The following is an 87,268-nucleotide window of genomic DNA, read 5'->3' on the forward strand; positions in this document are numbered from 1 at the left end:
TGGCGCCGGGCGGTCTGGTTGGCCGACCCACAAGCGGTAATGACGCTGGCCATCGGCCGAGTCCAGGTCGAGCTGGCTGAAGCGGTAGGCCAGGTCCTGGCGCTGCAGCAGCGAGGTATCCATCTTCTGTTGATGCTCGGGCTGCGCCAGGGCAGCAGGGGCCGCAAGGGCCAGCACCAAAGCCAGCGTCAGGGTCATCTTGCTCATCAGGTGTCTCATCAGGGCTTTGCAAGGAGCGCAAGGCAGGAACGTCCAGATGATAATCAGTCCTGATTGAGCGTAAAGCGCATTAACTTTCTAAACAGTCCTGGGCCATTGGCAAAGTCATGTGCAGGCACAGGCCCGGGTGACCATTGCTGGCCCACAAGCGCCCGCCTTGCAGTTCGATGGCGCGGCGGGCGATGGCCAGGCCCAGGCCGAAGCCCGCGCCGCTGTCGGCCAGCCGCTGGTAGGGCTTGAAGATGCGTTCGAGCTCGGCGTGCGGCACCCCGGGGCCCTGGTCACTCAGGCGCAGGTGCCAGCAATCGCCCTCCAGCCAGCCATCCAGATTGACCCGGCCCTCGGCCGGCGAGTGGCGGATGGCATTGCGCATCAGGTTTTCCAAGGCTTGGGCCAGGCTGTCCAAGTGGGCTTGCACCACGCAGTCGGGGCCGAGCGAGCAGGGCAGGCGGGCGCGGTCCCAGCCGCTTTCGAAGCAGATGTCCTGGCACAAGGCTTCCCACACCGAAACTATCAACACCGGTTCGGTCGGCAAGCTGGGCTGTTCGGTGTCCATCCAGGCCAGGTCCAGCGTGTCCTCCAGCAGCTTCTGCATGTCGGCGACCTCGCGGTCCAGGCGCTCGCGCAACTGGGCTGGCGGCAAGCTGCTGTCATGGGCGATGCGCAGCCGCGCCAGCGGCGTGCGCAGTTCGTGGGACAGCGTGCGCAGCAACAGGCGTTGCTGCTCCAGGCTCTGGCGCAGGCGCCCGGCCATGTGCTCGAAGGCCTGCGCCAGTTCACCAAGCTCATCGTGCCGCTCCTGCAGGGGCAGGGCCGGGCTGTCGAGGTCATCGGCACGCAGGGCGTCGGCACGGTCGCGCAGACGGTTCAGTGGCACCACAAGGTGGCGGTACAGCGCCAGAACCAGCAGCAGGGCGAGCAGCGTGGGGGCAACGCCATGGGTGATCACATGGGTCCATGGGGTCAGGCCGGTAGGCAACAGGTGTTCGGGCAGTTGCATTACCAGGCGACCATGTTCGGGGTGCTGCGGGAACTCGATGCTGACGTAGGGCAGTTCATCCTGCAGGCGCCGGCTCATCGGCCAGTCGAGCTTGCGCATGAAGGTCAGGTGGCTGGCTTCCTCAGCGCTCAGTGGGGTGCTGCCAAGGCTCTGCAGATGCGGCCCGACCAGCGCCACCCAAGTGCCCTCGGCCTGTTCCAGTTGCCTGCGCCAGGCCTCGGCACCCGCCGCGCCGCCTTGCTCCCAGGCCTGTTCGGCTTGCTGTGCAAAGCGCGCCAGGTAGTCCTGGTCGGCTTGGGACAGGAAGTAGGTACTGCGCTCCACCGACAGGCCCCAGGTCCAGATCAGCCAGGTCAGCAACAGGCAGAAGCCGACCTGCAGTACGGCCAGCTTCCATAGCAAGGGATGACGGCGCATCAGGCTTGTTCCGTGTCGACCAGGATGTACCCTTGGCCGCGTACGGCCTGGATCTGCAGGTGCTGGGCAGCGATGTCGGCCAGCTTGCGGCGAAGGTTGCATACATGCACATCCAGGCCGCGGTCCAGGCGGGTGTAGGCCCGGTGCAGCACGGTCTGGTAGAGAAACGGTTTGCTCAAGGCTTCGCCGGGGTGGGCCCGCAGGGTGGCCAGCAAGCGGAATTCGGAGGCGGTGAGGCCGGCAGCCTTGCCTTTGTGGATAACGTCCTGGCGGTCATGGTCGAGCATCACCTCGCCGACGTCGGCACGCAGCGCCGTACCACGATCGAACGCCACACGCCGCAGCAACGCATCGACCCGGGCATCCAGCTCGGCCAGGCTGAAGGGCTTGGGCAAGTAATCGTCCGCGCCCCGGGTAAAGCCACTGATGCGATCCTGCTCGGCCCCCAGCGCCGACATCAGCATGACCGGCACCGCCTGCTGCCGGCGCAACTCGTCGAGCAGGCTGAGGCCATCGATGCCCGGCAGCATGATATCCAGCAGCACCAGCTCGAACTGTGATTGCTGTATGACATTCAGGGCCTGGGCGCCGGTGGCGCATGCGTGCACCCGGAAACCCCGGTTGAGGAAATGACGTTCCAGGTCCTGACGCAGGCGTGCGTCGTCTTCGGCGAGGAGGAGTGAGGTGGGCACGGCGAGCCTTGAATGAGAATTCGTATCAGTTACGAATCATCCCATTGCCGGCAGGGCGAGGGCAACGCCTTGATGTGTTAAGAAGGTTAATCCTGCTGCACCCCCGATTTCCCTTCGGTATCGTTCGCAAAAAGCAACTTGTTTCGTTTGCGAATTACTACCATTTGGGGAAAGGGTGTCATGAGCAGTTTCAAAAGTTTGGGGGACTCGCGAAGGGGGCGGGGCTGGCTGGTACTGGGGGTGCTGGCGCCGTTTTCGTTGTCGGCACTTGCCGAAACGGTAGCGACCCAGGCGTCTGTCGAGGACAACGCGCTTGACTTGCCAGCATTGACCATCGAAGGCAACCGCCTGTACGACATGCTGCCGTCGGAAGACACCGGCGGCTACAGCGTGGACGCCGCCACCGTGGGTACCAAGACCCCCGCAGCGCTCAAGGACATTCCGCAATCGATCACCGTCTACACCCAGGACTACGTCAAGGACCGCCGGTTCGTGCACCTCGATGACCTGGCCAAGTACACCGCCGGCCTGCGAACCCTGACCAACGACAGTGGCCGTTCGTCGATCTACGCCCGTGGCTACGAGTACAGTGAGTTCAATATCGACGGCCTGCCGGCGCCCATGGCCAGCATCTTCGGTACAGTACCATCGCTGGCGGCATTCGACCGTGTCGAGATCATGCGTGGCCCGGCCGGGTTGTTCAGCAGTACCAGCGAACTGGGCGGCATCGTCAACATGGTGCGCAAGCGCCCGACCGCCGAGTTCCAGGGGCACGTCGAAGGCAGCTATGGCACCTGGGACACCAACCACGAAGAAATCGACCTGAGCGGGCCGCTGGATGATGCCGGCCGCGTGCGCGGGCGATTCATCGCCTCGCGGGACGACACCAATGGCGAGGTCGACTACAACGCCAACACCAGCAACAGCTACTACGGTGCGCTGGACGTCGACCTGGACGACGCCACCACCCTGTCGTTCGGCCTGATTCATGAAGTGAAGAACATCACCCCGCACAATGGCTACCCGGCAACGCTGTCCGGCGAAGTGCCCGACTTCAGCCATTCGAAGTTCCTGGGGGCTGACTGGAATTACTTCGACGGCAAGACCACCGACCTGGTCGCTGAGCTGACCCACCGCTTCGACAACGGGGGCTATGGCCGTGTCGCAGCACGTGGTTCGCATCGCGACACCAATTACCTGTACGCCTTCACCGCGACCAACGCCACCACTGGCGCGAACTCCGAGCGCGCCAGCGCCCGCGATTTCACCCAGGACACCTACTCGCTGGACGCCAGCTACAGCCAGCCGTTCGAAACCTTCGGCCAGGTCAGCGAATTCGTGGTCGGCAGCGACTACAAGAACTACGACACCGAGTACCTCAACGGCACAACCAACCTTGGCGCCATCAACGTCAATACATACTCGCCGAAGCAGTTCGCCAAGCCATCGCCCAATTACAGCACCGAGACTGGTATGCAGGAAGAGGAATACGGGCTGTACTCCAAGGTCACCTTCCGCCCGGTCGAGCGTCTGGCGCTTATCGCCGGGGGCCGCTTCAGCTGGTATCGCGGTGATTTCTACACCACTACTCTCAGCAGCGGCGCCACCACCAACGACAGCAAGCGCGTGGATGGCCACTTCACCCCGTATGGCGGCCTGGTCTACGACCTGACCGAGAACCATGCGCTGTACGCCAGCTATTCGCAGGTGTTCAAGCCGCAGTCCGACACCGACAGCAATGGCCGGGTACTCAAGCCGCGTGAGGGCGAGCAGTACGAGTTTGGCCTCAAGAGCAGCTACTTCGGTGGCGACCTGAATACCCGCTTCTCGGTGTTCCGCCTGACCGACAAGAACCGCGCGACCACCGTGTATGACGCCGACGGTGTGGCTACCACTGACTCTGTTGCATCCGGCAAGACCCGTGTGAAAGGCGCCGAAGTGGAAGTGAGCGGCAAGCTGGCGCCGAACTGGGAAGTGCTGGCCGGCTACACCTGGATGGAAACCGAAACCCTCAAGGGCGATGCCGAAACCACCTTCTTCATCATGCCGCGCAACCAGGCATCGCTGTGGAGCAAGTACACCATCAGCCAAGGGCCGCTGAACGGCCTGGCGATTGGTGGCGGTATCTCGGCGATGAGCAACTTCTATTCCGAGAACGGCGGTGTGCGCATCGACGCGCCAGGCTATGCGACCGTGGATGCAATGCTGTCGTATCCGGTTACCTCGAAGCTGACGGCCACCTTCAACGTCAACAACCTGTTCGACCGGGACTACCTGTCGCGGGTGGGGTCGACCTCGACGTTCAACTTCTACGGGCCGTCGCGGAGCATGATGGTTGGGGCGCGGTATGACTTCTGATAATCAGATTTTTCCCGTTGCGCGTAGGCCATTTCTGAAATAGCTTCCTAGCGCCCTTGAGCCATTGCGGTGTTGTTCCTGGCGGCCTAGTGTGGCCCTGTCGTTGCCAAATCAGCGACCGGGCCTGCAAGCCCGCTCAGAGAACGATTACCGATCACCGATAGCCAATGGCATGCCATTGCGCGCGCTTTATGGTGGCTGCGTACGGGAGGTTTTCGAACCTGCCGGTTTCGTTCTCTGTCCGGTCTTGCAGACCCGTACGTGGCCGCCACCCATCACACTGCAAGTCATGAGTGCCGGTCTCTGATTAACCTACAGAGAATGTCACTATGCTAAAAATTGTCCCCGATCCGCCCCACGCTACCCATTCCCTTGAAGACACCCTGATCCAGGCCACGGACTACGCGCTGTGCGCTGCGACCGTTGTGCATCAGGCCATGCTGCTGCAGCCCAAATCGCCGGCGTCGGTTTTGATGATGACGTCGATGCATGAACTGGAGACGTTGCGGGCTTTGCTGGAGTCGGCACTGATTCAGGTGCAGATGCCCACTGGGCCTCGGACTTTGCACTGAGGTTTTAGTGTTGCTTTGTCTGGGCTGGCCTCTTCGCGGGTAAACCCGCTCCCACAGGATCTCCACAAGCCATGAGGTAGATGCAGTACCTGTGGGGAGCTGGTAAACCCGCTCCCGCAGGATCTCCACAAGCCATGAGGTAGATGCAATACCTGTGGGAGCGGGTTCACCCGCGAAAGGGCCCGTCCAGGCAGTCGAGAATTTTCAGGGGATTCAAAAATGACCACAGAAGACACTCAATTCACCGTCGGCAAAACCACCTTCTACCAAGGCGAAAACGGCACCCACCCACTGTTCCGCATCGAACCCGGTATCCCGTGCAAGGACGCCCGCGAGCAGTCCTCGGAACTGATGGGCTATGTCCGCGAACTGACCATCACCGGCCTTATGGACGAGAAACCGATGATGATCTGGGCTGCCCACTACCTGAGTGCAATGGCCAAGGCGCTGATGGACGATGCTGAGCTGGGCATGAAGCAGTGAGGCTTGCCTTCAGTTCGCATGAGGGCCGCAAGGTGTTCGCCTTAGCAATTTCAGCGCCTATGAGACCGAGCGCCGCCCGCGCGGCGCTTCGCGGGACAAGCCCGCTCCCACATTTGTTGCAACGTGGCCATGCCTGGGAGGCCATGGTTGTCAGCCTTGGCGCAAGATTCAAGATCGGTGGGGCGGCAGCAGCGCCAACGGGGAGATATCGCCAGTCCAACAAAGCGGGCAACCATGGCCTGACAGGTTTGGTACGTTGCAACAAATGTGGGAGCGGGCTTGCCCCGCGAAGCGCCGCGCGGGCGGCGCTCGGTCTCATAGGCGCTGCAAACCTGTCGGCATACGTATCCTGCCTTCAGTTTTTATGCATGTGCTGCTTGCCATCGCGATGAGTATGCGCCTTTGAATGCCCCTCATCATGCTGGCCTGCGCCCGAGGCCCGCTCACCCTGGTGACCAGGCATGTTGTCGCCATGCTGGCCTTCATGGTCATGCATTTCACTTTCGCCACCACCATGCTGGTGGCCGCCACTGGCCGCGACCATCGTTTGGTACTGCTGGGCGTTCAACTGGGGTAGCTGATCCAGGAAAGCGACGATGCCCCAGATGTACTCATCGCCCATGCTCTTGCCCCAGGCCGGCATGCCAGAGGCCTTGATGCCGTGCTTGATGATCCAGAACGCCGCAGCGGGGTCGTCACCGATCCCGCTTTTGGTCAGGTTGGGGGGCGATGGATACAGCGCCTGGCTGAGCTCGGTCTTCTCGACGCCTGGGGCAAGGTGGCAACCGATGCACATGGCGTTGTAGTTACCGGCGCCGGTACGAATCAGCGCTTCATCCTTCAGGTCTGGTACCTCGATGTCCCTGGCCCGCACGGCGATCGAGCGGTCCCGTGCCATGGCCAGAAAGGCATGCACGGCGGGGAAATGGGGATCATCGGCGCCGACGTTGACCAAGCCGGAGTATGCAGCGCCAAGCACGGCCACGCTGGCCACTGCGCCTGCTGCAACAAGCGTTGTTATTGTTCTTTTCATGTCTGGTTCTCAAAACCACATGCGGATACCGGCAACGAAACGCGCTTCATCCACATCACCACCCTCGTCGCGGATGAAATCGGCGGTTTTGCCGTAGGAGCGGTTCCAGGTGATGCCGATGTAGGGGGCGAACTGGCGGACAATTTCGTAGCGCAGGCGCAGCCCGACTTCGGTATTGGCAAGGCCCGAGCCCACACCGCGCTCCGGGTCGTTCTTGCCATAGAAATTGGCTTCAGCGGTCGGCTGCAGGATCAGGCGGTTGGTCAGCAGAATGTCGTAGTCGCCTTCCAGGCGGGCGGCAGTCTGGCCGTTTTCGCCAATGAACGCGGTAGCCTCGGCTTCGAAGTCGTAAAGCGCCATGCCCTGGATACCGAACGCCGCCCAGGTCTGTGGGGATTCAGGCTTGAGGTCCTGGCGCACCCCGGCAACCACATCCCACCACGGGCTGATCGAGCGGCCGTACAGCAACTGCAATTCGGCATCCTCAGTGACACCGTTGGTACGTTCGCCTTCGGAGCGGATCCACAGCCGGTTGATATCGCCGCCTATCCAGCCAGAGGCATCCCAGGCCAGCGTGCTGCCTTCATCGGCATCCTGGTACTCGAGCTGATCCAGCAGAAAGAAGCTGTTGATCGCGCTGTCATGCACATGATGCCCGCCCAGCGGGGGGAAGGCCGCCTGGCGGTCGGCATCGGTCAGCACCGGGATCGGGGTACGGCTGGTCGTCGGCGTATCCGCCGAGCCGTGGTTCATTGTCGAGTGATCCATAGCGCCATGGTCCATAGCTCCATGATCCATAGCTCCATGATCCATGGCGCCATGTTCCATGCCCTGCATGCTGCCATGATTCATCTTGCCGTGGTCCATCATCGAATGGTCCATTTCTTCAGCAGCGAAGCTGGGCGTGGCACCCAGCGCGCTGAGCGACACGGTCAATGCCAGCAGCGATGGTCGTGCCAGGCTATTGAGCATCTTTCCCTGCCTTAGCTTTGTCGCGGCCATGCGATTCCATCATCTTGTCGTGGTCCATGCCTTGCATCGAGCCATGGTCCATACCCTTCATGGCGCCATGGTCCATACCTTTCATCGAGCCGTGATCCATCCCTTTCATGGCGCCGTGATCCATGCCCTTCATCGCACCATGGTCCATGCCTTGGGTGCTCTTGGCTTTTGCGGCATCGGCAGGCTGCTGATTGTTGTCGCCGGACCACGACGACGGGGCATAAACGGTGAACAGGCCCGCCATTACTGCAGAAAGGAAAAACGCGCTTCGTTTCATTGGTTTGTTCATCTCGGATCTCCAGTTCATTCGTCCACACGAACTTCGCGGAACATGCCCATTTCCATGTGGAACAGCAGGTGACAGTGATAGGCCCAACGCCCCAAGGCGTCTGCCGTGACGCGATAGCTTCGTTTCGAGCCAGGCGGCATGTCGATTGTGTGTTTGCGCACCATGAAGTTGCCGTTCTCATCCTCCAGGTCGCTCCACATGCCATGTAGGTGGATGGGGTGAGTCATCATGGTGTCGTTGACCAGGGTGATGCGCAGGCGCTCGCCATACTTGAGGCGCAGAGGCTCGGCATCGGAAAACTTGATGCCGTCAAACGACCAGGCGAACTTTTCCATGTGACCGGTGAGGTGCAGTTCGATTGTGCGACCTGGCGCGCGGCCGTCCGGGTCCGGGAAGGTGCTGCGCAGGTCTGCATAGGTCAGTACACGGCGGCCGTTGTCGCGCAGGCCGATGCCCGGATCGCCCAGTTTTGGCGTCGGGGTCATCGTCTGCATGTCGACCAGGGGGTTGTCCGTCTCGGAGGCTGGGTGGCTCTGCATGGGCGCGCTGGTGCCAGCCATGTCGCCATGGTCCATGCCGGCCATGTCACCGTGATCCATGCCAGCCATGCTGCCGTGGTCCATGCCGCTCATGCCGCCATGGTCCATGCCCATATCGCTCATGGAAATGGTCGGCCGTGGGTCAACAGCTGGAACAGGGGCTTGCAAGCCTTCGCGAACGGCCAGGGTGCCCCTGGAATACCCGGTACGGTCCATGGATTGAGCGAAGATGGTGTAAGCCTGCTCGCTTTCGGGCTCGACGATGACATCGTAGGTTTCGGCGACGGCGATGCGGAACTCGTCGACCGCAACGGGTTTGACATGCTGCCCGTCCGCTGCGACAACGGTCATCTTCAGGCCGGGAATTCGCACATCGAAATACGTCATTGCCGAGCCGTTGATGAAGCGCAGACGAATTTTCTCGCCCGGCTTGAACACCCCCGTCCAGTTACCGTCCGGGGCCTGGCCGTTCATCAGGTAGGTGTAGGTGTAGCCGCTCACATCGGCGAGATCGGTGGGGCTCATTTTCATCTCGGCCCACATCTTGCGGTCGGCTACCGCGGCGGACCAGCCCATCTCGCTCACATCGTTGACGAAATCACCCACCGTGCGCTTGTGGTAGTTGTAGTAGTCGGACTGCTTCTTGAGCTTGGACAGCACCCGTGCAGGGCCTTCATCCGTCCAGTCGCTGAGCATGACCACGTAATCGCGGTCATAGGTGAACGGCTCAGGCTCTTTCGCATCGATGACCAGAGCACCATACACCCCGACCTGCTCCTGGAAACCGGAGTGGCTGTGGTACCAGTAGGTGCCATTCTGCTGGACCTTGAACTTGTACTCGTACATGCCGTCGGGCGCGATGCCATGGAAGCTCAGGCCCGGCACGCCGTCCATGTTCGCCGGCAGGATGATGCCGTGCCAGTGGATGGAGGTGTCCTGCTGCAAGCGGTTGCGCACACGCAGCGTGACGGTGTCGCCTTCGCGCCAGCGCAGGATGGGCCCGGGAATGGAGCCATTGATTGCCATTGCTGTGCGCGCAGCGCCGGTAATGTTGACCGGCAGCTCACCGATGTAGAGGTCGAAGTCGGTGCCGCTCAGCACGTTCGGTTGGCCGGGGCTGGTCACGGCCCAGACCGGTGCGCGCCACATGCCCAGCCCGCCAAGCAGTCCGGTAGCGGCCAGGCCTTTGACGAAGGAGCGTCTGGTGGTTTTGCTTTGCATGCCGTTGCGTCCAGTCAGTCGAAAAGTTGCTGTTGTTCGGGCGGTTGAATGCCAGCTCGGGGGGCGAGAAGCCCCACCATCTTCCTTAACGCTAGCGGGTCTGCGCTGTCAGCTGGCTGAGGTTCAGATTACTTTTCTGTCAGCTTGCGGTGGGTCGAGTTCAGCAAGCACGCCGCGCACCCTGTGGGAGCGGGTTCACCCGCGAAGAATGCGATGCGGTGTATGGCACCGGCTTTGCCGGTGTTCGCGGCGGTTCGACGCTTCGATAAACCCGCTCCCACAGTGCCCTGCGAAATCTTTGGGTTATGTATTCTGTGGGAGCGGGCGTGCCCGCGAAGGGCTGCAAAGCAGCCCCATCAAGGGGCTATTTGGCCTGGCCGCTACTCGATGCGCAGCGCCGCCACCGGATGCAAGCGGGCCGCCCGCACGGCCGGGGCCAGGCCGGCGAGAATGCCGAGCACCGCCGCCAGCAGGAGTGCCAGCAGCAGAAACAGCGGTTGCAGCGCCAGGGGCAGGCTCGGCATGGCCAGGTGCAGTAGCCCCAGCAGCAGGCCCATTAACAGCAGGCCGAGCAAGCCACCAGCCAGGGACAGCAGCGTCGCTTCAGCCAGAAACAACCCAAGTACCTGCCGCGGGCTGGCGCCAATCGCCCGCAACAGGCCGATTTCTGCCGTGCGCTCGCCCACAGTGGTTGTCATGATGGTGAGAATGCCGACGGCGCCGACCAGCAGCGAAATGCCCCCCAAGGCACCAATGGCCAGGCTCAGGGTGCCGAGAACGCGGTTGAAGCTGCGCAGCATGTCGTCCTGGGTGGTCAGGCTGAAGTCCTCAACGCCGTGTCGTTCGCCGAGCACTTCGCGAATCTGCCGGCTCAACGCCCGTGAAGTGGTACCTGCGCCAAACACCACATGGGCTTTGACCACACCGGTGCGGTTGAACAGGCTTTGCGCCCAGTCAACCGGGATGTAGGCGACATCGTCGAGGTTGAAGCCGAGCAACTGGCCTTTCTCCGCCATCACGCCGATCACCCGGAAACGCACGCCGCCGACACGGATCAGCTCACCCAGCGGGTTGCGCGCCCCGAACAGCTCGGTACGCAGCTGATGGCCGAGCACCACATAGGGCGGCGAACGGCCGTCACGCGCCGGGGGCAGGAACTCGCCCAGGCTCAGTTGCATGCGCCAGGCCTGCGCCATCTGATGGCCGCCACCGAGAATGTCGCTGCGCCGGCTCAGTTGACCGAACTGGATATTCCCGCTGCCCTGAATGATCGGCACCGCCGCCTCGACATGCGGCAAGCGCCGCAGGGCGTCGGTGTCACTGATGGTCAGTGGCCGCACGCTGCCAAGCAGGCCGCCGAGGCCGCTGGTCTGGGTCTTGCCCGGGCGCACGGTGATGATCCGCGTGCCAAACTGCGAGAAGTTCTCCAGCACATAGCCGCGCACGCCTTCGCCTATGGCCGTGAGCAGCGCCACGGCGGCTATGCCGATCGCTACCCCGAGCAGGGTCAGCAGGCTGCGCAGCGGGCGGCAGGTCAGCGCCGAGCTGGTCAGCCGCAAACCATCTTGCCAGCGCATCAGTGCGCCCCCGGTGGGCGTAGCGCTGCCACCGGCTCCAGTGCCGAGGCCCGAGCGGCCGGCAGCCAGGCGAACAGCAGCGCCGTGCCGAGTGCCAGCAGCACGGCACCCGCCCGCGCCCACCAGGGGGCATAGAGCGGCAGATCGAACGCCAGGCGCCCCAGCCAGAGCAAGGTTTCGGCCAGCAGCAGCCCTGCCAGCGCCCCTGTCAGGGCCAGCAGCGCTGCCTCGCCAAGGAACAGCAGGCGCAGTTGCGCCGCCGTCACGCCTATGGCTTTGAGCAGGCCGATCTCGGCGCTGCGCTGGCTCACTGCAATCCAGGTCACGTTCATGATCAGGATGCCAGCCACCAGCAGGCTGATCGCGGCGATGCCGGCTACCGCCAGGGTCAGCACCGCGAGTATCTGGTCGAAGGCGCTGAGCAGGCTGTCCTGGCTGACCAGGGTAATGTCCTCCTCACCCTCGTGGCGCTCCTTGAGCGCGGCGAGTATCAGCCGCTTGCTACGGTCGAGAAAGCTCGGACCATGCACTTCGACAAACACCCGCGACAACCCCTCGCTATTGAACAAGGCCTGGGCACTGGCCACCGGGATGATCACCATTTCGGCGAAATCCATCCCCAGCGATTCGCCCCGCTCACCGAGAATGCCAACCACCCGGAAGCGCCGGTCACCGGCGCGCAACCATTCACCCAAGGCCGGGCGAGCCCCGAACAGTTCGCGTCGGAGTTTGCCGCCGATCACACAGACGGCTTCGGCCTGCCCCGGGTCCAGCGTCGGCAGGGGTTGGCCCTGGACGACCGTCAATTGACGAATGGCGAAGAAGTCCCGGGTGGTGCCCAGAGCCAGTACCTCACGGTTGCGGTTGCCGACTATCACCTCCAGCTGCCCGGCCTGCTGCGGCGCGACCCGGCGTATGCCCGGCAACCGGGTGATGGCCTGGACATCCTGCAAGGTCAACTCGTGCGGCGTCAGCCCGGTGAGCGGCGGCATTCGCCCCGTGGTTTCCTTGCGCCCCGGGAAAACAATGAGTATGTCGCGCCCGAGCAGCGAGAACTCGTTCAGGACGAAGGCCCGTGCCCCCGCGCCGAGACCGGTGAGAAGGTTGACCGCGACCACCCCGATAGCGATGGCCAGCAGTAGCATCAGGCTGCGCGAGCGATGCCCACGCAAGGCGCCGAGCCAGAAGCCCAGGGCATCGGCAGCGCGCATCAGGCCAGCGCCCGCTGCGGCGCAATACTGTGGATGCGCCCGTCACGCATGTGTAGCTGGCGCTGTGCGCGGGCGCCCAGGCTGGCGTCGTGGGTCACCACTATAAGGGTCAGGCCCTCGCCATTGAGCTCTTCCAGCAGGCTGAAAACCTCTGCGCCGGCCTGGCTATCGAGATTGCCGGTGGGCTCGTCGGCCAACAGCAGCGCCGGTTGCATGGCCATCGCCCGGGCGATCGCGACGCGCTGGCGCTGGCCACCGGACAGCTCGGCCGGGCGATGGGCAATGCGCTCGCCCAGCCCCAGGCGTGCCACCAACTGGCTGCTGCGCTTGCGCCGTTGTGCCGCACCGATGCCGGCGAGAACCATCGGCAGCTCGATGTTTTCCAGCACCGTCAGCCGTGCGATCAGGTGGTAGGACTGGAACACGAAACCTATCAGCCGGCTGCGCAACTGGGCGCGGCGCGCCTCGCTCAGCGCCGCCGTGGCCTCGCCTTGCAGCCAGTATTCGCCGGCGCTCGGCGCGTCGAGCAGGCCGAGGATGTTGAGCAAGGTCGACTTGCCCGAGCCCGACGGGCCCATCACCGCCATGTAGTCGCCAGCGGCGATGTCCAGGTCCAGGCCGTCCAGGCCCATCACCTGCTGTTCGCCCAGCTGGAAGCTGCGGCTACCGCCGCGCAGGCGGATCATTTCTCGGTCTCCGCAGCATCCACCGGGATCACCGCCACGGTATCCTTGAGCCCTTCCTGTTCGTGGCTGGCGACTATACGTGCGTCCTCGTCCAGCCCTGCTAGTACCTCGGTCCAGCGCCAGTTGCTCAGCCCGGTTTGCACCTGCACCTCGCGCAACACCCGGGCGCTCGGGTCATAACGCAGCACACGCTGCCCCTCCAGCAGGGTCTCGGTGGGGATGCGCAGGGCCCCTGCGTGCTGCTCCAGAAGGATCTCGACATCGGCGCTATAGCCGGTCAGCAGGGCCAGGTCTGCTGGCGGCTTGTCGAAGCGCACCTCGACATCGACGGTGCGCGCCTGCTTCTCCAGTTCGCGCACATAGGGCGCGATGCGGCTGACGCGCCCGGTGAAATGCTGGCCACGGAAGGCATCCAGGCTGATCCGTACGGCTGTGCCGGGGTGAACGCGGGCAGCGTCCACCTCATCGATCGGTGCCTCTACATACAGGCAGCTGTCGTCGATCAGGTCGACTGCCGGCGGCGTGGGAATACCCGGCGGTGAAGGGGTGACGAACTCGCCGAGCTCGCCGTTGATTTCTGCGACGATGCCGGCGAATGGCGCACGCAGGGTTGTCTGTTCCAGCAGCGAACGCTGCAACTGCAGGCTGGCGTCGGCCTCGCGGATCAGCACGGCACTGGCACTGCACATCAGCTTCGCCAGGTTGGCCTTGGTTGCGGCCTGGTCGAGGCGATCGGCGGCAATCAACTTGCGGTCGGCCAACTGGCCCAGGCGATCAAGGTCGCGCCGGTCCAGAAGAGCTTGCTGGCAGCGCTGTTCGCGGGTGTTGCGCTGGGCCTCCAGCCGCGCTTCGGCCTCCTGTAGCCTGGCTTGTTGCTCGTCCTGCCGCAGGCGCATGAGCACCTGATCCGGCTGGACCCGTTGGCCCTCGCTGACCAGCAACTCGGCAACCTGACCTCCGACATTGAAGGACAGGTGCGAGCGTCGACAGGACTTCAGCGTACCCGCGCGCGTGTTGGCTACCACCGTCTCCACCGGCCCTCGCTCGACCTCCAGTAGTCTGACCGGCAACGGCTGCGGTCGACTCAACCAGCCGCCCAACACTACGAGACAAGCCAGGATCGACGAGCCAATCAATAATTTGCGCATGGACTACACCTCCTCCCATATGGCTTGAGCCTAGATCCAGGAGGGTGAAAGCACCATGCGAAACGTCATTTATCCGACGATTTACGGATGATCGTTAGTCTAGTGTCATATAAATGGCGAATGAGATTTTTTTCACTCACGCAGCGGCGATTTCCGGCCATGGGAAGACTGCAGAAAGTTTCAGGGGATGAGAATGGCGGGCATTAAAAAGCCGGCTTGTGGCCGGCTTCTCGGGGACGCTTCCGACTAATTTATGGTAAGCCGCAATCGCCTTAACTGTGTGGCCATCAAGGGCCTGAAAGAGATGGCAGATGCCCGTGTGGGATATCGCCGAGCCCTCTGGAACGCGGCTTGCGCCGGCCGGGGCTGAATGTGCGGCGTAGCATACAAGGGCGCGCGCAGGATGCCCAGCAAAAAATGGCACAGGTTGTTTCAGCCAGGCCGTTGCTGGCGGAAATGTGACCAGTGGAACACCCAGCCCAGGATTTCCAGCCCCTGTGTCTGGCGCTGGGCGGCGGTGTAACGTTCGACCGCGTAGTTGCGCCGATCATGGCTGTGCAGGTACAGCGTGTCGTGCTGGCCGAGGCTGAGGTTGTTCACCCTCAGCACACCGTTGTGCAACAGGGCATAGGTTTCGCCCTCGACCACCTGGGTCATGCCCAGGTCGACGGCGAGGATGGCCTGGAGCGGAATCAGCGGGGTCATGTTGCTGGCGGGCATGGCCAGGCATATGGCGTTACAGGCCTGCACACCCAACCCTTTCAGGGATTTTGCGGGCAGGCACAGGTGTTTGCCGACCACGGGCGACAGCAGGCCGTTGTGCATTTCGTAAAACGGCACCTTGCGTGCCCGGCCGCCTTGCGCCGACAGCGGCGTGTGTGGGTTGGCGGGCGGCGGCCCTGGCGGGCTGTTGCGCAGGATCGGGCTGTGGTGTTTGGGGCCTTCGCCGGTGCGCAACCAGCGGCGATGCACGCAGAACAAGTCGGCCATTTCGTCCAGCCGGGCCAGGGGTACGCCGCGCTTGAACCAGTTGTTGACGTGCTGGGGAGTAACGCGGCGCTGGGCGGCGAAATCGGAAGGGGTCAGGCCACATTCGTGGAGGAGGGCTTTGAGTCGGTCGCCAGATGTGTTCATGGCGGCGAGTGTAGCGGCGGTGTGCCAGCAAGGATATGAACCGGATGTTGACGGGCGTTGTGTGAAAAGCGCCTGTTTGTAGGGCGTTGGAGTAGGATTGCGTAGGATTTTTTACTCTCCCAAGCAAGTGCACGGTTCCTGTGGGAGCGGGCGTGCCCGCGAAGAGGTCAACGCGGTGGCTGGCACCGGCTGCGCCGGTGTTCGCGGGCACGCCCACTCCCACAGGGATCGCGCCAGCAATTAGAATTTGAGCAAGGCAGTTGCTTCTGCGCAGGCAGGTCATCCAGTGCCAGGGCGACCCGCCATCCATCAGGCATAAAAAAACCCCGCCAAGGCGGGGTTCTTCATGCAACCGGTATCAGCCCTTGTAGGCGGCAACCGATTTGGTGATCGCGGCACGGGCGGCATCAGCGCCTTCCCAGCCTTCGATCTTGACCCACTTGCCCTTCTCGAGATCTTTGTAGTTGGCAAAGAAGTGTTCGATCTGCTGGATCAGCAGGGCTGGCAGGTCGGTGTATTCCTTCACGTCGACGTACAGCTGCGACAGCTTGTCGTGAGGAACAGCGATGACCTTGGCGTCGCCGCCGCCGTCGTCGGTCATGTTCAGTACGCCGACCGGACGGGCGCGGATAACCGAACCTGGGGCTACCGGGTAAGGGGTAACGACCAGCACGTCCAGCGGATCACCGTCATCGGCCAGGGTGTTCGGGATGAAGCCGTAGTTGGCTGGGTAGAACATCGGGGTAGCCATGAAACGGTCGACGAACAGGGTATCGCTGTCCTTGTCGATCTCGTATTTGATCGGCGCGTGGTTGGCCGGGATCTCGATGGCGACGTAGATGTCGTTCGGCAGGTCTTTGCCCGCCGGAATCTTGCTGTAGCTCATTGGGCAGTGCCCCCGTGTTTGACCAAAAAAGTGGCGGCGATTATAGGCACATTCTGCATGGGCATGCCACGCCTGGCCTGATGTGCGGCCCCGTCAGGCGTGGCTTTCGCGGTATTGCGGGTGTTCGGCCTGCAGCCGGCACAGGCGCGCCAGCGGGTCCTGGCGGTAGAACAGCGACAACTGGCGGTAGACCTGTGGATAAGCCTGTTGCAGCAGGTCGGGAGCACTAAAGAAGTACTCGCTGGTTACGGCAAAGAACTCCGCGGGGTTCTCCGCAGCATACGGGTCGATGGCGGTTTCGGCGTCGGGGTTGGCGTCCAGCTGGCGGTTGAGGTCGTCATAGGCCTGTTGCATGGCGGTTGCCCATTCATCCACAGGCATGCCGCTGTGCAGCGGCGGCAGGCCGTTGGCGTCGCCATTGAGCATGTCGAGCTTGTGCGCCAGTTCATGGATGACCAGGTTGTAGGCTTCCCAGCCGCCACTGGCCAGCACGCCGTTCCAGGCAAGGATGATCGGGCCCTGCTGCCAGGCCTCGCCGCTGTGCTCGCCGTCCCATACGTGCTCCACGCCACTGGCATCGCGGTGGCGCTGGGGGCTCTTGAAGTCGTCGGGGTAGAGGATGATTTCGTGGAAACCCTGGTACCAGTTCAGCTCGCCCAGGTGCAGCAGCGGCAACTGCGCCTGGGCGGCCAGCACCAGGCGCTGCTCGTCGTCCGGGTCGACGCCGGGCAGGCAGGTGAGGTGCTTGTCGAGCAGGAACAGGATGCAGGCTTCACGCAGCCAGCGGTCCTCTTCGTCGGTGATGCCGTCCAGCATCGGCAGGCGCTCGCGCGCGGCCTGCCATTGCTGGGGGGCGATGGGGTAGCGCGCCAGGGTGCGCTTGCGCCGCCAGGCGCTGAACGACCACATCGGCAGGTTTCAGTGCGCCTTGGCCGTGCGGCCCAGGCGGCCACGCAGCAGGCCGAGGATCATCGGCACCAGCGACAGGATGATGATGCCCACCACCATCAGCGACAGGTGCTGCTTGATGAATGGCACGTTGCCGAAGAAGTAGCCCAGGGTCACCAGGCCGCCGACCCACAGCAGCGAACCGGCGACGCTGAAGCCGAGGAAGCGCGGGTAGTGCATGTGGGCGATGCCGGCGACGAAGGGCGCAAAGGTGCGCAGGATGGGCAGGAAGCGCGCCATGGTCACGGTCTTGCCGCCGTGGCGTTCATAGAAGTCGTGGGTGCGTTGCAGGTAATCGCGACGGAAGATCTTCGAGTTGGGGTTGTTGAACAACCGCTCGCCGGCCGTGCGGCCGATCACGTAGTTGGTGCTGTCGCCGAGGATTGCGGCGGCCATCAGCAGTCCGGCCAGCAGCAACGGGTCCATGCCGCCACCGGCGGCCACGGCGCCGGCAATGAACAGCAGCGAATCGCCGGGCAGGAAGGGCATGACCACCAGCCCGGTTTCACAGAAGATCACGGTGAAGAGGATGGCGTAGATCCAGGGACCGTAGTTGGTGACCAGCAGATCGAGGTAGGCATCGAGATGCAGGATAAGGTCCAGCGGGTTGAAATCCATGTACAGCACCTGTGTTCTTGGGCGTAGGCTCGGTTACCTGGCGATGGGTAAATTTTCACACATGACAGGTGGGCCATTATACGGCTAAGTCAGGAACATGCCCGGGGAGTTTGTAGCGGGGGGTTACGGGAGGGGTATTCCTGTGCCGGCCTCTTCGCGGGTGAACCCGCTCCCACAGGTACAGCACCTTCAGATGCGTTGCTATCACTGTGGGAGCGGGTTTACCCGCGAAGAGGTCGGAACGGTCAATCCTGGCTGATCGGCAGGATGTAGCTCTTGAACTCGTTATCCTCACGAAACCCGATGGATTCGTAAGTCTTGTGCGCTACTTCATTGTCCGCGCTGGTCGACACCCGCATGCGCACGGCGTTGGTTTCCTTGGCCATTTTCTTCGCCTCGCGCATCAGGTGGTCGGCCACCAGCATGCGCCGCGAGTCCTCGGCCACGTAGATATCGTTGAGAATCCATACCCGCTTCAGCGACAGCGACGAGTAACTCGGGTACAGCTGGCAGAAGCCCAGCAGTTTGCCGTCATCATCATCGGGTAGCGCCAGGTAGATCACCGACTCATCCCGCTTCAGGCGCTTTTCCAGGAAGCTGCGCGAGCTGTCGGGGTAGGGTAGCTGCCCATAGAACTCACGGTATTTGACGAACATCGGCGTGAGCAGGTCGAGGTGTTCCAGGGTTGCCTTGATGATGCGCATGTGCGGCCCTCAGAGTCCATTAGGGGAAACAGCGGATTGCCTGCAGCTTTCAAGGGCATGCTGCCCAATGCGCGATGCGAGTGCAAATCCGCCTTCCGTGACATGTTTTTTACCCTTTGCCGAGCAGGAAGTTACCTTTCTGACCGGTGCTGTGTTCACTTTCCAGGCTATGGACCTCGGCTTCGTCCTTCAGATTCACTCCGGATAGCTGGCGCCGGCAGGCTTCGCGCATCAAGTACAGCAAGCGGTGCGCCGCCATGCCATAGCTCAGCCCCTCCAGGCGGATATTGGAAATGCAGTTGCGATAGGCATCGGTCAGGCCGACCTTCGGTGCATAGGTGAAATACAGGCCAAGGCTGTCGGGCGAACTGAGCCCCGGGCGTTCGCCGATCAGCATCACTGTCATCCGTGCGCCCAGCAGTTCACCGACCTCGTCAGCCACTGCCACGCGGCCCTGCTGCACCAGCACCACCGGGGCGCTGGTCCAGCCGTCGGCGGCGGCCTGTTCCTCGAAGCGCGCCAGGAAGGGCAGGGTGTGACGGTGCACGGCCAGTGCCGAGAGGCCGTCAGCGACGACGATGGCCAGGTCGATTCCGCCGGGGTTGGCTTGGGCGTGCTGGCGCAGCGCAGCAACCGAATCTTCGTTCAGCCGTCGCCCCAGGTCCGGGCGTTGCAGGTACTGGTTGCGGTCGCTGGCGGCGCTGTGCAACACCAGGCTTTCGCGCCCGCGGTCACTCAGCTGGGTAGCCAGGCCAGCATGGTCGAAGGCCAGGTGCACGGCGTCGCGAGCCTGGGCATGGGCGAACTGGAAGTCCAGTTGCGCCCCGGTCGGAAGGCTGGTGCCGGTGCGGCCCAGGGCGATGCGTGCCGGGGTCAGGTTGCGCAGGGCCAGCCAAGGGTTGTCGGGGGTAGGCGTGCGGTGGTCCATGGTCATCCCTATGCAAGCTGTGCCAAGGCCTGGCGGAAGGCCGGCGGCAGGTTGTCACCAAAGCGCACCCGGCCATCGGCCTGGGTGAAGATGCCGGTGCGGGCCAGCCATGCCTCGAATTCCGGCCCGGGCTTCAGGCCCAGGGTCTGACGTGCGTACAGCGCGTCGTGGAAGGAGGTGGTCTGGTAGTTGAGCATGATGTCGTCGGAGCCGGGGATGCCCATGATGAAGTTGATCCCGGCCACGCCCAGCAGGGTCAGCAGGGTGTCCATGTCGTCCTGGTCGGCTTCGGCGTGGTTGGTGTAGCAGATGTCGCAACCCATCGGCACGCCCAGCAGCTTGCCGCAGAAGTGGTCTTCGAGGCCGGCGCGGATGATCTGCTTGCCGTTGTACAGGTACTCCGGGCCGATGAAACCTACCACCGTGTTGACCAGGAACGGCTTGAAGTGGCGGGCCACGGCATAGGCGCGGGTTTCACAGGTCTGCTGGTCGACGCCGTGGTGGGCGTTGGCCGACAGGGCGCTGCCCTGGCCGGTTTCGAAGTACATCAGGTTTTGCCCGAGGCTGCCGCGTTGCAGCGACAGGCCCGCTTCGTAGCCTTCCTGCAGCACGTTCAGGTTGATGCCGAACCCGGCGTTGGCCGCTTCGGTGCCGGCGATGGACTGGAACACCAGGTCCAGTGGCACGCCACGGTTGATCGCCTCGATCGAGGTGGTGACATGGGTCAGCACGCAGGCCTGGGTGGGGATGTCGTAGCGCTGGATGATGGCGTCGAGCATTTCCAGCAAGGCGCAGATCGAAGCGATGCTGTCGGTGGCCGGGTTGATGCCGATCATGGCATCGCCGTTGCCGTACAGCAGGCCGTCGAGAATGCTGGCGGCGATGCCGGCCGGCTCGTCGGTCGGGTGGTTGGGCTGCAGCCGGGTCGACAGGCGCCCGCGCAGGCCCATGGTGCCGCGGAACCGGGTGACCACGCGAATCTTTTGTGCCACCAGCACCAGGTCCTGCACGCGCATGATCTTCGACACCGCTGCGGCCATTTCCGGCGTCAGCCCGGGCGCCAGGCTGCGCAGGCTGGCCTCGTCGGCCTCTTCGCTCAGCAGCCAGTCGCGCAGGCCACCTACGGTCAGGTGGCTGACCGGGGCGAAGGCCTGGGCATCGTGAGTGTCGAGGATCAGGCGGGTGACTTCATCCTCTTCGTAAGGAATCAGCGCTTCGTTGAGAAAATGGGACAGCGGGATATTGGCCAGGGCCATCTGCGCGGCGACGCGTTCGCCGTCGTTGCTGGCCGCCACGCCCGCCAGGTAGTCCCCCGAGCGGGCGGGGCTGGCCTTGGCCATCACTTCCTTGAGGCTGTCGAAGCGGTAGACCAGATGGCCGACCGTGTGTACGAAACTTGCCATACAGACTCTCCAGAGCCGCGGGTTGCCCCGCGGCGGGTGGCGGCGATCAGTGCAAGGCCTCTTCGGCCTTCTGGATCGCGGCGAATTCCTCTTCCGGTGTGCCCGCGACCAAGTGGTGGCGGCTGTAGAAAGCAAAGTAGGCAATTAATACCGCATAGATCACTGCGGCGCCAATCACCACCCTTGGGTCGACCAGGAAACCGGCGACCACAGCGATGCAAGCCAGTACCAGGGCCAGGCCCGAAGTGAAGATGCCACCGGGGGTACGGTATGGGCGCTCCATCTTCGGTCGGCGGATGCGTAGGGTGATGTGCGCGGCCATCATCAGCACGTAGGACAGGGTAGCGCCGAACACCGCCACAAGGATCAGCAGGTCACCCTGGCCGGTCAGCGACAGGGCAAAGCCGATGATCCCGGGGATGACCAGGGCCAGTACCGGGGCCTTGCTCTTGTTGGTTTCCGACAGTTTGCGCGGCAGGTAACCGGCGCGGGACAGGGCGAAGATTTGCCGGGAGTAGGCGTAGATGATCGAGAAGAAGCTGGCGATCAGCCCGGCCAGGCCGACCAGGTTGACGAAGCCGCCCATCCAGGTGCTACCGCCGTAGGCCTTGGACAAGGCTTCCACCAGTGGGTTGCCGGACGCTTTCAGTGCTTCGGAGCCTGCGCCGCCAGGGCCGACCACCAGGATCAGCAGGGCGAAGGCCAGCAGCACCAGCATGGCGCCGATCAGGCCGCGTGGCAGGTCACGCTTGGGGTTCTTGGTCTCTTCGGCAGCCAGCGGCACGCCCTCGACGGCGAGGAAGAACCAGATGGCGTAGGGGATGGCCGCCCACACGCCGACATAGCCGAACGGCAGGAAGCTGCTGGCGCCCACGGCGTCCGTTTTGGCGATGTCGAACAGGTTGGCTGCATCAAAATGGGGCACCATGCTCACCAGGAACACGGCCAGGGCGATGGCGGCGATGGCGGTGATGATGAACATCAGCTTCAACGCCTCTCCCACGCCAAAGATGTGGATGCCGATGAACACGATGTAGAACGCCAGGTAGATCATCCAGCCGCCGATGCCGAACAGTGACTGGCAGTAGGCACCGATGAACACTGCGATGGCGGCGGGGGCGATGGCGTATTCGATGAGGATCGCCGTCCCGGTGAGGAAGCCGCCCCAAGGGCCGAAGGCGCTGCGGGCAAAGCCGTAACCGCCGCCTGCGGTGGGGATCATCGACGACAGCTCGGCCAGCGAGAAGCACATGCACAGGTACATGGTGGCCATCAGCAGCGTGGCGAGGAACATGCCGCCCCATCCGCCCTGGGCCAGGCCGAAGTTCCAGCCGGCATAGTCGCCAGAGATGACGTAGGCCACGCCCAGGCCGACCAGCAGGACCCAGCCGGCGGCGCCTTTTTTCAGTTCACGTTGCTGGAAATAGTCCGAGCCGACCTTTTCGAAGTCGACGGAAGAGCCTGCCGGCGAGCCGGCGGAGTGATCGCTTGGCATAGATTCACCTGTTGTTTTTCTTGGTGGCCGGACGGGTTCCGGGCCGATGGTGATGGTTACTGCAGGAAGCGAGCCAGAGCGGTTGGTGCACGGTTGCCGCTCTGGGTTTTGTGTAAGCAGGCCTGGCCTCTTCGCGGGTGAACCCGCTCCCACAGGGGGTGTACAGCACCTTAAGCAGGCGCAGTACCTGTGGGAGCGGGTTTACCCGCGAAGAAGGCGACGCGGTTTAGAAGAAGCCCAACGGATTGATGTCGTAGCTCACCAGCAGGTTCTTGGTCTGCTGATAGTGGTCGAGCATCATCTTGTGCGTCTCACGCCCGACCCCCGACTTCTTGTAGCCACCGAACGCGGCATGCGCCGGGTACAGGTGGTAGCAGTTGGTCCACACGCGCCCGGCCTTGATCCCCCGGCCCATGCGGTAGGCACGGTTGATGTCGCGCGTCCACACGCCGGCACCCAGGCCGAACTCGGTGTCGTTGGCGATTGCCAGGGCTTCGGCTTCGTCCTTGAAGGTGGTGACGCTGACCACCGGGCCGAAAATTTCTTCCTGGAACACGCGCATCTTGTTGTTGCCCTTGAGCAGGGTCGGCTGGATGTAGTAACCGGTGGCCAGCGAGCCTTCCAGTTTCTCGACCTTGCCGCCAGTCAGCAGCTCGGCGCCTTCTTTCTGGGCGATGTCGAGGTACGACAGGATCTTCTCGAACTGCTGTTGCGAGGCCTGGGCGCCGACCATGGTGTCGGTGTCCAGCGGGTCGCCGCGCTTGATCTGCAGCACCTTCTTCATCACCACTTCCATGAACTGCGGGTAGATCGACTCCTGTACCAGTGCCCGGGAAGGGCAGGTGCATACCTCGCCCTGGTTGAAGAACGCCAGCACCATGCCTTCTGCCGCCTTCTCGATGAAGCTTGGCTCGGCTTGCATGATGTCTTCGAAATACACGTTCGGCGATTTGCCGCCCAGTTCGACGGTTGAAGGGATGATGTTCTCGGCGGCGCATTTCATGATGTGCGAGCCGACCGGGGTCGAGCCGGTGAAGGCGATCTTGGCGATGCGCTTGCTGGTGGCCAGTGCTTCACCGGCTTCGCGGCCATAGCCTTGCACCACGTTGAGCACGCCTTTTGGCAGCAGGTCACCGATCACCTCCAGCAGCACGGTGATGCCCAGCGGGGTCTGTTCGGCCGGCTTGAGCACCACGCAGTTGCCTGCGGCCAGTGCCGGGGCGAGCTTCCAGGCGGCCATCAGGATCGGGAAGTTCCACGGGATGATCTGCCCGACCACGCCCAGCGGCTCGTGGATGTGATAGGCCACGGTGCCTTCGTTGATTTCCGCGGCGCCGCCTTCCTGGGCGCGGATGCAGCCGGCGAAGTAACGGAAGTGGTCGACCGCCAGCGGAATGTCGGCATTGAGGGTTTCGCGGATCGGCTTGCCGTTGTCCCAGGTTTCGGTAATGGCCAGCAGTTCGAGGTTCTGCTCGATACGGTCGGCGATCTTCAGCAGAACGTTGGAGCGGTCCTGCACTGAAGTGCGGCCCCAGGCATCGGCCGCAGCGTGGGCGGCATCCAGGGCTTTATCGATGTCTTCGGCAGTGGAGCGAGGGAATTCAGCGATCAGCTTGCCATTCACCGGGGAGGTATTTTCGAAGTACTGCCCCTTTACCGGAGGAACGAACTCACCACCGATGTAGTTGCCGTAGCGGCTCTTGAAGGAAACCTTCGCGCCTTCGGTACCGGGATGTGCGTAACGCATGGGGTGTCTCCTGGCTATTGTGTTTGTTAGGGAGTTGGAAAGCGTAGAGCAAAGGTTGGGCCAGCGTTGCGAGCACCAGGCAAATCAATGACTTGGCTCGGTTGCCGGGGCCTGGCCCACCGTCGCTGTGCCAGCGCCGGTACGCGCGGGGGTGACACTTTGTGCCATTTGCGACACGTAACCGGAGGGTGCATTGCAAAGCCCTCCCGGGTGGAGGATGCTGGCGGGACTCTCTATCTGCGGAGAACTACAACAATGCAGAGCAATCATTTCAGTCGCCATGCCCAGCAAGTCCATACCGTCGCCCATGGTGGCGCCGGGGAGGGCGGCAGTGACCCGTCCATCGCCCGCTCCTGGCTGCGCTGCCTGGAGGACTACCACCTCGACCCGTCGGTGATCGAGGCCCCGGTGGTGCTCGAGCATGGGCGCCTGCTGGAAAGCCGCGAGCGCCTGCGCCAGGTGCTGCAGATTGCCGACCATGAAATGAACAGCCTGCACCAGCAGCTTTCCGGGGCCGGCCATGCGGTGCTGCTGACCGATGCCCGGGGGGTGATCCTCAATTGTGTCAGCGCGCCGACCGAACGGCGCAGCTTCGAGCGTGCCGGGCTGTGGCTGGGCGCTGACTGGAGCGAGGCGCGCGAGGGCACCAACGGCATTGGCACTTGCCTGGTCGAGCGCCAGGCGCTGACCATTCACCAGAACGAGCACTTCCGTGGTCGCCACACCGGCCTGACCTGCTCGGCCAGCCCGGTGTTCGACCCGCATGGCGAGTTGCTGGCAGTGCTGGATGTGTCTTCGGCACGGCCCGACGTTTCCCGGCAGAGCCAGTTCCACACCATGGCCCTGGTCAACCTGTCGGCGAAGATGATCGAAAGCTGCTACTTCCTGCGCCATTTCGAACAGCAATGGCTGCTGCGTTTTCACCTGCAGGCCGAGTCGGTCGGCCTGTTCAGCGAAGGCCTGCTGGCGTTCGACGGTGACGGGCGCATCTGCGCCGCGAACCAGAGCGCGCTGAACCTGCTGGGCACGGTGCGTGGTGGCGTGCTAGGCAAACCGCTGGAACGCTTTTTCGCTTGCAGCCACGACGAACTGTTCAGCCGCGCCACGCCCGGCGGCAGCACGGCCTGGCCGCTGCATACCCTGGACGGGCGCCAGGTGTTCGCCAGCCTGCGTGGCCAGGCGCGCGCCCCGGTGTGGTCGGTGCCGGCTGCCCAGCCGCGACCCGCGCGGGAAGTGGAGCCGCTTGTCTGCCTGCTCGACCCGGCCTTGCAGAACGACTTCCGCCGCAGCGTGCGGGTGTTCGAGCGCGATGTGCCGCTGCTGCTGCGCGGCGAGACCGGCTGCGGCAAGGAGGCCTTTGCCCAGGCCGTGCACCAGGCCAGCGAGCGGCGCGGCAAGCCGTTCGTCGCCATCAACTGTGCCTCGATACCGGAGAGCCTGATCGAGAGCGAACTGTTCGGCTACCGCGGCGGCAGCTTTACCGGTGCGCGCAAGGAGGGCATGCGCGGCAAGCTGCTGCAGGCCGACGGCGGCACCTTGCTGCTGGACGAGATTGGCGACATGCCACTGGCCCTGCAAACCCGCCTGCTGCGCGTGCTGGAGGAACGCCAGGTGGTGCCCATCGGTGGCGAGCCGCAGGCGGTTGACGTGCGCATCGTCAGCGCTACCCACCGTGACCTGCTGGAACGGGTGGAGCAGGGTAGTTTCCGCGAGGACCTGTATTACCGCCTCAATGGCCTGGAGGTAGCATTGCCGGCGGTGCGCGAGCGCAGTGACAAGGCACAGTTGCTGGACTTTCTGCTGCGTCAGGAGGCACAGGGAGAACCGATCGATATCGAGCCGAGGGCGCGCCAGGCACTGCTCGACTTCGCCTGGCCGGGCAACGTGCGGCAGATGCGCAACGTGCTGCGTACCCTGGTGGCACTTTGCGAAGACTCCCGGATCATGTTCCCTGATCTCCCCGCCATTGTTCGCGAGGGCTGCGCCCTCGATCGCCGGCAAGCCAGCTCCCACCTTGACGGCACTGGCTTCAAGCCCTGTGCAAACCCTGTGGGAGCCGGCTTGCCGGCGATAGGGCCAGCTGCGTTGGAGGATGCCGAGCGTCATGCACTGCTGGCGACCTTGCAGGCAAAACACTGGCACCTCACCCGTGTCGCCGAGCACTTGGGCATCAGCCGCAATACCTTGTATCGAAAACTGCGCAAACACGGCATTACCAGGGCCGACTGAGCGAAACATCTGGTGCGATTTGTCGCGCCCTGGGCTACCCTGCCTCGATGTTTTGCGAGGTCGACCATGCATATTCACATTCTCGGTATTTGCGGCACTTTCATGGGCTCGCTGGCGGTGCTGGCCAAGGAACTTGGCCACCGCGTCACCGGCTCGGACGCCAACGTCTATCCCCCGATGAGCACCCAGCTCGAAGCCCAGGGCATCGAGCTGACCCAAGGCTATGACCCGGCCCAGCTGGACCCGGCGCCAGACCTGGTGGTAATCGGCAACGCCATGTCGCGTGGCAACCCGGCGGTAGAGTACGTGCTGAACAAGGGCCTGCCTTATGTTTCCGGCCCGCAGTGGCTGGCCGACCACGTGTTGCAGGGCCGCTGGGTGCTGGCCGTTGCCGGTACCCACGGCAAGACCACTACCAGCAGCATGCTGGCCTGGGTGCTTGAACATGCCGGCATGAGCCCGGGCTTCCTGATCGGCGGTGTACCGCAGAACTTCTCGGTTTCGGCGCGCCTGGGCGATACGCCGTTCTTCGTGGTCGAAGCCGACGAGTACGACAGCGCCTTCTTCGACAAGCGCTCGAAGTTCGTCCACTACCACCCGCGCACGGCGATTCTCAACAACCTTGAGTTCGACCATGCGGACATCTTCCCCGACCTGTCCTCGATCGAACGGCAGTTCCACCACCTGGTGCGCACCATCCCCAGCGAAGGCCTGGTCATCCACCCCACCACCGAGCAGGCGCTGGAACGGGTGATCGGCATGGGTTGCTGGACCCCGGTGCAAACCACCGGCGCAGGTGGCCAGTGGCAAGCTCGCCTGCTCAGCCCTGACGGCTCGCGCTTCGAAGTGCTGTTCGACGGCGAAGCGCAGGGCGTGGTGGATTGGGCACTCACTGGCCAGCACAACGTCGCCAACGCCCTGGCCACCCTGGCAGCGGCGCGTCATGTAGGCGTTGTGCCAGCCATGGGCATCGAAGGCCTGAGCGCCTTCAAGAGCGTCAAGCGGCGCATGGAGAAGGTTGCCGAAGTGCAGGGCGTGACCATCTACGATGACTTCGCCCACCACCCGACCGCAATTGCCACTACCCTCGACGGCCTGCGCAAGCGAGTCGGCGAGGCCCCGGTGATCGCCGTGATCGAGCCGCGCTCCAACTCGATGAAACTCGGTGCCCACCGCGACGGCCTGCCGGAAAGCGTCAACGACGCCGACCAGGTGATCTGGTACGCCCCGGCCAACCTTGGCTGGGACCTGGCTGCCACCGCCGCGCAATGCAAAGTGCCCAGCGTGGTGGCCGACAGCCTCGAAGCGATCATCGAGCGGGTCAAGGGCCAGGCCCGCCCAGGCACTCATGTAGTGATCATGAGCAACGGCGGCTTCGGCGGCCTGCACGGCAAGCTGGCCGAGGCACTGAAGTGAGCGGGCCGGAACGCATCACCCTGGCCATGACGGGTGCCTCTGGCGCCCAGTATGGCCTGCGCCTGCTCGACTGCCTGGTGCGTGAGGACCGCGAGGTGCACTTCCTGATCTCCAAGGCCGCGCAACTGGTGATGGCCACGGAGACCGACGTGGTGCTGCCGGCCAAGCCACAGGCGATGCAGGCCTTCCTCACCGAATATACCGGCGCTGCCGACGGGCAGATCCGCGTGTATGGCAAGGAAGACTGGATGTCGCCGGTGGCCTCGGGCTCCGGCGCCCCGGCGGCGATGGTGGTGGTGCCCTGTTCCACCGGCACCTTGTCGGCGATTGCCACCGGTGCCTGCAACAACCTGATCGAACGTGCTGCCGACGTTACCCTCAAGGAACGTCGCCAGTTGATCCTGGTGCCGCGCGAGGCGCCGTTCTCCACCATCCACCTGGAAAACATGCTCAAGCTGTCGCAGATGGGCGCGGTGATCCTGCCGGCGGCGCCCGGCTTTTACCACCAGCCGCAGACCATCGACGACCTGGTCGACTTCGTGGTGGCGCGCATTCTCAACCTGCTGAACATTCCCCAGGACATGTTGCCGCGCTGGGGTGAGCACCACTTCGGGGTGGATGATTGAAGCGAGCGCTGGCGGGCTTGCTGGCGCTGGTGGTGCTCGGTGGCTGCGCCACTGTGCGCACGCTGGATGCTAACAAACCCGGGGCGCCGGTGGTATATGCCGGTACCCGGTTGGACTTGTATGTGATCAATGGCGGCTGCTGCCCGCGGGATCATTATGGGGCTGAAGCGCCGGCGTATCCGGGGCTGGACCTGCCGGGGAGCATGTTGCTCGATACTCTGTTGTTGCCGTTGTCGTTGCTCACGGCAGCCGGTGTAGGCTTCCAGGCCACCGGTGGCCTGTAAGGGCCCTTTCGCGGGTAAACCCGCTCCCACAGGTACTGCACCAGGCCTGAGATCGGTGCAACTCCTGTGGGAGCGGGTTTACCCGCGAAGAGGCCCTGGCAGGTAAAGCCTACTTCTTGCCCAACCTGCGCAACTCATCCGACTCCACAATCCGCACCCCGTCCTCTTCCTCCAGCGCCAGCCGCCACAGCGCCCGGGCCAGGGTACAAGCCTCGATCCCCCGATATTTCCCAGGTATCAGCTTGGCAAACGGCGAAGCCAGCCGTTCACTGAGCCGTGGCTGAATCCGTTCGCCCAGCAACAACGACGGCCGCACGATGGTCAGCTGCGGCCAATCCTGCGCCTTGAGTGCCTCTTCCATCTCGCCCTTGACCCGGTTGTAGAAAATCGATGATTTCGGGTCGGCGCCCAACGCACTGACCACCAGCAGATGCCGCGCGCCCAACTCCCGGGCCCGCTTGCTGAATGCCACGACCATGTCCAGATCCACCGCGCGGAAAGCCGATTCGGAGCCAGCCTGCTTCAGCGTGGTACCCAGGCAGCAATAGGCGATATCGACCCGCCCGGCCAGCTGCGGCAGGAATACCGCCGGGTCACCCACCGGATTTTCCAGGTGCGGGTGCTCGGCCAGTGGCCGGCGGGTAGGCGCCAGGACGCGGGTGATGGTGGGCTCGTTGAGCAGGCGGTCGAGCAGGTGTTCACCTGTCAGACCCGTGGCACCGGCAAGCAGGACATGCTGAGGCGTCAAATACATGATGTCTCTCCCTTGTTACACACAAGCTTAGTGGCTGGGTGGCGTTTGCGCCTGTTCCCCCACATCGGCCTGTGCGGCGTTACGCAATGCTTCTTCGGCCTGTTGCCGGCGCAGGTGCTGCCAGTGCTCCAGCACGCTTGGCGGCGCCCACAGCTGCGGTTCGGAGGCCTCGAAACCTTCCCTTTGTTCTCTTTCGGCAACGCTGGCGCGCGCCAGTTCAAACGCTTGTTTAAGGTCGTCGGTCTGATTCAGCGCTTCGGCGAACAGGGCGTCGCCAAAGTAGGTGAAGTCGGCTTCTTCAGAGCAACCGAAGGACACGCGGTCGGCCCGGGCGGCGGTCATGATCAGCGTGCGCTCATCCTTGAGCGGGGCGATATAGCCCCCGGAATAGCACGCGGATATGACAATGACCTTGTCGCGGTCCTTCAGCGGCGCCAGGGCACTGGCCAGTTCGTCGGCGGACAGGTCGGCCAGCTGCAGGCGCGGCTGGTCGAACACCAGCTGATGGTCGTGGCTGCCATGGCTGGTGAGGTAGATGAACACCAGGTCTTCGGGGCCGCTGCGCTCGGCCAGAGTGCGGGCGGCGCGAGTAAGGTTTTCACGCGTGGCCATGGGGCGGGTGGTCATGTGGTCGCGGTGGTTGACCAAGGTCACTTGGCCGCGGGCGCCAAAGCGTACCTTGAGCATGTTGCTGACGTAATCGGCTTCGCGCAGGAACACGCTCTGCTGGCCATCGCCGGCCACTACCAGGCTGTACAACTGGACCGGTGGCGCCGAGCGCGGTACCCGGGCCAGCGCTTCGTCGAGCAAACGGCCCTGGTTGAGCAACGCCAGGTCCAGCGGGTCGGGCAACAGCTTGCCGTTCTGGTCGCGCACGCGCACGCCGTTGCTCCAGGTGCCGCTTTCGACCTTACCGTTGGCCAGAATCAGCCGGCCCTGACCGTGGTAGGCATCGTTGAGGAAGCCACCGATGTATTTGCTGCCGTCTGCCAGCTGCAGGCTGCCCTGGCCCGACAGGCGCCAGTCGGCGAAGGTGCCCTTGTAGTGGCTGCCATCGCTGCCCAGCAGTTCGCCTTCGCCGACCAGCGAGCCGTCCTTGAATTCGCCGATCCACACATCACCATCGGCATTTTCGTAGCGGCCACGGCCTTCGAGGCGGTTGTCCTTGAACTCGCCGATGTATTGCTCGCCGTCGACGCTGTCGTAGGTGCCGCTGCCTTCCAGCTGGCCATTGATGAAGTGGCCGCTGAACTGGTTGCCGCTGGCATCGCTGCGCACCCCGGCACCGTTGGGCTTGCCCTTGGCGAACAGGCCCTGGTAGCGGCTGCCGTCTGCCAGCTCCAGCTCGCCGGCGCCTTCGTACAGGTCGTCCTTGAACTGGCCGCGGTAGGTCTGGTCGGCTTGCTTGAGGGTGCCTTCGCCGTCGCGGCGGCCGTGGCTGAAGGTGCCGGCATAGTGGCTGCCTGGGGTGGTCAGCTCACCCAGCCCCTGGAACAGCCCTGCGGCGAACTGGCCGCGGTACACCTCGCCGTTGCGGCCGTGCCATTCGCCCTGGCCGTGCCATTGGCCGTCCTTGAACGTACCGGCGTACCAGCTGCCGTTGGGGTAGTCGATCCGCCCCTCGCCTTGCAGCAGGCCATCGACCACCTGCCCCCGGTACCGCCCGCCGTCAGGCAGGCGCGCGTCCGGCGGGAGCAGCGATTCGCCATCGCCGCAGGCGGCGAGCAGCAGGACCAGGGTGATGGGGAGCAGTGGACGCATGGCGAGAACCGGGCAATAGGTTTGCCGAGTATGCCGCAGAATGGGATCCTGAAACAGCGAACGCGATCCTTGTGGGACTTCAGCTTTGCGCAATACCTGTGGGAGCGGCTTTAGCCGCGAACACCGGCGAAGCCGGTGCCATGCACCGAGTTGCCTGCTTCGCGGGCGCGCCCGCTCCCACAGGGTTGTGCGCTGCCTGTGCGGCTCAGCGCACGCCCGGCGAAACGATGATCTTTACATTCTCCTCCTTGTTGTTGACCAATTCCTCGAAGCCCAGCTCGACAATCTGCTCCAGCCCGATCCGCCCGGTCACCAGCGGGCGAATGTCCAGCCTGCCGTCAGCGATGAAAGCGATCACATCGGCGAACTCGCCGTTGTAGGCCAACGCCCCCAGTACCTGCTTTTCGGTGGAAACCAGCTCGAAGAAGTTGAACTCGCTAGGCTCCTCGAATATCCCCACCAGCACGCACTTGCCGGCCTTGCGGATGGTGTCGATGGCCAGCTTGGCCGTGTGCTTGTTGCCGATGCATTCAAAACTTACATCCGCCCCCAGCCCGGCAGTCAGCTTGCGGATTTCCGCCAGGGCGTCGCACTGGCTGGGGTCCAGCACCACGCTGGCGCCCACCTCTTTGGCCTTGGCCTTGCGCGCCGAGGACATTTCCAGGGCGATCACCTGCGCCGCGCCTGCCGCCTTGGCACACATGATGGTGCACAAGCCGATAGTGCCGGCACCGACCACCACCACTGTCTGGCCAAGCAGGCTGCCGGCCTTCTTTACCGCATGCATGCCCACTGCCAGCGGCTCGATCAGCGCCCCGGCCTCCGCCGGAAACCCCTGCGGCAGCTTGTACAGCAGGTTGGCGGGCACGTTGACCAGTTCGGCAAAGGCGCCGTTGTTCATCAGGCCGGTGAAGGCCAGGCGCTCGCAGATGTTGTACAGGCCGTGGGTGCAGTAGTAGCAAGTGCCGCAATGCTGGCAGGCGTCCGCAGCCACCGGGTCACCGACGGCAAAACCTTGCACGCCTTCACCCAGCTTGGCAATTTGGCCGCAGAACTCGTGGCCGAGGATGCACTGGCCCTGGATGCCGGTCAGCGGGTGTGGTGCCTCTACCGGGATGAATACCGGGCCGGCGACGTATTCGTGCAGGTCGGAGCCGCAGATGCCGCACCAGTCCACCTTGATCTGCACCCATCCGGGCGCAGGGTCGGCCGGCAGGGGCACCTGTTCGACGCGAATGTCATTGCGGCCATGCCAGACGGCGGCGCGCATGTGGGTGTGGCTCAGGTCATTCATTGTTGTTCTCCAGGCTCACGGAAAGGGCTTAGTGCTTGCGCAGGAACGCGAGCAGTTGCTGGTTGACCTGTTCGGCCGCCTCCATCTGCACCATGTGCCCAGCCTCGGGCAGCACCAGCACCTCAGCCTCCAGCGCTTCGGCATGGCTGGCCGGGATGATCGCGTCCTTGCCGCCCCACACCACCAGGGCCGGGTGTTGCCCCAGTATCCCGCGCAGGTCATGGCACTGCCGGTCGCCGTCGGCGATGGCCGATGCCAGCAGTCGCAACGCCTCGTCTACCCCTTCCAGGCGCTTGAACTTGAGCATGTCCTCCAGCATCTGCCGGGTGACCAGTGCCGGGTCGGCAAACAGCTGCACCATCTGCGGCTTGAGGGCATTGCGGTTGGCGGCAGCGACGAAGCCTTGCAGGTACTGCCCGTTGATCGCCTCGCCCAACCCGGCACTGGCCACCAGGCTCAGGCTGGCAACCCGCTGCGGTGCCAGGCGCGCCACGTTCAGGCTGACCGCGCCACCCATGGAGTGGCCGGCCAGGTGGGCCTTGGCGATATCCAGGTGGTCGAGCAGGGCCAGCACGGTTTCGCTCAACTCATCCAGGTCCCCTCGTTGCAGGGCCTTGGCCGACTCGCCATGGCCCGGCAGATCGAGGGCGATTACCCGTCGTTCAGCAGCCAGTGCCGGGTGGTTGAACAGCCAGTTGTTCAGGTCGCCACCAAAACCGTGCACCAGCACCAGCGGCGTTCCGCCTTCGCCCAGTTCGAACCAGCGCAGCAGGCGACCGCCCACTTCCGCCTTCTGCGGGGCTGGGCCTTGGGCCTGGTCGGCACCACCTTCGGCGACGAACTCGGCCTGGAAACGCTGCACCACGGCATCGATTTCAGCTTCTTCGGCTTCACCTTCCACCACCACCGCCAGCAGCGCACCGACCGGCAGGGTTTCATCCGGTTTGGCCACCTGGCGACGCAGCACACCGCTGAACGGGGCTTCGACGCTGCTGCTGATCTTGTCGGTCTCGACGTCCAGCACCTCGTCGCCCTTGTTGATTTCGTCACCTTCCTGCTTGAGCCAGGTGTCCACCCGGCCTTCGGTCATCGACAGGCCCCACTTGGGCATGGTCAGGGTATGGATCTGGCTCATGCGGCACTCCTTGCGGCTTCGATCACTTTGCGTACCGCAGCCTCGATCTTTGCCGCGTCGGGGATGTACAGGTCTTCCAGGGCATCGGAGAACGGCACAGGAGTATGCGGGGCGGTGACCATTTCGATCGGGCCCCTGAGCGCGCCGAAGGCCTTCTGTGCCACCAGCGCGCTGATGTCGGTGGCCATGGAGCAACGCGGGTTGGCTTCGTCGATCACCACCAGGCGGCCGGTCTTTCCCACGCTTTCCAGGATACTGTCCTCATCCAGCGGGCTGGTGGTGCGCAGGTCCAGCACTTCGCAGTCGATACCCTGGCGGGCCAGGTTGTTGGCTGCGTCCAGCGCCACATGCACCATGCGGCCATAGGTGACCAGGGTCACATCGTCACCATCGCGCAGGAAGTTGGCTTCACCGAACGGCACGGTGTAGACCTCTTCCGGCACCTCGCCTTGCATGCTGTACAACAGCTTGTGCTCGCAGAAGATCACCGGGTCGTTGTCGCGGATTGCCTGGATCAACAGGCCCTTGGCATCGTACGGCGAGGAGGGGCACACCACCTTCAGGCCTGGAATGTGCGTCCACAGCGAGGTGAGCATCTGCGAGTGCTGGGCCGCCGCGCGCAGGCCGGCACCGTACATGGTGCGCATCACCAGCGGGGTGACCGCCTTGCCGCCGAACATGTAGCGGAATTTGGCGGCCTGGTTGAGGATCTGGTCCAGACAGCAGCCGGCGAAGTCGACGAACATCAGCTCGCACACTGGGCGCAGGCCCTGGGTGGCAGCACCGACGGCGGCGCCGACGTAGCCGATTTCCGACAGCGGCGCGTCGAGTACACGCCCCGGGAACTGGTGGTAAAGGCCCTTGGTCACGCCCAGCACGCCACCCCAGGCGTCATCCTCGCCAGGGGCACCGGCACCGCCGGCAACGTCTTCGCCAATGATGAATACCGTGTTGTCGCGGCGCATTTCCTGGGCCAGGGCTTCGTTGATGGCCTGCTGGTAGCTGATCTTTCTTGCCATGGTGGTTCTCCTGTTGTTCTTGTAATCCGCGGCTCAGGGGTAGGCGACGTAGACGTCGGTGAGCAGGTCGGCGGGCTGTGGCTTGGGATCGGATTTGGCGCGGCGCACGGCGTCTTCGATCAGGTCCTCTACGCGGGCATCGATGGCGTCCAGTTGCGCAGCCGTGAGCAGGCCGGCGCGGGTGGTCTTGTTGCGGAACTGCATGAGGCAGTCGCGGGATTCACGCAGGTTCTTCACTTCATCAGGGGCGCGGTAGGTTTGTGCATCGCCTTCGAAATGGCCGTAATAGCGGCTGAGCTTGACCTCGATCAGCGACGGGCCTTGCCCGGAACGTGCGCGTTCGATGGCAGCGCCGGCGGCCTCGTACACGGCAAAGAAGTCGAAACCGTCGATGGTGACACCGGGCATGCCGAAACCCGCAGCGCGGTCGGCGATATGGTCGCAGGCCACCGACCAGGTCGAGGCGGTGGCTTCGGCGTAACCGTTGTTCTCGGCGACGAAGATGCACGGCAGGTTCATGATCGACGCCATGTTCATGGCTTCGAACACCGCGCCTTCGTTGGAAGCGCCATCGCCGAAGAAGGCCACCGACACGTCGTCACGGCCCTTGATCTTGGCTGCAAGTGCGGCCCCGGCCACCAGGGGGGCACCGGCACCGACGATGCCGTTGGCGCCGAGCATGCCTTTTTCCAGGTCGGCAATATGCATCGAGCCGCCTTTGCCCCCGCACACGCCGGTCTTCTTGCCGTAGATTTCGGCCATCATGCCGTACACATCCACGCCCTTGGCGATGCAGTGTCCATGACCGCGGTGGGTCGAGGCGATGCAGTCGCTGTCACGCAGGTGGGCCATGACCCCGGCGGCGGAAGCTTCTTCGCCGGCATACAGGTGGACGAAGCCGGGGATCTCGCCGGTGGCGAACTCCACGTGCAGGCGTTCTTCGAAGGCGCGGATGGTGCGCATCACTTCATAGGCATGCAGCAATTGTTCGGTACTGAGTTGATTGGACATCTTGTTGTTCTCCAGGGTTGTCTCAACACGGGTTTGCAGGGTGCAACCGGTGGCCGCGAGGTACCGCCAGCAGGTGATGGCGAGCGGCATGCGCCAGCACGGCCTCGACGTCCACGCTCAACGGGCCTTGGTGGTCGAGGGTGATGGTGGGGGTGTCGTGTTCGGCGAATTCGATTTCGCGTTCACCGTCCAGCGCCAGCGTGCCGCTGGCCAGGCTCAGGCGATGGGCAACGCCAGGCGTCAGCGGGCCGCTGGCGGTGATGCCGCAGCCTTGCAGCAGGCCGGGTGCCAGCGGTGCCAACAGTGCTTGTTCGGCACCGGGGTTCAGGCGTACCCAGGCGCCGTGCGGGTCCTGGCGCGACACCGGGCACCACAGGCCGCACAGGGCCGACAGGCCGATGGCATGGGGTTCGGCGAAACAGGCGAAGACTTCGCAAAGGTCCTCGCTGCGGCTAAGGGCCCGAGCGCCGATGAAGCGTTGGGGCGACACCGCCACCTCCACCAGGGCCCATTCGGCAAGATGTTGTTCGGGCACCTTAACCAGCAAGCGCTTGTTGCGGCGCAGGCCGATGCTGGCCGGTACCCGGCCGCTGGCAAGCAGGCCGCCAGCCAGGCCGGCACTGGTGGCTTCGCGCAGTTCGGGGAAGGCATTGTTGGTGCCGGTGGACAAGGTCAGCAGCGGTACGTCACCGGCCTCGGCGGCGACTGCCTTGTGGGTGCCGTCGCCACCGAGCACGGCGATCATCGCCACACCGCGCTCGACCATGAGGCGGGTGGCCAGGCGGGTATCGGCAACAGTCTGGGTCAGCGGCAGGTCAAGTATCTCGATGGCTGGCCAGTGCTGGTCACGGGCGATCGGGCCCTGGCCGGCCTTGAGCACGGCGGCGGCAATGCCGGTCATGTCGCTGGGCAGCAGCACCTGGCCGATGCCGGTGGCACCGAAGGCGGCCAGCAGGCGCTGGATCGCCGAGGCCTTGTCGGTGCTCGAATAGAGCCCGGCATTGGCGGTCAGGCGGCGCAGGTCGCGGCCAGAGGCAGGGTTGGCAATGATCCCGACGGTCGGGGCGGGCAGCGGCATGGCGCACCTCGTATTCTTGTTTGCCAAGGCAGGAGCAAGCCCGGTGCCAGCTTTCTTTCGGGTGGCCGAAAATGGCGCGTTAGAGGGGTTGGTTGGCATTCAGGCGCGCAGCCAGGGCGGCGCCGGCGAGACGCAGGGTGCCAACGCCGGGCCGGCATGACCGAGACGCTGAGACGCTGCGTCTCAAGCCGGCCGGTAATCACGCAGTGCTTGTCGAGGCATGCCAGGAGGCGCTTAATGGCCGGACAACGATAAAAACAGCAACGAGAACCGGAGGGCCCGAATGCTTGCCGCGAACTCCCGAGCCCATGTCGACTGTGTCAGCAGGGTGCTGAAGAATGCCGACCGCCTGCCGCAGGCGCCGGTGCCGCCGCTGATCCTCGATTCATGGCGCCGTTCCATGGAGCTGTACCGCCTCGACCCCGGTTCCCAGCAGGGGCCGCGCATCCTGTCTCAAAGCCTGCTCAACGAATGCCGCGAACGCGCCGAACTGTTCCTGCGCATCGCCAGCGATGCCGTGGCCCGCCTGCATGAGCGGGTACGCGGTGCCGATTACTGCGTGCTGCTTACCGATGCCCTGGGGCGCACCATCGATTACCGGGTCGAGTCGGCCATCCGCAACGACTGCCGCAAGGCCGGGTTGTACCTGGGCACCTGCTGGTCGGAGGGCGAGGAGGGCACCTGCGGCGTGGCGGCGGTGTTGACCAGCAAAGCGCCGGTCACGGTGCACAAGCGCGATCACTTCCGCGCTGCGTTCATTGGCCTGACCTGTACGGCGGCACCGGTGTTCGACCCGTTGGGCGAGTTGCTGGGCGTGGTGGATGTCTCGGCCTTGCAATCGCCGGATGACCGCCGCAGCCAGCACCTGATCCGCCAACTGGTCGAGCAGACTGCTCGCGAGATCGAAAATGCCTTCTTCATGCACAGTGCCCAGGGCCATTGGGTGATGCGTGCCCATGGCACGCCGGGCTATGTGGAAAGCCAGCCCGACTACCTGCTGGCCTGGGACGCTGATGGCCGCCTGCAGGCGATCAACAGCCTGGCTCGGCAGCGCCTGGTGGAACGCCTGGGGCGTTTGCCCGAGCACATTGGCGAACTGTTCGACATGGACCAGCTGCGCCGCGTGAATGCATCGTCCGCTCAACGCCTGCCGGGCCTGGGTGGGCTGTACGGCCGGGTCAGCGCACCCAGCCAGCGCCAGCGTGCGCAGCCGTTGCGCCAGGCCCAGGACGCCCGCATCGAGCAGCATCTGCGCCTGGCCACGCGGGTCAAGGACTGCAACCTGGCGGTGCTGGTGCAAGGCGAGACGGGGGCCGGCAAAGAAGTATTCGCTCGCCAACTGCATCAGCAAAGCCTGCGTCGCGATGGCCCGTTCGTCACCCTGAACTGCGCGGCCATCCCGGAAAGCCTGATCGAGAGTGAACTGTTCGGCTATGTGGCCGGGGCCTTCACCGGGGCTTCCAGCAAAGGCATGCAGGGGCTGTTGCAGCAGGCCGATGGCGGCACGCTGTTCCTTGACGAAATCGGTGACATGCCGCTGAACCTGCAAACCAGGTTGCTGCGTGTGCTGGCCGAGGGTGAAGTGGCGCCGCTGGGCGCGGCGCGGCGGGAGCAGGTGGATATCCAGGTGATTTGCGCGACCCATCGCGATTTGGCGGCGATGGTGGAGGATGGGCGTTTTCGTGAGGACCTGTACTTCCGCCTGGCCAATGCCCGCTTCGAGTTGCCACCGCTGCGCGAGCGTGAGGACCGTTTGGGGCTGATTCACCAGTTGCTGGCCGAAGAGGCAGATGCCTGCGGGGTCGAGGTGGTGTTGACGGATGATGCGCTGCAGGCGCTGCTGGTTTATCGCTGGCCGGGGAATTTGCGCCAGCTGCGGCAGGTGTTGCGCTATGCCTGTGCGGTGAGTGAGGGCGGTCGGGTGCAGGTGCAGGACCTGCCGCAGGAAGTACGCGGCGAGGTGGTCGCTTCGGCTGAAAGCAGCACGTCTTGTCCGGCCCGGCAGTTGTTGCTGGATGCGCTGATCCGCCATCGCTGGAAGCCGGCTGATGCGGCGCGGGCTCTGGGGATCTCGCGGGCGACCTTGTACCGGCGGGTGCATGAGCATCACATCGAGATGCCGCGGATGAAGGGGTAGGGCCCTGGGGGCGCTGTGCGCCCCTTTCGCGACACAAGGCCGCTCCTACAAGAACGGCGTCGCTCCTGAGGTATGCGCGATACCTGTGGGAGCGGGTTCACCCGCGAACACCGGCGAAGCCGGTGCCATGCACCGCGTCGCATTCTTCGCGGGTAAACCCGCTCCCACAGCTACCGCACAAACCTCAAGGGCAGCATGCATCCTGTAGGACCGCGACGAGGCCCTGGCAGGCAATAAAAAACCCCGGCACAAGTCCGGGGTTTTCGGTACATCACACTACTCGATCACTCTTCGTTAGCCAGTTTGTGCTCGAGGTAGTGAATGTTGACGCCGCCTTTGCAGAAACCTTCATCACGCACCAGGTCGCGGTGCAGCGGGATGTTGGTCTTGATGCCGTCGACGACGATCTCGTCCAAGGCATTGCGCATGCGCGCCATGGCTTCGTCGCGGTCCTTGCCGTAGGTGATCAGCTTGCCGATCAGCGAGTCGTAGTTCGGCGGAACCGAGTAACCGCTGTACAGGTGCGAATCCACACGTACGCCGTTGCCGCCCGGGGCGTGGAAGTGCTTCACCTTGCCTGGGCTCGGGATGAACTTCTTCGGGTCTTCGGCGTTGATACGGCATTCCAGCGCATGGCCACGGATGACCACGTCTTCCTGGCGGAACGACAGCTTGTTGCCAGCGGCGATGCTCAGCATCTCCTTGACGATGTCGATACCGGTCACCATCTCCGACACCGGGTGCTCAACCTGCACGCGGGTGTTCATCTCGATGAAGTAGAAGCGGCCGTTCTCGTACAGGAACTCGAAAGTACCCGCACCACGGTAGCCGATCTCGATGCACGCATCGACGCAGCGCTTGAACACTTCCTGACGGGCTTTTTCGTCGATGCCCGGGGCTGGCGCTTCTTCCAGTACCTTCTGGTGACGGCGCTGCAGCGAGCAATCACGGTCGCCCAGGTGGATGGCGTTGCCCTGGCCGTCGGACAGTACCTGTACTTCCACGTGGCGTGGGTTGGTCAGGAACTTCTCCAGGTAGACCATCGGGTTGCCGAAGGCGGCGCCGGCTTCGGTACGGGTGAGCTTGGCCGAGGCAATCAGGTCCTCTTCCTTGTGCACCACGCGCATGCCGCGACCACCACCGCCACCGGCGGCCTTGATGATCACCGGGTAGCCGACGTCACGAGCGATCGCCAGGGCGACCTCTTCGTCTTCCGGCAGTGGGCCATCGGAGCCCGGCACGGTCGGTACGCCCGACTTGATCATCGCGTCCTTGGCCGAAACCTTGTCGCCCATCAGGCGAATGGTGTCGGCTTTCGGGCCGATGAAGGCGAAACCGGATTTTTCCACCTGCTCGGCGAAATCGGCGTTTTCCGCCAGGAAGCCGTAGCCCGGGTGAATCGCGGTGGCGCCGGTCACTTCGGCGGCAGCGATGATCGCCGGGATATGCAGGTAGGAATCCTTGGACGATGCAGGGCCGATGCAGACCGACTCGTCTGCCAGCCCCAGGTGCATCAGTTCACGGTCGGCGGTGGAGTGCACGGCGACTGTCTTGATACCCAGCTCTTTGCAGGCACGCAGGATCCGCAGGGCAATTTCCCCGCGGTTGGCGATCAGGACTTTTTCGAGCTTCCCAGACATCGTTGGCTCTCCGCGATTCAAACGACGGTGAACAGCGGCTGGTCGAACTCAACCGGCTGGCCGTCTTCTACCAGGATGGCGTCGATGACACCGCCAACATCGGCTTCGATGTGGTTCATCATCTTCATGGCTTCGACGATGCACAGGGTGTCGCCTTTCTTCACGGTCTGGCCAACTTCAGCGAAGTTCGGCGAGGTCGGCGAAGGCTTGCGGTAGAAGGTACCTACCATTGGCGAGCGGATCACGGTGCCTTTCAGAGCCGGGGCGGCGGCAGCGGCTTCGGCGGCAGGGGCAGCAGCGGCAACCGGGGCAGCAGCAGGAGCGGCAGCCATCGGGGCAGGTGCGTAGAACTGCTGGGCAGCCGGGGTCTTGCTGTGACGGCTGATACGGACCGACTCTTCGCCTTCCTTGATCTCCAGCTCGTCGATGCCAGACTCTTCCAGCAGCTCGATCAGTTTCTTGACTTTACGGATATCCATTAATCATCAACTCCCAAAGGTTCGGTCAGGGGGCGAAATACAAAAAACGTATCTGAAACGTTTCTCTCGAACCCTGGCCCACTGAGGCCAGGGTTTTCATCATTTGGGCTGTGCGTTGGCAGCCAGTTGTTCCAGCGCGGACTCCAGGGCCAGGCGATAACCGCTGGCGCCCAGGCCGCAGATCACTCCTACGGCAACATCGGAAAAGTAGGAGTGGTGGCGGAACGGTTCGCGTTTGTGCACGTTGGACAGATGCACTTCGATGAATGGGATGCTCACCGCAAGCAATGCGTCACGTAATGCGACGCTTGTGTGGGTGAAAGCAGCCGGATTGATCAGGATGAAGTCCACACCCTCGTTGCGTGCGGCGTGAATGCGGTCGATCAGTTCATACTCGGCGTTGCTCTGCAGGTACTGCAGATGGTGGCCTGCGGCGCGGGCACGTTGCTCCAGGTCCTGGTTGATCTGGGCCAGGGTCACGGCGCCGTAGTGGCCAGGCTCGCGGGTACCGAGCAGGTTGAGGTTGGGGCCGTGAAGCACCAGTAGCGTTGCCATCTGCGGATTCCTTGGATTTGTAGGGCAATTCGACACAGCGCGGCGAGTGTGCCGTAAAGCGACGGCAAGTGTCCAGTTCCCGGCAATAGCCAGCACGATGTCCGAGGTTCGCGCGAAGTATGTGACCAAATATTTAAATTCGGTCACTGATTTGAGGTTTTTTCACAGCACGCGGGAAGTTATAGACCGACTTTGCCGCGCACGCGTGTCAACGTTTGCGCAAATTCACCGGTATTTATCTCGCCAATGACCCGATCAGCGGTTATTTCGCTACCGTTCGCGGCAAAGAACAACAGGGCGGGTGGGCCGAACAGCTGGTAGCGGTCGAGCAGGCTGCGTTGTTCGGCATTGCTTTCGGTGATGTCGAAACGCAGCAGTTTGAAGCCGGCCAGTTGCGCTTGCACCTGCGGGGCAGTCAGCACCTCACGTTCGATCACCTTGCAGCTGATGCACCAGTCGGCGTACCAGTCCAGCAGCACTGGCTGGCCGGCGGCCTTGGCCTGGGCCAACGCAGCTTCCAGTGCGGCGGGGGTAATGATGGTCTGCCAGCTATCCGCCTGCACCGCCGGCCCGTTGCCGGTGGCCACCAGGGTTGCCGGCGGCAGCGGGCGCAGCGGGTCGCCCTGGCCGCTGAGGGCGCCGTACCAGCAGGCCAGGGCGTACACCAGCAGGGCCAGACCGAGCAGTTGGGCCAGGCGCTGGCGCGCGGGCTTGACCACGAATTCGAGGGCGCCGAGGAACAGCGCCATGCCAGCGGCGAGGAAACCGACCAGCAGCAAGGTCAGCGGGCCTGGCAGCACTCGGCTGAGCAAGCCGATGGCCAAGCCCAGCAGCAGGACGCCGATGGCGTTTTTCACCGTGTTCAGCCAAGGGCCGCTCTTCGGCAGCCAGGCTGCGCCGCCGGTGGCCACCAGCAGCAATGGTGCGCCCATGCCCAGGCCCAGGGCGAACAGCTTGAGTGCGCCACCCAGAGCATCGCCGCTGGCGCTGATGTACAGCAGCGCACCGGCCAGCGGCGCCGACACACAGGGCGAAACCAGCAGGCTGGAGAGTACGCCCAGTATTGCCGCGCCCAGCAGCGAGCCGCCTCGGGTGTGGCTGGCGACATTGTTCAGTCGGTTGTTCAGGGCTTGCGGCAGTTTCAGTTCGAACAGGCCGAACATGGCCAGGGCGAACACCACGAAGAACAGCGCGAAGGGCACCAGCACCCAGGCCGACTGCAGGCGCGCCTGCAGGTTCAGGCCGGCGCCGAACAACCCCATCAGGGCTCCGAGTACCGCGAAGCTGGCTGCCATCGGCAGCACGTAGGCCAGTGACAACGCCAGCCCGCGCAGGCCGCCGGCCTGGCCACGCAGCACCACGCCGGAGAGGATCGGCAGCATCGGCAGCACGCAGGGGGTGAACGTCAGGCCGACCCCGGCAATGAAGAACAGCAGCAGCGACTTCCAGCTCCAGGCGTGTTCAGCGCTGGCCGGGGTGCTTGCGCGGCCTTCGCCATCAATGCTCAGGCGTGCGGTTTCCGGTGGGTAGCACAGGCCTTTGTCAGCGCAGCCCTGGTAGCCCACCAGCAGGGTGAAGGCACGCGGGTCGTTGCGCGGCAGCTCGATATCGAGCACGCCGTGGTACACCTCGACATCGCCGAAGAATTCATCGTGCTTGGCTTCGCCCTCGGGGATGCTTGGTGTGCCCAGGGCAATGTCGGCCGGTTCGGTGCGGAACTGGAAACGGTGCCGGTAAAGGTAGTAGCCGTCGGTAGCGACGAAGCGCAGCTTGATGGTTTGCGCATCGGCCTGGACCAGGCTGAGCTTGAAGGCCTCGTGTACCGGCAGGAAGTCGGCGTTGTTGGCCAGCGAGGCTGCGCCGAGGGTGGCGCTGGGGCGGTTGTCGAGCAGGCCCGCGGCGAAGACAGGGCTGGCCAGCAGCAGGAACAGCAGGAAAAACAGGCGGCGCATGGCGGACTCGCGAGGTGGAACGTGCTGGGCATGATAGCGGAGTTGGTGCGGGTTGGGGCCATGCTGGTATCGGGGGCGACACATGGCCGCTGGCTCATGTGCTGCCTGTGCCGGCCTCTTCGCGGGTAAACCCGCTCCCACCTCGACCGCATGGGCTTCAAGCCCTGCGCTGACCCTGTGGGAGCGGGTTTACCCGCGAAGAGGCCAGCACAGGCCAACCTAGACTCTGAATGCCCGCACCGCCCGGTTCAGCTCACCCCCCAGGCTCAGCAACTGCTCCCCTTGCTCGCGCCCCTCGCCAATGCGCTGCAGGTTGTCCTCACCCAACTCATGAATCCGCTCGCTGTGGTCGCGGATCTCGCTCACGGCTCCACTCTGCTGCGCCGTGACATCGGCAATCCGCACCGCAGTGTCCGAAATGGTGCGAATGGCGCAGACAATCTCGTCCAGCGCCCCATCCGCCGCCTGGGCCTGGTTGGCCGTGGCCTCGGCATGCTCAAGCTGCGCACGCATCCCGGCCACCGAACTTCTGGCTGCCTGCTGCAAGCGGTCGATCAGGGCCTGAATTTCGCCGGTAGCCCCGGTGGTGCGCTGTGCCAGCGAACGCACCTCATCGGCAACCACGGCAAAGCCACGGCCCATTTCACCGGCGCGGGCCGCTTCGATCGCGGCATTCAGCGCCAGCAGGTTGGTCTGCTCGGCGATCGAGCGGATCACCGTCAGCACGCCGCCGATGGTTGCAGACTCCTCCGCCAGTTGTTCGATCATGCGGGCGTTGCCCTGCACCTCGTCGACCAGCTCACGCAAACCCGACAGGCTCTGGCCGATCACCGCCTGGCCCTGCTCCACTGCACGCCCTGCATCGCGGCTGGCATCGGCTGCGGCGCTGGCGTCGCCGGCCACTTGCTGGATGGTCGCTTCCAGTTCGCCCAGGGCATCGCGGATCTGCCCGGTGTCGCCGGCCTGGCGTTCGGCGCCGTCATGCAGGGCGGCGCTCATGCCGGCCAGGGCATGGCTGCTGCCAGCCACCTGCTCGGCGTTGTGGCGGATGGTGCCGACCAGCTCCACAAGGTACTGGCGCAGGCGGTTGAGCGATTCCTGGATGTCGCGCAGTTCGCGGTTGGTCCTGCCCAGGGCAATGACCTCGGCGAAGTTACCCTCGGCCCAGCGCGACAGGGCTGGGGCCAGGCCGGTAAGGGTACGCGCCAGGCGGCGTTGCAAGGTGTCGATAAGCAGGGCGATAAGCAGGATCAGGCCGATCATCAGGCCCTGGATGATGCGTACTTCGGCGGCAATTTTCGCATGCAGGGCGCGTACCTCGGGCTCCAGCGCCGCAATGGCCTGCTGCACGGCCTCCAGGCGCTGGCCGGCGCTGGCGGCCAGGGCGACGCGGCGCTCGATCTGTTCGCGGGTGCGCTGCAGTTCGGACGGGTAGCGGCCGAGCAGGCTCTGCAGCTCGCGCTTGAGGCCAACGGCAATGTCTTCCTGTTGGGTGCTGGCCTGGGTTTCCAGGCCCATCAAAGCGGCGAAGTCGTCGGCACCGGATTCAGCGGTGCGGGTTACGCCCAGCAAGGGCAAGGCATCGATCGCCTGGGCCTGGGCGCGGATCAGTTGCAGCTCGCGCTCCACTTCGTCGGCCAGCTCCGGGCGGCCGCTGCTGACCAACTTGTCCCGGGCCAGCGACAGGCGACCGAGGTGCACGGTGGCGTCGAGCAGTGGCACCAGGTAGCGGTTGGCGTCGGCGCTGCCGCTGTCGCGGGCGTAGCCGGCCAGTTGTTCGAAGTTGGCGCCCAGTTCCCGCTCGGCCTGCAGCAGCAGCGCTTGCGGGTCGCCGGCCAGCTTGCCCGCGGCCAGCAGCTCTTCGGCGGTAAAGGCTTGCAGGTTGTCCAGGCTGGGGCGCAGTTTGTCGGCCAGTTCGCCAGGCCATGCGGCCAGCGCGGCCTGCAGCTGCTGGTTGGCCTCCATCGCCGCAGCGTGGCGCAGGGCATCGCCGCTGCCCAGGTAGGCCTGAATGTTGCGGGCCGCCTGGTTCTGGAACTGCTGGGACAGGCCCAGGTAGCGCTCCATCAGTTGGTAGGGGCGCTCCAGGGCCCGCTGCGACCACCACAAGGTGGCGCCCAGGGCGATACACACGGTTACCAGCAACAGGGTGTTGAAATTGGTCAGCCACTTCAGGCGCATAGCCGCGAGCTTCCTGCGGGGGAGGGGAGAGGTCGGTGGCTGAAGTTATTGCGATTTTGTGACGGGGTGATGACGACAGGCGGTTGGCGCCATAAAAAAGTGGCACAGTGCCTCTATTCTAACCTGTGCCGGCCTCTTCGCGGCTAAAGCCGCTCCCACAGGGACTGCGCAATCCCTGTGGGAGCGGCTTTAGCCGCGAAGAGGCCGGCACAGGCAAAGTTTGATTCAGGGCTCTACACGCACCACACAATTACGCCCGGCATGCTTGGCCCGATACAGCGCCTCGTCCGCCGCACTGGCCATGGTCAGCGCGTCCAGCCCCTCATCCAGCTGCACCACCCCTGCACTGAAGGTGCACTGCAAGTCCCGCGGCTGCGCCGGGTAGAGTATCTCGGCAAAGCGCCGGCGGATTTCGTCCAGCACCTTGTGCGCTGCGTCCAGTGCGGTATTGGGCATGACAATGGCGAACTCTTCACCACCGTAACGGCCAATGAAATCGGTCTTGCGCAAGCGCTGCTTGAGAAACAGCGCCAGGCTTTTGATCACTCGGTCGCCCATGGGGTGGCCGTGGCGGTCGTTGATCTTCTTGAAGTGGTCGATGTCGAGCATCGCAAAACTCAACGGCTGCTGCTCGCGACGGGCGCGGAAGCTGCAGTCTTCCAGCAGTTGCAGGATGTGGGTGTGGTTGTACAACCCGGTCAGGCTGTCGCGCACCATGCGCGCCTTCAGGTGCCGGGCACGGGCGGCGCGGTTGCGCACGGTGGTGATCAGGTGGCGTGAGCGAAACGGTTTGGTCAGGAAGTCATCACCGCCTTCGCTCATGGCATCCAGCTGCTTGTCCAGGTCGTCCTCGGCAGACAGGTAGATGATCGGCACGCTGACATAACGGTCGCTGTGACGGATCACCTTGGCCAGCTCAGGGCCGGTGCAGGCTGGCATGTACAGGTCGAGGATGATCAGGTCGGGCTGGAAGTCGGCCAGCTCGGCCATGGTGCGGATCGGGTCGGTCAGGCTGCGGGTGATCATGCCGGCGCTGGCCAGCACACGCTCGGTGTACAGGGCTTGGGTGCGCGAGTCGTCGATGATCAGCACGCGCAACGGGTCGTGCGGGGTGGCATTGGTCAGCAGTTCGACCTTTTCCAGCAGGCTGGAGGCTTCCAGGGTGCCGGTGAGGAAGTCCTGGCCACCGGCGCGCACTGCTGCCAGGCGGGTCGGGGTGTCGGTTTCGTGGTGGCTGAAGAACAGCAGCGGTATATGCCGGGCCAGCCCCTGCTGCACCTGGGCAGCCAGCAGCAGGCCTTGGCCGGCACCATTGAAGTCGACATCCATGATGATGGCCGAGGGCGGATATTCGCTGATCGAGGCCAGAAAAGCTGCGGCGCTGGCAAGCGTCTGCACCACCAGGCCAAAGAATTCCAGTTGCTGGGCCAGGCGCTGGGCTCGCTCGTGGTCCTGCAGCAGGATGTACACCGGCCTGCGCAGGGGCGGCAGCAGCACCTGGTCGAGCGGGTCGTCCTTGCGCAGGCCGCTACGCGTCAGCTGTTGGGCGGGGCACAGCGGGCTCGGCTCGGCTGCTTGGCTCATGTCCTGGCTACTTGTAGGTTGGGGTGTGCAGGGGCAATGATGGCTCTATGCTAGCAGTTCTTTTCAGGCGCGTGACTGCCCTGCATCAACAAAGCGGCCAGAACGATTATTCAGTTGCTGACCGATTGGTCGCTTATGCGTAAGGCGGTGTCTGCTTTATAGTGCTGCCACGCGGGCTTGCCGTGGCACCCTGGCGCAGGCCTGTGGTCCAAGCCCCTGAACCGTCGTGACTGATTAAGGACAAAGCCATGCTGGACTGGAAAAACCGTGAGGCCAAAGCCGAGCCCCGCGAGCGTGTCGACGGCCGTGGCGCCGCTGCCCGTAGCTACCTTGGCGGCCTCTGGAGCCGTGCCCTGGGGACCCTGATCGGGTTGTACCTGCTGGTGTGTATCGGCCTTGGCTGGTACTGGAGCCAGGAGCCGGAGCTGTTCCCGGTGCAGCAGAGCGCCCAGGCTGCAGCCGAGCGCACTGGCCAGCAGATGGTGGTGGGCTACACCACTATCGAAACCCTCAAGACCGTGGCCGGCACCTTGCTGAACAAGCCGGGTGGCTACATTTCCAACGACCGCTTCCCGCCAGGGCTGTGGATGGACAACATGCCGAGCTGGGAATATGGCGTATTGGTCCAGGTGCGCGACCTGTCCCGCGCCCTGCGCAAGGACTTCGCACGTTCGCAGTCGCAGTCCACCGAAGACGCCGACCTGGCCAAGGCCGAGCCGCGGTTCAACTTCGACAACAAGAGCTGGATCCTGCCGTCGAGCGAGTCGGAGTTCGAAGAGGGCATCAAGTCGCTTACCCGCTACCAGACCCGTCTGGCTGCCGGCGACAAGGGTGCGATCTTCTACACCCGTGCCGACAACCTGAACAACTGGCTGGGTGATGTGGCCACCCGCCTGGGCTCGCTGTCGCAGCGCCTGTCGGCCAGCGTTGGCCGGGTCAAGCTCAACACCACGCTGAAGACCGAGTCGGTGGTCGCCGGCCAGGCGCCGCAGGTGGACGAGGAACTGGTGGAAACCCCATGGCTGCAGATCGACAACGTGTTCTACGAAGCCCGTGGCCAGGCCTGGGCGCTGTCGCACCTGCTGCGCGCCATCGAGGTGGACTTTGCCGACGTGCTGGCGAAGAAGAACGCCACGGTCAGCGTGCGCCAGATCATCCGTGAGCTGGAAGCCTCGCAGGAAGCACTGTGGAGCCCGATGGTGCTCAATGGCAGCGGCTTCGGCATGTGGGCCAACCACTCGCTGGTCATGGCCAACTACATTTCCCGCGCCAACGCGGCGGTCATCGACCTGCGTCAGCTGCTGTCGCAAGGTTGATGATGGCTATCAGCCCGAACGAGGCCGCCCACCGGGCAGCTTCCGACCGAGAACTGGTCACCTGGGTGGACGAAGCCGACCAGGTGCTGGGGGCCTTGCCCCGTGCCGAACTGCGCGAGCGCGGCCTGATCGGGCGTTGCACGTTCATTCTGCTGTTCAACAGTGCCGGTGAACTGTGCGTGCACCGGCGCACCCTGAGCAAGGCGCTGTACCCGGGGTACTGGGATGTGGCGGCAGGCGGCATGGTGACGGCCGGGGAGGCGTATGCCGATTCGGCAGCGCGAGAGCTGGCCGAGGAGCTGGGGATCGACGGTGTGGAGCTGCGTTTTCATGAGCGGTTCTACTTTGACCAGCCGGATAACCACTTGTGGTGTGCGGTGTATTCGGCGGTGTCGAATGCGCCGTTGCGCTTGCAGCCGGAAGAGGTGATCGAGGCGCGCTTCATTGGTCTGGAGCAGGCTGAGCAAGAAAGCCTGACGAAGCCGTATTGCCCGGACTCGTTGGCGGCGTTGCAGCGCTATAAAGCCAGCCTCAAATAGATGCGTGGGCCATGCCGGCCCCTTCGCGGGTAAACCCGCTCCCACAGGGATTTCACAGGCCGTGAAACCTGCGCAATACCTGTGGGAGCGGGTTTACCCGCGAAGGGGTCGCAAAACATTCGCAAAATGCCGCATTCCGGTACTTAGCAACAGCCGGATTTATCGTTACACTGCGCGCCCTTTTCGGGCTGCCGCAGGTCTTGCGGTGGTAGCGCCGCCCCTGCCAGAGTGGGGCTTCGCGGTCGGGCTCAACCCCCTGGGGCCGACCAGTTTTTGTCCTCAGCACAGAGGAACAAAAGTGGCCAAGAAAGCTTCTTCCTTCGCCGCCCTTGGCGGTCTCGTTTACTCCACCGACGCCGGTCGGCACTGCCCCGACTGTGGCCAGCCGGTGGATGCCTGTACCTGCAAGCAGCAGGTCATCCCCGAAGGCGATGGCATTGCCCGTGTGCGCCGCGAAAGCAAGGGCCGCGGCGGCAAGACCGTGACCACCGTCACCGGCGTGCCGCTGCCGCTCGACCAGCTCAAGGAGCTGGCCGCTACCCTCAAGCGCCGTTGCGGTACCGGTGGCGCCCTGAAGGATGGGGTCATCGAAATCCAGGGCGACCATGTCGAGCTGCTGATCGGTGAGCTGACCAAACAGGGCTTCAAGGCGAAAAAGTCCGGCGGCTGATGCGGCCACGCGATTTTTTGCCCAGTGCTTTCTAAACTCGTTGCCATGACCAGGGTCTACCCCAGGGCACGGACGAATCGTCATTTTTGGCTTTTACACTGCGCCCGCCACCTTGCGGGGCAGTGTCTTCGACTTATCTATAGGGGACTTGAATGTCCGTACGACGCACACGCAAAGACGATGGTAGCCAATGGACCGTGGCCGACAGCCGCAGTGTTTATGGTATCCGCCATTGGGGCGCTGGTTATTTCGCCATCAATGAAGCCGGGCGCGTCGAAGTGCGCCCCAACGGCCCGAAAAGCGCACCGATCGACCTGTTCGAACAGGTCGACGAATTGCGCCAGAGCGGCTTGTCGCTGCCATTGCTGGTGCGCTTCCCCGACATTCTGCAGGACCGCGTGCGCCAGCTGACCGGCGCCTTCGATGCCAACATCGCGCGCCTGGAATACCAGAGTAAGTACACCGCGCTGTACCCGATCAAGGTCAACCAGCAGGAAGCGGTGGTGGAAAATATCATCGCCACGCAGAACGTCTCCATTGGCCTGGAAGCCGGCTCCAAGCCAGAGCTGCTGGCCGTGCTGGCGCTGGCACCGAAGGGCGGCACCATCGTCTGCAACGGCTACAAGGACCGCGAGTTCATCCGCCTGGCGCTGATGGGCCAGAAGCTTGGCCACAACGTGTTCATCGTCATCGAGAAAGAGTCGGAAGTGGCTCTGGTGATCGAGGAGGCCGCCGAGCTCAAGGTCAAGCCACAGGTCGGCCTGCGTGTACGGCTGTCGTCGCTGGCTTCGAGCAAGTGGGCCGACACTGGCGGCGAGAAGTCCAAGTTCGGCTTGTCCGCCGCCCAGCTGATTTCGGTGGTTCAGCGCTTCCGCGATGCCGGCCTGGACCAGGGTATCCGCCTGCTGCACTTCCACATGGGTTCGCAGATTGCCAACCTGGCCGACTACCAGCACGGCTTCAAGGAAGCCATCCGTTACTACGGTGAGCTGCGTGCGCTGGGCCTGCCGGTCGACCATATCGATGTGGGCGGCGGTTTGGGCGTGGACTACGACGGTACCCACTCGCGCAATGCCAGCTCGATCAACTACGACATGGACGACTACGCCGGCGTGGTGGTGGGCATGCTCAAGGAGTTCTGCGACGCGCAGGGCCTGCCGCACCCGCACATCTTCTCCGAGAGCGGCCGTTCGCTGACCGCGCACCACGCCATGCTGGTCATCCAGGTGACCGACGTCGAGAAGCACAACGACGACGTGCCGACCATCGAGAACAAGGAAGCCCTGCCCGAGACCGTGCAGTGGCTGGTCGACCTGCTCGGCCCGACCGACATAGAGATGGTGACCGAGACCTACTGGCGCGCCACCCACTACATGGGTGACGTGGCTGCGCAGTATGCCGATGGCAAGATCAGCCTGGCCGAGAAAGCCCTGGCCGAGCAGTGTTACTTTGCCGTGTGCCGCCGCCTGCACAACTCGCTGAAAGCCCGCCAGCGCTCGCACCGTCAGGTGCTGGACGAGCTGAACGACAAGCTGGCCGACAAGTACATCTGCAACTTCTCGGTGTTCCAGAGCCTGCCGGACACCTGGGCCATCGGCCAGGTACTGCCGATCATCCCGCTGCACCGCCTGGACGAAGAGCCGATGCGTCGTGCCGTGCTGCAGGACCTGACCTGCGACTCCGACGGCAAGATCAACCAGTACGTGGACGAGCAGAGCATCGAGACCAGCATGCCGGTGCATGCGGTGAAGGAGGGCGAGGATTACCTGCTGGGTGTGTTCCTGGTCGGTGCCTACCAGGAGATCCTCGGTGACATGCACAACCTGTTCGGTGACACCGACTCGGTGAACATCTACCAGAACGCCGACGGTAGTGTGTACCACGCCGGTATCGAGACCCACGATACCATCGAAGACATGCTGCGCTACGTGCACCTGTCGCCGGAGGAATTGATGACGCACTACCGTGACAAGGTGGCCAGCGCCAGGATCACCGCGCGTGAGCGGACCCAGTACCTGGATGCCCTGCGCCTTGGTCTGACCCGGTCTTCGTACCTGTCTTCCTGACTGCAAGAGGGGCCGCTATGCGGCCCCTTCTTTTTCTACTTTGGGTGAGCTGTTGCCGTGAGCTCGATAGTGATTGGCACAACAGCACCATTCTCTTTGAGAATCGATGTGCTCGAATAGCTGTACACCGTATCCTGAGTTCGGGCCGCTATTTTCAAACCCTCCACGTGCTCTATCGCGCCAGATTGCCGTGTCACCAGAAAAGGTTTAAGTCTCTCTAGATTCGGTAGTACCTGCTCATCTCGCTGGGTTTGTTCAGCCACAAAGTACAAATAAATCAGCGGCACCGTCGCCCCACCGTCATTGCTTAGCACTTCATAGACTGCGCTGTGTTTGCCAATAGGGGTGACAGAAACAACCTTGGTCAACACAGGTTTGGAGCCTGAGGTGAGAATCCATAGGGCTTGTCCGAGGGCGAGCAGAAGCAGGGCGGCTATCAGCCATTTAGTAGCCGAACGTCTTCGCATATCTGATACCTGCCTTGATCCATTCCTGATCTTCGGGATCGTCACCATAAGGCGGGTCCCCCCACCATGAGCCAAATGTAGAGTTACTGGTGCCAGCACGGCTTTGCGCCCACCCGGCGCCTCTCAACAAGAATTCTTCCGAGAGACCAGCAGCAGTTCCGGTTGCGCCGTAATTGAAATTTCCCAAGGCCTCATACTTCCTTCCTTGTTGCTTGTAGTCCCACTTACCTCCATTTCGAACCATGGAATAGAACCACGATATTAAAAAGCCGGTGCCGCCATTTTTGAAGTAATCACGCTCTCGGCTGGCAGCATGCATGTTGCTCATTACACAGACGCCAGAAGGTGCAGGTGGTGGGTACATGATGGCTCCTTGCTCATGGCATGGAAGATGACGCCCCCTCCGTGGGCAGAGCTCTTTTTTTGCCTTGAGCCATCTAATGCAGTCAACTGAGCAATTCTTTCATATTGTGTTCTCCTGCTCCGCCACCCACTTGTCTTGCAGGTTCAATTTCCACCCCACCCACCCCAGCGTCACCGCCCGCAACGCCATGAACCCGAGGAAGGCCAACCACAACCCATGGTTGCCAAACCCACCCATGAGCACGCCCAACGGAAGCGCAATCAGCACCGACAGCAACATCGCATTGCGCATCTCCCGCGCCCGGGTCGCGCCAATGAACAGCCCATCCAGCAAGTAGCTCCATACCGCAATCAACGGCAGCAATGCCAGGTACGGCAGGTACGGATAAGCCGCTGCCCGAACGCTCTCGATGTCGGTCTGCAAATCGATGAACAGGTGCCCACCCAGCAGGAACAACCCGGCAAACCCCACGCTGGTGATCATCGACCAACCACAGGCCACCACCAGCGAGCGGCGCAGGGTGTCGCGGTCGCGGGCGCCAATGGCATGGCCGCACAGGGCCTCCACCGCATGCGCCAACCCGTCGAGCGCATAGGCAGTCAGCAGCAGGCCGTTAAGCAGCAGGGCATTGGCCGCCACGGTAGCCTCACCGAGGCGTGCGCCCTGCACGGTTATCAGCAGGAACACCAGTTGCAGCGCCAGGCTGCGCAGGAAGATGTCGCGGTTCACCGCCAGCAGCGGCCGCCAGGCCTGCCAGCGCTTGAGCGCCGCCCATACGATCTGCCCTGGGTAGGCACGCAAGGCCGGGCGTGTCAGGGCCAGGCCGAGCAGGGCAGCGCTCCATTCGGCAATCACCGACGCCCGCGCCGAACCCAGCACGCCCCAGTTCAGGCCAAGCACGAACCACAGGTTCAAGGCGATGTTCAGCAGGTTGGTGGTCAGCAGGATGGCCAGCGGCGCCCGCGCGTTCTGGGTGCCGAGGAACCAGCCGACCAGGGCGTAGCTGGCCAGTGCCGCCGGCAGGCCGAGCAGGCGGGTATGGAAGAAGTCTTCGGTGGCGTGCTGCAGAGCCGCGCTGGGTTGCATCGCGTGCAACGCCAGCTGGCTGAAGGGCAGCGCCAGCAGGCCGATCAGCAGGGCGAAGCCGACTGCCAGCAAAAGCCCTTGTACCAGCACTTGGCGCAACGCTGCACCGTCGCCACGGCCGGCGGCCTGAGCAGCGAAACCGGTGGAGCCCATGCGCAGGAAGCCCATCAGGCCGACCATGAAGGTGAACAGCGTGGCACCCACGGCCACGGCACCCAACTGGTGGGCGTGAGGGAGGTGGCCGATGACCGTGCTGTCGACCAGGGCTACCAGCGGCACGGAGATGTTGGACAGGATCATCGGCGCGGCCAGGGCCCAGACCTTGTGGTGGGTGGGGCGGTGGTGCCAGTCGGTGGTCAGTGAGGTCATCGGGTGTCCTGGGAAATTCTGGGGCTGCTGCGCAGCCCTTTCGCGACACAAGGCCGCTCCCACAGGAACTGCAAGGCCTTCCAGGTTGCCGCGGTCCCTGTAGGAGCGGCCTTGTGTCGCGAAAGGGGCGCAAAGCGCCCCCCGCTTTTCTGAATAGCCAGCAGTGTACCGGCCATGCAGCCAATTCGCGCGACCACAGTCACACTTGACGCGCAACGCCGGGTACTGCACTCGCCGTTGCGCTATAGTTGCTGCCCTCACGTACACGCTGCCTAAGAGTTCTACTCCATGTTCAACAAAGGATTGTTGCTGGCCTGCGCGCTGGCTTTGCTCAGTGCCTGTGACTCTTCGACGCCGGACAAGCCGGCGCCATCCGAAAAACCGGCGGCCACAGCGCCCGCCGCCACCCCGGCTCCCCAGCGCGAAGACCCGGCTGTACTCGCCAAACGCTACGAGGGCCGCGAGCTGACGGTGCTGGATGTTTCCGAAGTGCAGCTCGATGGCGCTGCAACGCTGTCGATCAATTTCTCCGCGCCGCTTGATGCCAAGCAGGATTTCGCCAGCAAAGTGCATCTGGTCGATACCGTCAAAGGCAAGCTCGACGGCGCCTGGGAGCTTACCGACAACCAGATGGAGCTGCGCCTGCGCCACCTGGAGCCGCAGCGCAAGCTGGTGCTGACCGTCGACAAGGGCCTGCTGGCGGTCAACGGCAAGCAGCTGGACAGCGAGTCGATAACCCGCCTGGAAACCCGCGACATGCAGCCGACCATCGGCTTCGCCAGCCGCGGTTCGCTGCTGCCCACGCGCCTGGCCGAAGGCTTGCCGGTGATCGCGCTCAACGTTGACAAGGTCGATGTCGAGTTCTTCCGCGTGAAGCCGGACATGCTCTCGACCTTCCTGGTCAACTGGGGGCGCAACAGCAGCCTGTACTACTACCAGTCCAAGGAAACCCTGGACATGGCCGAGCTGGTCTACAGCGGCCGCTTCGACCTCAACCCTGCCCGCAACACCCGCGAGACCGTGCTGCTGCCGATCGCCGGCATCAAGCCGTTGCAAGAGCCGGGCGTGTACCTGGCGGTGATGCGTGCCTCGGGCACCTACGACTACTCGCAGCCAGCGACGCTATTCACCCTCAGCGACATCGGTGTGTCCGCGCATCGCTACCGCGACCGCCTCGACGTGTTCGCCCAGGCCCTGGAAGGTGGCAAGGCAATGAACGGCGTCAACCTGGAAATCCATGACGACAAGGGCAAGCTGCTGGCCCAGGCCAGCACCGATAGCGATGGCCACGCCCAGCTGCCGATCACGCCAAAGGCCGACACCCTGATCGCCACCCAGGGTGTGCACACTACTCTGCTGCGCCTGAGCAGCGCGGCGCTGGACCTGGCCGAGTTCGACATCACCGGCCCGCAGGCCAACCCGCTGCAGTTCTTCATCTTCGGCCCGCGTGACCTGTATCGCCCCGGTGAAACGGTGTTGCTCAACGGCCTGCTGCGCGACCAGGACGGCAAGCCGGTCAAGGCTCAGCCGGTGAGCGTGGAAGTGCGTCGCCCGGACGAGCAGGTCAGCCGCAAGTTCGTCTGGGAAGCCGACGGCAATGGCCTGTACCAATACCAGCTGCAGCTGGCCAGCGAGGCCCCGACCGGCCGCTGGCAACTGCTGCTCGACCTGGGTGGCGGGCGCAAGCAGGTGTATGAATTCCTCGTCGAAGATTTCCTGCCCGAGCGCCTGGCGCTGGAACTCAAGGGCAGCAGCAAACCGTTGTCTCCGGATCAGGATGCGCGCATCCAGGTCAATGGCCGTTACCTCTACGGCGCCCCGGCTGCCGGCAACCGCCTGAGCGGCCAGGCCTATGTTCGCCCGCTGCGCGAGGCGGTACCGGCGCTGCCTGGCTACCAGTTCGGCTCGGTCACCGAAACCGAGCTGAACCAGGACCTGGAGCTGGACGAAGTCACCCTCGACCAGGCCGGTAAGGCCGTGGTCGACATCGAAAGCCGCTGGGCCGAAGCCCGCTCGCCGCTGCAACTGACCGTGCAGGCCAGCCTGCAGGAGTCGGGTGGCCGGCCGATCACCCGGCGCCTGGAACAACCCATCTGGCCGGCCGAGCGACTGCCGGGCCTGCGCGGCCTGTTCGACGGCGAGGAAACCGACAGTGACGGGCCGGTGGAGTTCGAGTTCCTGGTGGCCGACCGCAACGGCAAGAAGCTGGCGGCCAACGACCTCAAGGTGCGGCTGGTACGCGAGCGCCGTGACTACTACTGGAACTACTCGCAGAGCGATGGCTGGAGCTACGCCTACAACGAGAAGTTCCTCACCCAGAGCGAAGAGACCGTCAGCGTCAAGGCCGGCTCCACTGCCAAGCTGAGCTTCCAGGTGGAATGGGGCCCGTACCGTGTCGAGGTGGAAGACCCGCAGACTGGCCTGGTGTCCAGCGCGCGCTTCTGGGCCGGCTATCGCGCCCAGGACAACGCCGAAGGCGGTGCGGTGCGGCCGGACCAGGTCAAGCTGGCGCTAGACAAACCGGCCTACGCCGACGGCGCTACCGCCAAGGTTACCGTCACCCCGCCCGCAGCCGGCAGTGGCTACCTGATGATCGAGTCCAGCGATGGCCCGCTGTGGTGGCAGGAGATTGACGTACCCGCCGAGGGCAAGACGTTCGACGTGGAGCTGGACAAGCAGTGGGCACGCCACGACCTGTACATCAGCGCGCTGGTGATCCGCCCGGGTGAGCGCAAGGCCAACGCCACGCCGAAACGCGCGGTAGGCGTGCTGCACCTGCCGCTGAACCGCGCCGAACGCAAGTTGGCGGTGAGCCTGCAGGCACCGGAGAAAATGCGTCCGAAACAGCCGCTGACCGTGAAGATCAAGGCTGCAAATGCCGATGGCAGCGTGCCCAAACAGGTGCATGTGCTGTTGTCGGCGGTGGATGTGGGCATCCTCAACATTACCGATTTCAAGACCCCCGACCCGTTCGCCAGCCTGTTCGGGCGCAAGGCCTACGGTGCTGACCAGCTGGATATCTACGGCCAGTTGATCGAAGCCGGCCAGGGCCGCCTGGCCAGCCTGGCATTTGGCGGTGACGCGGCGATGGCCAAGGGTGGCAAGCGCCCCAACACCACTGTGACCATCGTCGCCCAGCAGAGCCTGCCGGTGACCCTGGACGACAAGGGCGAGGGCCAGGCCACGGTCGATATCCCTGACTTCAATGGCGAACTGCGGCTCATGGCCCAGGCCTGGACCGAGGAACAGTTCGGCATGGCCGAAGGCAAGACCGTGGTCGCCGCGCCGCTGATCGCCGAGCTCTCGGCGCCGCGTTTCCTGGCCGGTGGCGACCGCACCAGCCTGGCGCTGGACCTCGCCAACCTGTCAGGGCGTGCCCAGCAGCTGAACGTCGAAATCGGTACCGAAGGTCAGCTGAGTCTGGCGGCCAACGCCGTGCAGAACGTTGCCCTGGCTGAAGGCCAGCGCTCGACGTTGATGATCCCGGTACAGGCCCAGGGTGGCCTGGGGCAAGGCAAGGTGCATGTGCGGGTCACTGGCCTGCAGCTGCCCAACGAGCCGACCGGCGCGTTCGAGCGCGAGTGGACGCTGGGCGTGCGCCCGGCCTACCCGGCGATGCTCAAGCACTACCGCGTGGCCTTGAAGGACCAGCCATGGACCCTGCCTGAAGCAGACCTGGCCGCCTTCGAACCCGCCGGGCTTGAAGCCAGCCTGGCCTTGTCGAGCCGGCCGCCGCTGAACCTGGCCGAGCAGATCCGTGCCCTCGAAGCCTACCCTTACGGTTGCCTGGAGCAGACCACCAGCGGCCTCTACCCGTCGCTGTATGCCGATGCCGACAGCCTGAAGCGCCTGGGCATCAAGGGCGAGCCTGCCGATGTGCGCAAGCGCAAGATCGAGATGGGTATCGAGCACCTGCTGGGCATGCAGCGCTACAACGGCAGCTTCGGCCTGTGGAGCTCGGACAGCGAAGAAGAGTACTGGCTGACCGCCTATGTCACCGACTTCCTGCTGCGCGCCCGTGACCAAGGCTATGGTGTGCCGGCCGAAGCGCTGAAGAAGGCCAGCGAACGCCTGTTGCGCTACCTGCAGGAGCGCAACCTGATCGAAGTCGACTACAGCGAGAACGCCGAACACACCCGGTTCGCCGTGCAGGCTTATGCGGCGTTGGTGCTGTCGCGCAGTCAGCAGGCGCCGTTGGGCGCTTTGCGTGGCCTGTTCGAACGCCGCGCCGACGCCCGCTCTGGCCTGCCGCTGGTGCAACTGGCGGTGGCGCTGGACAAGATGGGCGACAAGCCGCGTGCCGAGCAGGCCCTGCAGGCGGGCCTGGGCATCAGCCGCGGTAAAGGCTGGATGGCCGACTATGGTAGCGCTCTGCGCGACCAGGCACTGATCCTGGCGCTGCTGCAGGAAAGCAACCTGGCCAGCCGTCAGGTCGACCAGCGCCTGTTCGCCCTGTCGGATGAGCTGGCGGCCAACCGCTGGCTGTCGACCCAGGAGCGCAATGCGCTGTTCCTGGCCGGCCGTGGCCTGCTGGGCAAGCCGGAAGGCCAGTGGCAGGCGCGCCTGGACAGCGCGGGCGAAGTTCGCGAGTTCAACAATGCCGAGTCCGGCATGAAGCTCGAAGGCCCGTTGCTGGCTTCGCCGCTGAGCGTGCAGAACCAAGGCAGCGAGACGCTGTACCAGCAACTGACCTTGTCGGGTTACCCACGCCAGGCGCCTGCTGCCAGCGGCAACGGCATGCAGATCCGCCGTGAGTACCTGGGCATGAATGGCCAGCCGTTGGACCTGCACAACCTGCGCAGCGGCGACCTGGTGTTGGTGCACCTGGCGCTCAAGGCTGAAGACAGGGTGCCGGATGCGCTGGTGGTGGACTTGCTACCGGCAGGCCTGGAGCTGGAAAACCAGAACCTGGCGCAGAGTGCCGCCAGCCTGGACAACGCCAGCAGTGCGGTGAAGGAATGGCGCGAGTCGATGCAGAACGCCAGCGTTGTGCACCAGGAATATCGCGATGACCGTTACGTCGCGGCGCTCAAGCTGGACAGCTACGGCACCACCCACCTGCTTTACCTGGCACGGGCGGTGACCCCGGGCACCTACCGCGTGCCGCCGCCGCAGGTCGAATCGATGTACCGGCCAAACCTGCAGGCCGTGGGGGATGGGCAAGGGGAGATGACCGTAAAAGCCCGCTAAGCACCTGCCTTGCGCGCACTATGTGGGAGCGGCCTTGTGTCGCGAAAGGGCCGCAAAGCGGCCCCGGCATTTCAAGCGGCGGAGCTGAGATCCTGGGGCTGCTGCGCAGCCCTTTCGCGACACAAGGCCGCTCCCACAGGTCTGCGCCGGGCAGTTCAATGTCAGTGAATCACCCAGCTCATAACCCACAACCCCAGCAGCAGCCAGATGATCCCGAGGATGATCGAGGCGCGCATGAACGCACGGATGGCCGAATACAGCAGCGCCAACCCGACGATCAGGGCGAGGATGCTGAGCAGCGAGGTGTCCATGCCCAAGGTGCGCGCCAGGCCATCGATGAAATTGCCACCGGCATTGGCCAGCAGGTTGAACAGCCCGCTCAATGCGTCGACGATGAAGCGGATCAACGACCCCAGCGCCTGGCCCAGCCACTCGAAAAAACCTTCTACATGCATAGTTGCTTCCTGATGAACGAATCGGCGATGTTGCCGTTCCCAAGCCTTTGGCCATCACCTGGCCAGGTCGGTTCCCGATGCCAAGCTTAACGCGGCCGCGTACCCGTGCGGGCAGGCTGTTGCGCGCCACAGTGATCGGCTTGGTGGTGCTGTTCGGCCTGTTGTGGCTGGCCGACCGCCTCTGGCCGCTGCCCATGCCCGGCGACGACCTGGCCCGGGTGGTGCTGGCCGAGGACGGCACGCCGCTGTGGCGCTTCGCCGATGCCGATGGCGTGTGGCGCTACCCGGTCAGCCCCGACGAGGTTTCGCCGCTGTATCTGCAGGCGTTGCTCACCTACGAGGACCGCTGGTTCTACAGCCACCCCGGGGTCAATCCGCTGGCCCTGGCCCGCGCTGCCTGGCTGAACCTGCGTGGCGGGCGTGTGGTGTCGGGTGGCAGCACGCTGTCGATGCAGGTCGCGCGCCTGCTCGACCCGCATGAGCGCACCTTGGCCGGCAAGCTGCGCCAGTTGTGGCGCACGGCGCAGCTGGAATGGCATCTGTCCAAGCGCGAAATCCTGCAGATCTACCTGGACCGTGCGCCCTTCGGCGGCACCCTGCAGGGCGTGGCAGCCGCCAGCTGGGCCTACCTGGGCAAGTCGCCCATGCACCTGACCCCGTCCGAAGCGGCGCTGCTGGCCGTGCTGCCCCAGGCGCCCAGCCGCCTGCGCCCGGACCGCCACCCCGAACGAGCCCAGCGCGCCCGGGACAAAGTGCTGCAACGCCTGGCCGAATACCAGGTGTGGCCGGCTCGGCAAATCCGTGAGGCTGGCGAAGAACCGCTGGTGCTGGCGCCACGTCAGGAACCAACCCTGGCGCCGCTGCTGGCCCGGCGCCTGAACAGCGCCGACAGCCCGCCGCTGATCCGCACCACGCTCGACGCCGCGTTGCAGCGGCGCCTTGAAGACCTGCTGCTGGGCTGGCGCGCGCGGCTGCCGGAGCGCACCTCCGCCGCCATACTGGTGGTCGATGCGCAAACCATGGCGGTGCGTGCCTACCTCGGCTCGATCGACCTGGCCGACGAGCGCCGCTTCGGGCATGTCGACATGGTGCGTTCTTTGCGCTCGCCGGGCTCTACCCTCAAGCCGTTCCTCTACGGCATGGCACTGGATGACGGCCTGATCCATTCCGAGTCGCTGCTGCAGGATGTGCCGCGACGCTATGGCGACTACCGCCCCGGCAACTTCTCCATGGGCTTCAGCGGGCCGGTGTCGGCCAGTTCGGCGCTGGCGCTGTCGCTCAACCTGCCGGCGGTGCAGCTGCTGGAGGCCTACGGCCCGAAACGCTTTGCCGCGCAACTGCGCACGGCGGGCATGCCGCTGATACTGCCGCCCCTGGCCGAGCCCAACCTGTCGTTGATCCTGGGTGGCGCGGGTAGCCGCCTGGAGGATCTGGTGGGTGGCTACGCTGCGCTGGCGCGGGGTGGCAACAGTGCGCGGGTGCGCCTGCAACCGCAGGATCCGTTGCTGGAGCGGCGCCTGTTGTCACCGGGGGCTGCGTGGATCATCCGGCGCATCCTCAGCGGCCAGGCGCGCCCCGACCGCGACCCGCATGCCGAGCTGGTGCAACGCCCGCAACTGGCCTGGAAAACCGGCACCAGCTATGGCTTTCGCGACGCCTGGTCGATCGGCGTGGGCCCGCGCTACCTGATCGGCGTATGGATCGGCCGCCCCGACGGCACACCGGTACCCGGCCAATTCGGGCTGGCTTCGGCAGCGCCGCTGATGCTGCAGGTGCACGACCTGCTGAGCAACCGTGACAGCCAGCGTGGCATCAGCGTGCCGGTGGAGCGGGTGCCGGCGAATGTCGGTGTGGCGGCGATCTGTTGGCCGCTGGGCCAGCCAATGAACAAGCAGGACCCCAATTGCCGGCGACAGCGTTTCGCCTGGACTCTGGACGGCACTACGCCGCCAACCCTGCAGGCCGCCGACCAGCCACTCGGCCTGGGCCTGCGTGAAAGCGTATGGGTCAACGGCCAGGGGCTGCGCGTCGATGGCAGTTGCCCGGGCGCCAAGGCCCGCGACATCGCTCTATGGCCCGCGCCGCTGGAGCCTTGGCTGCCACGCGCGGAGCGGCGTGCGGCGCGCCTGCCGGCCATCGACCCGGCCTGCCCGCCGCAGGTGCCGGCCAGCGCTCCACCGCTTTCGATCGTGGGCGTGCGCCCGGGCGACAACCTGCGGCGCCCGGCCACCAGCAGCGAACCGTTGCAGCTATATGTGTCGGCGCTGGGGGGCGGCGGTCGGCGCTGGTGGTTCCTCAACGGCCAGCCATTGGGCGAAACCCAGGGGCAGGACAGCCTGCTGGTGCGCTTCCAGCAGGTAGGCCAGGCCGAAATCAGCGCGCTGGATGAAAGCGGCGAGACCGCGCGCGTGGCATTCCAGGTCAGTGAGTAGCCGTTCGACGAGGGCCGAGGCAGCACCTACGCTTGCAGGTAACGGGTGTGACCGGCTGGCGCCCCTGATGCCTGTCAGTCAAGCAATTTGGGGCCGCTTTGCGGCCCTTCGCGGGCACACCCGCTCCCACAGTTCAGGAAATGCGCGATCTCTGTGGGAGCGGGCGCGCCCGCGAAGGGCTGCAACGCAGCCCCAGGGAACATGGAGCGCCCTATGCGTCCTCTGGCCGTGCCCCTGTTGTTGCTGCCTTGGGCGCTTGCGGCCCATGCCGAGCCTTTGCCGGGTTTTCTCGACAGCCATGAGTACGAACGTCGCCTGCCCGCCGCCAACCTGCCGATAGACGCCTACCGCCCGGTCAGCGCTCACCTGCAGATCGCCGCGGTGGATGGCGGCAGCGCCGCCTGGGCGCCTGCCGATACCCGGCTGGTGCTGCATAAAGTGCGCTTCGAGGGCGGCACGGTGTTCCCCCTGAGCGAGCTGCGCGAACACTACCAACCGCTGATCGGGCACCAGACCACGTTGGGCGAGCTGCAGCAATACACCGCGCGCCTGACCCAGCGCTATCGGCAGGAAGGCTACCTGTTGTCGTACGCCTACCTGCCGCCGCAGGAGGTGACCGAGGGCCGGGTCAATGTGGTACTGGTCGAAGGTTATATCCGTGATTACCACGTAGACGGCGATATCGGCCCGGCCAGCGCCTATCTGCAGCAGCTCCTGCAACGGCTTGCAGCCGAGCGCCCGCTGACCCGGGAAACGCTGGAGCGCTACCTGGGCCTGGCCGAGCGCCTGCCAGGGGTGACGTTAGAGCCGCAGCTGGCCGTGGCGCAAACCGCTGATGGTGCCGCGCGGTTGACCGTGCATGCGCGACGTAAGCCGTTCAGCGCTGCTGTTACCGTGACTGATGGCAACCGCGACGATGCGCAGGCGCTGCTGACGGCAATCAGCCACGCCCAGACCCGCTTTGCCGAACAGATCGAGGCCAGCTTGTTGCTGCCACCGGGGAATGACCAGGTGCATTACCAGCGTCTGGCCTACAGCCAGTACCTGGACGCGGGTGGCAGCCAGCTGCTGGTGTCGGCCTCGCGCTACCGCAGCGAACCGGGCACGCGAACTCGGCTGGACGATGGCCGTGACATCACCCGCAAGCGCGACAGCGATCACTACGCGATCGGCCTGCGCCAGCCGGTGATCGTCAGGCCGGATGAATGGATGGCGGTGCAGGGGCAGGTGTATTCGGTCAGTGAGCACTTCGAAGACCAAGTGGACGGACTGCCAACGGCACGGGACTACGACACCTACGTGCGTGCGCTGTCATTCGAGGGCGACTGGCGCAAGGTGGAAGGGGGCCGTTTGCGTATCGTCAGTGCCGGCGTCTATCAGGGCCTGGATTACCTGGGGGCGCGCAGCGATGCCGACTACGATCTGGATTTTCTGCGGTTGCGGCTGTCCGGCTTGCAGAGCGACACGTTGCCCGGTAACTGGCAGGGGGTGGTCGCCGGGGCGTTGTACTGGAGTGATGACCGCTTGCCCGACAGCGAGCGTGCGGGGTTTGGCGGGCAGAATTTCGGCCGTGGCTACCCACGCGACCAGGCGGACGGGGACAAGGGCTGGGGTGTGGCTTACGAGGTGAACTACAGCATGCACGGCGCCTGGCTGGCGTTGGTGCGGCCCTATGTGGTGCTGGATACGGCGCAGGCCTGGCATAACCGGGGGCCTGTGGAGGATGCTCACTTAGCGTCGGCGGCGCTTGGTCTGCGGTTGGGTGATAGTCGCTTGTTCAATGTGGCGCTGGAGGTGGCCAAGCCTTTGGCGGATATCGCACTGGATAGCCTGGACCGCGGGCCTCGGCTTACCTTGAGTATTGGCATTCAATTGTAAGGGGCTGCTGTGGGAGCGGGCGCGCCCGCGAAGAATCCAACGCGGTGCATGGCACCGGCTGCGCCGGTGTTCGCGGGCGCGCCCGCTCCCACGGGTGTCGCGATGTGGCTGCATCGCAGCCGCCAAGATCCTGAAGCTACCTGTTTAGTGGGTAGTAAACCGCTGATGCACCGGCGACGAACTGGGGGTCATTGCCAGTGCCAGCTGGGTGCGGTTGTGCATGTGGGTCAGGCGTAGCACCTGGGACACATACAGTTTCACGGTATTTTCGGTAATGCCCAGCTCACAGGCGATCTGGTAGTTGGTCTTGCCCTTGCCCACCAGGCGGGCCACTTCCAACTGGCGTGGCGACAGCTTCCCGAACGCCGCTGGCAGCTCGCTTTCACTTTCTTCCACATCCGTGGCACGCCGATGGGTTCCCTGGCCGCGGGCTTTTTCCAGATCCTGGTAGAGCTCGTCAATCGATTCGGCCAGATCCTGCAGGCGCTGGTTCAATCCGCCGAGGTCGCGGAAGTTGCGCTGGCGTTCCAGCAACGCTTCTTCCTGCCGACGTACGCCTTCGAGCAGTTCATCGAAGTCCACTGGCTTCTGGTAGTAGTCGGCAAAACCTTCACGTAGCGCGCGAATTACATCCTGTTTTTCGGCACGCCCGGTCAACATGATTGCCTCGAACATGCGCTGGTTGCCGTTGGCCTGCTTCAAGGTGCGCATCAGTTCGATGCCATCCCGTCCCGGCATGTGCAGGTCGCAGATGAGCAGGCCGATGCCCGGGTCTGCCATATAGCGCTCGATGGCTTCGTCAGTAGAATGGGCCGGCACGCAGAGGTAACCCTTTGTTTCGAGGAAATCACAGAGTTGTTCGACAATGACCGATTGGTCATCCACCACCAAAACCTTCAACTCACTCACTTGTCTGGACACGATCCACTCCCTGTTCGTATACGGCCCTGCTCCTGGGCCAGACGCTCTGGCAGTTTAAAAATAGTCGCACCAAGCGAATATGTACAAGTTTTGTACAAGGTGTAGGGCCGCAGGCCAGCTCATTGGACCCATACCGCTGTCAAAAGAAAGCCGGCCAGCACATAGGGGACGAACGCCTGCTTGTCGCCCATTTCCTCGGTCAGCGCGTGCAAACGTTTTTTCACCTTGGGGTTGAGCAATGTCCAGAGTCGCCGACGGGTGAGCAGCCACAGCAACACGCTGACTCCGGCGCCGATGAAGGTGCCAAGCACGTATTGCGGGCTGGTTGCCAGGGCCAGCGCGCCCATCAGCTTGACGTCATCGGCGCCGAAACGGCCTAGCATGTAGCCGGGCAGGGTCAGCAGCATGACGATGGCCAGCGCCCAGCCGGCATCGCTGGCATCCGCGCCGATCCAGCTGTGCCCGGTGGCGAAAAGCCAGGCCAGTGCGCAGGTAGCCACGCCAAGGGTGAGCATGTTGGATATCTGGCGTTGACGCACATCCTGTTCGCAGCACAAGGCAAGCCACAGCAGGAGAACAATGCTTTGCATTGGCAGGTCGCCTTTCCCAAATGTTGAACGCATCTACCCGGTCAGTCAGGTTTCCTTAAGTGAAGATAGACAAGAACCTGCGGGGAGTGGAGCGGGAGAGGGAAAAAGGCGTGGCCGGGAAGGGTATTGTCGCTGTTGAAACAGGCCTTGCAGGCGACCCTTGTGGGAGCGGGTTCACCCGCGAACACCGGCAAAGCCGGTGCCATGCACCGCGTCGTTCTCTTCGCGGGTAAACCCGCTCCCACAGGGGCTTTGGCGCATGCATGAACGCGTTCGGAGTTATTTCCTGCTACCCGGCGGATAGTTGCCCAGCACTTTGGCCACGGTGTTCTGGATCGCGCTGTTGCGCTCTTCCGGGCTTGGCGGGTAGTTGTTCATGATCTGCTCGGCACTGCCGCGCCACACCAGCTTGCCGTCACGCCCATCGAACAGGTCGATCTGGATGGTCGCGACCTTGTAGTCGACGCTGCGGGTTTCGTTGTACATCGGGCCACCCCAGTAGCCGCCCCAGTAGCCTCCCCAGCCACCGCCGTAATTGGTGGTGATCTGTTGCTGGCGCTGCTCGACGATCAGGTAAGCGCGCACTGTCAGGTCCGGCCGCGCGCCACCTTGTACCGGGCGCAGGCCGCGCTGGTCGAGTTGGCTTGCGACTGCCTGGCGAATGCGCTGCTCGGTCAGGTCGCTCTTGATTCGTGGGTCGTCCGGGCGGTACTGCAGGCCCGGTTCCTGCCATGCCCAGCTGCGGTAGGCGGCAAAGTCACGGCTGGCATCGAAATCCTGCTGGACGTTATTGCTGGAACAGGCGGCGAGCAATAACGCGAATGACAGTAGAACAAGGCGGCGCAACATGATGGTTCTCCGTTGGATATCAACTGGGAGGATAGCCGTTGAGCGCCTTGTGCACAGAATCGCGCAGGGCGCTTTCGCGTTCACGCGGCGAGTCCTTGTCGCTGCCGCTCTCGGCGCTGGCACTCCATACCGGCTGGCCGCTGCGGGCGTCGTACAGGTCGATACGCACCACCATCACCTGCACCTCGTAGGTGCGCACGATGGGCACGCTGGCATAGCCACCATAGCCATGGCGGTAGCCGCCATAGCCGACGCCACCGTAGGGGTACGGGCCGTAGTAAGGGTCGTAGGCATCGTAGTCGCGTACTTGGCGCAAGCGTTTTTCCAGGCGTATGTCGGCGCTGACCAGCAAGTCGACGGTGCCGCCCCGGGCGGGACGCAGGCCATGCTGGTCCAGCGCGCCGCTGACAGCATCGGCCAGTTGCGCCGGGTCGGTATCGACCGAGCCACTGGGCAACTGGCCGTTACGCCAGCTCCAGCTGCGGTAGTGCCCGTAATCACGGGCCGGTGTGGGGTAGGCACTGGCGTCGAAGGTGCTGGCCGCCTGGGCCGGTGCCGGTGGTAACGGGCGGCTGCTGGCCACATAGGGGTTGCTGCCCTGGCAGCCAGCCAGGGCAAGCGGCAGCACGGCCAGGCACAACAGACGGTACGGCATGTATTCCTCCCGGCGGGCAGGTCAACGGGGGCGGCAGACCCAGTGCAGGTAGCGGCCGAGCCCGGCGAAGCTGGGGTGTCGACGGTAGGCCAGTTCCATTTCCAGCAGGTCGAGCAGCTCGGCCTTGCCCTGGAATTCCTTGGGCATGTAGTCGTGGAACACCCGCACGCCGCTTTCGCTTTCAACCTGCCACATAGGTTCAAGTTGCGCCCTGAGTTCGCGCGGATCAAGTGGTTTTTGCGGGGTCAGGCTCTGCTTTTCACCTTCCAGACGGTTGCTGCGCAACTTGCGGAAGTGGCCCTTGAGCAGGTTGCGATAGACCAGGGCGTCGCGGTTGTAGAAGGCCAGCGACAGCCACCCGGAAGGGGCCGTGAGCTGGTGCAGCACCGGCAGGATGCTTTCGGGCTCGGCCAACCATTCGAGGACGGCGTGGCACAGCACCAGGTCGTAGGGCTCGGTCAGCTGGCCGAGCAGGTCCTGCCATGGGGCCTGGATGAAGGTGGCCGGTTGGCCAGCCTCGGCAAAGCGCGCCCGTGCGCCGTCGAGCATCGGCGCGGCGGGTTCGGCCAGGGTCAGCTGGTGACCGCGCTGAGCCAGCCACAAGGCCATGTGACCCAAGCCGGCGCCGATGTCGAGGATACGCAGCGGGCGGTCGGGCAAGGCTTCGGCCAGGTCGGCCTGCAGCACGGCCAGGCGGATGGCGCCCTTGGCGCCGCCGTAGATCTTCTCGGCAAAGCGGGTGGCCAGCTCATCGAAGTGACGGTCGTTCATCGGGCGAAGCGCCTCTCGCTGTCGGCCAGCTTGGCCCGCACCACCTGGTCCATGTCCAGGCCTAGCTCGCTGCACAGCAGCAACAGGTACAGCACCACATCGCCGATTTCCTGGCCGGCATGGGCCAACTTGTCGGCGGGCAGCTGGCGCGATTGGTCTTCGCTCAGCCACTGGAAGATTTCCACCAGTTCGGCCATTTCGACGCTGGCGGCCATGGCCAGGTTCTTCGGGCTGTGGAAGCCGCGCCAGTCGTTGTTGTCGCGGATCTGGTGCAGGCGTTGGGTGAGTTCTTGCAGGTTCATCGGGGGTCTCCTAATGCTGCATAGCTTCTGCGCAGGCCCGATGCAAAGCAAGGGGGCCGCTATGCGGCCCATCGCGACGCAAGGCCGCTCCCACAAGAGGTCACTGGCATCAAACCGAACGCGGTAGCTGTGGGAGCGGCCTTGTGTCGCGAAAAGGCTGCGAAGCAGCCTCACGATTTAAAGGGGGGCCCAGCGCCCGACCATATGCAGCACCCCGCCATGCCCGTCCAGCCGCAGCTCACCTGCAACCCCGGCCTCACTGGCACCGAGCACCACCTCCGACGGCAACCGCACCGGTTTGCGGAAATCCACCTCGAAGGCATAGCCACTGTGGGGCAGGTGACCGCGCAGTGCCGCCAGGGCCATGGCCTGGCTCCACATGCCATGGGCAATGGCCGTGGGAAAGCCGAACAGCCGTGCACTGGCTGCGCTGAGATGGATCGGGTTGTAGTCCCCGCAGACCTTGGCATAGCGCCGGCCGATATCGCTGTCGGCGTACCAGCGGGTCACCTCTGGCAGCACTTGTGGCTCGTCCTCGGCAGGCTCACCTGCCGCGCCTTCCAGCTTCAGCCCGCGCACCAGCATGCGGCTGGTCTCGCGCCAGAGCAGGCCGATGCCGTCCTCGGCTTCGGTGACCAGATCGAAGGTGCCACCCTTGGCATGCGCTTGCAGGTTGCCTGCATGCACCGCAAAGCGCAGCCCTTCGATACCGCCCAGTGGGCGTACCACTTCGATGCGGTTGTGCAGGTGCACCAGGCCAAGCAGCGGGAAGGGGAAGTTAGGCGCGGTCATCAACTGCAACTGCAGCGTGAACGCCATGACATGTGGATAAGTGCCTGGCAGGCGGCCATCGTCGGTGAAGTGGCACAGCCGTCGATAGGCGGCCAGGTTGCCCGGCTGGACGCGGATTAAACAGCGCAGGCCGTCGTCCGGCAGTTGGTCGCCGCTGATGGTGCGCTTGCTGGCCGCGCGCAGGTACAGGCTGGCGCGCGAAGCCGGGCTGTGCAGGTCATGCCAGTGTCGGCTCATGATCAAGCCCCCATCAAGGCCTGGCCGCATACCCGCAGCACCTGGCCGTTGACTGCACCGGAGCCCGGCTGGCTGAGCCAGGCGATGGCTTCGGCGACATCCTGCGGGCGGCCGCCCTGGCCAAGCGAACTCAAGCGTCGCCCGGCCTCGCGCAGGCCCATGGGCATGGCGGCGGTCATGTGGGTTTCGATGAAACCGGGTGCCACGGCATTGATGCTGCCGCCGCGCTCGGCGAGCCGGGGCGCCCACGCCTGGGCCAGGCCGATCAGCCCGGCCTTGCTCGCGGCATAGTTGGCTTGCCCGCGGTTGCCGGCGATGCCACTGACCGAGGCCAGCAGGGTGATGCGCGCGTTTTCACCCAGGGCACCGTTGTCGTACAGCGCCTGTGTCAGTACCTGCGGTGCCTTGAGGTTGACCGCCAGCACCGCGTCCCAGTATTCCGGGGTCATGTTGGCCAGGGTCTTGTCGCGGGTGATGCCGGCGTTGTGCACCACGATGTCGATGCCGTCGGGCAGGGCCGCAAGCAGTTGTGTTGCGGCGTCGCTGGCGCAGATGTCCAAGGGCAGCGCCTTGCCGCCCAAACGTGCGGCCAGGGCGTCGAGGTCCTGGCTGGCTTGCGGCACATCCAGCAGCAGCACGTCGGCACCATCGCGCGCCAGGGTTTCGGCAATGGCCGCACCGATGCCGCGCGCGGCGCCGGTCACCAGGGCGCGTCTGCCAGCCAGCGGCCGGGTCCAGTCCTCGACCTGGCTGGCGCAGGCATGCAGGCGCAGCACCTGGCCGGAAATAAAGGCACTTTTGGGCGAAAGGAAGAAACGCAGGGCGCCTTCCAGCTGGTCTTCCGCGCCGGGGCCGACATACAGCAACTGCGCGGTCGCACCGTTGCGCAGTTCCTTGGCCAGCGAGCGGCTGAAGCCTTCCAGGGCCCGTTGGGCAATGCTGGCCAACGGGTTGTCGAGGCTTTCTGGTGCGCGGCCCAGCAGCAGCACATGGGCGCACGGCGCCAGGCTGCGCAGCAGTGGCTGGAAAAATTCGCGCAACTGCTTCAACGCGTCGCTGTCGGACAGGTGACTGGCATCGAATACCACGGCCTTGATCTTCGGCCCCAGGCCAGCCACCCACGGCTCGGCCTGGAGGTGGTCGGTATTGAAGCTGTAAAGCGTGTCGGTCAGGCGCGGGGCAATGGCTTCGACCTGGCTCGCCAGTGGCCCGCCACCCAGTACCAGGGCACCTTCGACCGGGCGCAGGCGGCCGGCCTGCCAGCGCTCCAGCGGCGCTGGGCGTGGCAGGCCAAGGGCATCCACGAGACGGCGGCCGAGGTTGGAGTTGGCAAAGCCGAGGTAGCGATCGCTCATGAGTGGTCTCCCGGAAGGCAAGCTTGAAAGTGTGGACCAACTTTGTGGCAAGGTCGTTCGAATGCGGTAAAAACACCTAGGCTGTACGGATCAAATTGTTTCAGGAGGAACAAGCGCATGCGTTCACTTCGCCGGGTCGCGATCCTGGGCGGCAACCGAATTCCCTTTGCCCGCTCCAATGGTGCCTACGCCACGGCCAGCAACCAGGCGATGCTTACCGTCGCCCTTGAGGGGCTGATCGAACGGTACCGCTTGCATGGGTTGCGCATGGGGGAAGTGGTGGCTGGTACGGTGCTCAAGCACTCGCGAGACATGAACCTGACCCGGGAGTGCGTGTTGGGCTCGCGCCTGTCGCCGCAGACGCCGGCCTACGATATCCAGCAAGCTTGCGGCACCGGGCTGGAGGCGGCGTTGCTGGTGGCCAACAAGATTGCCCTGGGGCAGATCGACTGCGGCATTGCCGGCGGCGTGGACACCACCTCCGATGCGCCGATCGCGGTCAATGAAGGCCTGCGCCATATCTTGCTGCAGGCCAACCGTGGCAAAAGCCTGGGCGAGCGGCTCAAGCCATTTCTCAAGCTGCGCCCTCACCACCTGAAGCCTGAATTGCCGCGCAACGGCGAACCGCGCACCGGGTTGTCGATGGGTGAGCATTGCGAACGCATGGCCCAGGCGTGGCGCATTGGCCGTGCCGAACAGGACGAACTGGCGTTGCTCAGCCACCAGGCGCTGGCTGCAGCGTACGCCGAAGGCTGGCAGGATGACCTGCTGACGCCGTTTCTGTCGTTGACCCGTGATAACAACCTGCGCCCCGACCTGACCCTTGAGCAACTGGCCAGGCTAAAGCCAGCCTTCGACCGCAGCGGGCAGGGGACATTGACGGCGGGCAATTCCACACCGCTGACCGATGGTGCTTCGTTGGTATTGCTGGGCAGCGAGGAGTGGGCCGAGCAGCAGGGGCTGTCGGTGCTGGCCTATCTGGTCGATGGCGAAACCGCTGCGGTGGATTTCGTTACTGGTCGCGAAGGCTTGCTGATGGCACCGGTGTATGCGGTGCCGCGGCTGCTGGCGCGCAATGGCCTGACGCTGCAGGACTTTGACTATTACGAGATACACGAAGCCTTCGCCGCCCAGGTGCTGTGCACGCTCAAGGCCTGGGAAGATGCCGATTATTGCCGTGAGCGGTTGGGGCTGGATGTGCCGCTCGGGGCAATTGACCGCAGCAAGCTCAACGTCAAGGGCAGTTCGCTGGCGGCCGGGCACCCGTTTGCCGCGACCGGGGGCCGGATATTGGCCAACCTGGCCAAGTTGCTGGCGAAGGCGGGGAAGGGACGGGGGCTGATTTCGATCTGCGCAGCGGGTGGGCAGGGGGTGACCGTCATCGTCGAGCGCTGAGCTGTTAGGCTTGTCTGGTCAGAACTACAAGAAGCCACCATGCCCATCATCGGACATCCCCGCCCCATTCCGGCGCTGGACCACCTGCCCAGGCCGCTCTATGCACGAGCCGAAAGCCTCGGCGCCGGCTCGTGGACCACCCGCCACCAGCACGACTGGGTGCAGTTCTCCTACGCCATCAGCGGCGTTCTCGGGGTGTATACCCGCGAAGGCAGCTACTTCGCCCCACCCCAGTGGGGCGTGTGGATACCAGCCGATGCCGAACACGAGGTGGTCACCTCGATGCAGGCCGAAATGCGTAGCCTTTATGTGCGCCGGGATGCCTGCCCGTGGGCACCGGAGCAATGCCGGGTACTGGAAGTGACCCCACTTGCGCGCGAACTGATCAAGCAGTTCTGCCTGTTCCCGGCAGACTACCCGGAGGGTGACAGCGCCGAAGCGCGGCTGGTGGCGGTGCTGCTCGACCAGTTGCGCATGCTCCCCGAGGTCGGCTTTTCGCTGCCACTGCCGCGGCACCCGGGGTTGTTGGCACTGTGCAATGGGTTGATTGCGGCGCCGGATCAGCCGCAGACCCTGCAGCAATGGGCGCGGGAGCTGGGCTGTTCGGAGAAGACGCTGATGCGGCTGTTCCAGCGGGAGACGGGGCTGAGCTTTCGCAACTGGCGGCAGCGCATGCGGCTGTTGTCATCGCTGGCGTTGCTGGAGGCGGGGCAGAACGTTACCGAGGCGGCGCTGGGATGTGGGTATGACTCCACCTCGGCTTACATTGCGGCGTTCAAGCAGTTGTTTGGGGCTACCCCGGGGGAGCTCAAGTTGTAGTGTTGCTTGTGCGGGCCCCTTCGCGGGTGAACCCGCTCCCACAGGTATTGCGCTGCCCTTGAGACTAGCGCTGTACCTGTGGGAGCGGGTTCACCCGCGAAGAGACCAGCAAAAGCAATACATCAGGTACGGAACCTGCGCACCAGCGCATCCAGCTCATTGGACAACCCGGCCAGGCTCTCCGAATCCACCCGCGCCGCCTGGGCCAGTTCGGCCACCAGTTGCGCATCGCCGTGAATCTGGCTGATGTGGCGGTTGATGTCCTCCGCTACCTGGTGTTGCTCTTCGGCCGCCGTGGCAATCTGGGTGTTCATGTCGCGGATCACATCCACCGACTCGCGGATCTGCCCGAAGCTGTCACGGGCCAGGCCGATGCGGCTCACCGACTGCTGTGAAACCTCCAGGCTGGCGTGCATCTGTGCGGCCACTTCGGCAGTGCGGCTGGCCAGGTTGCCCAGCAGGCCGTCGATCTCGGCGGTGGAGTCGGCAGTACGCTTGGCCAGCGCCCGCACTTCGTCAGCAACCACGGCAAAGCCACGGCCCTGCTCGCCGGCACGGGCGGCTTCGATGGCGGCGTTGAGCGCCAGCAGGTTGGTCTGCTCGGCAATCGAGCGGATGGTGCCGAGGATCGACTGTATGGCGTTGCTGTCACGCTCCAGCTGCTGGATCGACTGCGCCGACTGCTCGATCTCCTGGCTCAGGCGGTCAACGCTATGTACCGCCGCATCAATCTGCTGCTGGCCTTCGCGCGCCTGTTGCTGGCCGCTGTCGGCCGACTGCGCCGCCTGGCTGCATGAACGTGCCACTTCGTTGGCGGTGGCGACCATTTCGTGGAAAGCAGTAGAGACCATGTCCACCGCTTCGCGCTGGCGGCCTGCGGCTTCGGCCATGTCGCTGGAAACCCGGGTCGAGCTGCTGGAGGTGCTGAGGATCTTGTTGGCGGCAGCACCGATATGCTGGATCAGGCTGCGAATGGCACCGAGGAATTGGTTGAACCAGCTGGCCAGTTGCGCGGTTTCATCGCGGCCACGGATTTCCAGGTTGCGGGTCAGGTCGCCCTCGCCCTGGGCGATGTCTTCAAGGCCGCTGGTAACGCTGTTGATCGGGCGCACGATCAGCTTGGCAAAGGTGGCACCGACCACGGCGAACAGCGCAGCCAGTACCAGGGCCACTACGCCGATCAACCAGGTCAGGCGGGTGGTGGTCTGCATCACTTCGCTCTGCTCGATCAGGCCGATCAGGGTCCAGCCCAGCTGTTCGTCCGGGTAGATGTTGGCCATGTAGCGCACGCCATTGAGCTCCACTTCGGCCAGCCCCTTGCCGTGCTTGGCCAGCTCGGCGTAGCCGTCGCCAAAGCTCGCCAGTTGCTTGAAGTTGTGCTTGGCGTCACGGGGGTCGACCAGCACGTTGCCGTTGTTTTCCACCAGTAGCACGTAGCCGCTTTCACCCAGCTTGATCTGCTGGACGATCTCGGTGAGGCCTTTGAGCGACACGTCGACGTTGACCACGCCACCAGGGTTGCCCAGTTGGTTGGCGACGGTGCGCACGGTACTGACCAGCACGGCGTCGTCGGCAGCCCAGTAGTAGGCGCCGGTACGCAAGGTCTTGCCAGGGTTGGCCATTGCCAATTGGTACCAGGGACGGGTGCGCGGGTCGTAATTGACGAACTTCTGCCCGGCCGGCCAGCCGACGTAACCACCATCACTCACCCCGTAGGAGAGGTACGCATAGCTGGGATGGGTAGTGGCCAGGCGAGTCATGAACTCCAGCACTTTGCTGGCCTGTTCGCCCAGCTCATAGGACGGGGTTGCGCTCATGTACTTGTTCAGTTCGCTGCCCGTGGCGGCGACCAGGGGCTGCGCGGCCATGTACTCGACGTTCTGGTTGATGCCCTGGAAGAAGATGTTCATCGCGTTGCTGACCTGGCGGATTTCCCGGCTGCTGCCATCGAGGAATCCGTCGCGGGCTTCGCCACGCAGGTTGAGGACCACCAAAGTGGCTACAAGTACGATGGGCAAGCCGGCGATGACCGCGAATGCCCAGGTCAGTTTCTGTTTGATGCTCATCGACGCTCCCGGATTTTTTGTTTTCGATACACGAGGCAGGTATCAATTGCATCGGCAGCATCCGGGTTTAATGTAGGAAAACGCCCGTATTTATTGGAGAAAGTCGCAGTTGGTGACTATTCGGTCGTGTTTGGACGTATATGGCATACCAAAGGATTGCGGGCTGGCTCAGTGACAGCAGCCACCCGCAGCGCCATTGGCCAGGTCTTTGAGGATCGGGCAGTCCGGGCGCTCGTCTCCCTGGCAGTGCGATACCAGTTCGCCAAGGGTATCGCGCAGGCTCACCAGCTCTTCGATGCGCCGGTTCAGGTCATCGATGTGCTGCATGGCCAGCGCCTTCACATCGGCGCTGGCGCGCTGGCGGTCCTGCCACAAGGTCAGCAGCTTGCCGACCTCCTCGAGGGAAAAGCCCAGGTCGCGGGAGCGCTTGATGAAGGCCAGGCTGTGCAAGTCTTCCGCCTGGTACAGGCGGTAGCCGCTGTCGCTGCGCGTGGCGGGCTTGAGCAGGCCGATGGACTCGTAGTAACGGATCATCTTGGTGCTGAGCCCGCTGCGACGGGCGGCCTGGCCTATGTTCATGGGGCCTCCTGGTTGTTGCTGATGGGTTTCCAAGCCTTGAGCCACAGCGCGTTGCTCACCACGCTGACGCTGGACAGGGCCATGGCGGCGCCGGCCAGTACCGGGTTGAGATAACCCAGCGCGGCCAGCGGGATGCCGATCAGGTTATAGATGAACGCCCAGAACAGGTTCTGGCGGATCTTCGCATAGGTCTTGCGGCTGATTTCCAGGGCGGCCGGTACCAGGCGGGGGTCGCCGCGCATCAGGGTGATGCCGGCGGCCTGCATGGCCACATCGGTACCGCCGCCCATGGCAATGCCGATATCGGCGGCGGCCAGAGCCGGCGCATCGTTGATGCCATCGCCAACCATGGCGACCACACCATCCTGCTTGAGCGCGGCCACGGTCGCGGCCTTGTCGGCTGGCAGCACTTCGGCATGCACGTCGTCGATGCCGAGCGCTTCAGCCACCACTTTGGCGCTGCCGCGGTTGTCACCGGTCAGCAGGTGGCTGCTGATGTGTTGCGCGTGCAGGGTATCGATTGCCTGCGCGGCGCCGGGCTTGAGGCTGTCACCAAAGGCGAACAGGCCCAGCACCCGCGACTGCGCGCCGCGTTCTATCAGCCATGAAAGGGTGCGCCCCTCGGCTTCCCAGGCCTGGGCCTTGGCGGCCAGGTCACCGGGTGGCAATGCGCTTTCGTCGAGCAGGCGGCGGTTGCCCAGCGCCAGTTCACGGCCTTCCACGCGCCCGGCGATGCCACGCCCGGTCAGCGACTGGCTGTCGGCGACGGTGGGTACCTCCAGACCCTGTTCGGCACAGGCATCCAGCACCGCCTTGGCCAGCGGGTGTTCACTGCCGCGCTGCAGGGCGCCGGCCAGGCGGTGCAGGTCGGCGTTGCTGCCCACCTGCGCCTCGCTGTGGACCACTCGTGGGCTGCCGGAGGTGAGGGTGCCGGTCTTGTCGAACACCACCCGGTTGACCGCATGGGCACGCTCCAGGGCTTCGGCGTCCTTGATCAGAATGCCGTGGCGGGCGGCGACCCCGGTGCCGGCCATGATTGCTGCGGGCGTGGCCAGGCCGAGTGCACACGGGCAGGCGATGACCAGCACGGCGACGGCATTGATCAGCGCGGTTTCCAGCGGTGCGCCGGCCAGCCACCAGCCGACCAGGGTGATCAGCGCCAGTACCAGCACGGCCGGGACGAATACCTGGCTGACCCGGTCGACCAGCTTCTGGATCGGAGCCTTGGCCGCCTGGGCGTCTTCCACCAGGCGGATGATGCGTGCCAGCACGGTTTCGGTACCCAGTGCCTGGGTACGTACCAGCAGCCGGCCTTCGCCGTTGATGGCCCCACCGGTGACGCTGTCCCCTGGCTGCTTGGGCACTGGCAGGCTCTCGCCGCTGATCAGGGCTTCATCGGCATGGCTGCTGCCGTCTTCCACTACGCCATCGACCGGGAAGCGCTCGCCGGGTTTGACCAGCACCAGATCGCCGAGGCGCAGTTGGGCAATGGCCACGTCTTCTTCCCGGCCATCGACCAGGCGCAAGGCCCGTTCCGGGCGCAGGGCCTCGAGGGCACGGATGGCGCTGGCAGTCTGGCGCTTGGCACGGCTTTCCAGGTACTTGCCCAGCAGTACCAGGGCAATCACCACGGCCGAGGCTTCGAAGTACAGATGAGGGGCCATGCCGGCGGGGGCTTGCGCCCACTGGTAAAGGCTCAGGCCGTAGCCGGCGCTGGTGCCCAGGGCCACCAGCAGGTCCATGTTGCCGGTACCGGCGCGCACGGCCTTCCAGGCGGCCACGTAGAACCGCGCGCCGAGAATGAACTGCACCGGTGTGGCCAGCAGGAACTGCACCCATGCTGGCAACATCCAGTGCATGCCAAACGGCTGCACCACCATTGGCACTACCAGCGGCAGGGCGAGCAGCAAAGCTGCGCCGACCGCCAGGCGTTCGTTACGCAGGCGGCGTTGGGCAGCGTTTTGGTCGTCCCTGGCGGTTTGCGGCAGGCTGGCGCTGTAACCGGCCTTTTGCACGGTGTCGATCAGCTGGTTGTCGTCGAGGGCAGCGAGCACTTCGAGGTGCGCGCGTTCGCTGGCCAGGTTGACGCTGACCTGTTCAACTCCCGGCAGCTTGCCGAGGGCGCGCTCTACGCGGCCGACGCAACTGGCGCAGGTCATGCCGCCAATCTGCAGTTCGACGGTGCGGGTGGGCACGCCGTAGCCGGCTTCGCGTACGGCATCGACCAGTGCGGGCAGGCTGTTGGCCGGGGCCTGGACCCGGGCCTGTTCGGTGGCGAGGTTGACGCTGACCTGTTCAGCGCCGGTGACCTTGCGCAGGGCGCGTTCGACCCGGCCAGCACAGCTGGCGCAGGTCATGCCGGAGATCGGCAGGTCGTATGTGGTGGATGCGGGCATGGCTCTCCTCCTTGGACAGGCCTCCAGCATCAACCTTGCCACGCAGGTAAGGTCAATAGCCCAGGCCGGCTCGCTTCAACTCCAGCCCATGTTGCCCCATGGCGATCCGGTATTTGTTGATCTGGCCCGCCTGCAGGTTCAGTCGCGTGCTGCGTTGGTCCTCCACACCGGGGGCGCAGCCGGGCATTTGCCCGGGAAGCAGGCGCAGGCGCACGTCCACCGGGCCGGGCGGCAGGTTGAACGAAGTGGACTGCTCCTGGAACACGCGCCCGGAGAGCTGATCGTTGAGGTAGATGCCGATTTCGCAACTGGTGGCCACCTCCAGGCGCTCCCGGGAAATGATCAGCACGCTGTAGTCCGAGTTGCCCTCGGCACTGGCCGGTGGCACTGCAGCCAGCGTGCTCAATAGCCCGACGACGCCCAATGCTGCCCTGAACATGAAGAATCTCCTGCTTGCCTGATCATCAAAGGCGCAGCTTGGCCGACGCGAGCGCGGATTTCCACCCCGGCTGTAGTCGGCAAGTCTTGACCTTGCCCCGATGGCAAGCTTGAAACTCTTGGAAAACCTGAAGGAGATAACCCCATGCAAGTGTTCAATGTACAAGGCATGACCTGCGGCCATTGCGTGAAGGCCGTGACCCGGGCGGTGCAGGAGCAGGATGCTGCGGCCAAGGTGGAGGTCGACCTGGCGGCCAGGCAGGTGCGGGTGCAGAGTGAATTGGCGCAGGAGCAGATCCTCACGGCCATTCGCGATGAAGGCTATCAGGCCGAACTTGCCTGAACACTTACCTGTGGGAGCGGGCGCGCCCGCGAACACCGGCGCAGCCGGTGCCATCCACCGCGGCGCCTGCTTCGCGGGCACGCCCGCTCCCACAGGGACCTCGCCAGCCCGTGGGTTGTGAGCAAGGCAGTTGCCCTTGCAGGGGTCAGTTTGTTGCAAATGTTTTCGTACTGAAGGGGTCCACAGCAGGTAGAATCGAGCACTTGCTTAGCCTGCTATGGATTCCTGATGAACCTGCGAATGGTGCTCATCCTGGGCGCACTCAGTGCGTTCGGGCCCTTGGCGATCGACTTCTACCTGCCCGCCTTCCCGGCCATGGCGCAGGCGTTCGCCACCGACGAAAAACATGTCCAGGCCACCTTGGCCGCCTACTTCCTTGGCCTGTCCATCGGGCAACTGGCCTACGGACCGGTGGCTGACCGCTTTGGCCGACGCAAGCCGCTGATGTTCGGGGTGACCCTGTTCACCCTGGCATCCCTGGCCTGTGCCTATGCCCCCAACCTCGACACCCTGGTGCTGGCGCGTTTCGTCCAGGCGTTGGGCGGTTGCGCCGGGATGGTGCTGTCGCGGGCCATCGTCAGTGACAAGTGCGACCCGGTGGCCTCGGCCAAGGTGTTCTCGCAACTGATGCTGGTCATGGGCCTGGCGCCAATCCTGGCACCGATGCTGGGCGGGGTGCTGGTGAACGTGGCCGGCTGGCAATCGATCTTCCTCGCCCTGAGCCTGTTCAGCGCCGGCTGCCTGTTGGCGGTCAGCCTGGGCCTGCCGGAAAGCCTGCCCGAGCACATACCGCGGCAACCGCTGTCTGGCGCCTTGCGCCAGTACTTGCGCCTGTTCGCTGACCGGGTGTTCATCGGCCATGCCCTGACCGGTGGTATCGCCATCGCCGGCATGTTTGCCTACATCGCCGGTTCACCTTTCGTGTTCATCAAGCTCTACGGCGTGCCGGCCGAGCATTACGGCTGGTTGTTCGGCACCAATGCCGCCGGCTTTATCCTTGTGGCGCAGGTGAATGCACGCTTGCTGGCCAAACGCGGGCCGGCGTTCCTGCTGGCGCGTGCAGTGTGGCTGTACCTGGCTGCGGGCCTGGTGTTGCTGGGCGTGGCGGCAATGCATCCAACACAGCTGTGGCCACTGCTGGTACCGCTTTTCGTCTGCATCTCCAGCCTCGGCTGCATCATCCCCAACGCCTCTGCCTGTGCCATGAGCGGGCAGGGCGCACGGGCCGGCAGTGCCTCGGCGCTGATGGGCTGCCTGCAGTTCAGCGTCGCCGCCGGCGCAGCGGCGCTGGTCGGGCTGCTGCATGATGGCAGTGCGGTGCCGATGGCGCTGGTGATCAGCCTGTGCGGGGCGCTGGTGGTCAGTGTCGCGCTGCTGACCCGACGCCTGTCGGCCAAGGCTCCCGCATAAGCGGGTGAGGTGCCTGCAGGCGGTTCTCCAGCGTGGCGACGAAGGCACGCGCCTCGGCCTCGCTGCGGAAACTGACCACGTGTTGATCGAGCTGGACCTGCCAGGGGCAGGCTGGGTTTCGGCTCGACGCGCTGACGACAATTTTCATCGCGGCATACCTCCAAAGGGGGAGAGCGGATGAAGTGTAGCGTTACACCTTCTGCCTGCCATGACCTGCATCAGTGACCTGACTGACGGTCGGCGGAAACGTTTTCTACATGTTTTTCCCTGCTTGGGACGCAATGCCCGCAAGCCCGTGGAACCTTCGCTTTAGCTTGCGCTACTTGTGGAAATTGGTTGTCGGCCGCGTCCGAAGTTGCATCCGGTGTTTTTTCCGCCTGTCGTTTCCTTGCTCCTGCCATGTGTGCCGGGCTGCTTGCCCGCGCGGTCCAGGCAGGTTTCGCGCACAGTTTCGCTGCTTGCCATGGGTAGGTATACCCAGTGGTTTTTTGCCGGTGGTGCCACTGCGTGGCGCTGCCTGAATGGCGTTTTTTGCGGCTTATACTGGCGAACCAGGCCAGTGCCAGCGAGAGGCGCTTCCCTGCCAGGGGTGGCCATCGCATCCACAAAGTGAACTTGCAGGGAGTTACAGGGACATGAACGCAGCCAGCAGTATCAGCCAGATTGCCAGCCTGATGGCCGACCCCAAGCGCAGTGCCATGTTGTGGGCATTGATCGATGGCACGCCGCGGCTGGCCAACGAACTCGCGGTAATGACAGGCCTGACCTCGTCATCGGCCTGCGCTCACCTTTCGTTGTTGTCGTCGGCCGGCTTGCTCCGGCATGAAGCACGGGGCCGCAAGCGCTATTTCCGGCTGGCCACCCCGCAAGTCGGGGCAGCGGTGGAGGCCTTGGCCAGTGTCCAGTTGGAGAGCGCCAGGGGGGAACGGGCCAAGGCGCCGGTATCATCGCTGCCCATGTCGATACGCAGGGCGCGTCGCTGTGGCGATCACCTGGGCGGGGAACTGGCCGGTGAGCTGTATCACCGTCTGGTGGTGGCCGGCTGGCTGGAGGGTAGTGGTCGACAGCTGATGGTAAGCGAGGAGGGGCGGACGCAATTGGCTTTGGTCGGGGTCTACATCGACGCCTTGGCGCCGCATCAGCAACGTGGCTGTGTGATCTGCCGCTGCACCGAGTGGAACGACCAGGGGCCGCACCTGGGCGGCGTGCTGGGGCAGGCCTTGTTCCGGCTGTTCCTGCAATCTGGCTGGATGCGCGAGGCCGAGGATTCGCGGGCATTGCATATTTCTGCGCTGGGTATCCAGCAGATCAATCGCATTGCCCGCGTGGCGACGTTACAGGTCGGTTGAGCGCAACGTCGCCGTTCCAGTCATACCAACCGCGCGTCCAGGCTGTTCTGCGCCAGTCGGCGGGCCTGGTCTTCGGTCATGCCCAGGTGGGTGTGCAGGGCCATGAAGTTTTCGGTGACGTAGCCACCGAAGTAGGCCGGGTCATCCGAGTTGACGGTTACCTTCACGCCGCGCTCGAGCATGTCGAGGATGTTGTGCTGGCTCATGTGGTCGAACACGCAGAGCTTGGTGTTCGACAGTGGGCACACCGTGAGCGGGATCTGCTCGTCGATGATGCGCTGCATCAGCCGCTCGTCCTCAATGGCGCGCACGCCGTGGTCGATGCGTTTGATCTTCAGCAGGTCCAGGGCCTCCCAGATGTATTCGGGTGGGCCTTCCTCGCCAGCATGCGCCACGGCGACGAAGCCTTCGCTGCGGGCGCGATCGAACACACGCTGGAACTTGCTCGGCGGGTGGCCCATTTCCGAGCTGTCCAGGCCAACGGCGATGAACGCGTCGCGGAACGGCAGCGCCTGGTCGAGGGTTTTCTGCGCCTGCTCTTCACTGAGGTGGCGCAGGAAGCTGAGGATCAGGCCACTGCTGATGCCGAGCTGTTCACGGCCGTCCTTCAGCGCCTGGTTGATGCCGTTGAGCACCACTTCGAAGGGGATGCCGCGGTCGGTGTGGGTCTGAGGGTCGAAGAACGGTTCGCTGTGGATGACGTTCTGCGCCTTGCAGCGTTGCAGGTAGGCCCAGGTCAGGTCGTAGAAGTCCTGCTCGGTGCGCAGCACGTCGGCGCCCTGGTAATACAGGTCGAGGAACTCCTGCAGGTTGTTGAAAGCATAGGCACCGCGCAAGGTCTCCACATCGGCCCAGGGCAAGGCGATCTTGTTGCGCTCGGCCAGGGCGAACAGCAGCTCGGGCTCCAGCGAGCCTTCCAGGTGCAGGTGCAGTTCGGCCTTGGGCAGGGCGTTCAACCAGTCATACATAGTGGGTCATCTCGATCAGGTACGGTTGCCGCCATTCTACAGAGCCTGGCCGGGCATTGCGCCCGGCCAGGCTGCGACCTGGTGAATCACCAGACCAAGGGTTCGCCCTTGTAGTTGATGAAGCGAAGGCCAGCGTTGCCGCTTTGTGCCTTGATCTGTTCGAGCATGCCGCGGGTACTGGTCAGTACGTCGATCTCGGCGTTTTCGCCACCCATGTCGGTTTTCACCCAGCCCGGGTGCATGGCCAGCACGCACAGGTCGGGCCGTTGCTGTTCCACGACAAAGCTGTTGATCATCGAGTTCAGGGCCGCCTTGCTGGCCTTGTACAGGCAGATTTCGCCGCCGTCGGGGATAGTCACGCTGCCCAGGATCGAGCTCATGAAGGCCAGCACGCCGCTGCCTTCGCGTACCTGACCGACCAGGCGGCGGGCCACGCGGATAGGCGCCACGGCGTTGGTCATGAACAGGTCGCCGATGTCCTTGTTCTGCACCGTCTCCAGGTCTTGTGGCAGGGGGCCCATGACGCCCGCGTTGACGAACACCAGATCGAACACCTGGCCTTGCAGGCGTTGCTTCAGGCCATCGAGCTGGGCTGTGTCGTTCATTTCCAGCTGTTCGATGCGCACGCCTGGCACATCCGCCAGGGCGCCGGGCTGCTGCGGGTTGCGCACGGTGGCGGTAATGTTCCAGCCGTCTTCGTGCAGGCGTTGCACCAGGCCCAGGCCCAGCCCGCGCGAGGCGCCGACGATAAGTGCGGTTTTTGCGTTAGCCATGTGGATGCGCTCCGTGATCGGTTGGCGAGGAAAGGTATTGAGGATAATGCACCGGGGCCGCTTTGCGGCCCATCGCGACACAAGGCCGCTCTTACAGGAGTATGCGATCCCCTGTAGGAGCGGCCTTGTGTCGCGAAAGGGCTGCAAAGCAGCCCCGGCAATCTCAAGCCTTGCCCGCTAGCTGGTTAAAAAACGATCAGTCGCCCCGTAGCCTTGCGTGGCCGGGAGCTTCGCCTGTTGACGCACGGGTTATCCACAGGCTGTTCCACAGTTATTGTGTGCAAGCTGAGGAGCCGCAGACTGGCGCTTGCGGCCTTGCGCTGGGGATAACTCCCGCGCATTCAGCACGTTGCGGCTGTCATCAAACAGTGATCAAAATATGATCAAAGCTCTGCGGGCCTTGAAAACATTAGCCTGCAAGCGAGTGCCCCAAGCTTATCCACAGGCCGGCCCACAGTTGCTGTGGGCAATGTTCAACGTGCTTCGAGCAGAATGCGCCCGCGGCTCAAGTCGGCCAACTGCTGCTGCAGTGGCGCAAGGTGGGTGTCGCCGAGTGCAATCAGCAGGTCCACGCCATTGGCGGTGAATTGTTCATCCAGGACCAGGCCGTCAACCTCCGCCAGGCGCAGCTTCACCAGTGCCAGTTCGCTGAAACTGCAACTGCAGGTGAATTCGCTGCGCTGCACCAGCAGCCGCTTGGGGGCCTGTTGCAGGCACTTGTTGGCGCCGCCGCCATAGGCCCTGGCCAGGCCGCCGGTGCCCAGCTGGATGCCGCCGTACCAGCGGATCACCAGCACCACCACTTGGTCGCAGTCCTGCGCTTCGATGGCCGCGAGGATCGGCCGCCCCGCGGTACCGCCAGGTTCGCCGTCATCGCTGCTGCGGTATTGGGCGCCAAGCTTCCAGGCCCAGCAGTTGTGGGTGGCGGCCAGGTCGCTGTGGCGTTCGATGAAACTCATCGCATCGGCGGCACTGCTGATCGGCCCGGCCAGGGTGATGAAGCGGCTTTTGCGGATTTCCTCGCGGTATTCGCAGAGGTCGAGCAGGGTAGAAGGCATAAATGACGATCAGGCAACCGGCTTGATGCCGCAGCCCTTCAGAATGATGTGGATAAGATTGTTGCTCGCGTCTTCCATGTCCTGTTTGGTCAGGCGGCTGCGGCCGGTTACCTGGCAGATCTGGGTGGCGAAGTCGGCGTAATGCTGGGTACTGCCCCACAGCAGGAAGATCAGGTGTACCGGGTCGACCGGGTCCATCTTGCCGGCTTCGATCCAGGCTTGGAACACTGCGGCCCGGCCGCGGAACCATTCGCGGTAGTCGGCACTGAAGTACTCACTGAGGCAGGTGCCGCCGCTGATCACCTCCATGGCGAAGATCCGCGAAGCTTGCGGGTTGCGCCGCGAGAACTCCATCTTGGTGCGGATGTACTGGCTCAGGGCTTCGCCAGGGTCGTCGTCGACGCTCAAAGCGTTGAAGGTGCTATCCCACAATTCGATGATGTTGCTGAGCACGGCAATGTACAGGCCCAGCTTGTTGGTGAAGTAGTAATGCAGGTTGGCCTTGGGCAACCCCGCCTTGAGGGCGATGGTGTTCATGCTGGTGCCCTTGAAACCATGGCGGGCAAACTCGTCTTCGGCGGCCTGGATAATGGCCTGTTCGTTCTTCTGGCGGATGCGGCCCGCGGGCTTGCCCGAGGCGGAGAGGCGATGCGCAGGGACTTCTAGGGTCATGGACGATTCCGTACGGGTCAGTGGCTGCGGCTGTCGGACAAGATTACCTGCCTGTGCCGAAGTGACAAGCGTTTGCGGCACAGACTGGCATCAGCGTGTCGCAGCCAGGCTTTCGAGGAAGCTTTCCAGCACCAGGTTCGGCCGCCGGCCCTTGCGCGTGACCCAGCTGAGGCTCAGGTCATAGAAGCGTTGCCGGGGCTTGAGAGCACGCAAGCGACCTTGCTGCACCCAGAACGTGGCGTAGTGGTCTGGCAGGTAGCCGATGTAGCGCCCGGTAAGAATGAGAAACGCCATGCCTTCGCGGTCCGAAGCGCTGGCCGTGCAGTTCAGCGCCTGGTAATGCGCCTGGATTTCAGCCGGCAGGCGGAAGGTGGGAGTGATGGCTTCCTGGCTATTCAGGCGGTCGTCGTCGATCTGCTGGTCGTCGGCATAGAACAGCGGGTGGCCGACCGCGCAGTACAGCAGCGAGCGCTCGCTGTACAACGGTTGGTACTCGAGGCCCGAAAGCGGGCTGGTCTGCGGCACTACCCCGACATGCAGGCTGCCATCGAGCACGCCGTGCTCGACCTGACTGGGTGCGATCATGCGGATCTGGATTCGCACATCGGGCCCGCGGTCCTTGAGTTCGGCCAGCGCGTGGGTAATGCGCATGTGCGGCAAGGTCACCAGGTTGTCGGTCAGGCCAATGTTCAGCTCGCCACGCAAATGCTGGTGCAGGCCATTGACCTCTGTGCGGAAGCTTTCCAGGGCGCTGAGCAGTTGCAGGGCTGAGTGGTAGACCTCGCGGCCTTCTTCGGTCAGCGAGAAGCCGGCGCGCCCGCGTTGGCATAAACGCAGGCCGAGCCGCTGTTCGAGGTCGTTCATCTGCTGGCTGATGGCCGAACGGCCAATGCCCAGCACGTTTTCCGCGGCCGAGAAGCCGCCGCACTCGACGACACTGCGGTAGATCTTCAGCAGGCGGATGTCGAAATCGCTGACTTGGGCGAGTGGATCGGGGCGTCGGCTCATTAGTTTAGTCAGGGCCTGTCTGAAGATTAGAAATGTTGGCTTTTTCAGACTTTATCGCCGTGCCAATTTAGCTGCAACAACATCCATCGTTGCTTAATCGTCTTCCGAGGAACCGCCGATGAACATGCCCGAAACCGCTACCGCCGGTATCGCCAGCCAGCTCAAGCTGGATGCCCACTGGATGCCCTACACCGCCAACCGCAACTTCCAGCGCGACCCACGCCTGATTGTGGCGGCCGAAGGCAGCTACCTATTCGACGACCAGGGGCGCAAGATCTTCGATGCCCTGTCCGGCTTGTGGACCTGTGGCGCCGGGCATACCCGCAAGGAAATCACCGAGGCGGTGGCTCGCCAGATCGGCACTCTGGACTATTCCCCGGCCTTCCAGTTCGGCCACCCGCTGTCGTTCCAGCTGGCCGAGAAGATCACCGAGCTGACCCCGGGCGACCTGAACCATGTGTTCTATACCAACTCCGGTTCCGAGTGTGCCGACACCGCGCTGAAGATGGTGCGTGCCTACTGGCGCCTGAAAGGCCAGGCGACCAAGACCAAGATCATCGGCCGTGCCCGTGGCTACCACGGCGTGAACATCGCCGGCACCAGCCTCGGTGGTGTCAACGGTAACCGCAAGCTGTTCGGTCAGTTGCTGGATGTCGACCACCTGCCTCACACCGTGCTGCCGGTGAACGCCTTCTCCAAAGGCATGCCGGAAGAGGGCGGTATCGCCCTGGCTGACGAGATGCTCAAGCTGATCGAGCTGCACGACGCCTCCAACATCGCTGCCGTGATCGTCGAGCCGCTGGCGGGTTCGGCTGGTGTACTGCCGCCGCCGAAGGGTTACCTGAAGCGCCTGCGTGAAATCTGCACCCAGCACAACATCCTGCTGATCTTCGACGAAGTGATCACCGGCTTCGGCCGCATGGGCGCAATGACTGGCGCCGAAGCCTTCGGCGTGACCCCGGACCTGATGTGCATCGCCAAGCAGGTGACCAACGGCGCCATCCCGATGGGCGCGGTGATCGCCAGCAGCGAGATCTACCAGACCTTCATGAACCAGCCGACCCCGGAATACGCCGTGGAATTCCCGCACGGGTATACCTACTCGGCCCACCCGGTAGCCTGTGCCGCCGGTATCGCCGCGCTGGACCTGCTGCAGAAGGAAAACCTGGTACAGGCCGCCGCCGAGCTGGCGCCGCACTTCGAGAAGCTGCTGCATGGCGTGAAAGGCACCAAGAACATCGTCGA

Annotated in this window: 76 protein-coding genes and 1 pseudogene (2 of these 77 only partly in view); 21 read left to right on the plus strand and 56 right to left on the minus strand. The window is 64.2% G+C overall.

Translation table 11 applies throughout. The features are described from left to right. From R9B85_RS15320 to R9B85_RS15330, 3 genes are all read right to left on the minus strand, one after another. On the minus strand, nucleotides 1-207 hold the start of the coding sequence (locus tag R9B85_RS15320; protein WP_112254102.1) for an alpha/beta hydrolase. Its footprint begins 684 nt before the window's first position; the window shows 207 of its 891 coding nt (coding positions 1-207); the start codon lies at nucleotides 205-207; its stop codon lies beyond the left edge, outside the window. Between the two features lie 82 nt (nucleotides 208-289). After that, complete coding sequence (locus R9B85_RS15325) at nucleotides 290-1,636, minus strand: HAMP domain-containing sensor histidine kinase (protein WP_423770337.1); 1,347 nt, start codon at nucleotides 1,634-1,636, stop codon at nucleotides 290-292. Further along, nucleotides 1,636-2,328: a response regulator transcription factor gene (locus R9B85_RS15330; protein ID WP_423770338.1), complete on the minus strand. Its 693-nt coding sequence runs from the start codon at nucleotides 2,326-2,328 to the stop codon at nucleotides 1,636-1,638. The genes R9B85_RS15325 and R9B85_RS15330 overlap by 1 nt, the downstream gene beginning before the upstream one ends. Nucleotides 2,329-2,508: 180 nt before the next feature. On the opposite strand from R9B85_RS15330, the gene R9B85_RS15335 reads away from it, so the two are divergent. The 3 genes from R9B85_RS15335 to R9B85_RS15345 all read left to right on the plus strand — a co-directional run bounded on the left by R9B85_RS15335 (nucleotide 2,509) and on the right by R9B85_RS15345 (nucleotide 5,741). Continuing rightward, nucleotides 2,509-4,686, plus strand: a complete 2,178-nt coding sequence (locus R9B85_RS15335; protein WP_423770339.1) for a TonB-dependent siderophore receptor — start codon at nucleotides 2,509-2,511, stop codon at nucleotides 4,684-4,686. Between the two features lie 329 nt (nucleotides 4,687-5,015). Further along, a complete protein-coding gene (locus R9B85_RS15340; protein WP_112254106.1) occupies nucleotides 5,016-5,258 on the plus strand; it encodes a hypothetical protein in 243 nt (80 codons plus the stop codon). A gap of 219 nt (nucleotides 5,259-5,477) precedes the next feature. After that, the gene (locus R9B85_RS15345; RefSeq protein ID WP_207879678.1) at nucleotides 5,478-5,741 is read left to right on the plus strand and encodes a DUF3077 domain-containing protein; all 264 of its coding nucleotides are present in this window, start codon (nucleotides 5,478-5,480) and stop codon (nucleotides 5,739-5,741) included. Between the two features lie 355 nt (nucleotides 5,742-6,096). On the opposite strand, the gene R9B85_RS15350 is transcribed toward R9B85_RS15345, so the two are convergent. From R9B85_RS15350 to R9B85_RS15430, 17 genes are all read right to left on the minus strand, one after another. Beyond that, nucleotides 6,097-6,774 (minus strand): c-type cytochrome, encoded by a 678-nt coding sequence (locus R9B85_RS15350; protein WP_112254108.1) that lies wholly within the window; start codon nucleotides 6,772-6,774, stop codon nucleotides 6,097-6,099. 9 nt (nucleotides 6,775-6,783) lie between these two features. Then, complete coding sequence (locus R9B85_RS15355) at nucleotides 6,784-7,746, minus strand: copper resistance protein B (protein ID WP_207878824.1); 963 nt, start codon at nucleotides 7,744-7,746, stop codon at nucleotides 6,784-6,786. Next, a complete protein-coding gene (locus R9B85_RS15360) occupies nucleotides 7,736-8,065 on the minus strand; it encodes a hypothetical protein (protein ID WP_112254167.1) in 330 nt (109 codons plus the stop codon). The genes R9B85_RS15355 and R9B85_RS15360 overlap by 11 nt, the downstream gene beginning before the upstream one ends. Before the next feature lie 14 nt (nucleotides 8,066-8,079). Then, complete coding sequence (locus R9B85_RS15365; protein ID WP_423770340.1) at nucleotides 8,080-9,825, minus strand: copper resistance system multicopper oxidase; 1,746 nt, start codon at nucleotides 9,823-9,825, stop codon at nucleotides 8,080-8,082. A 380-nt stretch (nucleotides 9,826-10,205) separates the two neighbouring features. Continuing rightward, nucleotides 10,206-11,402, minus strand: coding sequence for an ABC transporter permease (locus tag R9B85_RS15370; protein WP_112254111.1), 1,197 nt, complete (start codon nucleotides 11,400-11,402; stop codon nucleotides 10,206-10,208). Then, complete coding sequence (locus R9B85_RS15375) at nucleotides 11,402-12,613, minus strand: ABC transporter permease (RefSeq protein WP_112254112.1); 1,212 nt, start codon at nucleotides 12,611-12,613, stop codon at nucleotides 11,402-11,404. Before R9B85_RS15375 ends, R9B85_RS15370 begins: the two co-directional genes overlap by 1 nt. Beyond that, nucleotides 12,613-13,299, minus strand: a complete 687-nt coding sequence (locus R9B85_RS15380) for an ABC transporter ATP-binding protein (RefSeq protein WP_112254113.1) — start codon at nucleotides 13,297-13,299, stop codon at nucleotides 12,613-12,615. Before R9B85_RS15380 ends, R9B85_RS15375 begins: the two co-directional genes overlap by 1 nt. After that, nucleotides 13,296-14,447 carry an efflux RND transporter periplasmic adaptor subunit gene (locus R9B85_RS15385; protein WP_313852537.1) on the minus strand — a complete coding sequence of 384 codons (1,152 nt, stop codon included), beginning with the start codon at nucleotides 14,445-14,447 and terminating at the stop codon, nucleotides 13,296-13,298. Before R9B85_RS15385 ends, R9B85_RS15380 begins: the two co-directional genes overlap by 4 nt. Before the next feature lie 432 nt (nucleotides 14,448-14,879). Then, nucleotides 14,880-15,581, minus strand: a complete 702-nt coding sequence (locus R9B85_RS15390) for an XRE family transcriptional regulator (protein WP_112254115.1) — start codon at nucleotides 15,579-15,581, stop codon at nucleotides 14,880-14,882. A gap of 358 nt (nucleotides 15,582-15,939) precedes the next feature. After that, the gene (ppa, locus tag R9B85_RS15395) at nucleotides 15,940-16,467 is read right to left on the minus strand and encodes an inorganic diphosphatase (RefSeq protein WP_003255365.1); all 528 of its coding nucleotides are present in this window, start codon (nucleotides 16,465-16,467) and stop codon (nucleotides 15,940-15,942) included. Nucleotides 16,468-16,560: 93 nt separating this feature from the next. Then, the gene (locus R9B85_RS15400; protein ID WP_423770341.1) at nucleotides 16,561-17,376 is read right to left on the minus strand and encodes a zinc-dependent peptidase; all 816 of its coding nucleotides are present in this window, start codon (nucleotides 17,374-17,376) and stop codon (nucleotides 16,561-16,563) included. A 9-nt stretch (nucleotides 17,377-17,385) separates the two neighbouring features. Next, a complete protein-coding gene (locus R9B85_RS15405) occupies nucleotides 17,386-18,033 on the minus strand; it encodes a DedA family protein (protein WP_025337547.1) in 648 nt (215 codons plus the stop codon). Nucleotides 18,034-18,278: 245 nt separating this feature from the next. Further along, entirely contained in the window at nucleotides 18,279-18,737 is a 459-nt protein-coding gene (locus tag R9B85_RS15410; RefSeq protein ID WP_003257044.1) for a GNAT family N-acetyltransferase, read from the minus strand. 109 nt (nucleotides 18,738-18,846) lie between these two features. Further along, on the minus strand, nucleotides 18,847-19,665 hold the full coding sequence (eutC, locus tag R9B85_RS15415; RefSeq protein WP_423770342.1) for an ethanolamine ammonia-lyase subunit EutC: 819 nt from the start codon (nucleotides 19,663-19,665) through the stop codon (nucleotides 18,847-18,849). Nucleotides 19,666-19,673: 8 nt separating this feature from the next. Beyond that, the gene (locus R9B85_RS15420; protein WP_112254117.1) at nucleotides 19,674-21,068 is read right to left on the minus strand and encodes an ethanolamine ammonia-lyase subunit EutB; all 1,395 of its coding nucleotides are present in this window, start codon (nucleotides 21,066-21,068) and stop codon (nucleotides 19,674-19,676) included. 46 nt (nucleotides 21,069-21,114) lie between these two features. Then, complete coding sequence (gene eat / locus R9B85_RS15425; RefSeq protein WP_025337550.1) at nucleotides 21,115-22,563, minus strand: ethanolamine permease; 1,449 nt, start codon at nucleotides 22,561-22,563, stop codon at nucleotides 21,115-21,117. A gap of 226 nt (nucleotides 22,564-22,789) precedes the next feature. Further along, on the minus strand, nucleotides 22,790-24,310 hold the full coding sequence (locus tag R9B85_RS15430) for an acetaldehyde dehydrogenase ExaC (RefSeq protein WP_003257045.1): 1,521 nt from the start codon (nucleotides 24,308-24,310) through the stop codon (nucleotides 22,790-22,792). A 255-nt stretch (nucleotides 24,311-24,565) separates the two neighbouring features. Here R9B85_RS15430 and R9B85_RS15435 point away from each other — a divergent pair, with 255 nt between their 5' ends. The 4 genes from R9B85_RS15435 (at nucleotide 24,566) to R9B85_RS15450 (ending at nucleotide 28,865) form a co-directional block, all read left to right on the plus strand. Further along, nucleotides 24,566-26,539, plus strand: coding sequence for a sigma-54-dependent Fis family transcriptional regulator (locus R9B85_RS15435; protein ID WP_207878832.1), 1,974 nt, complete (start codon nucleotides 24,566-24,568; stop codon nucleotides 26,537-26,539). Nucleotides 26,540-26,605: 66 nt separating this feature from the next. After that, a complete protein-coding gene (gene mpl, locus R9B85_RS15440) occupies nucleotides 26,606-27,955 on the plus strand; it encodes a UDP-N-acetylmuramate:L-alanyl-gamma-D-glutamyl-meso-diaminopimelate ligase (protein ID WP_252379000.1) in 1,350 nt (449 codons plus the stop codon). Beyond that, a complete protein-coding gene (gene ubiX, locus R9B85_RS15445; RefSeq protein WP_013970698.1) occupies nucleotides 27,952-28,581 on the plus strand; it encodes a flavin prenyltransferase UbiX in 630 nt (209 codons plus the stop codon). The genes mpl and ubiX overlap by 4 nt, the downstream gene beginning before the upstream one ends. Then, the gene (locus R9B85_RS15450) at nucleotides 28,578-28,865 is read left to right on the plus strand and encodes a YceK/YidQ family lipoprotein (protein WP_252378999.1); all 288 of its coding nucleotides are present in this window, start codon (nucleotides 28,578-28,580) and stop codon (nucleotides 28,863-28,865) included. Before ubiX ends, R9B85_RS15450 begins: the two co-directional genes overlap by 4 nt. Before the next feature lie 109 nt (nucleotides 28,866-28,974). Here the strand turns inward: R9B85_RS15450 and R9B85_RS15455 are convergent, their stop codons facing one another. From R9B85_RS15455 to R9B85_RS15485, 7 genes are all read right to left on the minus strand, one after another. Further along, complete coding sequence (locus R9B85_RS15455; RefSeq protein ID WP_112254122.1) at nucleotides 28,975-29,619, minus strand: oxidoreductase; 645 nt, start codon at nucleotides 29,617-29,619, stop codon at nucleotides 28,975-28,977. Between the two features lie 27 nt (nucleotides 29,620-29,646). Next, a complete protein-coding gene (locus R9B85_RS15460; protein ID WP_207878836.1) occupies nucleotides 29,647-31,380 on the minus strand; it encodes a C13 family peptidase in 1,734 nt (577 codons plus the stop codon). Between the two features lie 205 nt (nucleotides 31,381-31,585). Continuing rightward, on the minus strand, nucleotides 31,586-32,650 hold the full coding sequence (locus tag R9B85_RS15465; RefSeq protein ID WP_243432387.1) for a 2,3-butanediol dehydrogenase: 1,065 nt from the start codon (nucleotides 32,648-32,650) through the stop codon (nucleotides 31,586-31,588). Nucleotides 32,651-32,702: 52 nt separating this feature from the next. Further along, nucleotides 32,703-33,809: an acetoin dehydrogenase dihydrolipoyllysine-residue acetyltransferase subunit gene (locus tag R9B85_RS15470; RefSeq protein WP_215521446.1), complete on the minus strand. Its 1,107-nt coding sequence runs from the start codon at nucleotides 33,807-33,809 to the stop codon at nucleotides 32,703-32,705. After that, nucleotides 33,806-34,828, minus strand: a complete 1,023-nt coding sequence (locus R9B85_RS15475; protein ID WP_375149902.1) for an alpha-ketoacid dehydrogenase subunit beta — start codon at nucleotides 34,826-34,828, stop codon at nucleotides 33,806-33,808. Before R9B85_RS15475 ends, R9B85_RS15470 begins: the two co-directional genes overlap by 4 nt. Nucleotides 34,829-34,861: 33 nt before the next feature. Next, on the minus strand, nucleotides 34,862-35,839 hold the full coding sequence (locus R9B85_RS15480; protein WP_015268810.1) for a thiamine pyrophosphate-dependent dehydrogenase E1 component subunit alpha: 978 nt from the start codon (nucleotides 35,837-35,839) through the stop codon (nucleotides 34,862-34,864). Between the two features lie 22 nt (nucleotides 35,840-35,861). Next, a complete protein-coding gene (locus tag R9B85_RS15485) occupies nucleotides 35,862-36,917 on the minus strand; it encodes an ATP-NAD kinase family protein (RefSeq protein WP_207878840.1) in 1,056 nt (351 codons plus the stop codon). Between the two features lie 283 nt (nucleotides 36,918-37,200). Here R9B85_RS15485 and R9B85_RS15490 point away from each other — a divergent pair, with 283 nt between their 5' ends. After that, entirely contained in the window at nucleotides 37,201-39,054 is a 1,854-nt protein-coding gene (locus tag R9B85_RS15490; RefSeq protein ID WP_423770343.1) for a sigma-54-dependent Fis family transcriptional regulator, read from the plus strand. A 284-nt stretch (nucleotides 39,055-39,338) separates the two neighbouring features. Here the strand turns inward: R9B85_RS15490 and accC are convergent, their stop codons facing one another. From accC to R9B85_RS15520, 6 genes are all read right to left on the minus strand, one after another. Further along, on the minus strand, nucleotides 39,339-40,694 hold the full coding sequence (accC, locus tag R9B85_RS15495; RefSeq protein WP_112254131.1) for an acetyl-CoA carboxylase biotin carboxylase subunit: 1,356 nt from the start codon (nucleotides 40,692-40,694) through the stop codon (nucleotides 39,339-39,341). A gap of 17 nt (nucleotides 40,695-40,711) precedes the next feature. Then, nucleotides 40,712-41,173, minus strand: coding sequence for an acetyl-CoA carboxylase biotin carboxyl carrier protein (accB, locus tag R9B85_RS15500; RefSeq protein WP_112254132.1), 462 nt, complete (start codon nucleotides 41,171-41,173; stop codon nucleotides 40,712-40,714). Between the two features lie 99 nt (nucleotides 41,174-41,272). Further along, nucleotides 41,273-41,728 carry a type II 3-dehydroquinate dehydratase gene (gene aroQ, locus R9B85_RS15505; RefSeq protein WP_003255330.1) on the minus strand — a complete coding sequence of 152 codons (456 nt, stop codon included), beginning with the start codon at nucleotides 41,726-41,728 and terminating at the stop codon, nucleotides 41,273-41,275. 179 nt (nucleotides 41,729-41,907) lie between these two features. Next, nucleotides 41,908-43,680, minus strand: a complete 1,773-nt coding sequence (locus tag R9B85_RS15510) for a protein-disulfide reductase DsbD (RefSeq protein ID WP_423770344.1) — start codon at nucleotides 43,678-43,680, stop codon at nucleotides 41,908-41,910. Nucleotides 43,681-43,899: 219 nt separating this feature from the next. Further along, nucleotides 43,900-45,861 carry a methyl-accepting chemotaxis protein gene (locus R9B85_RS15515; protein WP_423770345.1) on the minus strand — a complete coding sequence of 654 codons (1,962 nt, stop codon included), beginning with the start codon at nucleotides 45,859-45,861 and terminating at the stop codon, nucleotides 43,900-43,902. Nucleotides 45,862-46,086: 225 nt separating this feature from the next. Further along, nucleotides 46,087-47,445: a diguanylate cyclase gene (locus R9B85_RS15520; protein WP_112254135.1), complete on the minus strand. Its 1,359-nt coding sequence runs from the start codon at nucleotides 47,443-47,445 to the stop codon at nucleotides 46,087-46,089. Nucleotides 47,446-47,693: 248 nt separating this feature from the next. On the opposite strand from R9B85_RS15520, the gene R9B85_RS15525 reads away from it, so the two are divergent. From R9B85_RS15525 to speA, 4 genes are all read left to right on the plus strand, one after another. Further along, a complete protein-coding gene (locus R9B85_RS15525) occupies nucleotides 47,694-48,761 on the plus strand; it encodes a DUF2333 family protein (protein ID WP_112254136.1) in 1,068 nt (355 codons plus the stop codon). 2 nt (nucleotides 48,762-48,763) lie between these two features. Beyond that, nucleotides 48,764-49,300, plus strand: coding sequence for an NUDIX hydrolase (locus R9B85_RS15530; protein ID WP_112254137.1), 537 nt, complete (start codon nucleotides 48,764-48,766; stop codon nucleotides 49,298-49,300). A 298-nt stretch (nucleotides 49,301-49,598) separates the two neighbouring features. Continuing rightward, entirely contained in the window at nucleotides 49,599-49,970 is a 372-nt protein-coding gene (locus R9B85_RS15535) for a translation initiation factor Sui1 (protein WP_112254138.1), read from the plus strand. 152 nt (nucleotides 49,971-50,122) lie between these two features. Further along, nucleotides 50,123-52,036 carry an arginine decarboxylase gene (speA, locus tag R9B85_RS15540; RefSeq protein WP_112254139.1) on the plus strand — a complete coding sequence of 638 codons (1,914 nt, stop codon included), beginning with the start codon at nucleotides 50,123-50,125 and terminating at the stop codon, nucleotides 52,034-52,036. Between the two features lie 35 nt (nucleotides 52,037-52,071). On the opposite strand, the gene R9B85_RS15545 is transcribed toward speA, so the two are convergent. The 3 genes from R9B85_RS15545 to R9B85_RS15555 form a co-directional block, all read right to left on the minus strand. Continuing rightward, the gene (locus tag R9B85_RS15545) at nucleotides 52,072-52,503 is read right to left on the minus strand and encodes a hypothetical protein (RefSeq protein WP_112254140.1); all 432 of its coding nucleotides are present in this window, start codon (nucleotides 52,501-52,503) and stop codon (nucleotides 52,072-52,074) included. After that, on the minus strand, nucleotides 52,481-52,831 hold the full coding sequence (locus R9B85_RS15550) for a polymorphic toxin type 44 domain-containing protein (protein WP_252192246.1): 351 nt from the start codon (nucleotides 52,829-52,831) through the stop codon (nucleotides 52,481-52,483). Before R9B85_RS15550 ends, R9B85_RS15545 begins: the two co-directional genes overlap by 23 nt. Before the next feature lie 135 nt (nucleotides 52,832-52,966). Then, nucleotides 52,967-54,322, minus strand: coding sequence for an MATE family efflux transporter (locus R9B85_RS15555; protein WP_112254142.1), 1,356 nt, complete (start codon nucleotides 54,320-54,322; stop codon nucleotides 52,967-52,969). A 288-nt stretch (nucleotides 54,323-54,610) separates the two neighbouring features. Between R9B85_RS15555 and R9B85_RS15560 the strand changes: the two genes are divergently transcribed. Further along, a complete protein-coding gene (locus R9B85_RS15560; RefSeq protein WP_423770346.1) occupies nucleotides 54,611-59,512 on the plus strand; it encodes an alpha-2-macroglobulin family protein in 4,902 nt (1,633 codons plus the stop codon). Between the two features lie 161 nt (nucleotides 59,513-59,673). Here R9B85_RS15560 and R9B85_RS15565 read toward each other — a convergent pair whose 3' ends face one another. Beyond that, complete coding sequence (locus R9B85_RS15565) at nucleotides 59,674-59,967, minus strand: hypothetical protein (protein ID WP_112254144.1); 294 nt, start codon at nucleotides 59,965-59,967, stop codon at nucleotides 59,674-59,676. A gap of 77 nt (nucleotides 59,968-60,044) precedes the next feature. On the opposite strand from R9B85_RS15565, the gene pbpC reads away from it, so the two are divergent. Next, nucleotides 60,045-62,399: a peptidoglycan glycosyltransferase PbpC gene (gene pbpC, locus R9B85_RS15570; protein ID WP_215521441.1), complete on the plus strand. Its 2,355-nt coding sequence runs from the start codon at nucleotides 60,045-60,047 to the stop codon at nucleotides 62,397-62,399. 213 nt (nucleotides 62,400-62,612) lie between these two features. Beyond that, nucleotides 62,613-64,277: a ShlB/FhaC/HecB family hemolysin secretion/activation protein gene (locus tag R9B85_RS15575; RefSeq protein ID WP_423770347.1), complete on the plus strand. Its 1,665-nt coding sequence runs from the start codon at nucleotides 62,613-62,615 to the stop codon at nucleotides 64,275-64,277. Between the two features lie 144 nt (nucleotides 64,278-64,421). On the opposite strand, the gene R9B85_RS15580 is transcribed toward R9B85_RS15575, so the two are convergent. The 8 genes from R9B85_RS15580 to R9B85_RS15615 all read right to left on the minus strand — a co-directional run bounded on the left by R9B85_RS15580 (nucleotide 64,422) and on the right by R9B85_RS15615 (nucleotide 70,749). After that, nucleotides 64,422-65,198: a response regulator transcription factor gene (locus R9B85_RS15580; RefSeq protein WP_112254147.1), complete on the minus strand. Its 777-nt coding sequence runs from the start codon at nucleotides 65,196-65,198 to the stop codon at nucleotides 64,422-64,424. A gap of 119 nt (nucleotides 65,199-65,317) precedes the next feature. Then, complete coding sequence (locus tag R9B85_RS15585) at nucleotides 65,318-65,788, minus strand: prepilin peptidase (protein WP_423770348.1); 471 nt, start codon at nucleotides 65,786-65,788, stop codon at nucleotides 65,318-65,320. Between the two features lie 279 nt (nucleotides 65,789-66,067). Further along, a complete protein-coding gene (locus R9B85_RS15590; RefSeq protein ID WP_112254149.1) occupies nucleotides 66,068-66,637 on the minus strand; it encodes a DUF4136 domain-containing protein in 570 nt (189 codons plus the stop codon). A gap of 19 nt (nucleotides 66,638-66,656) precedes the next feature. Continuing rightward, a complete protein-coding gene (locus R9B85_RS15595) occupies nucleotides 66,657-67,292 on the minus strand; it encodes a DUF4136 domain-containing protein (protein WP_112254150.1) in 636 nt (211 codons plus the stop codon). A gap of 21 nt (nucleotides 67,293-67,313) precedes the next feature. Then, nucleotides 67,314-68,063: a methyltransferase domain-containing protein gene (locus tag R9B85_RS15600; RefSeq protein WP_100413275.1), complete on the minus strand. Its 750-nt coding sequence runs from the start codon at nucleotides 68,061-68,063 to the stop codon at nucleotides 67,314-67,316. Beyond that, nucleotides 68,060-68,365, minus strand: coding sequence for a MazG-like family protein (locus R9B85_RS15605; RefSeq protein ID WP_013970728.1), 306 nt, complete (start codon nucleotides 68,363-68,365; stop codon nucleotides 68,060-68,062). Before R9B85_RS15605 ends, R9B85_RS15600 begins: the two co-directional genes overlap by 4 nt. Before the next feature lie 177 nt (nucleotides 68,366-68,542). Then, nucleotides 68,543-69,394 carry a MaoC family dehydratase gene (locus tag R9B85_RS15610; protein ID WP_207878858.1) on the minus strand — a complete coding sequence of 284 codons (852 nt, stop codon included), beginning with the start codon at nucleotides 69,392-69,394 and terminating at the stop codon, nucleotides 68,543-68,545. A 2-nt stretch (nucleotides 69,395-69,396) separates the two neighbouring features. After that, a complete protein-coding gene (locus R9B85_RS15615; protein ID WP_112254151.1) occupies nucleotides 69,397-70,749 on the minus strand; it encodes a 3-oxoacyl-ACP reductase in 1,353 nt (450 codons plus the stop codon). Between the two features lie 117 nt (nucleotides 70,750-70,866). Between R9B85_RS15615 and R9B85_RS15620 the strand changes: the two genes are divergently transcribed. Next, nucleotides 70,867-72,144, plus strand: coding sequence for an acetyl-CoA C-acetyltransferase (locus R9B85_RS15620; RefSeq protein WP_215521438.1), 1,278 nt, complete (start codon nucleotides 70,867-70,869; stop codon nucleotides 72,142-72,144). 39 nt (nucleotides 72,145-72,183) lie between these two features. Then, a complete protein-coding gene (locus R9B85_RS15625; RefSeq protein ID WP_207878860.1) occupies nucleotides 72,184-72,963 on the plus strand; it encodes an AraC family transcriptional regulator in 780 nt (259 codons plus the stop codon). 122 nt (nucleotides 72,964-73,085) lie between these two features. Here R9B85_RS15625 and R9B85_RS15630 read toward each other — a convergent pair whose 3' ends face one another. The 5 genes and pseudogenes from R9B85_RS15630 to R9B85_RS15650 form a co-directional block, all read right to left on the minus strand. Then, nucleotides 73,086-73,853 carry a methyl-accepting chemotaxis protein gene (locus tag R9B85_RS15630; protein ID WP_372239043.1) on the minus strand — a complete coding sequence of 256 codons (768 nt, stop codon included), beginning with the start codon at nucleotides 73,851-73,853 and terminating at the stop codon, nucleotides 73,086-73,088. A gap of 90 nt (nucleotides 73,854-73,943) precedes the next feature. Continuing rightward, nucleotides 73,944-75,029 (minus strand): annotated as a pseudogene (locus tag R9B85_RS15635) (cache domain-containing sensor histidine kinase); the annotation flags it as partial. 168 nt (nucleotides 75,030-75,197) lie between these two features. Then, complete coding sequence (cueR, locus tag R9B85_RS15640) at nucleotides 75,198-75,608, minus strand: Cu(I)-responsive transcriptional regulator (protein WP_112254155.1); 411 nt, start codon at nucleotides 75,606-75,608, stop codon at nucleotides 75,198-75,200. Next, nucleotides 75,605-78,004, minus strand: a complete 2,400-nt coding sequence (locus R9B85_RS15645; RefSeq protein ID WP_423770349.1) for a heavy metal translocating P-type ATPase — start codon at nucleotides 78,002-78,004, stop codon at nucleotides 75,605-75,607. Before R9B85_RS15645 ends, cueR begins: the two co-directional genes overlap by 4 nt. Nucleotides 78,005-78,056: 52 nt before the next feature. After that, nucleotides 78,057-78,443, minus strand: a complete 387-nt coding sequence (locus R9B85_RS15650) for a hypothetical protein (protein ID WP_112254157.1) — start codon at nucleotides 78,441-78,443, stop codon at nucleotides 78,057-78,059. A gap of 144 nt (nucleotides 78,444-78,587) precedes the next feature. Between R9B85_RS15650 and R9B85_RS15655 the strand changes: the two genes are divergently transcribed. Both R9B85_RS15655 and R9B85_RS15660 read left to right on the plus strand, forming a co-directional pair. Then, a complete protein-coding gene (locus R9B85_RS15655; RefSeq protein WP_087503147.1) occupies nucleotides 78,588-78,785 on the plus strand; it encodes a heavy-metal-associated domain-containing protein in 198 nt (65 codons plus the stop codon). A 228-nt stretch (nucleotides 78,786-79,013) separates the two neighbouring features. Next, nucleotides 79,014-80,195 (plus strand): multidrug effflux MFS transporter, encoded by a 1,182-nt coding sequence (locus R9B85_RS15660; RefSeq protein ID WP_112254158.1) that lies wholly within the window; start codon nucleotides 79,014-79,016, stop codon nucleotides 80,193-80,195. Here the strand turns inward: R9B85_RS15660 and R9B85_RS15665 are convergent. Beyond that, entirely contained in the window at nucleotides 80,146-80,343 is a 198-nt protein-coding gene (locus tag R9B85_RS15665) for a hypothetical protein (protein WP_112254159.1), read from the minus strand. The genes R9B85_RS15660 and R9B85_RS15665 overlap by 50 nt on opposite strands. A gap of 487 nt (nucleotides 80,344-80,830) precedes the next feature. Between R9B85_RS15665 and R9B85_RS15670 the strand changes: the two genes are divergently transcribed. Next, complete coding sequence (locus tag R9B85_RS15670) at nucleotides 80,831-81,544, plus strand: ArsR/SmtB family transcription factor (protein WP_112254160.1); 714 nt, start codon at nucleotides 80,831-80,833, stop codon at nucleotides 81,542-81,544. Nucleotides 81,545-81,564: 20 nt separating this feature from the next. Here R9B85_RS15670 and R9B85_RS15675 read toward each other — a convergent pair whose 3' ends face one another. The 5 genes from R9B85_RS15675 to R9B85_RS15695 all read right to left on the minus strand — a co-directional run bounded on the left by R9B85_RS15675 (nucleotide 81,565) and on the right by R9B85_RS15695 (nucleotide 86,023). Continuing rightward, nucleotides 81,565-82,512 (minus strand): adenosine deaminase, encoded by a 948-nt coding sequence (locus R9B85_RS15675; RefSeq protein ID WP_112254161.1) that lies wholly within the window; start codon nucleotides 82,510-82,512, stop codon nucleotides 81,565-81,567. A gap of 86 nt (nucleotides 82,513-82,598) precedes the next feature. Next, complete coding sequence (locus tag R9B85_RS15680) at nucleotides 82,599-83,285, minus strand: SDR family oxidoreductase (RefSeq protein WP_112254162.1); 687 nt, start codon at nucleotides 83,283-83,285, stop codon at nucleotides 82,599-82,601. Between the two features lie 473 nt (nucleotides 83,286-83,758). After that, complete coding sequence (locus tag R9B85_RS15685) at nucleotides 83,759-84,343, minus strand: IMPACT family protein (RefSeq protein WP_112254163.1); 585 nt, start codon at nucleotides 84,341-84,343, stop codon at nucleotides 83,759-83,761. A gap of 9 nt (nucleotides 84,344-84,352) precedes the next feature. Then, nucleotides 84,353-85,015 carry a TetR/AcrR family transcriptional regulator gene (locus R9B85_RS15690; RefSeq protein ID WP_112254164.1) on the minus strand — a complete coding sequence of 221 codons (663 nt, stop codon included), beginning with the start codon at nucleotides 85,013-85,015 and terminating at the stop codon, nucleotides 84,353-84,355. 90 nt (nucleotides 85,016-85,105) lie between these two features. After that, nucleotides 85,106-86,023: a LysR family transcriptional regulator gene (locus R9B85_RS15695; protein WP_025337589.1), complete on the minus strand. Its 918-nt coding sequence runs from the start codon at nucleotides 86,021-86,023 to the stop codon at nucleotides 85,106-85,108. Between the two features lie 118 nt (nucleotides 86,024-86,141). Here R9B85_RS15695 and R9B85_RS15700 point away from each other — a divergent pair, with 118 nt between their 5' ends. Beyond that, nucleotides 86,142-87,268, plus strand: partial view of an aspartate aminotransferase family protein gene (locus R9B85_RS15700; RefSeq protein WP_112254165.1) — the 5' portion only. 220 nt of this gene lie beyond the right edge of the window; 1,127 of the gene's 1,347 nt are visible here — the first part of the coding sequence; its start codon is at nucleotides 86,142-86,144; its stop codon lies beyond the right edge, outside the window.

Source organism: Pseudomonas sp. NLJ1 (genome assembly GCF_049486705.1).
GTDB classification, from domain to species: domain Bacteria; phylum Pseudomonadota; class Gammaproteobacteria; order Pseudomonadales; family Pseudomonadaceae; genus Aquipseudomonas; species Aquipseudomonas inefficax.

Coding starts and splice junctions, on each gene's coding strand:
- R9B85_RS15340 (WP_112254106.1), top strand. CDS start 5,016: ATGCTAAAAATTGTCCCCGATCCGCCCCACGCTACCCATTCCCTTGAA.
- R9B85_RS15420 (WP_112254117.1), bottom strand. CDS start 21,068: ATGGCAAGTTTCGTACACACGGTCGGCCATCTGGTCTACCGCTTCGAC.
- R9B85_RS15350 (WP_112254108.1), bottom strand. CDS start 6,774: ATGAAAAGAACAATAACAACGCTTGTTGCAGCAGGCGCAGTGGCCAGC.
- R9B85_RS15455 (WP_112254122.1), bottom strand. CDS start 29,619: ATGTATTTGACGCCTCAGCATGTCCTGCTTGCCGGTGCCACGGGTCTG.
- pbpC (WP_215521441.1), top strand. CDS start 60,045: ATGCCAAGCTTAACGCGGCCGCGTACCCGTGCGGGCAGGCTGTTGCGC.
- R9B85_RS15620 (WP_215521438.1), top strand. CDS start 70,867: ATGCGTTCACTTCGCCGGGTCGCGATCCTGGGCGGCAACCGAATTCCC.
- R9B85_RS15345 (WP_207879678.1), top strand. CDS start 5,478: ATGACCACAGAAGACACTCAATTCACCGTCGGCAAAACCACCTTCTAC.
- R9B85_RS15600 (WP_100413275.1), bottom strand. CDS start 68,063: ATGAACGACCGTCACTTCGATGAGCTGGCCACCCGCTTTGCCGAGAAG.
- R9B85_RS15650 (WP_112254157.1), bottom strand. CDS start 78,443: ATGTTCAGGGCAGCATTGGGCGTCGTCGGGCTATTGAGCACGCTGGCT.
- R9B85_RS15560 (WP_423770346.1), top strand. CDS start 54,611: ATGTTCAACAAAGGATTGTTGCTGGCCTGCGCGCTGGCTTTGCTCAGT.
- R9B85_RS15380 (WP_112254113.1), bottom strand. CDS start 13,299: ATGATCCGCCTGCGCGGCGGTAGCCGCAGCTTCCAGCTGGGCGAACAG.
- R9B85_RS15515 (WP_423770345.1), bottom strand. CDS start 45,861: ATGCGCCTGAAGTGGCTGACCAATTTCAACACCCTGTTGCTGGTAACC.
- R9B85_RS15430 (WP_003257045.1), bottom strand. CDS start 24,310: ATGCGTTACGCACATCCCGGTACCGAAGGCGCGAAGGTTTCCTTCAAG.
- R9B85_RS15470 (WP_215521446.1), bottom strand. CDS start 33,809: ATGAGCCAGATCCATACCCTGACCATGCCCAAGTGGGGCCTGTCGATG.
- R9B85_RS15590 (WP_112254149.1), bottom strand. CDS start 66,637: ATGTTGCGCCGCCTTGTTCTACTGTCATTCGCGTTATTGCTCGCCGCC.
- R9B85_RS15665 (WP_112254159.1), bottom strand. CDS start 80,343: ATGAAAATTGTCGTCAGCGCGTCGAGCCGAAACCCAGCCTGCCCCTGG.
- R9B85_RS15630 (WP_372239043.1), bottom strand. CDS start 73,853: ATGGCCGAAGCCGCAGGCCGCCAGCGCGAAGCGGTGGACATGGTCTCT.
- R9B85_RS15480 (WP_015268810.1), bottom strand. CDS start 35,839: ATGTCCAATCAACTCAGTACCGAACAATTGCTGCATGCCTATGAAGTG.
- speA (WP_112254139.1), top strand. CDS start 50,123: ATGTCCGTACGACGCACACGCAAAGACGATGGTAGCCAATGGACCGTG.
- R9B85_RS15475 (WP_375149902.1), bottom strand. CDS start 34,828: ATGGCAAGAAAGATCAGCTACCAGCAGGCCATCAACGAAGCCCTGGCC.
- R9B85_RS15325 (WP_423770337.1), bottom strand. CDS start 1,636: ATGCGCCGTCATCCCTTGCTATGGAAGCTGGCCGTACTGCAGGTCGGC.
- R9B85_RS15550 (WP_252192246.1), bottom strand. CDS start 52,831: ATGAGCAACATGCATGCTGCCAGCCGAGAGCGTGATTACTTCAAAAAT.
- R9B85_RS15485 (WP_207878840.1), bottom strand. CDS start 36,917: ATGCCGCTGCCCGCCCCGACCGTCGGGATCATTGCCAACCCTGCCTCT.
- R9B85_RS15370 (WP_112254111.1), bottom strand. CDS start 11,402: ATGCGCTGGCAAGATGGTTTGCGGCTGACCAGCTCGGCGCTGACCTGC.
- R9B85_RS15555 (WP_112254142.1), bottom strand. CDS start 54,322: ATGACCTCACTGACCACCGACTGGCACCACCGCCCCACCCACCACAAG.
- R9B85_RS15355 (WP_207878824.1), bottom strand. CDS start 7,746: ATGCTCAATAGCCTGGCACGACCATCGCTGCTGGCATTGACCGTGTCG.
- R9B85_RS15585 (WP_423770348.1), bottom strand. CDS start 65,788: ATGCAAAGCATTGTTCTCCTGCTGTGGCTTGCCTTGTGCTGCGAACAG.
- R9B85_RS15660 (WP_112254158.1), top strand. CDS start 79,014: ATGAACCTGCGAATGGTGCTCATCCTGGGCGCACTCAGTGCGTTCGGG.
- eutC (WP_423770342.1), bottom strand. CDS start 19,665: ATGGACCACCGCACGCCTACCCCCGACAACCCTTGGCTGGCCCTGCGC.
- R9B85_RS15525 (WP_112254136.1), top strand. CDS start 47,694: ATGCTGGACTGGAAAAACCGTGAGGCCAAAGCCGAGCCCCGCGAGCGT.
- aroQ (WP_003255330.1), bottom strand. CDS start 41,728: ATGGCAACGCTACTGGTGCTTCACGGCCCCAACCTCAACCTGCTCGGT.
- R9B85_RS15615 (WP_112254151.1), bottom strand. CDS start 70,749: ATGAGCGATCGCTACCTCGGCTTTGCCAACTCCAACCTCGGCCGCCGT.
- R9B85_RS15435 (WP_207878832.1), top strand. CDS start 24,566: ATGCAGAGCAATCATTTCAGTCGCCATGCCCAGCAAGTCCATACCGTC.
- R9B85_RS15335 (WP_423770339.1), top strand. CDS start 2,509: ATGAGCAGTTTCAAAAGTTTGGGGGACTCGCGAAGGGGGCGGGGCTGG.
- R9B85_RS15510 (WP_423770344.1), bottom strand. CDS start 43,680: ATGCGCCGCCTGTTTTTCCTGCTGTTCCTGCTGCTGGCCAGCCCTGTC.
- R9B85_RS15595 (WP_112254150.1), bottom strand. CDS start 67,292: ATGCCGTACCGTCTGTTGTGCCTGGCCGTGCTGCCGCTTGCCCTGGCT.
- R9B85_RS15625 (WP_207878860.1), top strand. CDS start 72,184: ATGCCCATCATCGGACATCCCCGCCCCATTCCGGCGCTGGACCACCTG.
- R9B85_RS15410 (WP_003257044.1), bottom strand. CDS start 18,737: ATGCGCATCATCAAGGCAACCCTGGAACACCTCGACCTGCTCACGCCG.
- accC (WP_112254131.1), bottom strand. CDS start 40,694: ATGTCTGGGAAGCTCGAAAAAGTCCTGATCGCCAACCGCGGGGAAATT.
- R9B85_RS15675 (WP_112254161.1), bottom strand. CDS start 82,512: ATGTATGACTGGTTGAACGCCCTGCCCAAGGCCGAACTGCACCTGCAC.
- R9B85_RS15680 (WP_112254162.1), bottom strand. CDS start 83,285: ATGGCTAACGCAAAAACCGCACTTATCGTCGGCGCCTCGCGCGGGCTG.
- accB (WP_112254132.1), bottom strand. CDS start 41,173: ATGGATATCCGTAAAGTCAAGAAACTGATCGAGCTGCTGGAAGAGTCT.
- R9B85_RS15575 (WP_423770347.1), top strand. CDS start 62,613: ATGCGTCCTCTGGCCGTGCCCCTGTTGTTGCTGCCTTGGGCGCTTGCG.
- R9B85_RS15690 (WP_112254164.1), bottom strand. CDS start 85,015: ATGACCCTAGAAGTCCCTGCGCATCGCCTCTCCGCCTCGGGCAAGCCC.
- R9B85_RS15695 (WP_025337589.1), bottom strand. CDS start 86,023: ATGAGCCGACGCCCCGATCCACTCGCCCAAGTCAGCGATTTCGACATC.
- R9B85_RS15490 (WP_423770343.1), top strand. CDS start 37,201: ATGCTTGCCGCGAACTCCCGAGCCCATGTCGACTGTGTCAGCAGGGTG.
- R9B85_RS15365 (WP_423770340.1), bottom strand. CDS start 9,825: ATGCAAAGCAAAACCACCAGACGCTCCTTCGTCAAAGGCCTGGCCGCT.
- eat (WP_025337550.1), bottom strand. CDS start 22,563: ATGCCAAGCGATCACTCCGCCGGCTCGCCGGCAGGCTCTTCCGTCGAC.
- R9B85_RS15460 (WP_207878836.1), bottom strand. CDS start 31,380: ATGCGTCCACTGCTCCCCATCACCCTGGTCCTGCTGCTCGCCGCCTGC.
- R9B85_RS15360 (WP_112254167.1), bottom strand. CDS start 8,065: ATGAACAAACCAATGAAACGAAGCGCGTTTTTCCTTTCTGCAGTAATG.
- R9B85_RS15390 (WP_112254115.1), bottom strand. CDS start 15,581: ATGAACACATCTGGCGACCGACTCAAAGCCCTCCTCCACGAATGTGGC.
- R9B85_RS15465 (WP_243432387.1), bottom strand. CDS start 32,650: ATGCGCGCCGCCGTCTGGCATGGCCGCAATGACATTCGCGTCGAACAG.
- R9B85_RS15520 (WP_112254135.1), bottom strand. CDS start 47,445: ATGAGCCAAGCAGCCGAGCCGAGCCCGCTGTGCCCCGCCCAACAGCTG.
- R9B85_RS15605 (WP_013970728.1), bottom strand. CDS start 68,365: ATGAACCTGCAAGAACTCACCCAACGCCTGCACCAGATCCGCGACAAC.
- R9B85_RS15400 (WP_423770341.1), bottom strand. CDS start 17,376: ATGTGGTCGTTCAGCGCCTGGCGGCGCAAGCGCACCCTGGCGCGCTAC.
- R9B85_RS15610 (WP_207878858.1), bottom strand. CDS start 69,394: ATGAGCCGACACTGGCATGACCTGCACAGCCCGGCTTCGCGCGCCAGC.
- mpl (WP_252379000.1), top strand. CDS start 26,606: ATGCATATTCACATTCTCGGTATTTGCGGCACTTTCATGGGCTCGCTG.
- R9B85_RS15405 (WP_025337547.1), bottom strand. CDS start 18,033: ATGGATTTCAACCCGCTGGACCTTATCCTGCATCTCGATGCCTACCTC.
- R9B85_RS15565 (WP_112254144.1), bottom strand. CDS start 59,967: ATGCATGTAGAAGGTTTTTTCGAGTGGCTGGGCCAGGCGCTGGGGTCG.
- ppa (WP_003255365.1), bottom strand. CDS start 16,467: ATGAGCTACAGCAAGATTCCGGCGGGCAAAGACCTGCCGAACGACATC.
- R9B85_RS15545 (WP_112254140.1), bottom strand. CDS start 52,503: ATGCGAAGACGTTCGGCTACTAAATGGCTGATAGCCGCCCTGCTTCTG.
- R9B85_RS15645 (WP_423770349.1), bottom strand. CDS start 78,004: ATGCCCGCATCCACCACATACGACCTGCCGATCTCCGGCATGACCTGC.
- R9B85_RS15670 (WP_112254160.1), top strand. CDS start 80,831: ATGAACGCAGCCAGCAGTATCAGCCAGATTGCCAGCCTGATGGCCGAC.
- R9B85_RS15530 (WP_112254137.1), top strand. CDS start 48,764: ATGGCTATCAGCCCGAACGAGGCCGCCCACCGGGCAGCTTCCGACCGA.
- cueR (WP_112254155.1), bottom strand. CDS start 75,608: ATGAACATAGGCCAGGCCGCCCGTCGCAGCGGGCTCAGCACCAAGATG.
- R9B85_RS15385 (WP_313852537.1), bottom strand. CDS start 14,447: ATGCGCAAATTATTGATTGGCTCGTCGATCCTGGCTTGTCTCGTAGTG.
- R9B85_RS15655 (WP_087503147.1), top strand. CDS start 78,588: ATGCAAGTGTTCAATGTACAAGGCATGACCTGCGGCCATTGCGTGAAG.
- R9B85_RS15375 (WP_112254112.1), bottom strand. CDS start 12,613: ATGCGCGCTGCCGATGCCCTGGGCTTCTGGCTCGGCGCCTTGCGTGGG.
- R9B85_RS15685 (WP_112254163.1), bottom strand. CDS start 84,343: ATGCCTTCTACCCTGCTCGACCTCTGCGAATACCGCGAGGAAATCCGC.